This window comes from Tomitella biformata AHU 1821, from assembly GCF_000524475.1.
Classification (GTDB): domain Bacteria; phylum Actinomycetota; class Actinomycetes; order Mycobacteriales; family Mycobacteriaceae; genus Tomitella; species Tomitella biformata.
On the sequence record NZ_BAVQ01000006.1, the window covers coordinates 54,936 to 165,654 of the forward strand.

Sequence of the window (110,719 nt, forward strand, 5' to 3'; positions counted from 1 at the left end):
CGATGACCAGAGGATCTGGCATGCGGACGTCTCCGTGAGCATGTTCGACCAGTACTCCGATCATGCGAACTCGGTGCTGTGGGAGGTCGACCGGGCGGGGGACTATCTGCGCACCGTCGAACAAGCCCTAGCGCAGGCAGGCCGGATCGGACCGTTCGATCTGTGCCTGTACAACGCCGGGATGGACCCGTACGAGGGGTGCGGGGTTGGCGGCCTGGACGGGATCACCGCACAGGTGCTCGCACACCGCGAGCAGATGGTCTTCGACTGGTGCCGGCAGCGGAGTCTGCCGGTCGCGTTCACCTTGGCCGGCGGCTACATCGGAGCCGGCCTTGACCAGTCCACACTCGTGGACCTGCACCGGCTCACCATCCGAGCTGCGGAGGGGGCGGAGTCTTCGGCAGGCTATTGGACGGCCCCGGCCTCCCGCATCCCCGCGATCTCCGCGGCGCTGTAGTCGGCCTCCGCGAGCAACGCGTCGGTGTGCTGGCCGAGCGCGGGCACCGCGCCCATCGGCAGCTCGACGTCGCCGAAGGTCATTGGCGGCAGCACGGCTTGGACGGGCCCGGCCTCGGTGTCGACCTCGCGCCAGCGGTCCCGCTCGGACAGCTGGGGGTGCTCGATGAGGTCCCGCATGTCGCCGAGGCGGGCGGCGGGGACCCCGGCCTCGGCGAGCCGCTTGTCGAGCTCGGCGGTGGTGAAGCGCCGGGTCTGCTCGGTGACGACCGTATCGGTCTCCGCGCGGTGGCGCACCCGCGCGATGTTGGTGGCGAAGCGCGCATCCTCGACGAGCTCCGGGCGGCCGAAGACGTCGGCGGCCAGGGCGCGCCAGCCGCGGTCGTTCTGCACGCCGATCAGGATCTGCCCGTCCGCGGTGGGATACGCGTCGTACGGCGCGATCGACGCGTGGCTCAGTCCCATCCGCTGGATCTGCGTGTCCTGGTACATCTGCAGGTACATCGGGTGCCCGAGCCACTCGACGGTGGCGTCGAACATCGAGACCTCGATCGTCGCGCCGGACCCGGTGCGCTCGCGCGGAACAGCGCGGCCTGGATCGCGGTGAGGGCGTACATGCCCGCGGCGATGTCGGAGGACGGGATGCCGGTCTTGGTCGCGGTCTCCGGGGTGCCGGTGATCGAGCACAGCCCGGTCTCGGCCTGCACCAGCATGTCGTAGGCCTTGCGCTGGCGCAGCGGTCCGGCCGTGCCATAGCCGGACATGTTCGCGACGATCAGCCCTGGATGCTCTCGGCGCAGCTCCTCCGCGCCCAGGCCCAAGCGAGCGGCCGAACCGGGCGCGAGGTTCTGCACGAACACGTCCGCCGACGCGATCAGCCGCTGGACGGCGGCCAGCCCGGAGGCAGATTTCACATCCACGCAGAGCGACTCCTTGCCACGGCTCAGCCACACGAAATGCGAGGCGATCCCGAGCACCGCGGTGTCGTAGCCGCGCGCGAAGTCGCCCTCCCCGATGCGCTCGATCTTGATGACCCGCGCGCCGAGGTCGGCGAGGTGCCGGGTGGCGAGTGGCGCGGCCACGGCCTGCTCGAGCGCGACGATCGTGATCCCCTCCAGGGGCAGGCCGGTCACGAGGTTGCCGCGGTCAGCAGCGGCCACAGGCCCTCGGACCCCGCGGCGACGGAGGCCGCAAGCAACACCTCGTCCCAGTCCCTGGTGGAGCCGAACTCCGCGCGCCAGGACAGCAGCCGGTTGGTGTGCCGGTGCAGCTCATGCTCGGTGGTGAAGCCGATCGCGCCGAGGCACTGATGCGCGTTGCGGACGATCACGGACGCGGCGTGCCCGGCGCAGGACTTCGCGGCGGCGATGGCGAACTCCGCCTCTGCGCTGTCGAATCCGAACTCCTCGGCGAGATCGACGGCGGCCTCCGCGGCGGCGCGGGCCAGCGCGCCCTCGGAAGCGATGTCGGCGACCATGTGCTGCACGGCCTGGAACTTGCCGAGCGCCCGGCCGAACTGGACGCGGGCGGTGGTGTGCTCGATGACGAGCTCGAGGACCCGCTCCATCGCGCCGGCCATCGCCAGGGATCGGGCCAAGGCGCCGCGGAGGAGAAGCTCCGCGGGGGCCGCGTCCGGCACGACGGCCCCCAACAGGGTCCCGGTATCGATGCGGATGTGGTCGCGCGGCTCGCCAGCCAAGTTTTCGGCCTCGGTGATCTCGACCTGGTCGCGCGGCGCCTCGGCGACCCGCCAGCCGTCAGCCGACTCCCACAGCGCCACCACGGAGTCCGCGTCACGGGCCCACGGGACGTGCCGGGCGCTGCCGTCGGCGTCGAGGACGGCGGCGGTGCGGACGGCGGCGGGGTCCGCGCTCGAAACCCCAGCGCTCGAAACCCCTGCGCTCGCCACTCCCGCAGCCTCCAGTAGCCAGCCCGCGAGCAGGTCGTTCTCCGCGACGGGGACCTGCGCGGCACCGGCGCCGACCGCGACCAACAGGCGCGCGGCCTCGGTCCAGGTGGCCCCGCTGCCGCCATCGGCCTCCGCGCCGGTCAGCCGCGCGAGGCCGAGCTCGGCCAGCGTGGACCACAATTCGCGGTCGAGAGCCGCCGGGCCAACCGCACGGGGACCGCCGTCGCGGGCGGTGGTGAACACCTGCGCGAGCATCTGCTCGAACTCGCGCAGCTCAGTGGCTGTGGTCGTCGTCGTCTTAGCCATCATCGAAGCCCCAATCCCCGCGCGATCACGCCGCGCAGAATCTCACTTGTACCGCCCCGCAGGGTGAATCCCGGGCGCTGCATGACTCCCGCGCGAACCAGCTCCGCGAAGGCCTCGCCGTCGGGCCCGGCCTCGCCGGACAGCTCGTCGGCCAGGTCGGCGATATCGCCCTCGACCTGGGTGCCCAGCACCTTGACCACGGATGCGGCGACGTCCGCGTTCTCGCCGCGCTCGAGGGACTCGGACACCGCGCGCGCCATGTGGTGCAGCGCGAACAGCCGCCCTACGTGCGCGCCGATCCGGGGGTCGGCGGGCAGGCGGCCGGCGCCTACCTCGTCGGCTGCCGCGGCGAGGACGCCGAAGGTGGACATGAACCGCTCGGGCCCGCTGCGCTCGTAGCCGAGCTCGGAGGTGACCTGGTGCCAGCCGTCGCCGATGTTGCCCATCACGAGCGCGTCGGGCACGAAGACCTCGTCGAGGATGACCTCGTTGAAGTGGTGGTCGCCGGACGGGGACAGGATCGGCCGGATCTCGACGCCGGGGGAGTCCAACAGCACGATGAACTGGCTCAGCCCGTCGTGGCGGTGTGCGGGGTCCAGCGGGGCGGTGCGGGCGAGGCCGAAGAAGGCGTCGGCGTGCTGTGCGCCGGAGGTCCACAGCTTCGTGCCGGTCACCTGCCAGCCGCCCTCGACCGGTACCGCCTTGGTGCGCACGCTCGCGAGGTCGGAGCCGGACTCAGGCTCGGACATGCCGATGGCCCAGCAGATCTCGCCGCGGGCGATGCCGGGCAGGAACCGCTGCTTCTGCTCCTCCGTGCCGTAGAGCAGCAGGGACGGGGCGGCCTGGCGGTCCGCGACCCACTGCGCGGCGACGGGCGCGCCGGCGGCCAGCAGCTCCTCGGTGACGACGAAGCGCTCCATGAACGTGCGCCCGTGCCCGCCGTACTCGGTGGGGATGGTCATGCCCAGCCAGCCGCGGGCGGCAAGGGATCGGGTGAAGGCCGGGTCCCAGCGGGTGAGCCAGGTGTCGACGCCGGGCGTGAACACCCCGGCGGCGATCTGCTCGCGCAGGAAGGCCCGCACCTCGAGCCGCAGCTGCTCCAGCTCGGGCGACGCGGGGCCGGCGGAGGGCACCAATCGTGTGGGCATGTGTCCTACTCTCGGGTGTGGAGGTTCGGCTGCAACAGGAGCAGGGCCAGCTCGCTGTATCGGGCGGCGATCTCGTCGGGGGTGTCGGGTCCGGCGGGGGCGTACCAGTTTGAGATCGCCGTGACCATTGCGAGGATGGCACGCCGACAGTCCTGCGGCTGCGGCGTCGTGAAGCTGCCGTCGCGGATGCCGGCCTCGATGATCTCGCGCAGTTGGTCGTTGGCGGCCCGTCGGCGGCTCTCGTACGCGCTGGCGTTCTCGGGCTCGAGGTTGCGCACCTCGGTGGCGATCATCAGCGACTGCTCCTGGCAGGCGGTGCGGAACCGGACCATGCCGGTGACGAGGGCGCGCAGCCGGGACGCGGGGTCCGGGCTGGCGCCCGCCAGCTCTGCCGCGCACAGCGCGTCGTGGGTGTCTATGCAGTCCAGGAGGATGCCGAACAGCAGGTCCTGCTTGTTCTTGTAGTGGTAGTACAGCGCGGACAGGCTCATGCCCGCCTCCTGCGCGATGGTCCGGATCGACGACGCGCCGTAGCCGTTGCGCACAAACTCGGCGCGCGCGGCCTCGATGAACAGCCGCTGCCGCGGGGACGGCGCCGCGGTCTTTCCCCCAGCCGTCACGCCGGCACCGCCAGTGCGCCCTTGACCAGTTTCCCGGTCGGGGTGCGGGGCAGCGACGCCACGAACTCGACGCTGCGCGGGCATTTATAGCCGGCGATCCGGCCGCGGCAGTACGCGATCAGCTCCTCGGCGAGGCCACGAGTGTCGAGGACCCCGTCCGCCAGCTGCACGAAGGCCTTGACGGACTCGCCCATCTCCGGGTCCGGCACGCCGAGCACCGCGACGTCGAGCACCTTCGGGTGCAGCGTGAGGGCGTCCTCGATCTCCTGCGGGTAAATGTTGACCCCGCCGGAGATGATGGTGAACTGGGCGCGTCCGGTCAGGAACAGGAAGCCGTCCTCGTCGAGGTGGCCGAGGTCGCCGGTGGTGGACCACGTCGGGTGGTGCGGGTGCCGGGAGTCCGCCGTCTTCTCGGGGTTCTTGTGGTACTCGAAGGTGCTGCCAGGCCGGGTGAAGTAGATCAGGCCGATCTCTCCGGCCGGCAGGTCGGCGCCGTCCGCCCCGCAGACATGGACGACGGCCCCGTTGGCCGCGCGGCCCACACTGCCGGGCTTGCGCAGCCACTCCCGCGCGGTGATGGACGTGCTCCCGGGGGACTCGGTGGACGAGTAGTACTCGAATATCACCTCGCCCCACCAATTGATCATGGCCTGCTTCACCTCGACGGGGCAGGGCGCCGCGGCGTGGATGGCGGCCTTCATCGAGGACAGGTCATAGCGTGCCCGGACGTCCGCGGGAAGCTTCAGCATGCGGACGAAATGCGTTGGCACCCATTGGCTGTGGGTGACGCGGTAGCGCTCGAGCTGTGCCAGGACGGTCTCGGCGTCGAACCGATCCGCGATCACGGCGGTGCCGCCCAGCGAGTGCGCGGCGGCGCCGTAGCGCAGCGGGGCCGCGTGGTAGACCGGGGCGGGGGAGAAGTACACTGAGTCCTCGCCAAACCCCAAGGCGCGCAACGTGGCCACCACGTGCGAGGTGGACTCGTCCCCGACCTGGCCGTCGCCGAGCAGCGGTTTGATCCCCTTGGGGCGTCCCGTGGTCCCGGACGAGTAGAGCATGTCGGAGCCCTTGGGCTGATCGGCCGGTGGCTCGGTGCTCATCGGCGCGAGGGCGGCGCGGTAGTCCAGGTGGCCGGGGATCTCGCCGCCGAAGGCGAGCCGCAGGCGGATGCCCGGAGTCGCGTCGACGATGGCCGTGGCCAGCGCGGCCAGCGGGGCGGAGGCGAATAGTGCCTGCGCGTCGCAATCGTCGACGATGTACGCGACCTCCCCGGGCAGCAAGTGGGAGTTGACCAGGGTGACGTACATGCCGGATCGCACTGCGGCCCAATAGATCTCGAAGACCGTGGCGTCGTTGACCGACAGCACGGCGATGTGGTCTCCGGGCCTGAGCCCCTGCCGTCGCAGCCAGTGCGCGAGCTGCACCGACCGGTCTTCGAGCTCGCGGTAGGTGAGCACTCGGCCGGTGGCGGCCTCGATCACGGCGGCCTTCTCCGGTGTGGTGGCGGCGTGGTGTCCTGGATACATGGCTCGCTCCTGGTCTGTTCCGTTCGACCTACAGGCCGAGGTCCTTGGCGATGATGGTCTTCATGACCTCGCTGGTGCCGCCGTAGATCCGGGTGACGCGGGTGTCGGCGTAGAGCCGGGCGATGGGGTACTCGGTGATGTAGCCGTAGCCGCCGTGCAGCTGCAGGCACTTGTCGATCACCCGGCCCGCCACCTCGGTGCACAGCAGTTTGGCGCGGGCCGCGTCGGCGACGGTGAGCTCGCCGCGGTCGAGCAGCTCCAGCGCGTGGTCGACGAACACCCGGGCGCCGGTGGTCTCGGTGGAGCACTCGGCGAGCACGAATTTCGTGTTCTGGAACGCTGCCACGGGCTTGCCGAAGACCTTCCGCTCGCGCGCATACGCGGTGGCGTGCATGATCGCGGCCTCCGCGTGCGCCACCGAGTTCAAGGCGATGCTCAGGCGCTCCTGGGGCAGGTTGTGGGCGAGGTAGCCGAAGGCTTTGCCCGCCTCTCCCAGCAGGTTCGCCGCAGGCACCCGCACATCGGCGTAGGAGAGCTCGGCGGTGTCCTGCTGCTGCAGGCCGATCTTGTCGAGCTTGCGGCCCACGGAGAAGCCCTCGGCGTCGGCGGGCACGCAGATGATGGACAGGCCCGCGCGGCGGTCCTCCGGGTCGTACGGGGCGGTGCGGCACACGGTCAACACCAGGTCGGCCGTGACGCCGCCGGTGATGAAGGTCTTGGCTCCGTTGACGATGTAGTGCTGGCCGTCGTCGGTGAGCCGCGCGGTGGTGGCGATATTGGCCAGGTCCGAGCCCGTGCCGGGCTCCGTCATCGCGATCGCGGTCATGATCTCGCCGGAGACGAAGCCCGGCAGCCAGCGCTGTCGTTGCTCCGCCGTGGCGTACTCGAGCAGGTACGGCAGGATCAGGCAGGAGTGCACGGTGTAAGAGCCGAAGGAGACGCCGGCCCGGGCGATCTCCTCGAAGACCACCGTCGTGTACTTGAAGCTGGCCTCCCCGCCGCCGCCGAACTCCTCGGGCGCCTGGATGCCGAGGATGCCGAGCTTGCCGAGCTGGCGGAAGAACTCGCGCGGCGGACGCCCCAGCTCGTCCCACTCCTCCCGGTGCGGTGCGACGTCGCGGGCGATGAAGTCCCTGATCATCAACCGGAACTCGTCGTGCTCTTGAGCGAAGATGGTGCGTTTCATCGTGATACTCCCTGTGGGTGTGGGCTCCGGTGGGTGTGGGCTATTTCCCGGTGAACTGGCCGGGCCGGCGCTCCAGGAACGCGGCGAGCGCCTCAGTGTGGTCGGCGGTGTGGTGGGAGAGGGCCTGCATCGCCGCGGACAGCTCCAGAATGCTGTCGAGGTCCTGGCGCTGGCCCTCCCGCAGCAGCTTCTTGGTCATCCGCAGGGCGTGCGGCGGGTTGACGGCGACGCGGTCGGCGAGCTCGCGGGCGGTCGCGAGGAGGGCCTCGGGTTCGACGACGCGCGAGACCATGCCCCAGTCCAAGGCGGTGGCCGCGTCGACCCGGTCGCCGGTGAAGGACATCTCGGCTGCGCGGGAGGCGCCGATGATCCGGGGCAGCAGCCACGCGCCGCCGTCGCCGGGGATGATGCCGAGCTTGACGAAGCTCTCGGCGAAGAACGCGTTGGTCGAGGCCACCCGCATGTCGCACATCATCGCCAGGTCGCAGCCGGCGCCGACGGCGGGGCCGTTCACTGCGGCGATGATCGGGACCTCGCAGTGGTAGAGGGCCTTCGGTAGCCGCTGGATCCCGCGGCGGTAGCCCTCGCGCAGTTGGTACGGAGCGCCGCCGAACATGCCCTTGCGGTCGGCCATGTCCTTGACGTTGCCGCCCGCGGAGAACGCGCTGCCGGCGCCGGTGAGGATGACGACGCGGGTTTCATGGTCGGCGTTGGCCTCGTCGACAAGCTGGACCAGCCGCTCGACGACGTCGTCGCCGGAGATTGGGTTGCGGGTCTCCGGCAGGTTGATGGTCCACGTCATGACGTGCCCATCGCGGCTGGCGAGCACAACGTCGGAGGATGCGGTCATGGTGGCGGCCCCTTACTACTGGCGGCGGTGTGATACCCGCCTCGGTTTAGTTCGAACGATCGTTAGAATACGGTCTGGTGGCGTGGTTGGGAAGGGTTGTCGCCATAGGGGATGCCTAACGGACCGTGCGTCGGTCAGACTTTGTCGCGTGCGCCGGTGCCCGCTATCTGCCGACCCACACCGACGGCCGCTTCTCCGCGAAGGCGCGCGGCCCCTCCTGCGCGTCCTCGGTCGCGCGGTTCCGCAGAGTCTCGACCTTGGAGCGGGACCACGCCTCCAGATCCGCAACCGCCACACCGTCCACGACGCCCGCGACCACACGTTTGGTGGCCTGCACGGCCAACGGCGCCCGCGCCGCGATCGCGGCGGCGATCTCGAGCGCCACCGGGAGGACCTGGCCATCCGGCACCACCCGATTGACTAGGCCCCACTCCTGCGCCTGCGCGGCGTCGAAGCGATCCCCCAACAGCAGGATCTCCATCGCGATCGCCCGCGGCACCCATTTCGCCAACCAGACCGGGCCGCCGGAGGCGGCCACCAACCCATTGCGCACTTCCGGCAGCGAGAACTGCGCCGACTGGCCGGCGACCAACAGATCGCAGGCCAGCGCCATCTGCGCGCCGCCGCCGACCGCGAAGCCGTTGACCGCGGCGATGATCGGCTTGTCGATCGGATGCTCGCAGACTCCGCCGAACCCCCAGCCCGCTTTGACCGGGTCCGCGGGATCGAGCGATTCGCCCGCCGCCATCGCCTTCAGGTCCCCGCCCCCGCAGAACGCGGCCACGCCGGCGCCGGTCAGCACGACGGCCCGTATCCGCGGGTCCGTGTGCGCCAGCTCCAGGGCGTCGCCGATCCCCTCCGCCACCGCGGCGTTGACGGCATTGCGCGCCTCGGGCCGATTGATCGTGATCACGAGAACTGGGCCGCGGCGCTCCACGATTACGGTCATGCGGACTCCTGTGCGTCGGGCGAGGTCGGCCTGCGGCGGGCGGCATCGGCCTTGACGTCGATCAACAGCGGGTACGCACCCGCTGCGATGGCGGCGCCCGCGGCCGCGAAGTCGGCGGCGTGCCGGACGGTCACCGCCGCAGCGCCCAACGAGCGGGCCAGGTCCGCGAACTCGGGCCAGGCCACCTCCGAGTGCGCCGTCGCCAACCCCAGATCGGCCAGTTTCTGATACTCGGCCCCGTAGCAATTGTCATTGAGGATGACCACCACCAGCGGCAGCTTGTGACGCACCGCGGTGGACAGCTCCAGCATTCCCATCATCCCGCCACCATCACCGGCGACGCAGACTGTGGGCACCTCGCGCCGCGCCGCCGCTGCGCCCACCGCGGTCCCGATCCCCAAGCCGATCGACCCGAATGTGCCGGGCACGGTGAACCGGCCCGGTGTGACGGGCAGGTGCTTCCAAGCGGCGAAAGAGAACCGACCGATATCGGTGACCACTTGAGCGCCGTCGGGCAGCGCCTCGCCGAGCCACGTCATCGCGTCGCGCATGTCGACGGTCCCGCCGCCGGTGATGCTGCGATAGCCCTTCTGCTCCGCCTCGGCCACCTGCCCGGCGAGCGTGGGTACCCGGTCCGAGGCCGGGGCGGCGTGCCCCGCCGCCTCCAGGCGCTCGCACAGCGCACGCGCGGCCATCGCGGCATCGGCCACCACCGCCATCGACACCGGCCCGAATCGACCGATGGCCTCCGGCCGGTCATCGCACGCGATCACCGACTTGCCAGTTATCAACGCGGTGCCGTCGGTGGTGAAGGTATTCAGGCTCGCGCCGAAGGAGATGACAGCGTCTGACCGCGAGATCTCCGCTGCCCCCACCGGATGCGCGAGGTTGCCGTGGATCCCCAGGTTCTCCGGCTCCCCGGCGAAGAGGTCCTTCGCGAGGAGCGTGGTCATCACGGGGGCGCCCAGCAGCCGCGCGAGGCGGAGAATGTCGCCGCGGGCGCCGGACTCCACCGCGCCGCGCCCGGCGAGGAGCAGCGGACGGCGGGCGCTCAGCAGGATGCCCAGGGCATCGTCGATGGTCTCGGCGTCGGGCGCCCATCGCGGCCGGGCAGCCATGGGCTGGGCCGGGGACGCGCCCCCAGTGTTCTCTGCGGGCTGCTCGAGCAGGTCGAAGGGGATGTCCAGCAGCAGTGGCCGGTTCTCGGACCGGATCCGTGCATAGGCCTGCGCGATGTCGGCCGCCACCTCGGCGGATTTCCGGATCCGCAGGTACCCGGCGCCGGCGCCGCGGGCGAACCCCTCGAGGTCCAGGCTCTGGAAGTGGTGGTGGACGTTGGGTGTGTCGCCGGCGATCAGCAGCACGTGGCTGCGCGCGCGCACCGCCTCGGTCAGCGCGGTCAGGCAGTTGGTCACGGCGGGGCCGTGCGTGACCGACGCGACGCCCACCTCGCCGCTCATCCGCGCGTAGCCGTCGGCCATCGAGACCGCGTTGCCCTCGGCGACCGCGGCGACAAACTCCCCGCCGCAGGCCTCCACATAGGCACCGATATAAGCCAGGTTCGCGTCGCCCATCAGACCGAAAATCGTGCGGGTGTGCTGCCGTGACAGCGACCGCGCCACTACCTCGAAAGTCCTCATCCGGTGCCTCCTCGTTGGCGCGTCTGGCTTTCGCCGCGGTCCTCCCCAGTTCGAACGATCGTTAGATTACGAGCGATCGGCGCGGTTGGGAAGACGCTCCGCCATAGGCGATGGCTAAGGGACCATGCGGCTGTCGGTCTTTGTCGGCGCCGTGATCGGGGTGGTCCACTGAGTGCCCCAGCACCCCAGTGTCCCAGCGGCATGAGCGCCGCCTCGCAGCCACTTCGGCGCGCCCCAAAGGAGCGATATGAGCGGTTTGCATCTTCCCCAACGCATCAGGAGCCTCGCGGTCGAGAAGCCCGATGCGCCCGCCCTGACCTGCGGAGAAACCACCGTCTCGTTCGGAGAGCTGGACCGACGGACGAACCGGGTCGCCACCGCGCTGGCCGCCCGAGCCCGGGCAGGGGGACGCGTCGGGACGCTGCTGCGGATGCGGCTGGAGGCCGCGGAGACCTTTGTCGGCTGCGCGAAAGCAGGTCTGGTGTTCACGCCGCTGAACTGGCGGCTGACCCCGGGCGACATCGGGGCGATCGCGGCTGACGCGGACCTCGACGTGCTGGTGACGCAGCGGGAATTCGCCGCGCTGGCGGCCGCGGCCCACGCGGCCCTGCCCGGACTGCGCGTGGTGTTCGTGGACCCAGAATCAAGCTCGGACACGGAGCCAGACTCGGCGCTGGACTGGGACCAGCTCGTGGCAGCCGGGGCGGACACCGACCCGGGCCTGGGCGCGGATCCCGAGGCCGGGGTGCTGCACCTGTTCACCTCGGGCACCACCGGCAGGCCGAAAGGCGTGGTCTCGACCCACCGGAACCTGCACAACGATCCCGCTGGCCTGCGGATCTATCAGTGGCAGCCGGACTCCGTGGCGCTGAACGCGATGCCGCTGTTCCACATCGCCGGGGCCGGCTGGCTGAGCACCTGCCTGTCCGCCGGCGTGCACGCGGTGCTGCTGGGAGAATTCAACCCGGCGGCCGTCGCTCACCTCATCGAGCGGCACCACGTCACGCATGCCTTCCTGGTGCCCGCGACGATCCAGCTGCTGCTGGACCTGCCCGGGCTCGACGCGCACGATCTCTCGAGCCTGCGACTGATCGCATACGGCTCATCCCCCATCGCCCCGCACCTGCTGCGCCGGGCCATGGACACGTTGGGCTGCGGATTCGTGCAGCGCTACGGCATGACCGAGACCACCGGCTCGGTCACCGCACTCGCGGCGGCGGATCACGAGCCCGAGGGCGAGCGCGCGCACCTGCTGCGGTCGGTGGGCCAGGCGATGCCCGGCGTCGAGCTCGAGATCCGCGACATCGTCACCGGTGAGAGACTGCCTGCGGGGCACACCGGCGAGATCGTGTGCCGCTCCCGCAACAACGTCTCCGGCTATTGGCGGCGCCCCGCGGAGTCCGCCGCGCTGCTCACCGGCGACGGGTTCCTGCGCACCGGCGACGCCGGCCACCTCGACGAGAGCGGCTATCTGTTCGTCACTGACAGGCTCAAGGACCTGATCATCACCGGCGGGGAGAACGTGTACCCGATCGAGGTGGAATCGGTGCTGGCGCAGCACCCGGCCGTCGCGGAGGTCGCGGTCATCGGCGTGCCGGACCATCGTTGGGGGGAGGCGGTCACCGCGGTGGTCCGGCTGGCGGACAGCGCCGCCGTGCCCGACGAGAGCGAGCTCGTCGCGTTCGCCACCGCCCGGCTCGCGTCCTATAAGCGGCCGCAACGAGTCCACATTGTCGATGAGCTGCCGCGCAACGCGAGTGGCAAGATCCTCAAGCGTGACCTGCGAGACCTACTGGGCCAGGACGGTGCGGCATGACGCTACAGACGACGGGAACTGAGCGGCCGGCGGCCGTGCAGCGGGTGACCGGAGTGCGCCAATACGAGGCGTGGCAGCTCGGCGAGCTGCCGCCGGTGGAGGAGGTCCGTCCCGGGCTGTGGTCGATCCCGGTGCCGATGCCCCGCAATCCGCTGCGCTACGTGCTGGTCTACGCGCTGGCCTTGGACGACGGTCTGGCCCTGATCGACGTCGGCTGGGACGCGGAGGAGTCCTGGCGCGCTCTTGTGGACGGCGTCCGCCAGACCGGCCACGACATCACCGAGGTCCGCTACGCGGCGATCACGCACCTGCACCCGGACCATTTCGGCCTGGCCCCGCGGCTGCGTGCGGTCAGCGGCGCGGCCCTGGCCATGCACGCCGCGGACGCGACGCTCCTCGGGCACCACACCCCCGACGACACCGAGCGCAACGAGGCCGGCTGGGCGCGCCAACTGACCCGGCTCGGCGCGCCGCGAACGGTGATCGAGGCGGATCCGGTCTCGCTCGTCCGCTTCGGAGCGGGCGAGTCGGTGGACATCGTGCTCGAGGACGGCGCGAGGCTCGACCTGCCCGGTTGGGACCTGCGGGCGATCTGGACGCCGGGCCACACCGCGGGACATTTGTGTTTCGCCGACGACTCCCGCGGCGTGCTGCTAAGCGGGGACCACATGCTGCCGCGGATCAGCCCGAACATCTCGACGATCCCCGGCGAGCTCGTGGACCCGCTGCACCGCTATCTCCACTCGCTGCACGCGACGGCCGCGCTGCCCGAGCATGAGGTGCTGCCCGCCCACGAGTACCGCTTCAGCGGTGTGGCCGCGCGCGCCCGCGGTTTGCTCGAGCACCACGAGGAGCGATTCGCCGAGATCCTCGCGGACGTCGCCGCGCACCCGGAGTCGACGGCCTGGGAGGTGACCGAACGCGTCACCTGGTCGCGGCCGTTCGACACCATGACGCCCCGCCTGCACCGGCTGGCGGTCCGCGAGACCGACGCCCACCTGCTCGTCCTCGCGGACCGCGGCGCCGTGCGCCTGCTCGCCGGGGACCCCGACCGCTGGATTGTCGATACACCTACAGAAAGCGCCCGCCCATGAGCCCCGTCCTGACCGATTTCGCCGACGGCGTCGCCGTCATCACCTTGAACCGCCCGGAGGTGAAGAACGCGATCGACCTCGAGACCACCAAGGCACTGGCCGCCGCGCTCGACGAGTTCGAGGCCCGGGCCGACCTGACCATCGCGATCCTCACCGGCGCGGGGGGCACGTTCTGCGCGGGCATGGACCTCAAGGCGTTCAGCCGCGGGGAACGGCCGTCGCTCCCGGGCCGCGGATTCGGCGGCCTGACGGAGTCGCCGCCGACGAAGCCGCTGATCGCGGCGGTCGAGGGCTGGGCGCTGGCCGGCGGCTGCGAGCTGGCGCTGGCCGCAGACATGATCGTCGCGTCCCGCGACGCGAAGTTCGGCCTGCCGGAGGTCAAGCGTGGGCTGGCGGCCGCGGCGGGCGGCCTGCTGCGGCTGCCGAAGATCCTGCCGTATCCGCTGGCGATGGAGATGGCCATCACCGGCGATCCGCTCAGCGCGGAGCTCGCGTTCCACCATGGCCTGGTCAACAAGCTCACCGAGCCCGGGCAGGCGCTCGCCGTCGCCCGCGAGCTGGCCGCGCGGGTGGCGGCGAACGGCCCGCTGGCGGTGCGCGCGACGAAGCAGGTGGTGGCCATGGCCGCCCGGTACACCGACCCGGACGCGTTCGCCGCGCAGCGCGCCTTCATCGACCCGGTGTTCGCCTCCGCCGACGCGCAAGAGGGCGCCCGAGCATTCGCCGAGAAGCGTGTGCCGGCCTGGACCGGCGCATGAGCGGCCCGTCCGTGCTGATCGCACGGGACGGCGCCGTCACGACCGTCACCCTGAGCCGGCCCGGCCGACGCAACGCGCTCGATCTCGACGGCTGGCGCGCGCTCACCGCGGTGCTGGCCGAGCTCGCGGACGACGCCACGGTGCGTGCCGTCATCCTCACGGGCGCCGGCGGCGACTTCTGCAGCGGCTCGGACCTGGGCCGGCGCGGCGACGACCATCCGATAAGCCGGATGCGGCACATCAACGCGGCGGCCTTGGCCCTCGCGGAGTTCCCGAAGCCCCTCATCGCGAAAGTCGAGGGCTACGCCTTCGGCGCGGGCTGGAACATCGCGCTGCTGTGCGACTTGGTGGTGGCATCGCGCACCGCGAAGTTCAGCCAGGTTTTCGCCAAGCGCGGGCTGTCCGTGGACTTCGGCGGCTCGTGGCTGCTGCCCCGGCTCGTGGGTTTGCACCAGGCGAAGCGGCTGGTGATGCTCGCCGAGGTCCTCGACGGGGAGCAGGCCCACGCGCTGGGCCTGGTCTCCGAGCTCACCGCCCCGGAGGACTTGGACGAGGCCGCCGCGGATTTGGCGCGCCGCCTGGCTGCGGGGCCGCCGATGGCGTTGCACCTGTCGGCGCGGTTGCTGGAGCAGGGCAGCTCGCTGTCTCTGCGGGAGGCATTGGAGAACGAGGCCCGCTCGCAGGCGGTCAACTTCGCGACCGATGCGCCGGACGCGGTGCGGGCCTTCACTGAGAAGCGGGCGCCGGCCTTCGACGGCGCGTGGATCGTCGGCGCCGGACCAGTAGACTAGCCGAGTGGATCTGCACCTGTTGACCTATTTCGTGGCCGTGGTTGACCATGGTGGTGTCACTAAGGCAGCGGAGTCGCTGTATATCTCGCAGCCGTCGCTCTCCCAAGCGATCCGCACACTCGAACGACGCCTCGGCACAACGCTATTCGACCGGACGGGCCGGCGCCTCGAGCTCACCCACGACGGCCGCCGGCTCGACGCGTCCGTGCGGCGCATCCTCGCCGATGTCGAGATGGCCAAGAGCAAGGTCGCCGCGGTCCGTAATCTCGAGGCGGGCCGCGTGGACATCGTCACGTACTCTGCGTTCTCGCTGGACCCGCTCGTGAGCCTCGTCCGGCGGTTCCGCCTCCGGCATCCGCGCATCGTGGTCAACATCATCGACGCGGATGGCCCCGCCGGCGTCCACACCGCGCTGCGCCGGGGCGACGCGGAGGTGGGGGTGACGGACCTGTCCGTGGAGCACGCGGGCATGACCACCATCGCGCTCGCTGAGCAGGAGCTGGTCCTGGCGATGGACACGGCGCTGGCGGCGGACCTGCCGGACCCCGTCCCCACGGCCACCCTGCGGGACGTGCCGCTGATCCTGGACCTCGGCGACCGGTCCACGTTCGCGCGCATCGGCCAGCTGCTGGGCGAGGACGCGGGGAACATCGTTGTCGATTGCGCAGATCCGAGTGCGATCTGGGGGTTGGTGCAGCGCGGCGTTGGCGCGACCATCGTGCCCCGCCGCGTGGCTGCGGGGTCGATGGTGCGCGTGCTGACGCGCTCGCTGGAGCCGCCGCTGACCAGGCCGATCGGCCTCGCGCTGCGGGCGGGGGAGCCATCCCCGGCGGCGGTCGCGTTCGTGACCGTTGCGACCGACCGGCAAAGAGGAGACTGACCCAGTGGATTTCCGTCAGGCGCGGTACTTCCTCGCCGTCGTAGAGAACGAGGGGATCAACGGCGCGGCCGACGCGCTGTCGGTGGCGCAGCCCACCGTGTCCCAGGCGCTGCGCAGCCTCGAGCGGGAGCTCGGCGTGCAACTGTTCTTCCGCATCGGCAGGGGCATGGTGCTCAGCGCGGCCGGGCGCAGCCTAATCGGCCCGAGCCGCCAGCTCCTGCGCGATGTCACCGCGGTGGAGGACATGCTGGCGGCGGATGACGGCGAGGTGGCGGGCCGGTTGGACATCGCCGCCTTCCCCGGGCTGGGCACGGGTGAGTTCCTCGATCTCGTGGCCAGGTACCGGGGCGCGTACCCCAAAGTGTCGGTGCGCATCTCGGATCTGCGTGGGGAATCGAGCTCGGCAGGCGTGATCCGGGACGGGCACAGTGAGTTCGTGCTGGCGCACCTGCCGGTCGAGGGCGGCGACGGGCTCGACGTGATCGAGCTCGGCAGCCAGGAGTACTGGCTGGTGTACCCGCCCGGCACGGAGCTGCCGGAGGGGACGGTGCGGCTCGCCGAACTGCCAGATATCCCGATGGTGTTCGTGCCCCGTGGCGGTTCGCTGGGCGACGCGATCGAGGCCGGGATCCGGGACTCGGGCGCGCGGCCGCCGATCGCGGTCCTCACGGAGCACCGCGAGGCGCGGCTGCCACTGGTTCTGGCGGGCGTTGGCGGCTCGTTAGTGGAGCGGTCTGTGGCGGAGCTCGCGAAGGACCGCGTCGTTGTGCGCCGCTGCGAGCCGAGCTTCACGCGGGCCTTCGGGCTGGTCTTCAACGCCGGCGCGCTATCCCCGGTCGGCCAGGCTTTTGTCGACCTGGTGCGGGATCACCGCGCTGGCCGAACATCATGAGTTTCCCCTACACACTGGAGGTACCGTGGCTCTGCCATCCCCACTGAAAGACCGTCTGCGGCTGCCCGTTGTGGCATCGCCGATGTTCATCGTGTCCAACCCCGAGCTGGTGATCGCGCAGTGCACGGCCGGGATCGTCGGCTCCTTCCCGACGCTTAACGCGCGCCCGCAGTCGGCGCTGCGGGAGTGGCTCACACGGATCGAGGAGGCGCTGGCCAAGCACGACGCGAACAATCCCGAGGCGCCCGCCGCGCCGTACGCGGTGAACCTGATTGTGCACAAGTCCAACGACCGCCTCGCGGAGGACCTGGCGACGGTCGTGGAGTTCCAGGCACCGATCGTGATCACCTCGCTGGGCGCGCGCGCCGACGTCAACGAGGCGATCCACTCCTATGGCGGGATTGTGCTGCACGACGTCATCAACAACCGATTCGCCCGCAAGGCGATCGAGAAGGGCGCCGACGGCCTGATCGCCGTCGCCGCGGGAGCGGGCGGGCACGCGGGCACGCAGTCGCCGTTCGCGCTGCTGCAGGAGATCCGGGAATGGTTCGACGGCCCGGTGCTGCTGTCCGGCGCCATCGCGCATGGCCGCTCGGTGCTGGCCGCGCAGGCGGCGGGCGCGGACCTCGCCTACGTCGGCTCGGCCTTCATCGCGACGACCGAGGCGAACGCCGACCCGGCCTATAAGCAGATGATCGTGGACTCCGGCGCCGCGGACATCGTGTATTCGAATCTGTTCACCGGTGTGCACGGCAACTACCTGCGCGGCAGCATCGAGGCCGCCGGCCTGGACCCGGCGAGCCTGCCCGAGTCCGACCCGTCCGCCATGGACTTCGGCACCGGCCCCGACGCCGGCTCGGACGCGAAGGCGTGGCGGGACATCTGGGGCGCCGGCCAGGGCGTGGGCGCGGTCGACGCGGTGGCGCCCGCCGCGGATGTGGTGCGCCGGCTCACGGCCGAGTACGAGGCGGCCAAGGAGCGGCTCCGGCTCATGTGATCGGCAGGTCTGAGAAATGTCTAGGGAGGCGGCGCCAGTGGCGCCGCCTCCCTAGTTCCGCGTCTGGTTACAGCCGGGCCCGCAGGTCGGTCTTGAGGATCTTGCCCGCGGCCGAGGTCGGCAACGCGTCGACCACGAGAATCTCGCGAACCTTCTTGTACGGCAACACCTGCTCCGCGACGAACGCCATCAGCTCGGACTCATCCAGCGTGGCCCCGTCGACCGCGACGACGAACGCGATGGGCTCCTGACCCACGGGGCCGGCCTCGCGTCCGACGACCGCGGCCGAGGACACGGCCGGGTGCGTCACCAAGATCTCCTCGAGTTCGCGGGGGTAGACGTTGTAGCCCTTGTAGATCAGCATGTCCTTCGCCCGGTCGCAGATGTAGATGTAGCCGTCCTCGTCCCGGTACGCGATATCGCCGGTGTCGAGCCAGCCATCGACGTACTGCTGGGCGGTGGCCTCCGGATGGCCGAGATAGCCATCGGTGACCTGCGGCCCGCGCACCCACAGCGCGCCGCGCTCGCCGTCGGCCAGCACCTCCGCGGGCGAGTCCTGGTCGCGGATCTGCACCTGGGTATCGAAGATCGGCAGGCCGACACTACCCTGCCGAAAGTCCGCGCCCACCACCAGCGGGGCGGTCGTGACCACGCAGGTGCCCTCGGTCAGGCCGTAGCCCTCGGCGATGCTCGCGTTGGGGAACGCGGCGGCCAGGGCGTCGAGCGTGACGTGATCGATAGCGGCGGCGCCGGACGCGACCACCCGCACCGAGGAGGTGTCGCGTGTGGCGATATCCGGGTGGGCCACGAGGGCGTGCCACATCGCCGGGCTGCCGGTGATGTAGCTCGCGCCATGGGTCTCGATGAGCGCGAGCATGCGGGCGGGGTCGAACCGGCCGGCGAGCACCTGGGTGGCACCGCAGAGCAGCAGGAACGACGTGTTGATCAGCGCGTGCGCGTGGAACAGCGGTGAGACGACGATGGTGGCGCCGGCCCCGGGGACGACCCCGCGCACGTCCAGCCCGTCGATCGGGCGCAACTCGACGAGCCCCGCGTCGCTCATCGCGATCTGGTGCCCGGCCCGCCACGCGCACATCTGGGTGACGTTCGCGACCACGTTGCGGTGCAGGACCCGCACGCCCTTCGACGCGCCGGTGGTCCCGCCTGTGAACGCGATGTGCGCGATATCCTCGCCCCCAACTGCTATCGGGGTGAAGTCCGCGTCGTGCCCTCGGCTGAACTCGTCGAGCCCGACGACAGTGACGCCCGGCGTCGGCGCGGCGGACTCGGGGAGTTCGAGGGGGCCGTCGGACACGACCACAATCGTGGCGATGGCGGTCCCGGCGGCGGCGCCCAACAGCGTGTCCAGCTGTGCCGGCTGGGTCACCGCGGCCACCGCGGAGGTCTCCTCGATCTGCTTGCGCAGGCCGGGCCGTGGTTGGAGCGGGTTCACCAAAGTCACTGTGGCCCCGGCTCGTAGGGCTCCGTAGTACGAGACGAGGAACTCGACGCAGTTGCCCAGGTGCAGCAGCACCACGTCGCGGGGCCGGACCCCCGCCGCCACGAGCGCGCTGGCGAATCGGCCCGTGCGCTCATCGAGCTCCCGGTAGGTGCAGACTCGGTCGCCGTCCACGATCGCGGGACGCTCGCCATACAGCGCGCCCATGCTCGCCGGCCACAGCGCCATCGACACCCGGGGGTAGTCGAGCTGGACGCTTGCCAGGTCGCTGGGGGAGAACGTGCTGGTCATCTTGCTGATGGTAGACATGGCCGCCCGCTAGCGCGGCGCCATGCGGATGGCGCCGTCCAATCGGATGGTCTCGCCGTTGAGGTAGCCATTCTCGAGCATCGACGCGGCCAGCGCCCCAAACTCGTCCGGCCGGCCCAGCCGCGACGGGCTGGGCACGGAGGCCTCGAGCGAGGCGCGCACGTCGGCCCGCAGCCGGGCGAGCAGCGGGGTGTCCATGATGCCGGGCGCGATGGTGTTCACGCGGATGCCCTTGCTGGCGAGATCGCGGGCGGCAACCACCGTCATGCCGACGATGCCGGCTTTGGAGGCGCTGTAGTTGATCTGGCCGATCTGGCCCTCGAACGCGGCGACGGACGCCGTCATGATGATGGCGCCGCGCTCGCCGTCGACGGCGTCGAGCTGTGCCATCCGCTCGGCGCCGAGGCGCAGGGCGTTGAATGAGCCGACGAGGTTGAGGCGGATCACGAACTCGAAGTCCTCGAGGGACCCGGCCGAGCCGTCCTTCTCGAGCACCCGCATGCGGCGGCCCGCCCCCGCGCAGTGCACGAGGCCGCGCAGCCCGCCGCGCTCGTGCGCCACGTCGAGGGCGGCGGCGAACTGCTCGGCGTCGGTGATGTCGGCGGCGGCGAACGCGGCGTTGTCACCGAGCGACTGCGCGACCTCGGCGCCGTCGGAGGTGGGCAGGTCGATGAGGGTGACGGCGCCGCCCGCGTCGAGGACGCGCCGCGCGGTGGCGAGGCCGAGGCCTGAGGCGCCGCCGGTGATGGCGATAGAGGTTTCCTTGAGCTGCATGTCTGTGCTTCCTAGTCTGTGAGCGCTGGTCAGAGGAGTTCGAGGATGGTGGCGTTCGCGAGGCCGCCGGCCTCGCACATGGTCTGCAGGCCGTAGCGGATGTTGTTGTCCCGCATGTGATGTGCCAGACGGGTCAGCAAGATCGCACCGGAGCCCCCGAGCGGGTGGCCGACGGCGATGGCGCCGCCAAGCGGGTTCAGCCGGTCGGCCGCCGCCCCGGTCTCGGCCAGCCAGGCCAGCGGCACCGGAGCGAAGGCCTCGTTGACCTCGAAGGCGCCGATGTCGTCGATGGACAGCCCGGACCGGCGCAGCGCCTTCTCGGTGGCCGCGATCGGCGCGGTCAGCATGATCACCGGATCGTCGCCGGCGACGACGGCGGTGTGGATGCGGACGATCGGGCGCCAGCCCCGCGCGGCGGCGTACTCGCTGGTGGTGATGAGCAGGGCCCCGGCGCCATCGGAGATCTGGGAGGCGTTCCCGGCGTGGATCACGCCGTCCTCCTTGAACACGGTGCGGAGCTTGCCGAGCGACTCAAGCGTCCCGCCAGAGCGGATGCCCTCGTCCTGCGAGAGGCCGGCGATCGGGGCGATCTGCCCCTCGAACGCGCCGGCGGCGGTGGCCGCGGCGGCGAGCTCGTGCGAGCGCAGCGAGTACTCGTCCAGAGCGGTCCGCGAGAGCGCCCACTTCTCGGCGACCATCTCGGCGCCCACGCCCTGGTTGAAGCCTTCCACGCCGTAGCGCTCCAGGACCTCCGGGGGGTTGGGCTGGGCGCCCATGGCCGCGGTGCCCATCGGCACCCGCGTCATCGACTCGACCCCGCCGGCGACGACGACGTCGTACTGGCCGGAGATCACGGTCGCGGCGGCGAAGGAGACGGCCTGCTGGCTCGAGCCGCACGCCCTGGTCAGCGTGACGCCGGGGACCGAATCGGGCCAGCCAGCGGCCAGCACGGCGGTGCGGGCGATGTTGCCGGCCTGCTCGCCGGCCTGGCTGACACAGCCCCAGATCACGTCGTCGACCGTCGTGGTGTCCAGTCCGGTGCGCGCGGCGAGCGCGGTGAGCACGTGCGCGGCCAGCGTCGCGGAGTGGGTCTCGGACAGCGCGCCGCCGCGGCGCCCGATCGGTGAGCGTACGGCGTCGACGATCACGGCATCGCGCATGGTTTCCTCCAGTGGTTGTTGCGGCTGTGTGGCGATCGACTCGGGTGGCCGACCGCGTGGGCCTCGATATTCGAGTCGACCACGCCGTCGGCCACCGGGACAATGGCCTTCGGGATATGCGTCAGATAGCCGGTGGCTATGCGTCGGAAGTCGCGGCGTTGGCAGACTGCGCCGCGGCGCGGATGAGCTTCTTGTCCCGCTCGGGGTTCGCGAAGATCAGCACCAGCACCGCGCCGATGGCGCCGACGACGCCGATCGCCTGGAAGGCCTGGGCATAGCCCTCCGCGGCGGTCGCGGCGTTGTCGACGAGGACTCCTGTCGCGTAGGGGGCGATCAGGCCACCGATGGCCATGATGGCGAGGAACGCGCCCATCGTGCCGGCGGTCTGCTGCGGCGGGCACAGCTCGGAGATCGCGGAGTTGACGAGGGGGAACACGATAGCCGCGAAGCCATAGCCGATCGAGACGGCGGCGACGGCGAGCGCGGGGGTGCCGATCTGCGGCAGGAACAGGAGGACGGAGCCGCAGATCAGGACGCCGACGCACGGCACGATGATGCGGACGACGCGGGAGCGGGCGCCGCGGGCGATCATCTTGTCGGTCACAGCTCCGGAGACGAGCATCAGCGCCAGGCCCACGACGGAGGGCAGCGCGAACATCGAGCCGGCCTGCAGCGCGGTGTAGCCCAGGCCGACCTCGAAGTACGACGGCAGCCAGGTGAGCACGACGGTGGTCAGCGAGTAGACGGCCATGATCAGCACGCAGCAGCTGACGAAGGTGCGCGAGAGCAGGATGCTCCGCCACGGTGCGCTCGGCTCCTCGTGGACGATGGTGGCCGGGGCCGCGCTGTCATCCGACTTGGGGGACTTGACCGCCTTGCTCGTGAACGGGCCCTCGGTCCAACCGGTCACCCAGCACACCATCCACAGGACGCCGAGGCCGGACAGCGCCAAGATCGCCGCGCGCCAGCCGAACTCGACAGTGATGAAGGCGAGGACGGGGGCGAGCGCGATCTTCGCGACGGACGCGGAGCCGGCGAGCAGCGCGCTGGGCAGGCCGCGCTTGGCCGGCGGATGCCACGAGTACGCGGCGGTGTGCATCAGCGCGGAGCTGGGGCCCTCGGCGAGTCCGAGCAGCATCCGGCAGATGATGAGCGCTGCCAGGCTCGCCGAGATCACGAGCGGCAACATCACGATCGACCACATCATGCACAGCGCGAGCAGCGCCCACCGCAGCGTGAGGAGCTTGTTCAGCGCTCCTGCCATGAACCCGCCGATGGTGAAGGTCAGGAAGAACAGGCTGCCGACCATTCCGATCTGCGTGGAGGTCAGCCCCAGCTCCCGGGCGAGCGGCTGGGCGATGATGCCGAGCACCGCCTTGTCGGCGTAGTTCACGACATAGAGGAACGTGACGAGACCCGTCATGGCCCAGGCGCGCTTGCTGTTCACGATGTTGCCCATTGCGGGCAGCATGCCACCGGGGGCGGCGCCAGCCGGCGGGGGTGGCGTCGAGCCGTCTTTTTTATCTGGGGCGAGCTCAGCTGTGGTCACGGGGGTGTCCCTTCGCGGGGAGGTGGGGGGCGATCGAGGAGAGTCGATCGGAGCGGCGCAGATCGTGCGTTGCGGACTCCCTCATTAGATGTGGCGCGGGTCACTTGGGCAATGGGCAGTAGTTGAATCGACCAATCACTATTTCCTATGGATCGCAGGTCAGAGCATATTGGGTGGGCCTATTAGTGGCATAGGAGACCGGTGCTGGCGTAGCGGGGGAGTCTGTTGCATTCTGGTTCTAACCCATGCCATTCGAAGGAGATTCACGTGCAGCGAACCGTGTTCAACGAGGACCACGAGGCATTCCGCCAGAGCATCCGCGACTTCATCGCGAAGGAGGTCAGCCCGGTCCACCATGAGTGGGAGGCGGAGGGGCATCCGCCGCGTGAGTTCTACCGGCGGCTGGGGGAGCTCGGCGTGCTTGGTGTCCAGGCGCCGGAGGAGTTTGGCGGCGGCGGCGAGGCGAGCATCAAGTTCAACGTGGTGGTGGCCGAAGAGATCGCCGCCGCGGGCGCGTCCTTCGGCAGCTACTCCGTGCACAGCAACCTGATCCTGCCGTATCTCGTGGAGCATGCGACCGCAGAGCAGAAGGGCCGCTGGCTCCCCGGGTTCGCGTCGGGCGAGCTGATGTTCGCGATCGCCATGACCGAGCCGGGCACCGGATCGGACCTGGCCAATATCGCCACGTCCGCCAAGCTGTCCGCGGACGGCACGCACTATGTGCTCAACGGCGCGAAGACGTTCATCACCGGCGGCGTGCTCGCGGACCGCGTGTTGGTGGTGTGCCGGACCGCGCCCAGCACCCCCGAGGACCGCCGCGCCGGCCTGAGCATCCTCGTGGTCGACACGTCATCCGAGGGGTACGCGGTGGGTCGCAAGATCGACAAGATCGGCCTGCGGACCTCGGACACCGCCGAGCTGTCCTTCACCGACGTGAAGGTGCCGGTGACGGACCGGCTGGGCGAGGAGGGGGCCGGATTCTCCTACCTGACCCACAACCTGGCGCAGGAGCGGCTGACCATCGCGTTCGGCGCCGCCGCGACCTCGTCGGCGGCGCTGGCGCACGCGATCGGCTACGTCAAGGAACGCAAGGTGTTCGGCAAGCCCGTCGCCGCGTTCCAGAACACCAAATTCGTGTTGGCGGAGTGCGCGACAGACGTCCTGGCGATCCAGTTGATGGTCGACCGGGCCATCGAGCTGCACGACGCCGGCGAGCTCACCGTCCCCGACGCGGCGCGGGCGAAGCTGTTCTGCACGGAGACCGCGGGCCGGGTGATCGACAAGTGCCTGCAGCTGCACGGCGGCTACGGGTACGTCACCGAATACCCCATCGCCCGGCTCTACGCCGACACCCGCGTCACCCGGATCTACGGCGGCACCAGCGAGGTCATGAAGACGATCATCGCCAAGGACCTAGGGCTGTGATGGCCTCGGCCCCACTGTCCTAGACAGTGGGGCCGGGCAACCACGTCGGTCACGTCGCGGGCAGGTGGGACTACACCCGCTCGAAGACCGCTGCCAGGCCCTGGCCGCCGCCGATGCACATGGTCTCCAGCGCGTAGCGGCCGTCGCGGCGGTGCAGCTCGCGGGCGAGGGTGGCGAGCATGCGGCCGCCGGTGGCGCCCACGGGGTGGCCCAGCGAGATGCCGGAGCCGTGAATGTTGGTGCGCTCGAAATCCGCTGCGACGAATCCCCATTCGCGGGTGACTGCGAGGGCCTGGGCGGCGAACGCCTCGTTGAGCTCGATGACGTCGAGGTCGGCCAGGGTGAGGCCGGCCTTGCGCAGCGCGATCTCGGTGGCGGGCACGGGGCCGATGCCCATGACCTTCGGGGCGACGCCGGCGACGCCCCAGGAGACCATGCGCACGAGCGGCGTCAGGCCGAGCGCGGCGGCCCGCTCTGGCGTGGTGACCAGGGCCATCGATGCCGCGTCGTTCTGGCCGCTGGCGTTGCCGGCGGTGACGGTGGCGTCGGGATCTTGTCGGCCCATGATGGGGCGGAGTTTGGCGAGGGACTCGGCGGTGGTGTCGGCGCGAGGGTGCTCGTCGGTGTCGATGACGGTCTCGCCCTTGCGGGAGGTCACGGTCGTCGGGATGATCTCCTCGGCGAAGATCCCGCTGGTCTGGGCGGCGACGGCGCGGGCATGGGAGCGGGCGGCTAACTCGTCCTGCTCGGTCCGGCTGATCCCATACTCGCGGCGCAGATTCTCCGCCGTCTCGATCATCCCGCCCGGCACTGGGTAGTGCTTGCCGCCGGCGGTGCCGCGGGCGCGGGCCAGGCCGTCGTGCATCTGGATGCCGGAGCGGGCGCCGCCCCAGCGCATGTCGGTGGAGTAGAAGGCCGCGTTGCTCATCGACTCGGTGCCGCCGGCGACGACGACGTCGTTGGCCCCGCTGCCGACCTGTAGCGCGGCTTGAATGACGGACTGGAGGCCCGAGCCGCAGCGCCGGTCGATGTGCATGCCGGGCACCGTGATCGGCAGGCCCGCGTCGAGTGCCACGACGCGGCCGATGGCGGGGGCCTCGCTGTTGCCGTTGCAGTGGCCGAGGATGACGTCCTCGATGGTGTCGGGTGCGATCCCGGTGCGCTCGATCAGGCCCTGCAGCGCGGTGACGCCCAGGTCGACGGCGGTGAGGGATTGGAACATGCCGCCGTAGCGGCCGATCGGGGTGCGGACGGGCTCGCAGATGACTACTTCACGCATGATCGCTGCTCTCTTCTACTCGTAATGTGCGGTTCACATGAATCGGCCGCCGGTGACCTCGAGGACGGTGCCGGTCATATAGGAGGACATGTCGGATGCGAGGAACAGCGCCACCGACGCGACCTCGGCGACCTCGCCCGCGCGGTTCATCGGAATCTCGGCCATCTTCCCGTCCCACGCCTTCTGTGGCATGGCCTCGGTCATGGCCGAGCGGATCAGGCCCGGCTGAATCGCGTTGACCCGGACGCCGTGGTGCGCCATCTCCTTCGCCGCGGCCTTGGTCATGCCGACGATGCCGGCCTTGGCGGCGGAGTAGTTGGTCTGCCCGATCATGCCGACCTTGCCGGACAGTGACGAGAGATTGACGATCGCGCCGCTCTTGGCCTCCCGCATGATCGCGGAGGCCTTGCGCGTGCCCTGCCAGGTGCCTTTCAGGTGCACGCCGATCACCAGGTCGAAATCCTCCTCGGTCATGGTGCGCATCGTGGCGTCGCGGGTGATGCCGGCGTTGTTGACGACGACATCGAGCGAGCCGAAGCCGTCGACGGCCTCAGCGAGCAACACGTCCCAGTCCTCGGCCCGCACCACGTCGCAGCGCACGGCGCGGGCCACATCGCGGCCGCCAAGCTGCTCGGCGGCCGCGGTTGCCCGTTCGAGGTCGAGATCGCCGATGACGACGCGGGCGCCGGCATCCACGAACTGGCGGGCGATCTCGAAACCGATGCCCTGGGCGCCTCCGGTGACGACGGCGGTGCGGTTGGCCAACAGGCTCATGGCAGTCCTTTCTAAACGCGCGGGGGCGCGCCGGGTGATGATCCGAATATATCGGCGGATAGGCGATTCGACCCCGCAAAATTCATCGAAGGTGGCTATCGGTGAATGTCTCTTTTCGTATTGGACACCGGACTCCGCACCACGCAGGCTGGCAGCATGACTACATCTCAGGCCGCCCCCGCCCAGGTCGACGACGACGATTTCCGTGAGATCCTCACCCAGACCCGGGCCTTCGTCCGCACCGTCGTGCTGCCGCGCGAGCAGGAGATCGCCGAGACCAACGCGATCCCGGACGACATCCGCGCCGCGGCCAAGGACATGGGCCTGTTCGGCTACGCGATCCCGCAAGAGTGGGGCGGGTTGGGCCTGAACCTGATGCAGGACGCCGAGCTGGCGATGGAGCTCGGGTACACGACGTTGGCCCTGCGGTCGATGTTCGGCACCAACAACGGCATCGCCGGCCAGGTGCTCGTCGGCTTCGGCACCGACGAGCAGAAGGCCCAGTGGCTCGAGGGCATCGCCTCCGGCGCGGTCGTCGCGTCGTTCGCGCTCACCGAGCCCGGGGCAGGGTCGAACCCGGCGGGGCTGCGGACCACCGCGAAGCGCGACGGCGACGATTGGGTGCTGAACGGCGATAAGTGCTTCATCACGAACGCGCCGCTCGCGGACCTGTTCGTCGTGTTCGCCCGCACCCGGCCCGCGGATGCGGACGGCACCGGCATCGCGGTGTTCCTGGTGTCCGCGGACACGCCGGGCGTCGAGGTCGGCGCGAAGGACAAGAAGATGGGCCAGGAGGGGGCCTGGACCGCGGACGTGCACTTCACCGACGTGCGCGTCCCCGCCTCGGCGCTGGTCGGGGGCAGCGAGGACGTCGGCTACCGCGCAGCCATGACGTCCCTCGCCCGTGGCCGGGTGCACATCGCGGCGCTGTCCGTCGGGCAGGCGCAGCGCGCGCTCGACGAGTCCGTGGCGCACGCCGCCACCGCGACCCAGGGCGGCACCCCGATCGGCGGATTCCAGCTAGTCCAGGCGATGCTCGCCGACCAACAGACCGGGGTGATGGCCGGCCGCGCGCTAGTCCGCGACGCCGCCCGGGCATGGGTGGAGAACACCGACCGCCGGATCGCGCCGTCGGCCGCGAAACTGTTCTGCACCGAGATGGTCGGGAAGGTGGCGGACCTCGCCGTGCAGATCCACGGCGGCTCCGGCTACATGCGGGAGATGGTTGTCGAGCGGATCTACCGCGACGTGCGCCTGCTGCGGCTCTACGAGGGCACCAGCGAGATCCAGCGCCTGATCATCGGCGGTGGCCTGGTCAAACAGGCTCAGCGCGGATAACCGTTGCATTCTCATTCGCACATCGCTGGGCCGTGGCGCCCGGCGCCGATCAATCCTGGGAAGGACGTACCGCATGAACTCGTCCGATAGCCATTCGTCCGATATGTCTGCGCCGTTGGCCGGCGTGCGGGTCGTCGAGGTCTCGAGCTTCGTCGCGGCCCCGCTCTGCGGCATGACGCTCGCCCAACTGGGGGCCGAGGTCATCCGCGTCGACCCCATCGGCGGGGCCGCCGATTACCACCGCTGGCCCCTCACCGACGACGGCGAGTCCATCTACTGGGCGGGCCTGAACAAGGGCAAACGCTCCCTCGCCGCCGACTTCCGGGACCCCGCCGCGCAGCAAGTGATCCGCGACCTCATCGTGGAGGCTGGCATCGTCGTCACCAACGCCGCGGGCCGGGACTGGCTGGACTACACGGGCCTGTCGCGCGAGCGGCCGGACCTGATCCACCTGCAGGTCCTCGGCCGCGCGGATGGCGGCGCCGCCGTCGACTACACCGTCAACGCCGCCGTCGGCTTCCCCCTCGCGACGGGGCCCAGCGGCCACGATGGTCCGGTCAACCACCTGCTGCCCGCCTGGGATATCGCGTGCGGGCTGTACGCGGCGTTGTCGATCACCGCCGCCGTGCACCGACGCGAGGTCACCGGCGCCGGCTCGAAAATTGTGCTGCCGCTCGAAGACGTGGCGCTGGCCACCGCCGGCAACCTCGGCTACCTCGCCGAAGCGCAGCTCGGCGGCGCGGACCGCGAGCGGATCGGCAACGCGGTTTACGGCACCTATGGCAACGACTTCGCCGCCGCCGACGGCGCCCGGTTCATGATTGTGGCGCTCACGCCGCGGCACTTTCGCGACCTGGCGGAGCTCACCGGCACCACGGCGGCGGTCGCCGCGGTGGAAACGGCGCTCGGCGTCGACTTCCGGGACGAAGGCACCCGCTTCCAGCATCGCGACCTCCTGAATGGACTCTTCGGCCCCTGGTTCCGCGCGCACACCGGTGACGAGGTGGAGAAGTTCCTGTCGGCGTCGTCGGTGCTGTATGAGCGGTACCGCACCTTCGCGGAGGTCGCCGCGGACCCGCGGGTCACGGCCAATCCGCTGTTCCAACAGCTCGACCAGCCCCGCATCGGCGCGCATCTCGCACCTGGTGCCCCGATGTCGATCGATGGACAGCACAGCCGGCCGCGTCCAGCTCCCGGGAACGGGGACGACACCGCCGCGGTCCTGGCCGAGCACCTGGGCCTGAACTCCGATGAGATCGCTCGGCTCATTGACTCCGGCGCCGTCTACTCGGCCGCGCCCCTCGAACACAAGGACCTGCTATGACCCGTCTTGCCCAGACCCACGGCCTCACCGAGTTCCAGACCGAGATCCTCGCCACCGTCCGCGCGTTCGTGGACAAGGAGGTCATCCCGAACGCCCAGGAGCTCGAGCACTCCGACACCTACCCGCAGGCCATCGTCGACCAGATGAAGGACATGGGCCTGTTCGGCCTGATGATCCCCGAGGAGTACGGCGGCCTCGGCGAATCCCTCCTCACCTACGCGCTGTGTGTGGAGGAGCTCGCGCGCGGCTGGATGAGCGTGTCCGGGGTGATCAACACCCACTTCATCGTCGCCTACATGATCCGCCAGCACGGCACCCAAGCCCAGAAGGACCACTATCTGCCTCGGATGGCGACCGGCGAGGTGCGCGGCGCGTTCTCGATGTCCGAGCCCGAGCTGGGCTCCGACGTCGCCGCGATCCGCACTAAAGGCACGCGGGCGGGCGATGGCTATGTGATCAACGGGCAGAAGATGTGGCTGACCAACGGCGCGAGCTCAACCCTGGTCGCCGCGCTGGTGCGCACCGACGAGGGTGCCTCTCGCCCGCACCAGAACCTGACGACGTTCCTGATCGAGAAGCCCGCCGGGTTCGGCGAGGTCGTCCCCGGGATCACCATTCCTAGGAAGCTCGACAAGATGGGCTATAAGGGCATCGACACCACCGAGCTCTTCTTCGACGACTACCAGGCCAGTGCCGACCAGATTCTGGGCGGGACGCCCGGCCGCGGCTTCGCGCAGATGATGGACGGCGTCGAGGTCGGCCGGGTCAACGTCTCCGCCCGCGCCTGCGGGGTCGCGATCCGCGCGTTCGAGCTTGCTGTGAAATACGCCCAGCAGCGCCACACGTTCGGCAAGGCGATCGCCGAGCACCAGGCGATCGCGTTCTCACTCGCGGAGATGGCCACCAAGGTCGAGGCCGCGCACCTGATGATGGTCAACGCGGCCCGGCTCAAGGACTCCGGCGAGCGCAATGACGTCGCCGCCGGGATGTCGAAGTACCTGGCCAGCGAGTACTGCTCGGAGGTCACGCAGGCGAGCTTCCGCATCCACGGCGGCTACGGCTACTCCAAGGAATACGAGATCGAGCGGCTCATGCGCGAGGCCCCGTTCCTGCTGATCGGGGAGGGCACCAGCGAGATCCAGAAGACCATCATCAGCAAGGGGCTGCTGCGCACCTACAAGCTGTGACTCGGCCACTGATCGGGACCTGCAGGACGCCTACGTTCCGCGGGCACCCGATGCCCGGGAATCTAGGCGATGAGGACCGGGTTTCGCCCGCTCGTGCGGTCAGAGACGACCCCCGTTCGCAGCCACCTGGGGAAACGTCCGAATAGCTCCGTCAGGATTTTCACGAGCGGGCACCCGACCTGCAATTATTGTGGAGGAACGGCCCAAACCCCCCGTTGGTGAAGGCTGACCGGCCGCCACCACCCGCGCCACCTGGGCTTTTCCGGCGACACCTAATTCGAGGCTCGTCCACCGGGGGATTTACGGTGTCCGACGCTCCCGATTGAGGTGTTACGGGCGTTGTCTGCCCGCGCAACGTAGGCCCGCGGCAGGACTATTGGCAGAGCCACACTCGGAGCGGACGACGACGAAATGGCCTAGCCGCGTTAGGCGTCGTTCGCGCAGCGGAACCCGAGGTTGGCCGAGGCCGAGTCGGGGGTGTTCGAGGAGCGGGCGGCGACGCGGTAGCGGTTGCAGTACGAGTCGTGGCACAGGAAGGACCCGCCGCGCATGACCCGGCTCTCGCCCTCGTCCGGCCCGGCCGGGTTTTGCCGCGGCGAGCGCTGGTAGTAGGCGGGGTCGAAGCGGTCCGCGCACCACTCCCACACATTGCCGGCCATGTTGTAGAGCCCGAAACCGTTGGGGCGGTAGGTCTTCACAGGCGCGGTGGTGAGGTAGCCGTCGTCCTCGGTGTTCACGTGCGGGAACTCGCCCTGCCAGATATTGCAGCGCCACTGCCCGCGTGGGGTGAGCTCGTCGCCCCAGGCGTAGCGCTTGCCGACGAGGCCGCCGCGCGCGGCGCACTCCCACTCGGCCTCCGTGGGCAGGCGCTTGCCGGCCCACGAGGCGTAGGCCTGCGCGTCGTGCCAGGACACGTGCGTGACGGGGTGGTTCTGACAGTCGCCGATACCCGAGAGCGGGCCCTCCGGATGCTTCCAGTCCGCACCGCGCACGGTCAGCCACCAGGGCGTGGAGTCGAGCCGGTTGAGCACGTCTGCGGGTTCGGCGGCCACGGCGAGGTGGAAGACGGCGGAGCTGCCGTAGCGCTCGGACTCGGTGACGTAGCTGGTGGCCTTGGCGAACTTTGCGAACGCGCTGTTGGTGACGGCGGTGGCGTCGATGTGGAACGGGGCGAGCTCGACGGCGTGCACGGGGACCTCGCCGTCGGCGGGATAGCCCTCGTTGAAGTGGTCGCCCATCGCGAAGACTCCGCCCGGGATCAGGACCTGGCCCTTGGTGCTGCGCGGCGAGTCGAAGGCGGCCGGTTGGCTGGCATCGGAGCCGGGGGTGCGGGTGGACCCGGCGCAGCAGGGGGACTGGGTCATTGGGTGGGCCTCTCGTCGTCGACCAGCTCTGCCAGCAGGTCCGCCATCCGGGCCTCGACTGTTGGCCGGTCGGCATCGTCGATGTCGAACGCTGACAGTATCTCCCGGTTGAAGATCGACCATCCCCACAGCACAGTGAGGGCGGCCATGAGGCGCAGATCGTGGTCGGGATCTTGCGGAGACAGGGCGCGGACCCGCGCGATATTGCGATGCTGGGCCCCGGCGAGGGGGCTGGGCGCGGTCCCGTCGCCCTCCAGGGCCAGCCAGGCGATGGTCCGCACGAAGTCGGTGTTGCCGGTGGCCCCGAGGAACATCTGGCGGATGGCGTCGGGCACGGTGCCGTCGTCCTCGAGGGCCCGAGCGCTGCGATCGAGGGTGTCGGAGATGACCTCGTCGACTAGTTGGTCCTTGCGGCCGAAGTGGCGGTGGATAAGCCCCACGTTGACGCGGGCGGTCGCCGCGATATCGCGCAGCGAGCCGCGGGTGCCCTCGCGGGCGAAGTGCTGGCGGGCCGCCCGCAGGATCGACCGGCGGACCTCGTCGCGCCCCTGAGGCTTCGAGTCTTGGGGCTTCGAGTCTTGGGGTTTCACTGAATCGGATTCCACTTCACGAAGTGTAGTCGAGCGGCTACATTTGATCGGTGTAGCCAACCGGCTACGGTCTGTATGGCGGGAGCGCAGCAGTGGTCAACCGGTATTCCATCCCCATCGCCCAGGAGCCGTCGAAGGTCTCCGCGGCCTTCGACTATCGGACGCAGAACCCGCAGTTCAGCCGGCCGGCGAAGATCCGCCCGCCCGCGGGCGCCCCCAACGTGCTGCTGGTGATGATCGACGACGTGGGCTTCGGCGCCGCGTCCGCCTTCGGCGGCCCATGCCGCACCCCCACCGCGGAGCGACTCGCGGCGGACGGCCTCAAGTACTCGCGCTTCCACACCACCGCGCTGTGCTCGCCGACCCGCTCCGCGACGCTGACCGGCCGCAACCACCACAGCGTCGGCTTCGGCGTCATCGCCGAGCAGGCCGGCACCGCCCCCGGCTACAACGGCACCCGGCCCGACTCCGCCGCGACCATCGCCCGCGTGCTGCAGGGCAACGGCTATGCCACCGGCGCGTTCGGCAAGATGCACCAGACCCCGCCGTGGGAGATCACCCCCGCCGGGCCGTTCGACCGCTGGCCGCTGCGCGAGGGCTTTGAGAAGTTCTACGGCTTCCTCGGCGCGGAGTCGGACCAGTTCGAGCCGGTGCTGGTCGACGGATTCAAGGTCATCGACCCGCCGAAGACGCCCGACGAGGGCTACCACATGACCGAGGACCTCGTGGACCAGACGCTGAACTGGGTCGAGGGCGTCAAGACGATGGACCCGGAGAAGCCCTGGTTTGCGTACGTCCCGTTCGGCGCCTGCCACGCGCCGCTGCAGATCCCGGACCGCTACCTGGACAAGTACCGCGGCGAATTCGACCACGGCTGGGACCGCCAGCGCGAGATCACCCTCGAGCGCCAGATCGAGCTGGGCGTCGTCGGGCCGGACACCGTCCTCGCCCCGTGGGCGCCGGGCCTGCCGCACTGGGACGAGCTCGACGAGGACCAGAAGACGGTCTCCGCCCGGCTCATGGAGGTCTACGCGGCGTTCCTCGAGCACACCGACGACGAGGTCGGCCGCCTGGTCGACACCCTCGAATCGCGTGGCGAGCTGGAGAACACGCTGATCGTCTACATGATCGGCGACAACGGGGCCTCCGCAGAGGGCGGCATGGAGGGCGCGTTCAACTACCTGGCCGGGCTCAACGGCTATAAGAGCACAACGGCCGAGGTGCTCGAGCGCTTCGACGAGATCGGCACCCCGTCGAGCTACGTGCACTACCCGGCCTCGTGGGCGATGGCCCTGGACACCCCGTACCAGTGGGCCAAGCAGGTCGCCTCGCACTATGGCGGCACCCGCAACGGCCTGATCATGCACTGGCCCAAGGGAATCACGGAGACCGGCGCGGTGCGCGACCAGTGGCACCACTGCATCGACATCACCCCGACGATCCTCGAGGCGGCCGGCATCCCCGCGCCGCACACGGTCGACGGCGTCGCGCAGCAGCCGATCGAGGGCGTCGCGATGAACTACACGTTCAACGACGCCGAGGCCGCGGACCGCCACACCACCCAGTACTTCGAGATCTTCGGCAACCGCGGCATCTATGACCACGGCTGGACCGCCGTGACCGCGCACCGCCCGCCGTGGCTGATGGCGACCCCGGGGGTGATGCTGCCGGACATGGACAAGGACGTCTGGGAACTCTATGACACGACGGTGGACTGGTCGCAGGCGGAGAACCTCGCCGACCTGTACCCGGACAAGCTCGCCGAGCTCAAAGACAAGTTCCTCATGGAGGCGGCGAAGCACCAGGTCCTGCCGCTCGACGACCGCACCGTCGACCGCTTCCCCAACGAGGAGTCGCGGCCTCCGCACCCCATGCGCGGTCGCACGCGGATGAAGTTCTACCCGCACATGGATGGGCTGAACGAGAAGGCGGCACCGAGCTTCTTTAGCCGCTCGTTCTCGCTGACCGCGCGGATCGCCGGCGATTGCAGCGCGGCCAGCGGCGTCATCGCGAGCATTGGCGGGCGCTTCGGCGGCCTGTCGTTCTACCTGCTCGACGGAAAGCCGGTGTACTGCTACAACTTCAGCGGCGGCGGGGTCACCCACCTCCGCGCCGAGCAGCCGATCCCCGCGGACGCGCAGGTCCTCGCGGTCGACTTCGACTACGACGGCAAGGGCTTCGGCAGGGGCGGCTCCGTGCGGATCTCGGTCGACGGCGCGGTCGTGGCGGAGGGCCGGGTCGAGGAGACCGCCCGCGGCATCTTCAGCATGAACGAGCAGTTCGACATCGGCCGCAACCGGGGCAGCGCCGTCTCGCCGGACTACCAGGGCAAGGGCGCGTTCGCGTTTAGCGGCAAGCTCGAATCCGTGGAGGTGGACCTGCCTGCGGCGGAGGACATCTCGGCTGCGGAGCGGGCGCGGATCGAGATGGCCACGCACTAGCAATCCATAGGCAATCCATAGGCCAGCCATGGCCGCCTATGGCCATCTATAGCCGCCGAGAACGACGAAGTTGACGCGAAAACGCTAGATCCGCGTCAACTTCGTCGTTCTCGAGGCAGCCAGGAGAAGGCAGCCAGGTTCCACAACTCGGCGGCCTATAGGAAACCTCGTCCAATGACTTCGCCATCTGCTCATTGATTCCACCACCCCGCGCCCAGTTCAATGGAAGCCGGCTAGGACGGGCGACGACGGGATGAATCATGCTGACCACGAGGACCGACTTTCTGGCCGGGACCATCGACTACCCCGACCTCACGACTGCCACGCTGCCGGCTACGGCCGCTCGCCTGTACGGGGATCGGCACGCCTTCGTCTTCGGCGACAAGGCGCTGACGTATGCCGAGTTCGGGACGCAGAGCGGACGCTTCGCCGCTGCGCTGCGCGCGTCGGGCATTGGCCGCGGCGACATCGTGCTGATGCATATGGCCAACGGGATTGAGTTCGTCGTCGCCTATTACGGCACGCTGCGATCCGGTGCGACGGTGTCGCTGGTTAATCCGCTGCAGCCGGCCGAGGGCCTGCACAGCCAGTTGCTCGACACCGCCGCGCGGGCGGTGGTGACGCAGGCTGCCCAGGCCCCGATCGCGCTGGCTGCCGTCGCGGGCACGGCTGCGGAGCTGGTGATCGTCGATGCGCCGGGCGGCCTGGACCCTAATGCCGGCGCGTCGGCCGTCGAGTTTTGGGACTTCACCGGGTCCGCGGCCGAGGAGTACACCTGCACCGACCTGTGCGGTGACGACATCGCGCACGTCTCGTACACCGGCGGCACCACGGGCATCCCGAAAGGCGTGCGGGTGCTGCACCGCAACGTGCTGGCGAACGTGGCCCAGACGATGATGGCGCGCACCGGACACCAAATTCTGCGCCGCGCGGACGGGCAATTCGGGTTCAGTGAGGACGTGCGCCCGGGGTCCTGGGAGATGGGCCTGGGCGAGGACGTCGGCATCGTGGTCTCGCCGCTCTTCCACGTGCACGCGTTGGTCCTCTTGAACTCGTCGCTGTTGTCCGGGGTGACGAGCGTGTTCACCGGCAGGTTCGCGCCCGCGGTGATGCTGGAGCTCATCGAGCGGCATCGGGTCACCGCCATTAGCGGCAGCCCCGCGATGTGGCATGCGTTGGCGGCGCATCCGGATGCGCGGACGCGGGATCTGTCGTCGGTGCGGGTGATCACGTCCGGCGCGGCGCCGCTGGACCTGCCGACCGCCGAGTCCCTGCGAGCGATGTTCCAGTCGGCCCAGGTGGGCGAGGGGTACGGGATGACGGAGGCCACCGCGGTGGTGACTGTGCCGCCGATGACGGGACGGTATCCCGTCAAGGATGGCAGTGTCGGCGTGCCGCTGTTCGATACCGAGGTCCAGGTCCGGGCGTTGGACGGCTCAGGCGCGGTGCTCGCAGCCAATGAGCGCGGCACGCTGTGGGTGCACGGGCCGCAGGTCGCCGACGGCTACTTGAACAAGCCGGAGGCGACGGCGGCGCAGTTCGTCGACGGCTGGCTCGACACCGGCGACGTGGGCCACGTCGACGAGGACGGCTTCGTGTTCATCTCCGACCGCATCAAGGACATGCTGCTCTATAAGGGATACAACGTGTATCCGCGGGAGATCGAGGACATCCTCGTCACCCACCCCGGGGTGGACGCAGCAGCGGTGGTGGGGCGATCCTCGCCGGAGGTGGGCGAGGAGCCGGTGGGCTTCGTCGTCCCGGTGGCCGGATCCGCAGTCTCAGAGCAGGAGCTGATGGAATTCGTCGCCGCCCGCGTGCTGCCATACCAGAAGCTGCGGGACGTGGTCTTCCTTGAGCAGCTGCCGGTCACCGCGACAGGCAAGATTAGCAAGGTGGCGCTGCGCGGGCGGCTGTGACGGGTCCCTAGTTCAGATCCGGATCCAGGCGCTCCCGCACCACCGCCAGGAAGGCCCGTGCCACCGGGGATAGCAGGTCCGGATCGAAGGTGAGGCCGACGGCGCGGTTCAGGACGGGGATGGTGGGGCGGACGACGCAGCCGTTGGTGAGGGCCTCGGCGGCCGCGCGCTCCACGACCGTGCCGCCGACGCCCGCCGCGACAAATGGCAGTAGCGCCTCACGATGCTCCACCACCGCCGCCAGGTGCGGGATGTTTCCCATTCTCTGCACCTCCTGCTGGATCCGCTCGGAGAGCACGGTGGAGTCGTTGGGAACCCACAGCATGGGGATGTCGGGAAGCTGGGACAGCGTGATCGGCCCCGGTGGGAGGTCGGTGCCCGGCGGATACACCAGCCGAAGCTCATGCAGTGCCAGGGTGATCGACTGCAGCGGGTCGGCGGCGGACAACGGGAGATGGCTGAGGTAGAACTCGCAATGTCCGTCCCGGATCAGATCGACAACCTGGTCTGCATCCTGAAACTCCTTGATCCGCACCAGCACCGAGGGATGGGACTCGCGGAAGTCGGTGAGCGCCGCCGCCAGAGCGCTCAGCCCGAGAAGCGGGAAGATCATGATGTCGAGTTGGCCCACCAGCGCGCTGGTGGGCGAGGAGGTCAGGGTGTTCTTCGCCGCGATCGCGTCGCGCAGGATTTGTCGGGCCGGTCCCACCAGAGTGTGGCCGGCGGAGGACAGGACCATGCCACGGCCGACCCGGTGGAACAGCTGCAGTCCAAGGGACCGCTCCATCGTCCGGATCGACGTGGAGATCGTGGGCGGGGTGACGCCGAGTGCGGTTGCCGCCCCGGCCATTCCGGCGTGGTCGACGATCGCCAGAAAGTACTGGAGCTGCCGCAGGTCCATGTCAGCAGTCGTCCTTCGCCGTCGTGATGAAGTGGATGAACGCCGCGGCTGCGGGCGACCACGGCGCTTTGCGGGTGACCAGCGCGACCTCTCGGTAGGCGGGCGGATCCATCGCGCGAGCGACGACGCCCGCTAACTGGCCGTCGGCCACTGCCCGCGAGAGGATGGTGGCGCCGGCGCCATGACGCACTAGATCCCATGTCAGCGTCGGCTGAACGCAATCAATAATGACGTTGGATGCGTTCTCCGCTAACAGGTTTGGGCTATCGTGAATGCCCATCACGGCGTCGACGTCTATGATCAGTGGGACGTCTTGGACGTCCGCGCGCGGTACCGGATCCGGCAATGCGGCGGCTAGACCCGGGGGCAATGCGAGGACGAGCTCCTGGCATCGCAGCGAAAATGACTGCAGCGGTGGATGATCCACGATCGGTCGAGTGATGCCGACCTCGGCCACGCCGGTGCGGAGAGCCTCGAGGACCCCATCTGGGCCGTTGACGTCGATGACATGCATCAGCACGCCGGGGAAGCGCGCTTTGAACAAGCGGACCAATTCCACCGTCGGGTCGATGGAGAACGTCGAGTAGGTCGCGATCTCCAGCCGGCCGGTGCGTAGTTCGCGGACGGACTCCACCCTGGCGCGTGCGGAGTCGAGGTCGGCGAGCAGCCGCCGGGCGGTCGCGTCGAACTCCCGGCCCGCCGCGGTGAGCTCGAGGCGACGGCCCGCTCTCTCGAATAGCGGTGCGCCAAGGCTCTTCTCAAGTGTGCGGATGGCCTGGGAGAGCGAGGGCTGCGCGATGAACAACGCGTTCGCGGCAGCCGTCACACTGCCATGGTCGACTACCGCGATGAAATAGGAGATGGAATGCAGTTCCATCCATCGAGCATAGTGTGGGCGCCTGGGTGATCGCCGCGAAAGCGGGCGAGCCCGACGAGGGGCCGCCCGCTTTCGCGTCGAAATTAATCATTCAGGGTCTATTCGATCCACGCCTTATCGAAGAGCACGATGCCATCTTGGCTGGGCACGACGCCGTGCACATTGTTGGTCCAGGGCACGAAGTTGGTGCCCGCGCCCCACGCCAGGATGGGCGCCTTCTCGTTGACCTCGGTCTGCACGGCGGCGAGTGCCGTGCGCTTCTCATCGTCGGTGATCGCTGATTTCACATCTTCGAGCAACTGGTCCATCTTGGGGTCCGCGTACCCACCGGAGTTGGTGCTGGACGTGCTATTCAAGATCGAGAACAGCCGGCCGAAAGGTGCGGCGTCAGGGACCGGGGTGCCGGAGAGCGCCAGATCGAAATCGTAGGTGACGAACAAGGTCTTGAGCAGGTCGGTGAAGTTGGCGACGTACTCGATGTCGGCGGTGAACCCGGCGGACTGCAGCATGGACTGCTCGACCAAGGCCATCGCCTGTGAGGCGGGGACCTGCGCGCTGACGATCTTGATGTGGGTGTCGAGGCCCTCGGCCTGCACCTCTTCGACGAGCGCTCTCGCCTCATCGAGATTCGGCGTGATGCCGGCAACGTCGTTGTGCCACTTGGACCAATCGAGGAACATTGCGGTGCCCGGGATTCCCTTGCCATCGCGGCCACGCTCGTTCATGACGTCCGGATCGATAGCCAGCGCCATAGCCTTGCGAACGCGGACATCGGCGCCGGGATGGCCCTCTCGGCTGTTGACGGCGCCGAAGTCCATCATGCTGTCGGTCTCGATGTAGCCGGGGAAGTCCGCCTTGGCGGTGTCGACGGAATCGGCGTTGCGCAGGTACGCCATGTGGATGCCGCCGGCCTTCATCGCGTCGATCTTGGGCTGATCGCCCAGTATGTCGACGAACTTGAGCTCGGCGAGGTGTGGTGCGCCGTTCCAATAGTCAGCGCGGGCAGTGAGGAGCAGTTCCGTGCCGGGGGTAAGTTTCGTGAGGGTGAACGGGCCGGCGCCGATGGGGGTGAACGCGTTGTCCGGGCCGTCGGAGCTGGGCGCGACGATCATGCCGTACCCGAAGCTCAGCTGCGAGGGGAACTCGGGCCACGGTTGCTTCAGCGTGTAGACGACAGTGGAGGGATCGGTGGCCTCGACGGACTGGACGCCGGCCTGGAACACCTCGCTGCCGCTGCCCCTGTTCTGGTTGTATCGATTGGTGCTGGAGACCACCGCGTCCGCGTTCAGTTCCGTGCCGTCGCTGAACTTGATGCCGTCGCGCAGCTTCAGGGTCCAGCTCAGGTGGTCGTCGCTCGAAGTGAACGATTCCGCGAGCTGGGGGACGTACTTTTCCGTGCCGCTATCCCAGCGCATCAGCACATCGTAGATAGCGGCCATCTGGCTGCCGCCGGACGCGCCCGCGGCAATTGTCCTGGTCGGGTCGAGGCTCGCCACGGGGGCGAACGGGGCGAAGCTCAAGGTGCCGCCATCGACGGGGCTGCCGCCCGCGGGCTGATCGCCGATAATGCCCACTGTGCCGGGAGACGTGGTCGCGCCGCCACTGCCGTCGTCTGAACCGCTGGAACTGCTGCTGGCGCAGCCGGCGAGCAGCGCTGCGCTGGCCATCATCGCGATAGTGGCCATGGCGAGTTGTCTGCGTGGAATCGAACGTGGCATCAATTACCTCCAGATCAGGTGTGCAGCAGGACGTCTGGCGGTGCTGCGGGCTGCATCTGATCGTGCCATGGATGATGTGATGCCGGTCATAGGAAATTACTCAGGCATTGTTTTTTGTGGGGAATTGCCAAGCTAGGAGATCCACGCCTTCTCGAACAGGATCATGCAGTCCATCGTCGGCACCATGCCGTGGACATTGTCGGTCCAGGCAACGAAGTTGGGGCCCGCGCCGTACGCCAGCAGCGGAGCCTTCTCAGTGAGCTCCACCTGCAGGTCTGCGATCGCCTCGCGCTTGGCGTCGTCGTCGGTCGCGGATTGAACATTGGCCAGCAGCGCGTCGAGGCCCGCGTCCTTATATCCGCCCACGTTGTTGGACGACGTGCTATTCAGCGCGCTGTAAAAGCGGAGGAACGGCGCCGCGTCCGAGATGCTGAGGGCACCATAGCCGATGTCGAAGTCATGATCGACGTACAGCTTCTTGACCATGTCGGTCACGGTGGGCGAGTAGTCGATGGTGACCTCGAGGCCGACGGCCCCGAGCATGGACTGCACCGCCAGGGCCTGCTGCTGGGAGGCCTGGTCCTGCACGCTCACATAGTTCAGCTTGCCGTCGAACCCGTCGGACTTGGCTTCGGCGACCAGAGCCTTGGCCTGCTCGAGGTCGAGGTTGACGGCAGGCGTCGTGGCGTCATGCCACTTCGACCACTCCTGGAACAGCAGAGTCCCGGGCATGCCCTGGCCTTCCTTCGCGCGCTGGTTCAACACCTCGGGATCGATGCTGAGCTGGATGGCCTTGCGCAGGCGCACGTCCGAACCGGGGCGGCCCTCGCGGCTGTTGATCTGACCCAGGTCCGCCATGCTGAGCGTCTCGATATAGCCCGGAAACTGGGTTCGGGCGGAGTTGACGGTGGCCGCGTTGCGCAGGAACGCCATCTGGATACCGCCGGATTTGAGGGCGTCGATCTTGGGCTGCTCGTCCTTGATGGTCACGAATTTGAGACCGTCCAGGTGCGGCGCGCCGTTCCAGTAGTCCGACCGGGCTTTGAGCGAGAGCTCGCCGGGGACCAGGTTCTCCAGTGTGAACGCGCCCGCGCCGATCGGGGTGAACTGCTCGCCAGCGTCGGCTGCGGCGCCGACGATCATGCCGTGGCCGAAGGTCAGCATGGCGGGGAACTCAGTCCACGGCTGGTTGAGGGTATAGACGACGGTGGAGCGGTCGGTGGCCTCGACGGACTGGACGCCAGCCTGGAACACCTCGTTGTTGGGTCCGCGGAGCTCATTGAAGCGGCTGGTGCTGGCGACGACCGCGTCGGCGTCGAGCGGAGTGCCATCGCTGAAGGTGACGTCGTCGCGCAGCTTCAGGGTCCAGACGAGGTGGTCTCCGCTCTCCGTGAGGGACTTCGCGAGCTGCGGGTGATATGTCTCCGTCTGTGCGTCATATCGGAGCAGCACGTCGTACACCGCCGCCATCTCGGTGCCGCCGGTGGTGCCGGCCGGCTGTGTCTTGGTGGGGTCAAGGCTGGCGACCGGCGAATAGGACGCGAAGCGCAGAGTGCCCCCGCTGACTGGTTGGCCGCCGTCAGCTTGGTCGCCGACGATGCCGACCGTGCTGGGGTCCGTTGCCCCGCCGCTATGTGAACCGGCCGTGCCGCTCGCGCAGCCCGTCAGCAGTAGCCCGCTGACTGTGGCCGCGACGGCAATGGAGCCAATGCGGTGTCGACTCGATCGTGACATTCAAGATCCTCCAGCTCGTCTCGGCGGCGGCGGGACTCGCCCGCCGCACACGCCGCCATGAAGGCGCCCCGTGGCGCCATCGTGGTGAGCATGTGATGCAAGGCACAGGAGGTGTGGGTGATTTCCGCCTAGCGGCAAGGTTTCGCCCGGCGCGGGTCGAATCCGACTGTGCCTGCGGAACGGCGAAGGCGGGTGCGCCCACATGGGGTGCACCCGCCTTCGCGATCGCGGCAGACCGCCGCGGTTGGCTCAGGTCGCTACTTGATCCACGCCTGGTCGAGCAGCATGATCGCGTCCATGCTGGGCACCGCGCCGTACACGTTGTCGGTCCACGGCACGAAGTTCGCGCCCGCGGACAGTGTCAGGAACGGGGCTGTGGCGTTGACCTCGGTCTGCAGCGCGGCCAGGGCCGTGCGCTTGGCGTCGTCATCCTTCGCGGTCTGGACGTCGGTGAGGATCTGGTCCATCTTCGGGTCGTTGACGCCGAGGATGTTGTTGCTGGAGGTGCTGTCCAGGGCGCTGTAGAGGCGCATGAACGGTGCCGCGTCGCCGACACTGTACGCAGCGGTGGCGATATCGAAGTCCTTGTCGACGTACAGGCGCTTGACAACGTCGGTCACCGAGGCTGCGTACTCGACGTTGACGTTGATGCCGATGGGCGCGAGCATTGCCTGGACGGCCAGCGCGGTGGCCTGCGAGGACTGGTTCCCCGGCGTGAAGTACGTGATGTTGCCGTCGAAGCCGTCGGCCTTGGCCTCCTCGACGAGCGTCTTGGCCTCATCGACGTTGAGTGTCATGGCCGGCACGTCGTTGTGCCACTTGGACCAGGACTGGAAGATCTCCGTCCCGGGCATGCCCTTGCCCTCCTTCGCGCGGACGTTGATCACCTCGGGGTCGATCGTCATCTGCATGGCCTGGCGCACGCGCACGTCGGCGCCGGGACGGCCCTCGCGCTGGTTGATCTGGATGACGTCGGACAGGCTGCTGGTCTCGTAGAAGCCGGGCAGGGTGGCCTTGGCATCATCGATGGCGGCCGCGTTGCGCAGGAAGGCCATCTGGATGCCGCCGGTGTTGAGGGCGTCGATCTTGGGCTGCTCGTCCGCGATGGTGACGAACTTCAGGCTGTCTAAGTGCGGCTTGCCGTTCCAGTAGTCCTCGCGGGCCTTGAGCACGAGATCGCTGCCGGGGGTCAGGGACTCGAAGGTGAACGCGCCGGCCCCGATGGGGGTGAACGCGCCGTCCGCGCCGTCGGAGGAGGGGGCGACGACCATGCCATGTCCGAAGACGAGGAGGGCTGGGAACTCGCTCCAGGGCTGGTTCATGGTGTACACGACGGTGGACTCATCGGTGGCCTCGACCGATTTGACGCCGGCAAGGAATGCTTGGCTGTTGCCGCCGTGGCGCTCGTTGAAGCGGTTGGTGCTGGCGACCACTGCGTCGGCGTTGAGCGGGGTGCCGTCGCTGAAGGTGACGCCGTCGCGCAGCTTGAGGGTCCAGCTCAGGTGGTCGTCGCTCTCGGTGAGAGATTTAGCCAGCTGGGGCTCGTAGGTGTGTGTGGACGCGTCGTAGCGGACGAGCAGGTCGTAGATCGCCGCCATCTCCGTGCCGCCGGTGGAGCCGGCAGGCTGGGTCTTGGTCGGGTCCAGGCTGGCGACGGGGGAAAAGCCGGCGAAGTTGAGGGTGCCGCCATCCACGGCCGTGCCGCCATCGGCCTGGTCGCCGATGATGCCGATTGCGCCCGCCTCGGTCTGGAGGCCGGTGTCGCCGGAACCGTTCGAACTGTCCGAGCTGGAATCACCGTTGCTGGCGCAGCTCGCCAACATGAGTCCGCTGGCGATGGCGGCGATTGCCACCGTGCCTGCGCGGCGCCTGTTTGATCGTGACATCTTCAAACCCTCCGGATTGTGTCCACCCCACCGCGGTCGCTCGCCGTGGGCTGTGTCGGCATCGTTGTGCGACGCCCGCCACAAAATGTGACTGCTGCCACAATAGGGTGGATTTGTGTACTCCAGTAGTGGATTGGCCAGACGGGCGTTCATCTGATGTGCCGGGCGGCACCCGGGGCGCTCGGCGGGACAGCAAAAGCGGGCACGCCCACGTGGGGCGCACCCGCTCTCGCGTTCAGTCGGTGAAGGCTACTTCTTGATCCACGCGCCGTCGAGCAAGACGATGGCGTCGGAGTTCGGCTTGACGCCGTACACGTTGTCGGTCCACGGGACGAAGTTCGCGCCCGCGGCGAGCGGCAGGTACGGCACCGTCTCGTTGACCTCGGTCTGCAGCGCGGTAATCGCGGTGAGCTTGGCCTCGTCGTCCTTCGCGGTCTGGATGTCGCTGAGGATCTGGTCCATCTTCGGGTCGTTGACGCCGAGGATGTTGTTGGTGGAGGTGCTGTTCAGCGCGCTGAAGAGGCGGGTGAACGGGGCCTCGTCGCTGATGCTGTAGGCACCGGTGGAGATGTCGAAGTCCTTGTCGACGTAGAGGCGTTTGACGACGTCCGTCACGGAGGCGGCGTACTCGATGGTCACGTCGATGCCGATCGGCGCGAGCATCGCCTGGATCGCCAGCGCGGTCGCCTGCGAGGCCTGGGCCTGGACCGTGAAGTAGGTGATCTTGCCGTCCCAGCCATCGGCCTTGGCCGCGTCGACGAGCGTGGTGGCCTCGTCCGTGTTCAGGGACGGAGCGTCGATGTTGTGCCACTTGGACCAGGACTGGAAGATCTCATTGCCGGGCAGGCCCTTGCCCTCCTTGGCGCGGACGTCGATGACCTCGGGGTCGATCGCCAGCTGCATGGCCTGGCGCACCCGCACGTCGGCACCGGGGCGGCCCTCACGCTGGTTGATCTGCACCACGTCGGCGAGGCTGTTGGTCTCGTAGAAGCCGGGCAGGGTCGCCTTGGCGGTGTCGATGGCCGCCGCATTGCGCAGGAACGCCATCTGGATGCCGCCGGTGTTGAGCGCGTCGATCTTGGGCTGGTCATCCTTGATGTCGACGAACTTCAAGGTGTCCAGGTGCGGCTTGCCATTCCAGTAGTCGGAGCGGGCCTTGAGCACGAGCTCGGCGCCGGGCGTCATGGACTCGAAGGTGTACGCGCCGGCGCCGATCGGGGTGAACGTGCCGTCCGGGCCGTCGGAGGAGGGTGCGACGACCATGCCGTGGCCGAAGGTCAGCATGGATGGGAACTCGGTCCACGGCTGGTTCATGGTGTAGACGACGGTGTGCTCGTCGGTGGCCTCGACGGACTTGACGCCCGCCGTGAATGCCTGGCTGTTGCCGCCGTGTCCCTCGTTGAAGCGGTTCGTGCTCGAGACCACAGCGTCGGCGTTGACCGGGGTGCCGTCGCTGAAGGTGACGCCGTCACGGAGCTTGAGGGTCCAGGTGAGGCGGTCGTCGCTCTCCTTGAGCTCCTTCGCCAGCTGCGGCTCGTAGCTGTCGGTCTTCGCGTCGTAGCGGACCAGCAGGTCGTAGACCGCGGCCATCTCGGTGCCACCGGTGGAGCCGGCGGGCTGCGTCTTGGTCGGGTCGAGGCTGGCGACGGGGGAGTAGCCCGCGAAACTCAGGGTGCCGCCCTCGACGGGGGAGCCGCCGTCGCCCTGGTCGCCGATGATGCCGACGGCGCCGGTCTCGGTCTGGGGGCCGGTCGTCGTCGAGCCGCCGCTATCGCCGTTGCTCGCGCAGCCGGCCAGCAGCACGCCGCTGGCGATTGCGGCGACGGCGATGGTGCCGATCCGTCGTTGCCTCAAAATGGACATTCAATTCCTCCAGGGTTCTCAGCCGCGGGCTGACTGCTACTTGTGACGCCCTGCGGCGCCCAGACAGTCTGTGACGGTCAACACAGCATTGGTCGAGGAGTCCCGCTAACCGGGACTAGCGTCCGATGGGTGCTGAATATCGCTCGGGGAACGTCCGTGGTTGACAGCTCGAATATGCGCCGTGGCCTGGTGTTATCGGAAATGATTCCGGGGGAATGGTGGAGGGGCACGAAAATAGGAATTCCGAAACGAAAGCGGCCCGACTATCCGTGTGGGATAGTCGGGCCGCTTCAGTCAGAGCTGCGGGAGATGGTTAGCCGCGGACAGGCGCGGAGGCCGGGCGCGCGGAGCGACGGCGCTGGCCGCCCGCGGGTGCCGCCGCACGCTGGCCGCCGGACGGCTGCGACTCGCTGGAGTACTTGACGGTGGTGGCCGCGCCGCTCGAGCGCGAGGCGCCCGACTGGCCGCCGCGTCCGCCGCCGCCGGAGCGTCCGCCGCCACGGGGTCCGCCCTGGCCACCGCCACGGGGGCCGCCGCCACGAGGTCCGCCGCCGCGCTGGCCGCCGCGAGGTCCGCCCTGACGACGCTCATCGGAGTCGTTCGACGCGGACTCGGGTGCGGGGGTGACCCGTGCCGCGGTCTCGCCGACGAGGCCGGTCACGGCCGTGGACTGCGCGGTGACCTGCTGCGGCTGCGCCTTGATGCCGGCCTTGCGCAGCAGGATGGCGACATCCTTGCGCTGCTCGGGCAGGACCACGGTGACGACGTCGCCGCTGCTGCCCGCGCGGGCGGTGCGGCCGGAGCGGTGCAGGTAGGCCTTGTGCTCGGCCGGCGGGTCGACGTGGACGACCAGCTGGACGTCGTCGACGTGCACGCCGCGTGCGGCGATATCGGTGGCGACGAGGACCTTGATGTTGCCGGTGGAGAAGGCGGCGAGGTTGCGGTCACGCGCATTCTGCGACAGGTTGCCGTGCAGGTCCACGGCGGGGATGCCGGCCTGCGTGAGCTGCTTGGCCAGCTTGCGGGCCTGGTGCTTGGTGCGCATGAACAGGATTCGGCGGCCGGTGCCCGAGGCGAGCAGCTCGACGAGGTCCTTCTTCGCCGTCGTGTTCGTGACGTCGTAGATGTGGTGCGTCATGGCGACGACGGGCGAGTTGGCCTCGTCCACCGAGTGCATGACGGGGTTGCTCAGGAAGCGCTTGACCAGCTTGTCGACGCCGTTGTCCAGGGTGGCCGAGAACAGCAGCCGCTGGCCGGAGGTCGGGGTCGCGTTCAGGATGCGGGTGACGCCGGGCAGGAAGCCGAGGTCGGCCATGTGGTCGGCCTCGTCGAGGATGGTCATCTCGATGGCGTCCAGGTGCACGTGGCCCTGACGCATCAGGTCCTCGAGGCGGCCGGGGCATGCGACGACGATGTCGACGCCGCCCTTGAGCGCACTGACCTGGCGGTTCTGTGCGACGCCGCCAAAGATGGTGGTCACGCGCAGGTTGGCCGCCCGAGCCAGGGGCTCGAGTGCCACCGTGAGCTGGGTGGCCAGCTCACGGGTCGGAGCCAGGATCAGGCCACGGGGGTGGCTGGGGCGGGTCTTGTTGCCGCTGGAGCTCAGGCGGGCCGCCAGGGGGATGCAGAAGGCGAGCGACTTGCCGCTGCCGGTCTTACCGCGGCCCAGCACGTCCCGGCCCTGCAGGGTGTCGGGGAGCGTGTCGGTCTGGATGGGGAACGGAGACTTGATGCCGTTGTCGGTGAGCGCGCTGACCAGCTTGGTGGGGACGCCGAGGTCCGCGAAGGAGGCTACGGCGGTGGTCGGGGCTGCTGCGGGCAGTGTTGCTGTGGTCTGTGTGGATGACATGGGGTGGGTCGGTGCCTTTCTTAGGCATCGGGTTGTGCCCAGGCCGCACAGAGCTGCCGTGCTAGCGGGCACAAATGTGGCGAGATTGCCGGTGGGCAAAATCGATCGCCGCGAGAAGTGCTCGTGCAGAGGGCGCACTGATCTAGAACACGGTTGTCCGGGCCATAACTACTTGGGCCGGGAGCCGGTACGGGAGAAGCGTTCCACGACGTCTCGGAGTCTTCGTAGCGTTGTGCTGTGTCTTGTCGACACCGAGTTGAGCCAACCATAGCGGATATCCCGCGCCCGTCCGCCGAGCCTTGGGCTCGTGAACCAGAAAATGGCAGGTCAGGCTGTTTCGGACTGTGGGCAGAATCACCGGCTGTGATGCTTTTATCAAGTACCGAGACATCCCCGGTGGACTGTGGTTAACTACGTCACGGTCGCTGTGTTTGTGTTTGTGTTTCCACGCTCGCACATTAGCTAGGGCGTGATGGATTTCCTCTTGGGAGCCGTCAACAACCGCCGTGTAACACCGGCCCTGGGGTCCGACGGACGGATCTCAGTCGTGGACACTGTAAGAGGAGTTAGTCATGGCAGAAGGCACTGTTAAGTGGTTCAACGCTGAGAAGGGCTTTGGATTCATTGCCCCCGACGACGGCAGCGCTGACGTCTTTGTTCACTACTCGGAGATCCAGAGCGGCGGCTTCCGCAGCCTCGAGGAGAACCAGCGTGTGAGCTTCGAGGTTGGCCAGGGCCAGAAGGGCCCCCAGGCCACTGGCGTTTCGCCGCTGTAAGGACAAAGTGCCTCTTCCCTGATGGGGGAGATGAACTTGAAATTCGGCCCCCACTCCTTCGGGAGTGGGGGCCGAGTTCTGTTTCGTCGGGCCTGGTTACTGGGCGTTCAACTACTGGGCGGTCGACTACTGGGTGGCGGCGCCCATCAGCTTGAACTGCTCGATCATCATCGACATCGCATCGGGCGCGAAATCGCCTGGGCGGAACGTGATCCGGCTCAGCTGGCCCGAGTACGGGAAGCTGCCGTGGCGGGCGCGCAGCGCCGCCGAGACGGGGGAGCGGCGCATCGCGCCCACGTGCAGGCCGCTGAACGGCACCAGCCAGGACAGCTGGACCAACTCGACGCCGTCGCGCACGCTGTGCCCGTCGATCTCGATGCTGGCAACCCAGCGGGCCTTGCCCGGGGCCTCCACCCGCACCCGGATGCTGCGGGCCCCCACGGGCACGGTGACGGGCTCGGCGGCGATCATCTGTCCCCACGCGTTCTGGACCAGATGCAGCAGCCCGTCCTCGATATACACGACGTAGCCGCTCTCCTGGCCGCCGTGCGCCAGCAGCACGCCCTCGTCGCCCGCCTGGTAGCCGGCGAGCTCGGCCTTGAACTCGAACGAGCGGCCGTCGATCAGCTGGCTCGCACGGAAGCGCTCCAGCGTCGGTGTCTCGGGCAGCAGCGTGATCGGCGTCGCGAACCGGGCCTCGAGGGGGTCGCGCTGGAACCAGTGCAGCGGGCTGCCGTCGGCCAGCGGGAAGACCTGATTCTGCTCGGCGGCCTCGCGCCAGGCGGCGATGAGAGCCTCGACGCGCTCGGGGTGCTCGGCGGCGAGGTCGTCCAGCTGGGTGGGGTCCGCGGCGGTGTCGAACAGCTCCCAGCGATCCGATTCGAACGGTGTCATCGGTGTCCGGGCGGCCACGGCCTCCCAGTCGCCGGCGTAGTACGCACGTTCGCCGAGGCACTCGTAGTACTGCTCGGTGTGATCGCTCGTCGCGTCGGCGCTGCGCAGGATGCCGGCCATGCTGACGCCGTCGAGCGGGCGCGCGGCTAGGCCGTTTCGCTCGGTGGCGACCGGCAGGCCGATGAGTTCGAGAATCGTCGGCGCGAGGTCGGTCACGTGCGCGTACTGGTTGCGGATTGCGCCGGCGGTCTCGGGCAGCCCCGCGGGCCAGGACATCAGGAACGAGACCTGGTGCCCGCCGCGGTAGGTGCTGAACTTGTGACGGCGGAACGGGGTGTTGGCGGTGGTGGCCCAGCCGGAGGCGTACTGCGGCCAGCTGGCGGGGCCGCCGATCTCATCGAGGCGCGGCAGATCCTCTGCGATGCGCTCCTCGTTGTTGGGCTTGCGGGAGCGGTCGAGGTTGCGCAGATGGTTGAACGTGCCGACGTCGTGGCCGCCGCCGCCCGACGCGCCGTTGTCGCTGAGGAAGATGAAGATGGTGTTCTCGAGCTCGCCGAGGCGGCCGAGGACCTCGCGGAGCCGCCCGACGGACTCGTCGATGGTGCCGACCATCGCGGCGTAGCCCTCCATGTGGCGGGCGGCGAGGGCCTTGCCGTCGTCGGTGAGGTCGTCCCATACGGGGATGTCGTAGCCGAGCTCCTCGGTCAGCGGGGGCAGGCCGAGCTCGGGCGGCATGACGCCGAGCTCCTGCTGGCGGGCGAGGCGGCGCGCGCGGATGATGTCCCAGCCCTCGGCGTACTTGCCGCGGAAGCGGGCGAGGTCCGCGGGCTTGACGTGCATCGGCACGTGCACCGCGGCGTGCGCGTAGTACATCGCGAAAGGCTTGGTCGGGTCTGAGGCCCGCGCGTCGGCGATCATCTCGACGGCACGATTGGTGAGATCGTCCGTCAGGTAATAACCCTCGGGGTACTGGTCGATGTTGACGGGGCTGTTGCCCTCGTACAGCTGGTGCGGCTCATGAAGGCTCGTCTGCGCCTCGAGGAAGCCGTAGTACTGGTCGAAGCCGCGCTGCAGCGGCCATGAGTGGCGGTTGCCCGCCGAGTGCATGTCGGACTCGCGGCACAGGTGCCACTTGCCGATCGCCATAGTGGAGTAGCCATGCCCGCGCAGCGTCTCGGCCCACGTCGGCTGGTTCGGTGGCAGCTCGGCGGCGTAGCCGGGGAAACCGGTGTCCACGTTCGCGACCGCGCCCATGCCGACGGCGTGGGAGTTGCAGCCGGTGAGGAGGGCGGCGCGGGTGGGGGAGCAGGTGGGGGTGACGTGGAAGTCCGTCAGCCGCGCGCCCTCGGCGGCCACCGCGTCGAGGTGCGGGGTGGGGATCTCCGAGCCGAACGGGCCGATATCGGAGTAGCCCATGTCGTCCACAAGCATCACGACGACGTTCGGGGCGCCGACGGGCGGGCGGAGGTTCTCGGGCCAGGCCGGGGTGGAGGTGGCTAGCAGATCGGTGATATTGCCGGCAAAGCCCGGCGCGCGAGACTCGGTCATCGCTGTGACGGTAGTCATGTCGCGGCCGGGCTTGGGCAGTGTTTCCGGTGGTTGGTTAAACCACCATGCGGCCCTCAGCCTTGGCCTCGCGGAAGTCCTTGTAGACGCCGATCGAGAGAATGATCAGCACCACCAGGGCCATGACCGGCCACATCAGGATGTAGAGCGTCATAAAGAAAGTGGTCATCGGTTTTCCTTCCCGTCCTTCTTGGTCTCGTCATCCGACTTGGTTAGTACCGCTGAGCCGGACCTGCCGGCCTGCTTGTCGCTCTTCTTCTGGTCCTTGGCGGCCTTGAATCCGACGGCCACGACCGCCTGCTCCGCTTGGAAGGACAGCACGCGCTGGTCGATGAGATCGAAGTCGAACGGCTCCTGCTTGCTCCGCAGGCTGATCACCGTGCAGACCAGGGCGCTGACGCCGTAGGCGACCAGTGAGCCGAGCAGGACCGGGTAATCGCGTAGGAACCCGATCAGCAGGGGCAGCATCACCAGGAGCATGATCGAGCCGGCGATGAGCCCGGTGCGGAGGCCGAACATCCCGAAGGTGAGCAGCCCGACGACCACTGCGGCACCGATGGCGCAGAGGACCTCGAACAAGACGGCCTGCACGCCGGTCATGGGGATGAGCTCGAAGCGGGCCACCACGAAGAAGGCCAGAGCGACGAGCACCGAGATCGTGAACGCCTGGTTGGTGATCTTGTTCCAGTAGAAGCTGGCAATCACGGGGAAGACCAACGCGCCCCACAGAGCGCCGACGAACACCAGCAGCTCAAGGATGTCGAAGTTGGCGAACGCGAACAGCACGCCCGCCGCGGTGGCGCCCACCATCGTCATGCGGCCGATCAGCAGCATCGTGGTGGGGTTGACCTTGCCGCGGGCCAGGTTCTTGCCGTAGATGTCCGTCATCGCGAGCGCGGACAGCGCGGCGAGGTCGGAGTCCGCGGTGGAGGACAGCGAGCCGATGACCATGATGAACAGCGCGCCCACAAGGACGACCGGCAGGTAGTCGACGGCCATCTGCGGGATGATGTTGTTCATGTCGCCGTCCTGCGGGGACATGCCGACCATGGCGGCGAGGACGCCGATCATGCCCAGACCAATCACGGTGCCGGCGTAGCCGAAGGTGGCGGTGACGAACGTGGACTTGATCTTGTCCGCGCGCACGGCGAAGAGGCGCTGCGCGATGGTCTGGTTGCCGATCGCGTAGGCCAGCACGGCCACGAGGTAGGGCGCGCCCTGATTCAGGAACGCGTCCATGGAGAGGAAGTTGGCCTTCTCCGGGTCGCTCGCCGCGAGGTCGTCGAGGCCGCCGCGGAGCATGCTGGGGCCGCCGGCCGCGAAGAAGACCGTGGGGATGATGATGATCGCCGCGCCCATGAGGGCCACCAGCTGGGCGAAGTCCGTGAGCACCGAGGCGCGGAAGCCGGACCAGACGGTGTAGCCCAGCACGCCGATGGCCACGATGATCACGCCGGTCTCGAAGTTGTACGGCGTGAGGATATAGAGCAGCGCGCCGGCGGCGGTGAAGTTCGCGGTGAGGCTGATGACGCTGCCCACGATGTTGGAGCCCGCGAGCATCAGCTGGCTGGAGCTGCCGTGCCGGGCGTGCATGACCTCGGCCAAGGTGTGCGCGTGCGGCGCCACCTTGCGGAATCTGCGGCCGAAGGGGTAAATGCACAAGATCATCAGCGCGCCCCAGAGCCCATAGTGGATGGGGCCCGAGATGCCGTAGACGTAGCCGGCCTGCGCGGCGGCATAGAACGACGCCGCCCAGATCCAGGTGGCGGTCATGGACGAGGAGGACAAACCGAATCCGACGGCGCCGTCCGAGACCATGAAGCCGTCGACATTCTCCTTCTTCTGCCGGATCGTCAGCGTCATGAGGAACGTCAGTCCGAAGAATGCGACCAGCAATATGATTGTGGTGAGTCCGCTAAGGGGAAACAAAATACCTCCGTGTCGGGCATCGATAATCGCACCCGCCGGGGAATATGTGTGTTTGTGCAGGAGCGGCTATCGAGTGTCCGAGCTGATGTGCGTGGTTATTCGAGTTTCGTTGTGGGTAGTCAAGTGTTTGTGTGATTGAAATCCTGAAGTACCTTAGCAAGTGCTGAGTGTCAAAATGGTAAAGACGGTGTCTCGATTGGTGGGACGCCGATTGAGTATGCTATTCTGAACGGCTACTGTGTGAATTCTTGCTGGCGGGTCACCGCTGCAAGGGCATGCTTTCCTGTCAGTCGACACCATGGCCTCCGCCTGTGTCGGACTTCACAGTCATTCCTTGTTGATCGACTGGATCTGGCTGTGTGCAGGGGGAATCCCATCAACCTAGGAGTGAGTCGTGATGTGGACGCAGGATGGCGCAGCGGTGGTCGTGGGCGGGACCGGGGGCATCGGCGCGGCAATCACCCGGCTATTGGTCAAGAGGGGATCGGACGTTCTCATCACCTACCGGTCCAATATTAATGCCGCGAATGCGTTGATCGCAGAATCCGGCGGAAAGGTGCGGGCGCTGCAGCTCGATATCACCGACGAGAATGCCGTCGCGCACCTGGAGGCTATTGGCGCAATTCGTACCCTTGTTTATGCGGCGGGCCCACTGGTTCGCCAACGGCATTTGAGCAAGGTGGCCCCCAGTGAATTGCGCTCGACATTGATCGACGACGCCGTCGGGTTCTTCACCGTCGTGCGCGCGACGCTGCCGGCCCTGCGCGAGTCCGGCGGGTCGATCGTGGCCGTCACGTCCGCGGCCGGGCGTCGGTACGCGGTGCGCGACGGCCTGTCGGTGATCCCCAAGGCATCCGTCGAGGCGATCGTCACCGGGATAGCGGTGGAGGAGGGCCGGTTCGGAGTGCGCGCCAACTGTGTGGGCCCCGGCATGCTGGCCGACGGCATGGCGCGATCGCTGATCGCGGCCGGCGACCTCGACGAGGCGGCCCTCGAGGCGGCCAAGCGCAACACGCCGCTGCGGCGCTTCGGCACGGCGCACGACATCGCCGAGGCTGTCGTGTTCCTCGCCTCCAGCCAAGCGAACTTCATCACCGGACAGAAACTCGACGTCGACGGAGGTTATGGTGCCTGATTCTTACGCAGAAGTGAGCGCGCGGGTGAATGCGCTGCTCGCCAAGCTCGCATTGTTCGCGGACACAGGGACGGTGGAGGAATACCTCTCGCAGTCCACCGCCGACGCGGTGTGGGACTTCCCCGCGAACCCCACGTCGGGCGCGCCTGCCAGCCTGCTCACCGGCCACGCCGAGATCGCGGCGAGCGTGGGGGCCCGGCGCGCGTCGGGCATCCAGGGCCCGGGGACGAACTCCCAGCACGTGATCACCAATGTGGCCGTCGACCTGATCTCAGCGGACACCGCGCGGGCGCGCTCGTCGTGGATGTTCCTGCGGCAGACCCTGACCGCGCCGGCCGTGTCCGGGGCCGGGCACTACGACGACGAGCTGCGGCGGGTCGACGGCGTGTGGCTGCTGGCGCGGCGGACGGTGTCTTTCGGCTAGCACTGTGTTGGCTGAGTTTTTCTTGTCACACCCCACCGGTACCCTCTGCACGTGGCCCTATACCGGAAGTATCGACCGGCGACCTTCGCAGAGATCGTCGGCCAAGAACACGTCACCGAGCCGCTGAGCGCTGCGCTGGAGGCTGGGCGGATCAACCACGCCTATCTCTTCTCGGGGCCGCGCGGTTGCGGCAAGACGTCGTCGGCGCGCATCCTCGCCCGGTCGCTCAACTGTGTTCAGGGCCCGACGGCCAGCCCGTGCGGTGTCTGCAACTCGTGTGTCGCCCTCGGCCCGGGCGGCTCCGGCAACCTCGACGTGATGGAGCTCGACGCGGCCAGCCACGGCGGTGTCGAGGACACCCGCGACCTCCGGGACAAGGCCTTCTACGCCCCGGCCGAGTCGCGGTACCGCGTGTTCATCGTGGACGAGGCCCACATGGTCACCAACGCGGGCTTCAACTCGCTGCTCAAGATCGTGGAGGAGCCGCCGGAGCACCTCATCTTCATCTTCGCGACGACGGAGCCGGAGAAGGTGCTGCCGACGATCCGCTCGCGCACCCACCACTACCCGTTCCGACTGTTGCCGCCGACCGTGATGCGCGGGCTGCTGGACAACATCTGCGAGCAGGAGCACGTCGCCGTCGAGGACGCGGTGTTCCCATTGGTCATCCGCGCGGGCGGCGGATCCCCGCGTGACTCGCTGAGTGTGCTGGACCAGCTCCTCGCCGGCGCCGGACCGGAGGGCATCACCTACCCGCGGGCGCTGTCCCTGCTGGGCGTCACCGACGTCGCGCTGATCGACGACACCGTCGATGCCCTCGCCGCCAACGACGGCGCGGCCCTGTTCGAGACCGTCAACCGCCTCGTAGAGGCCGGGCATGATCCCCGCCGCTTCGCCTCCGACCTGCTGGAGCGGTTCCGGGACCTGATCCTCATGCAGGCCGTGCCCGACGCCGGAGAACGCGGCCTGGTCGACGCCCCCGTCGACGTGCTCGCCCGCATGCGCGCGGAGGTCGACCGCATTGGCCCCGCCACCCTGACCCGCTATGCCGAGATCGTCCATGACGGACTAGGCGAGATGCGCGGCGCGACTGCGCCCCGCCTGCTCCTTGAGGTGATGTGCGCGCGGATGCTGCTGCCCGGAGCCGCCGAGGGCCAGGCCGCGCTGATGCAGCGGTTGGAGCGGCTGGAGCGGGGGATCTCCGCCGGATTGGTGTCCGCCCCGGCTGCTGGCTTCCAGGCCGCTGGCTCTCAGGCTGCCGACACTGCGCCCGAGGTCGAGCCCGCGTTCGTCCGGCCCTCACAGCGTGCGGCCCAGGTTGCAGAGCCTGCTCCGATTGCCGTCCCCGAGCCTGTCGTGCCAGTAGTCTCCGCGGCCGAACCGGTGGTGCCCGTGGTCGCAGTGCCAGCACCGGTTCCTGTGGTCGAGCCTGTGGTCTCCGAGCCCGTCGTTGCCGAACCCATGGCGGGGCCGGACGGTCCCGCGGAACCGTCGCCGGTTCCTGAAGCTGTGGCACCGGTGTCGCCTGCGCCCGAGCCCGAGCCGGTTGCCGTGCCCGAGCTCGCTGCCGCTGTTGACTCCGGCCGCCCGGATGCCGTCGCGGTTCGTGCCGCCTGGCCCGAGGTGATCAAGAAGGTCCGGGATTCCAGCCGGACCCTCGAGGTGATGCTCTCGGGCGCCACCGTCCGCCGGGTCGACGGCGAGGTTATCGCGATGAGCCACCCCGCGCCGCCGCTGGCCGCGCGCTTGGCGGAGCAACACCACGCTGAGGTCATCGAGCAGGCCATGGCCGAGGTGTTCAAGTGCAGCTGGAAGCTCGTCATCGAGAAGGACTCAGGACCCGCGCCGGCAGGCGGTCCGCCGCCGCTGACCCGGGCGGCGCAGGCCGCGCCGCCCAAGGTCTCGACCGGGTTCAAACGACCCAGCCAATCGCCCAACTACCAGCCGGCCGAGCCCGCGGAGCCGTTAACCGCCGCCCCGGTCCAGCGGGCCGAGGCGAGGACGACCCCGCCGGTTGTCATCACCCGGCCCTCGCAAGAAGGTCTCGCTCCCGCCGCGCAGAGCGCGGCGAGCGACTACCCCGACGACCTGCCGCCAGAGCCCGACCTGCCGGAGGACCACTTCGACGCGTCCACCGAGGACGAGATGCTCGACGAGGCCGCGGCCGGCCCGGGGGAGCAGCTCGAGCGACGGGATCCAGAGATTGTGGCGATCGAGTTGCTCGAGGCGGAGCTGGGGGCAGTGCGGCTCGAGGAGTAGTCGGGCCCGCAGTGCGCCCCAGCGGCGTTAGTTAGGCCCGAGCCCTGGTCGCGGCGACCAGTTCGCTGATCACGCGGGGAACATCGCCCTGCGTGTAGCCAAGGGCCGCCGTCTCTTCGGCATCCGTCTCGTAGGAGATGGCGTTGCCGCGGCCCTGCACGATGAACGCGTCCGGCAGGAAGGGATGCTCCTCGTCCCGCTCTGCGAGCTGGATCTTGCTGCCCGCGGCGTCGAAGATCGCCTGGAAGTACTCACGGAACGTGAGATTCGCGTCGCCGATCAGATACGCCTTCGACTCGCCATTGCGCAGGGCCCCCGCCACGGCCTCCGCGAGTGACCGCGCGGACATGTAGTTGGTGCCGCCTGCGGGGGCGAAATTGGGGACGTCCGGCAGGTTGCCGTCGCTCCAGGCCAGGACCTTGCCCAAGCCGGACATGGTGCCCCCCGGATTGGCGCCGAGGATGGACGGCGGGTTGAGGGTCGTCACCGTGAAGTTCTCGTCTGCGAGTGCCCGTGCGCCTTCGTCGGCCAAGCACCGGGCCCGAACGTACTCGTTGGACTCGACCAGCTCCGGGCGCACCTGGTGGTAGTAGCTGCCGATCTGGACGACTCGGCTAACCCCGGCCTCCTTGGCGAGCGCGACGAACCGGGGCACGCCGCCACTTTGCGTCTTCTCCCAGAACTCGGCGGTGTCCACGCCCCGGGGGAGGTGCCGGATGTCGCTGCCGGCCGCGAAGACCACCGACTCAAAGGGGGCGAGGTCCTGCGCCGAGAAACTGCCGGCGCTGTAGTCGCCCAGCACGACGGGGAACTCGTGGGCAAGGGAACCCGGCTTCGGCGCGGTGCGCGCGGCCACCGTGACCTCGTTTCCCTGATCCCGCAGAATTGCGGCGATATGAGTGCCGATCATGCCCGTGCCGCCAACAACTAGCGTCTTCATTTGACTCCTCATTTGTTCGAACCCAGGACGAGCGGACTACTACACTGCGACGTTCTCGCCCGCGGCGAGCTGTGCGCCGAGGCGGGCCAGGTCGGAGCTTGCGCCACCGAGCGTCGCGGCAATCTGTTTGCCCCACAACAGGTAACGGTGCAGCGGGTAGTCGGTGTCCACGCCGATGCCGCCGTGTAGATGCTGAGTGCGGTGCACCACGCGCTGCCCGCCGTCGGTGGCCCACCACTTCGCCACCAGCACCGAGGTGCCCGTGGGATGCCCCTCGGCCAGGAGCCACGCCGCCTGCCAGAATGTCGCCCGCATGGCCTCGAGGTCGATGTAGCAATCGGCCATCTGGTGCGCCACGGCCTGGAACGTCGACAGGGGGCGGCCGAACTGCTGGCGCCCGTTGAGGAACTCGACAGTTTGCGCCACCGCGCCGGCGCCCACACCGAGGGTGATCGCCGCCAGCGCCAGCTCCACACGGTCGAGCAGCCAGGTGGCTGCCGTCCCGTCAGTGGGGCCGAGCAGCTCGGCCGGTGCGGACTCAAAGGCGAGGTTGGCGCAGATCTCCCAGTTGGTGGACTGTGTCTGCTGCACCTCCACGCCCGCAGCCGCGAGATCCACCAGGAACAGGGCGGCTCCGGACTCCGTCGCCGCGGACACGATCACCCGGTGCGCCACATGGGTGGCGGGAACCGCGGCCTTGGCGCCGGACAGCCGCCACTGGCCCCCGGCGTCGGCCCGCGCGGTGGTGCGGGGATCGCCGACGGCCCCCGGCCCGAACTCCTCCAGGCCGACGGTCAGGAACTGGGTGCCGGCCGCGGCCGGCGGGACCAGCTCCGCGCGTTGCCGCTCGTCGCCGAACTCGCTGATCGCCATCGCGGCGAGCGCCGTCTGCCAGAGCGGCACGGGCGCGACATGGCGACCCTGCTGTTCTAGCAACACGTAGAGATCGCCCAGACCCAGGCCGCCGCCGCCGAGCTCCTCGGGGATGGCGATGCCGAGCAGACCGGCATCGGCTAGCTCGCGCCACAGCTCGCGGTCCACCCGCTCCGGGCTGGCCTCGACCTGCTTGACCCAGTCAGTGCCGGCTTTGCTGGTGAAGATGTCGTCAGCGAGGCCGGCGATAGCCTGCTGTTCCTCGCTCAAACTGAAGTCCATTGGTCGTCCTTCCATAGGGTTGCCCGAGGCGCAGACAGCGTCATCTCTGGGCAGCGTGAAATTTGCCGAGTCGCTAGTGGCAGCGGCTCACTTGACCCGCTTCTCCCGGGTGAGGCCGAGCCCGATGCTGGCGACCATGTCGCGCAGGACCTCGTTGACGCCGCCGCCGAAGGTGTTGACCACACCCTGGCGGGAGATCTGCTCGATCTGTCCGGCCAGCAGAGCTCCAGGGGATTCCGGCCGGATGCGCCCGGCTGCCCCGAGAATGCCGAGCAAGGTGCGGTACACGTCCAAATGGGTCTCGGTGCCGTAAGTCTTGGTGGCGCCGGCATCCGCCGCGGACAGAGTGTCCTGCGCGACGGCGCTGGTCATCTTCCAGTTCAACAGCCGCATCGCCTCCAACTTTGCATGGGTGCGGGCGAGGTCCATCTGCACCCAGGGGAGGTCGATGGCACCGGTGTCCCTGGCCCAGTCGAGCACCTGCGTCCAGAGTCCGTAGGTGCGGCCGCCGATCGCGGCCAGGCCGATCCGCTCGTGGTTGAGCTGCGCGGTGATCAGCTGCCAACCGGCGTTGATGTCCCCGACCACGTTGTTCTCGGGGATGCGGATGCCGCTGTAGTGGGTGGAGGTGACCATCAGCCCGCCGACGGTGTTGATCGGGGACCACGAGAAGCCGGCGTCGGTGGTGGGCACGATCAGGATCGAGATGCCCTTGTGCTTGGGCGCCTCCACGTCGGTGCGGCATGCCAGCCAGACGAAGTCGGCGGTGTTCGCGCCGCTGGTGAAGATCTTGCTGCCGTCGACCACCCACTCGCCGCCGTCGTGCACTGCGCGGGTGTTGAGCGAGGCGAGGTCCGTGCCGGCCTCCGACTCGGTGTAACCGATGGCGAAGACGATATCCCCGGCCAGGATGCCGGGCAGGAAACGGTCCTTCTGCTCCTGGGTCCCATATTTCATTAACGTCGGGCCGACCGTGTTGACGGTGACAAACGGGAACGGCAGGCCCGCCCGCTGGACCTCGTCGAAGAAGATGAACTGCTCCTCGAAGGAGCGACCCTGCCCGCCGTACTCGACGGGCCAGCCGATGCCGAGCCAGCCGTCCTTGCCTAGGAGGCTGACGACCTCCCGAAAGTGCTCGCCGCCCACGCCCTGCTCGCCCGCCGTCCGCCGCTTCTCCGCCGGCAGCAAGGTGGCGAAATAGGCGCGCAGCTCTTTGCGTAGTGCGAGCTGTTCGGATGACTCTCGTAGGTCCATCAGGTCTCTCCTCGTGTCATCGGCAAACCACCATCGACAGCTGGATTGCGTGCGAACTGTCCTCCCTTGAAGCTAAACGGGTGAGCGAAAAACATTCAACCTCTCCCGATGGGCGGGATGGCGATCCGCAGCCGCGGGCAGCCGCACGGCACGTGAATTCGCCCCCGGTTCGTGTGTTCGCCCCCGCTGCAACGGGGGCGAACACACAAAACGGGGGCGAACTCGTGAAGAGGCCTACAGATGCGCGGCGAAGAACTCCCGCGTCCGGATCCCCGCGTCCTCCGCGGCGTCGCGCACGTGCCGCGGCGAGCCCGAGGCGGAGGCGAACGCGTGGCCCGCCGTCGGGTACCGCACGATTTGCGTCGGTGCGTTCACTGACTCGATCGCCGTGCGCAGCGCCTCCACCTGCTCGACCGGGATCGACTGGTCCTTGTCCCCATAGAGCCCCAGCCAGGGGACCCGCACGCTGGCGGCGGTCTCGAGCCCGGATTCGAGTCCCGGCCAGCGGCTTTCGGCGATGCCGCTGCCGTAGAAGGTGACTGCGGCGTCGACGTCGGCGTGCGCGGCCGACCACAGGGCGATGGTGCCGCCCATGCAGAAGCCGATGATGCCCACCTTCGAGGCGCCGCCGGCGCGCAGAAACGCCACCGCGTTGCCGATGTCCTCGGCGATGCCGTCGCCGGTCAGCGTGGCCATGACGGGCCGAGCCTTGCTGAAGTCATGGTCCTCGATCACCGGGTCGCCGGCGCGGTGGTACAGATGCGGGGCCGCCGCGAGATAGCCGCCGCCGGCGAAAGTGGTTGCCAGCCAGTCGATATAGGGCGTGACGCCCCAGGCCTCCTGGACGATCACGATGCCGGCGCGCGGGGTCCCGGTGGGGCGCGCGATGGTCAGGGGAGTGCCCTCGGACAGGGCCTTTTCGATCTTCACATCGGCCATCTGGTCAACCGTCCCGTCTCATTACCAATGCCACCACGGTTGCAGGGGGACATCCGCGCTGCCGTTCGCCAGCGGCTTGACGCCGAGGACCTGGTGCAGCTGGATGATGTTGTTCTCGAAGCCGAGCCGTGAGCCGGCCATGTACAGCCCCCACACCCGAGCGGTGCCCTCGCCGACCTCGCTCACGCAGAAATCCCAGTTGTCCACAAGATTCTGGACCCACTCTTTGAGGGTGAGCGCGTAGTGCTCGCGCAGGTTCTCCTCATGCCGGACGTCGAAGCCGGTGTCCTGCATGACGGTGATGATCTTGCCGGAGCCGGTGAGCTCACCGTCGGGAAAGACGTACCGGTCGATGAACGCGCCGGCGGTGATCGCGCCGTTGTTGCGGGGCCGGGTGATGCAGTGGTTGAGCAGGCGGCCGCCCGGGCGCAGCTTGTCGAACAGGAACTGGAAGTAGGCGGGGTAGTTGCTCACGCCGATGTGCTCGGTGATGCCGATTGAGGAGATGCGGTCGAAGCCCGTCTCGGGCACCTCGCGGTAATCGCTGAAGCGCACCTCGGCCAGCTCGCTCAGGCCCTGCTCGGCGATGGCCTTATTGGCCCACTCCGCCTGCTCCCGCGAGAGCGTCACGCCGATGGCCTTGACCCCACGGGCGGCGGCGAAGCGGACCATGCCGCCCCACCCACAGCCGACGTCGAGCAGCCGCATGCCGGGCTCGAGGCCGAGCTTGTCGAATACCAGCTGGTACTTGGCCTCTTGCGCCTGCTCGAGGGTGTCCTCGGGGGAGTGGTAGACGGCGCAGGTGTATGTCATCGATGGGCCGAGCACCTTCTCGTAGAACGCATTGGACACGTCGTAGTGGTGCTTGATCACCTCCGCGTCGCGCGACTTGGAGTGCCGCAGGCCCTCGGTGACGCGGCGCCAGCGCGGGAGCGTCTCCTGTGGCGGCGGCGGCAGGAGACGCAGGCGGTCCCGGCCGAGGGAGCGCGCGATGGCGGCGACATCCTTGGGCGACGGGCGGCGCAGCCGGATCTCCTCGATGAGCTTCTTGAAGATCGGGTACGGGTCGCCCGGATGCGCGCCGATCAGGTCCAGGTCGCCGGAGACGAAGGCGCGGGCCAGGCCGAGGTCGCCGGGCGCGGTGGCGATGAAGTTCGCGCCGCGCGGGGTCTTCAGGTTCACGCCTACCTCGGCGTCGACAGGCCCGGTGGCGGAGCCGTCATATGCCGTGAACGCGATGGGGAACGGGCCCTCGGAGACCGTGTCCAGCATCTCGGCAAGCGTGAGCTCGGGGGAGCGGCCGCCGCCAAGAAGGGAACTGAAGAAGCTGTCCATGGGGGCTCCCTTGAACATCGTCATTGTCGTCTAACCGCCTTTGCATACAGATCTAGCAGACGTGAGTGGGGGTCGTAGCGGCGTTTGAGCTCGGAATAGCGCTCACCGCCGTACATCTCATGGAACTCATCCTCGTCGTAAAACGACTCTGAGTACAGGGATTTATGGCCGTCGAGCTCGGAGACTTTGCGCTCGATCAGCCGGTTCATCGCGCCGATGGGCTCGCCGGGCACTATTGGCACCGATGACCAGAAGCCGATGTTGACGTAGGTGCGCTTGGGCTCGAGGGGGTACAGCGTCCAGGGCTGCGCGGCGTCATCCAGGGCGGCGCCGGGCCGGCCTTCACGCAGCCGCAGCGGGCACAGCCACACCGGTTCAATCTCGGTGGTCGGCAGGAACCACTGAACGAACTCCGCGGTGTTTTCTATCGGCACCTCGATGTCCTGCACGACGCGCTCCCGCGGGGGCTTGCCCTTGCGCCTCTCGAGCCGATCGCCAATGTCGTACTTCTGGTCCAGGCCGATGAGCTTCCAGTAGAAGCTGCTGCGCAAGAAGCGCTTTGGCCACCAGCGACGGATCTTCGGGTTCTGTGTGCCGAACGCGCGCGAGCACCAGAACCAGTCGGTGTCCCAGCGCCACAGGTAGTCGCGGATGGTCAGCAGGTCGGTCTTAGGGCTCTGTCCCGGCGCGTGCTGGAGGGACCGGTAGAAGATGTCCTGATCGGTGTAATCACTGGTGGGGCCGGGCTTCGAGGCCTGCTCGCCCAGCACCAGGTAGGACTCGTCGGGGGCGAACACGACGCCGTCGAGGTAGTCCACGCGGATGCCATCGTGTGTGTGCTCCAGGGCGATCGTGGCCATCGCCTCCTGCAGCTCCACCAGATCGGCGAAGCGCACGTGCCGCAGGCGCACGTACGGCTCCACCGGCTCGAGCTCGATGCGCAGCCGCGTGGAATAGCCGAGAGTGCCATAGGAATTGGGGAAACCGTGGAATAGGTCAGAGGTCTCGGGATCCTCAGGTCGAGCTGTGATGATCTCGCCAGTGGCGGTGAGGATGTCCATCTCCAACACGGACTCGTGTGGCAGGCCGTTGCGGAAGGACGTGGCCTCGATGCCGAGCCCGGTCACCGCGCCGCCGAGGGTGATCGTCTTGAGTTGCGGCACCACCAGCGGCGCGAGCCCGAACTGCAGCGTCGCGTCCACTAGGTCCTCGTACGTGCACATCCCCTGCACATCGGCGGTGCGCGCAGCGGTGTTCACGGAGATGACACCGCCGAGCCCCGACACATCGAGACCCGGCGCGTTGGTCTTGCCGCGGGCGCGGAATAGATTTGAGGTCTTTTTGGCCAGGCGCACAGGAGCGCCGACGGGAATGTCCCGATAGCTGGCCAGCAGTTTCTCGACGCCGTCGTGGTGCGCGCGCGGGCCCACCAGGCGAACGCGATTATGAGTGAAATTGCGCAATTATCCGTGCACCTCCCATCTATTTTTGTGACTCTACTGCGAAACTGCCACGCTAGCCGGTGGGTGCGGCAAGACCGGTCAGAAAGTCCACTATGCCCGCCGATAGCGACTTCGAATAGCCCTTGCGCACAGATGGATCGGCGAGAAGAGCACCTTCGATGCCGTTGCCCATGTTGGCCATCTGCACGACCACCGCGGGAACCCGGGCGAGGCCCAGCTCGGCCATGGTGCCGTTCGCCTGCAGCCCCTCCTCGCCGGCGTACGTGGATGGGATCAGCTCGACGGCCACCATCGCGTCGCGGATGGACAGGGCCAGGTCCGCGGATTGCTGCTCGACGGGATCGCCTGTGACGGCGGTCGGGTAGTCGATGTAGAAGCCGTAGCTGAACTCCGGGCCGGCGTCGGCGTGCAGCGAGATGAACGCGTCCGCACCCGCCTGGTTGGCTGCCTCGATGCGCTGGTCCACGCAGGCCCCGCCGCCGGAATCGTCGCCGCGGCTGACGATCACCTCCGCGCCCAGCCTCTTCAGGTCCGCGGCCAGCAGCTGGGATGTCTGCAGGGTGAACGACTCCTCCCGGAGCCCGGCGTTGGTGATCGCGCCCTCGGTCTGGCACTGCACGGTGCCGCCGTGGCCGTCGGGCACCATCTGCCACATCTCGTCCCCGATCGGCCCGCCATGGCCCGGGTCCAGGTAGACCGTCTTGCCGATCAGCGGCTGCTCGGCCGTGGGTGTCGGGGTCGGCGAGGCCGTGGGGGAGTCGGCGGGGTCGCCGGGGGCCGAGCTGGCGGCCGCCGAGCTGTCGGAGCTGGCGGGAATCGTGCAGCCGGTGAGCGCGAGGCCGACGGCGGCGGCAATCGCGACAACGGCGCTGCGACGGGGGACGAGAGAGGAGGGTGTGACGCGCATCCGTCCACCTTAATGTCCCTGCGACTAGGCTGGGCCGGAGCCGGGCAAAGGGCCCGGATTCCACGTTTTGAGAGGACCGCATCCGATGCAACCCGGCGGCCAGCCCGATATGCAGCAACTCCTTCAGCAGGCCCAGCAGATGCAGCAGCAGCTCATGGCCGCCCAGGCCGAGCTGGCGCAGGCGCAGGTCCAGGGCCAGGCCGGCGGCGGGCTCGTCACGGCGACGGTGAGCGGCTCGGGCGATCTGCTCGCGCTGGCCATCGACCCCAAGGTGGTCGACCCCGAGGACATCGAGACGCTGCAGGACCTCGTGATCGGCGCGGTGGCCGACGCCGCCCGCAACGCCCAGGATGTGGCGGCCAGCAAGCTCGGCCCGTTGGCGGGTGGGCTGGGTCTGCCGGGTATGGGCGGCGGGCTCGGCCTGCCGGGTCTCTAAGCCATGTATGAAGGTCCAGTACAGGATCTGATCGACGAGTTGGGCAAGCTGCCCGGCATCGGGCCCAAGAGCGCCCAGCGCATCGCGTTCCACATCCTCACGGTGGAGCCCGCGGATATCGACCGGCTCAAGGGCGCGCTGCAGAAGGTGCGCGACGGCGTCCGATACTGCGAGGACTGCGGCACCGTCTCGGATAAGGAGAAGTGCCGGATCTGCACCGACCCGCGCCGCGACCGCACCCGTATCTGCGTGGTCGAAGAGCCCAAGGACGTGCCCGCCATCGAGCGGACGCGCGAGTTCAAGGGGCTCTACCACGTGCTCGGCGGGGCGCTGAACCCCATCGGCGGGGTTGGGCCGGACCAGTTGCGCATCCGCGAGCTGCTCACGCGCATCGGCAACCAGATCGACGGCGTGGACGTCGCCGAGGTCATCATCGCCACCGACCCCAACACCGAGGGCGAGGCCACCGCCACCTACCTGGTGCGAATGCTTCGGGACTTCCCCGGGCTGAGCGTGAGCCGCCTGGCTTCCGGCCTGCCGATGGGCTCGGACATCGAGTACGCCGACGAGATGACGCTGGGCCGGGCAATGTCCGGCCGCCGCACGATGTGAGCATGCAGCTCATCGCGATCGACGGCCCGTCGGGCTCTGGCAAGTCGATGTATGCCGACAGGCTGGTCGAGCGGCTGCGGCAGGGCGGCGCCGCGGTCGCGTTGGTGCGCACAGACCACTTCGCGACGTGGGCTCGGCCTGCCTCGTGGTGGCCTTCGCTGCAGGAGTGCGTGCTCGAGCCGCTGCTCGCCGGCCGCGCCGGGGCCTATCGCCCGCTGGAATGGTCGGGGACGGCGCGGGAGTGGAGCGTGCGTCCCGGATCTGTCATAGGGGTTCCGGTGCCAGACATCCTTGTGCTGGAGGGTGTCACGTCCGCACGCCGCTCCGTCGCCGATCGGCTGGACCGCGCGCTCTGGGTCGAGTGGGGCTCCGAGGCTGAGCGGCTCGAGCGGTCCGTGGCCCGCGACGGCGAGGACTACCGCGAACTGCTGCGGCGCTGGCAGCTGTTCGAGCGCGGCTGGTTCGCCGTCGACGACACCCGGTCCCGCTGCGAGGTCGTCGCCGGGGGCTGACTGAGGCCGCTCTGACGCTCTGCCGTTGTGCCGTTGTGCCGTTTCGCGGGTTCGCCGCGGCTGCGTGGCCACGCCGTCGTTGCAAGCGAGGTTCGCCTGTGCAACTGCGGCGAATCGCGGGCCACGGGGGTTATCCACAAGTGCTCCGCTGTCCACAGGCTCCCCAATTTCGGCACTTCGCCCCCGGCCCGGTGCCGCATGATCGAAATCATGGGGAGAGATAAGCCGTCGTTGCTGCACCGATCCGACGCGGTCCGGGAGGGGCTGACCGACGCGGAACTGCTGGGCCGATTGAAACGGCGGGAACTTGTCAGGGTGGCGCGCGGCAGCTACCTGCGCGAGTCTGAGCATCGCCACCTCGACGCGCTCGACCAACATCTGACCCGGGTCCTCGCGGCCGCCCATCGCAACGGCGACGGGGTGGTGTTCAGCCACGTCTCAGCCGCGGTGCTGCACGGCTATGACCTGTGGGACTGTCCAGTGGGCGAGGTCCATCTGACTCAAGGCGGCGGCCACGGGACTCGGCGGCATGGACTACACCGGCACCACGAGAAGCTCGAGCCAGGCGAGATCGTCTCGATCGGCGGCCTTCAGGTGACGTCCGCCGCCCGGACAATAGCCGACTTGGCTCGCATGTCGAGTCTGAAGGCGTCCGTTGTGGCTGGGGATTGCGCTCTGCGCCGGGGGCTGTCGCCAGGCCTTCTCACGGATACGATCTTTGCCGCCAAGGGCCGACGCGGGGCCGCGAAGGCGAGGCAGGCCGTCGCACTGATGGATGGACGGAGCGAAAGTGTGGGCGAATCCCTCAGTCGGCTGCTCATCGCTCAGGTCCGGCTCCCCGAACCGGACTTGCAAAAGCATGTGTGGGGCGCTGGTGGCAGTCCACTGGGCCGGACTGACTTCCACTTCCCCGGCCGCGCTGTCGTCGGGGAATTCGACGGCAAGGTCAAATATGGCAAGTACCTCAAACCAGGCCAGGAGCCCGGCGACGCCGTCTATCTGGAGAAGGTCCGCGAGGATCGCATTCGTGACACCGGACTGGTGGTGGTCCGGTGGACCTGGGCCGACCTCAGCCGTCCAAACGTCTTTCGCCGTCGAATCCTGGAGGCGTTCGAGCGTGGCCGCAAGGAAATCTCGCTTAACCCTGCTCTCGCAGACCTCTGACCGGTCTCCGGCCAGCCTGTGGCCAAGCTCGCCGCGGCTTCGCCGGGAGGCCGTTGCTGCAAGCGCGGTTCGGCTGTGTAACCGCGGCGAACTGGGAGGATCGGCGGCGAATTCGGAGGATCGGCGGTTCAGCGGGCCGCGAGGCGCTCGCTGCGCAGCAGGTCCACCTCGGCGAGCTGAAGCGGGGCCAGCGCGGAGAGCTCCACGCCGAGCGCGCGGGCGATCAGCAGATCTGCCAGCTCGGGGTTGCGGGCCAGGACGGGCCCGTGCAGATAGGTCGCGATCAGCGAGCCCTGCGCGCCGCCCTCGAATCGCTCGCCGGCCGTCTCGGCGGGGCGGTTGCCCGCACCGCTGAGGACCCTGCCGAGGGGTGCGGCGTCGGGGCCGAGAGTCGTTGCCCCGCCGTGGTTCTCAAAGCCGGTCAGTTTTCCGGTGAGCCCGGCGATCCGGGGTTCGGCGACGACCTCGCCGATGCTGCGGGCCCCGGCTGGCGTGGTGGTCGCGTCGAGCAGGCCGAGGCCCTCGACGCGACGGCCGTCGGAGGTCTCGAACCACTCGCCGAGCACCTGCAGACCGGCGCACACCGCGAGGGTGGGCGCGCCGCGGCGGACGGCGGACTGCAGTCCGGGGTGGCGGGTCATGTGCCGCGCGGCGAGCATTTGCGCGGTGTCCTCGCCGCCGCCGAGCGTGTAGATGTCGAGGGAATCGGGCACGGGCTCGCCGAATCCGGTCTCGATGATCTCCGCGTCATGGCCGCGCATGCGGAGGCGTTGGCGCAGGACGAGGGCGTTGCCGCCGTCGCCGTAGGTGCCCAGGACGTCGGGCAGGATCAGGCCGATTCGCACCGTGGAGCTGGTCATCAGAGGCCTCCGTTGCCAGTGGTGTCGGTGGCGGCAGTCTCGCCGTGGCCCTCGCGGTCCAGGGCGCGGTCCAGGGCGAGCAGCGCGGTGTAGTTGGCGAGCACCTCGACGCGGCCCGGCGGGCAGGCCTCGATGGCGCGTAGCACGGACTTCTCGAGCTTGTGGTCGACATCCGCATAGGTCAGGCGCACTGCGAGGTCCGCGCCGCGCTCGCCGGAGGCGACCACCTGCAGCCCGCCGAAGTGCTCGAACTTCACGTCCCACAGCCAGGACAGGTCCTCGCCGTCGGGGACCTGGCCGTTGACCGCGATCACGAGGCCGTCGGCGTCGCGGTCGACCATCGACAGAGCCTCCTGCCAGCCGGCCGGGTTCTTCGCGAGAAGCATGCGGATCTGGTGTGGGCCGCGGTGCACGGTGCGGTAGCGGCCGGCAACCTCGAGGACGGTGCCGGCGGCGGCGATCGCATCGGCGGGGCGCACGCCCATGAACACGGTGGCGGCGATGGCCTGGGCGGCGTTGCCGCGGTTGGCGCGGCCGGGCAGCTGCAGGGTCAGCGGCTCTCGGAGGCCTTTTGGCCCGGAGATGTGGGTGTCGTCGACGGACCAGTCGGGCGTCGGGCGCGCGAGATCGCAACCGGCGCAATGCCAGCCGATGTCCTCACGGATGATCGGCTCCCCGCAGCGGGGGCAGCCGGCGGCGTCATTGGTCCAGCCGGCGCCGGCCGCGACCCACACCACGGATGGGGCGTCGAAGGCGATGGAGGTGATCAGCACATCGTCGCAGTTCGCGATCATCGTGGTCGTCGGGTGCTTGGCCAGGCCCTCGCGCAGGCGCCGCTCGATCGAGTTGATCTCGCCCACGCGGTCCAGCTGATCGCGGCTGAGGTTGAGCAGGATCGCCACCTGCGGGTTGGTGGCGTCGGCGACGTGCGGGGTGTGCAGCTCGTCAACCTCCAGGGCCGCGATCTGCGCGTCGCGCCCCACCCCGAGCGCGGCGACGAGGCCCGCGTCCATGTTGGAGCCGTCCTCGTTGGTGGCGACGGGGCCCAGGGTGCGCAGCGCGGCCGCGACCATCCGGTTGGTGGTGGACTTGCCGTTGGTGCCGGTGACCAGCACCGTGCGCTTATCGGCGGCGAGCTGGCCCATGATTGTTTTGTCGACCTTGAGCGCGATCAGCCCGCCGATCATCGAACCCTTGCCCCGGCCGGCCTTGCGGGAGGCCCACGCCGCGGAGGAGGCGAGGCTCATCGCCAGCCGTCCGCGGGCGGTGAGGCGATTGCTCGGTGCGTTGACCATTCGCTCGTTGATCATCTGCGAAGTCTGGCACAGGCCGGGGTGTGTCCCGGATCTCACGTCAGGTCAGGGTGCTCGGAGTCGTATCGTTCCTGCGCGGACAGCACCTCGCCCATGCTGCCCTCGAGCACCTCGATCAACGCGAGCAGCCGGGGCGCAATCGTGGCGCCGAGGTCGGTGAGGCGATATTCGACGTGGGGCGGAATGGCGTGCAGAACTTCCCGGTCCACGAAGCCATTCCGCTCGAGGCTCTGCAGGGTCTGGGAGAGCATCCGCTCGCTGATGCCGTCGACGCGGCGACGGAGCTCGCCGAAGCGGTGCGGCCCCTGGGCCAGTGCGGCGACGGTGAGCAAGCCCCAGCGGCCGGTGACGCCCTGCAGGGTCAGCCGCGACAGGCAGTTGCGGGAGAACACATCGGGAGTGAGCGCGGCATCCATGCAGACAGATTACCCGTCTTATGGTTACTATTGCTATGGCACTTACGAAAAGTTAGCAGAAGGAGCGGGCATGACAATCGCAATCACCGGCGCGGCCGGACAGCTGGGGCATCTGGCGATCGAGGCGCTGATCGCTCGCGGAGTACCGGCGGCGGAGCTCGTCGCCGTGGTGCGCACCCCGGCCAAGGCTGCCGACCTCGCGGCCCGGGGCGTGCAGATCCGAGAGGCCGACTACGGTGACCCGGCCGCGCTCACGGCCGCGTTCGAGGGCGTCGCCAAGCTGCTCATGATCTCCGCCAGCGAGGTGGGTCAGCGGATTGCCCAGCACGCCAACATTATCGACGCGGCGAAGGCCCAAGGCGTGGGCGCGATCGTCTACACCAGCCTGCTGCGCGCGGACACCAGCCCGATGCTGCTGGCGGCCGAGCACGCCGCGACCGAGAAGCTGCTCGACGCGTCGGGCATCCCGCACACGCTGCTGCGCAACGGCTGGTACTGGGAGAACTACGTGCTGGCGCTGCCCGCGGTGCTCGAGCATGGCGCGCTGGTCGGGGCAGCCGGCTCGGGGCTGGTGGCAGGAGCGGCGCGGCTGGACTACGCGGAGGCGGCCGCCGTGGCGGTGCAGGGCGACGAGCACATGGGCAAGGTCTATGAGCTCGGCGGCGACGAGCACCTGACCGGCGCGGACCTCGCCGCGCTCATCGCGGCCGCGGCGGATAAGCCCGTCGTGTTCCAGGACCTGGCCGAGGAGGACTATGCCGCGCTGCTGGCCCAGGCCGGCGTGCCCCTCGCCGGAGCGCAGGTGCTGGCAGACGCCGACGCGCAGGCGGGCCGGGGCGCACTCGACACCGACAGCGGCGACCTGCGCGCGCTCACTGGTCGGCCGTCCACTCCGGCGGCGAACGTAATCGAGGCGGCACTGCACGGCTGACTTCGCAGACGGGCATACTCGCCGGATGGGCGGACTCATCGACAAACTCTTCAGCCTGGACGCCTGGGTTGTTTACGTGGTGGTCACGCTGGTGGTGTTCGCGGAGGACGCGGTGTTCCTCGGCGTGGTCCTGCCGGCGGAGACCGCGGCCATCGTCGGCGGCGTGATTGCCAGCCGTGGCACCGTCCACATCGGTGTGCTGATAGTGCTCGTGATCCTGGCCGCCGTCGTGGGCGACAACGTCGGCTACTTTGTGGGACGCCATTTCGGCCCCCGGTTCCTGCAGATCGAGATCCTCGCCCGGCACCAGAAGCGGGTGGGCGAGGCCCAGGACTTCCTGCGCCGACGCGGTGGCGCCGCGGTGTTCCTCGGCCGATTCATCGCGTTCTTCCGGGCGATGCTCCCCGGGCTGGCGGGGATGTCGCGGATGCCATACGGGAAGTTTTTCGTCTGCAACGCGTTGGGCGGGATCGTGTGGGGCGCCGCCGTGGTGCTGCTCGGCTACTTCGGGGCCAGCTCGTACCAAAAGCTCGAGGCGCTGGTCGGCCGGGGCAGCGCGATCCTCGTGGCGGCCGTCGTGCTCGTGGGCCTCGTGGTCTGGCGGGTGCGGGCCAAGCGCCGACCTCGCACACAAAGCCCCCGGCAACAAGGTCGCCGCGGCTCCCTCGATCCACCGCGCTTGCAAGCGAGGCGAGTCGATGGAGCTGTGGCGACCTTGGTGGAGCTGTGGCGACCTTGGTGGAGCTGTGGCGACCTTGGTGGAGCTGCGGCGGCCTTGGTGGAGCTAGACCGCGCGGTTGATGGCCGAGACCACGGCGCGCAGCGAGGCCACGGTGATCGAGGGCGCGATGCCGACGCCCCAGTAGACCTTCGTCTCGCCACCCGGGGTCTCGACGGCGCACTCCACGTAGGCGGCGGCCATCGCGTCGTCGCCGGCGGACATGGCGTGCTCGTTGTAGTCCAGCACGCGCACGTTGTAGTCGATGGTTGCCAGCGCGTCGACGAAGGCCGCGAGCGGGCCGTTGCCGACGCCGGAGATCTCCTGCAGGACGCCGTTGACCTTGACCTCGGCGGTGATGGCGTCCTCGCCGTTGTCGTCCTCGGCGTTGGTCATCTGCTGGCGGATGCGCTCGATGGGGGTGATCCGGTCCAGGTACTCGTCGGCGAAGACGTCCCACATGGCCTTCGGGTTGATCTCGCCGCCCTCGGAGTCCGTGAGCGACTGCACGATGCGGGAGAACTCGACCTGCAGTCGGCGCGGCAGGTCCAGGCCGTGGTCAGTCTTCATCACGTAGGCGACGCCGCCCTTGCCGGACTGCGAGTTCACGCGGATGACGGCCTCGTAGCTGCGGCCGACGTCCTTCGGGTCGATCGGCAGGTACGGGACGGCCCAGACGATGTCGTCGACGTCGCGGCCGGCGGCGTCTGCGTCGACCTTCATCGAGTCGAAGCCCTTGTTGATCGCGTCCTGGTGGCTGCCGGAGAACGCGGTGTAGACCAGGTCGCCGCCGTAGGGGTGGCGCTCGGGCACGTTCAGCTGGTTGCAGTACTCGACGGTGCGGCGGATCTCGTCGATGTTGGAGAAGTCGATCTGCGGGTCGATGCCGCGCGTGAACATGTTCAGGCCCAGCGTCACCAGGCAGACGTTGCCGGTGCGCTCGCCATTGCCGAACAGGCAACCCTCGATGCGGTCCGCGCCGGCCAAGTAGCCCAGCTCGGCCGCGGCGACGCCGGTGCCGCGATCGTTGTGCGGGTGCAGGCTGATCAGGATCGAGTCGCGGCGGTCGAGGTTGTTGCTCATCCACTCGATGGAGTCCGCGTACACGTTCGGCGTGGCCATCTCGACGGTCGCCGGCAGGTTCAGGATCAGCGGCTTTGCGGGCGTCGGGTCGATGATCGCGGTGACCGCGTCGCACACCTCCTTGGCGTAGCTGAGCTCGGTGCCGGTGTAGGACTCGGGGGAGTACTCGTAGCGCCAGTTGGTGTCCGGGTACTTGGCGGCCTCAGCCAGGCAGGCCGTCGCGCCGTCGGTCGCGATCTTCTTGATGGCGTCCTTGTCGGCGCGGAACACGACGCGGCGCTGCAGGATCGACGTCGAGTTATAGAAGTGCACGATGACGCTGTTGGCGCCCTCGCAGGCGAGGTAGGTGCGCTCGATCAGCTCGGGGCGGCACTGCGTCAGCACCTGGATGGTGACGTCGTCGGGAATCGCGCCGTCCTCGATGATCTCGCGGACGAAGTCGAAGTCAGTCTGGCTCGCGGACGGGAAGCCGACCTCGATCTCCTTGTAGCCCATGCGGACCAGCAGGTCGAACATGCGGCGCTTGCGGGCCGGCGTCATCGGGTCGATGAGGGCCTGGTTGCCGTCACGCAGGTCGACGGCGCACCACAGCGGCGCGCGGTCGATGACCTTGCTCGGCCAGGTGCGCTCCGGCAGCGAGATCTGCTCGACCTCGTCGGCGAACGGCAGGTACCGGTACGTGGGCATCGAGCTGTCACGCTGCGGGTTCCAGACGGGCTGGTCGGCGGGCGCGGCGCGATTGGGCGTGGTGATGGTGCGCGAGGCGGACGTGAATGCGTCGGCGGGGGTCATTGACGTATCTCCAAGGTGCGGGGACGCGAGTTGTGCTCGCTGATGTCCTGGGATTCAACCGGCGTGCCCTCTCGCGGCGAATGCCGCGCGGCATGGCTAAGGCCCGCGACGGGGAGCCGGTCTGTGGTCAGACCCCGTCGCGGCAACCAAGAAGGCGCACGCGCTGCATGACGATGAGTGTACTCCCTCACGGTCGCGGATTCTCGCGGCCCACCTCGGGCTCGGCCAGGACAACGGCCTTGCGCAGCGGTTGGTGGTGGCGCACCGGAGCCAACTCGGGGGCGTCGCTGGGCAATTGCGCGGCCCAGCGGCCGTAGGCGCGCGAGAGCGGGCCGGCCGTGAGCCCATGCGCGACGATGGACAGCAGCGCCGTGATGGTCGCGACCTGGATGAGGTGGTCGGTGATGGGGTCGGGGCCGATGTCCTGCAGTGCGAGGATCGCGAAGATCACCGTCGCCAGTCCGCGCGGGCCGAACCAGCCCAGGTAGGCGATGGTGGGCGCGCGGAACCCGGAACGCGCCAGCACCAGTGCGACGGGACCCATCCGCAGCACTGTCAGGGCCAGCCCGGCCAGAATCCAGGTGCCCACACCGGCCTCGGTGACGGCCGGAATGACCATCGCCGCGCCGAACACCAGCCACACGATGAAGGAGGTGAGCGTCCCCGCGGTCTCGGCGAAGTCGATGTCCTCGTGCAGCAAGTCCCGGCTGGCGGTGCCGAAGACTAGGCCCCCGAGGAATACGGAGACGTAGCCGTTGGCGTCGATCCCGATGGCGACTGTGTAGGCAAGGACCGCCAGCAACGCGATCGCCACCTGCTGCGAGGTGTGCGTCGTCCAGCCGCGAGCGCGGCACAGGCGCAGGACGAGCCCGCCCAGGCCGCCGACCACTACCGCCACCAGCACGGCGCCGAAGACCTCCCAGGCCGCGGTGGCGATCCAGCCGGTGGCGCTGAGCTCGCCGGCGTCCACGGCCACCATGATGATGAGCAGCGTCAGCACCGGCGAGGAGCCGCCGTCGTAGAGGCCGCCCTCGACGCCGAGGATCCGGCGCACGCGCGAGGGCACCCGCTCGTCGGTGACGGCCGTGCCCGCGAGGGTCGTGTCGGTGGGGCACAGCAGCAGCGCGGTGAGCAGTGCGGCCTGCCAGCCGTATTGCGGGAACAGCAGCATCGTGACGCCGAGCCCGGCGAGCAGGGTCAGCGGGAACGCGAGCGTCAACATCTTGGCGACGGGCCGGTGGTCGCCCTCGACCTCGCGCAAGCTCAGCTTCGACGCGTCGGAGAACATCAGCATCGCCAGGCTGAACTCCGCGATGCCCATGAACCAGTGGTCCGTCGGCGCGATGCCCAACTCGCCGTCCCCGAACCAGCCGCTGCCGAGCACGACCCCCGCGGCGACGAACGCCATGGGTGCGGTGATGTTCCACGATTGCAGCCGCCGCGCGATCAGCGCGTAGCCGAGGGTGACCGCGGCGAGGCTGATCGGGATGGCGGTCTGGATCACCGCGTGGGTGTTGCTCACAGCTCGAACCCTAGGCAATGAGGGCCGAGCCGGTCGCAAATCGGAGCCTCCCGCACGGGCCTCGCGCGTCCCCGACTCTGCCCATACCGCCGCGGCCAGTACGGGCGGGGTATCGAGTCCACGATGTCAGCGCCCCGTCCACTCCGGCGCGCGCCGCTCATTGAACGCCCGCACCCCCTCGGCGGCGTCGTCGGAATACGAGGCGGCCGACGCGATCTCACCCTGCCGCTCGAATGCCTCGCCCGGCGTCCAGTCCGCATGCGAGTCCACGATCTCCTTGCTTAGCGCGATCGAGAGCGGGGCGTTGCCGGCGATCTGCAGCGCCAGCTCCCGGGCCGCGTCTAGGGTCTGGCCGGGCGGGGCGACGCGGTTGATCAGGCCGAGCGCGTGCAGCCGGGACGCGGACATCGGTTCGCCGGTGTACGCGAGCTCGAGCGCGACGGCGCGGGGCAGTCGTTGGGCGAGGCGCAGCACGCCGCCCGCCGCCGCGACGAGGCCGCGTTTGGCTTCGGGGAGGCCGAACGACGCGTCTTCGGCGGCGACGATCAGGTCGCAGGCCAGCGCTAACTCACAGCCGCCGGCCAGGGCGTAGCCGTCCACGGCGGCGATGATCGGCTTGGCGGGCGGACGTGCGGTGAGGCCCAGTAGGCCCCGGCCGGCGGTCAGCGGGAACTGCCCGGCTGCCGCGGCCTTGAGGTCCATGCCCGTGCAGAAGTCGCCGCCCGCGCCGCGCAGGATCGCGACCCGGCCCTGGGGGTCCGCCTCGAAACTGTCGATGGCCTTCTCGATGGCCAGGGCCAGCGCCAGGTCGACGGCATTACGGACCTCGGGCCGGTTCAGCGTGATCACGCACAGCGGGCCGTCCCACTCGACGGTCAGCGGCTCCTGCCCGGCCGGGGTGGCGTCGACGAGCGCGCGGGCGGCGGCTGAGCTTCCGGCGGGGCCGATGCGCATGCTCTCGCCCAACGTGATTGGGGCCCCGAGCAGGTCCTCGTCGACCCCTCGTCGGACCAGCTCCGGGTCGGTGGTGCGGGCCAGCGCCCGCGCGCCGTCGGCGGTGAGCGCGCTGACGATCAGCGCGTCCGGGGTCCCCGCGGCGTCATAGGCCACGGTGAACGACTCGATGGTCGCGTCCCCGGAGTAGCCGGCGAGGGCCTGGCGCGGGCGCGGCCGGTTCATCCGCAGGCCCGCATCGATCTGCTGGAAGCGGCGCCGTGGCGGCGTAGTGGAGTAGACGCCGATCGCGTGTTTGGTCGCGTACCAGCCCAAGGCGGTCGCCAGCCCGTAGCTGCCGGGATCGCGGCGCAGCGACTCGACGAGCGCGGCGACGCCGTGGGTGGAGTAGTTGTTCAGGGGCGCCCCGGCGAAGGTGAGGCCGCCGGTCTGGGTGAGCTGCCGGTCCAGACTTAGCCCGAGCTCCGCCGCCGCGGCCTGCACTGCGAAGGGGAAACAGGAGTAGAGGTCCACGTGGGACACCTGACCGATCCCAATCCCGGTGTGCGCCAGCGCCGCCCGTCCGGCCGCGCCGATGGCGGGGGCGGACGCCAGGTCGCTGCGCTCGGAGACGAACCATTCCTCGTCCGCGTGTGCCCCGGCGTGCACGAACACCCACTGCTCCGGCGGGACGCCCGCCGCCTGCGCGGCCGCGGCGCTGCACAGGACCAGCCCCGCGCCCAGATCCACGGTGAGGTTCGCCGTCATCAGCTTCGGGTACGGGCTCGAGAGCGGGCGGTTGTTGGCCGTCGGCGTCGCGATCTCCTCGGCGGAGAAGTGCCGCGGCAGCCACGCGTGCGGATTGCCCCGAGCCACCTCGGAGAAGCGCGACCACAGCGCCGAGATCGACGCGGTGTGCGCGGCGACGGTGGCGCCTAGCTTGCCGCGCAGCGCCGTCTCCATCAGCGCATACATATAGACGGGGGCCAGCAGTCCGACGGCGTCCTCGGCCGCGTTGTTGCCCTGCCTCTCGCTCCCGATCACCCGCGCCTGCTCGCCGCCGGCCCGCTCCCAGTCGAACGGCACAGAGGTGCGCTGCGCGTGGGAGGTCGACGCGAAGGACTCCGCCCCGGCAACAATCGCGACGTCGACCAGGCCATCGCTGATGGCCTGTGCCGCATCGCTGATCAGCCGCTGCGGGCCATCGCCCCCGAGCGGCGCGGACTGCACCAGCGCTGCCGCGTCGATGCCGAGTTCGTCGGCGAGGATGCCCGCCTGTCGGCCGCCGTACACCCAGGAGGTGCTCGGCACGGCGGCCACGGAGACCCTTTGATTGAGCAGGCTCGCATCAGATTCACTGTTGGACAAGGCTTCTCGAATAGAGCGGACGGCCAGAGCGATGGGATCAGCCAGCGGATCGCCGTCGGCCGGACGGTTGACGACCTGCCCGACGCCGACGATCACCGGCGCCCACGCGTCGACCACGGTCCCCGACGGCGCGTGTGGGATAGGGTCCGGGCGAGGTCCCGCAGGCTTGGGCCTGGTTGTCGCGGTGGGGATTTCGGCGGCGACGGAGGATGCGCCCTCGACCACGCCGACTAGACGCTCCACCGACTCGGCGGTCGAGGTCTGCAACGTGCCGGTGACCATCGACGCCATCGGGCCCTTGAGCGCGTCGCTGAGGAAGCCGCCGCTGACGGAGACCTCGGAGCCCCCGGAGTCTTCGGCGGACACTGCGATCCATAGACCGACGACCACGCCCATCGGCCCCGTCCCCTCGAGTGCGAACGAACTGTGGCCGCCGTGTGGGGAGACGCTGTAATGCGTGACGGTCCAGTCGATCCGGGCTGGGGTGCCCATGATTCGGACAGCCTCGGTGAAGGTGTCGCCGACGGTGAGTCCGGTGCTGGGTGGGGCTCCGTGCGGCCAGTCGGTGTGCATCGCGAACCAGTCGCTGTAGCGGGCGAAGTCCAGCGCCACGCGCAGCACGTCGGCGGGGTTGGCGCTGGTGTGGGCGGCGGTGCCGAAGCGGTGCTCGAACTCGCGGGAGAACTCCACTGCGGCGGGCGGGGCGTAGGTGGACCGGGAGAACAGGGAGCCTGCCACGGCCCGGCCGAGGTCCAGGATCATGCCGGGGTTGTCCGCGATGGCGCGCCCGGAGGCGACGGCCTGCTTGAGCGTCTTGGTCAGGTCCATGGCCCGACCTTACTGCCAGGTAAGCCGGGCGGGGAATAGTCCGCGGCCGCCGGCCGTTCTGTAATGTAATTGCGGAGTCAACTACTTTTGGGAGCAAGCATGCAGTTCGGGATCTTCACCGTCGGCGACGTCACCCGCGACCCCACCACGGGCCGCACGCCCACCGAGGCGGAGCGCATCAAGGCGATGGTCGCCATCGCGAAGAAGGCCGAGGAGGTGGGCCTGGACGTGTTCGCCAGCGGGGAGCACCACAATCCGCCATTCGTGCCCTCCTCGCCGACGACCATGCTCGGCTACATCGCCGCGCAGACCGAGCGGATCATCCTGTCCACCGCGACGACGCTGATCACCACCAACGACCCGGTGAAGATCGCCGAGGACTTCGCGATGCTCCAACACCTGGCGGACGGCCGCGTCGATCTGATGCTCGGCCGCGGCAACACCGGGCCGGTCTACCCCTGGTTCGGCAAGGACATCCGCCAGGGCATCCCCCTGGCCATTGAGAACTACGGTCTGCTGCACAAGCTCTGGACCGAGGACGTCGTCGACTGGCAGGGCAAGTTCCGCACGCCGCTGCAGCGCTTCACCGCCACCCCGCGGCCGCTCGACGGCGTCGCCCCGTTCGTCTGGCACGGCTCGATCCGCAGCCCCGAGATCGCCGAACAGGCCGCGTACTACGGAGACGGCTTCTTCGCCAACCACATCTTCTGGCCCAAGGAGCACTTCCAGCGGCTGATCCAGCTCTACCGTCAGCGCTACGAGCACTACGGCCACGGCTCCGCGGACCAGGCGATCGTCGGGCTCGGCGGGCAGGTGTTCCTGGCGAAGAACTCCCAGGACGCCGTCAAGCAGTTCCGCCCGTACTTCGACAGCGCCCCCGTCTACGGCCACGGACCCTCTCTAGAAGAGTTCACCGACCAGACCCCGTTGACCGTCGGCAGCCCCCAGGAGGTCATCGACAAGACGCTGTCCTTCCGCGAGACCTTCGGCGACTACCAGCGCCAGCTCTTCCTCATGGACCATGCCGGCCTGCCGCTGGACACCGTGCTGGAGCAGCTGGACCTGCTCGGCGAGCACGTGATCCCGGTGCTGCGCAAGGAGTTCGCCGCGCTCAAGCCCGCGCACGTGCCCGACGGCCCGACGCACGCAGCGCGCGTCGCCAAGGCGCAGGCATGACTCGCCGGATCGCCGTCGTCGCGGCGGGACTCGGCCAGCCCTCGTCCACCCGGCTGCTCGCCGATCAGCTCGCGGCGGCCACCGTCCGCGCGCTGGGGAATTCGGCGGTGCAGGTGGTGGAACTACGCGAGCACGCCCACGCTCTCGTGGACAACATGCTCACCGGATTTCCCGCTCAGGACCTGGGGCGCGCGATCGACGCCGTCGTCCGCGCGGACGGGCTCATCGTCGTCACACCGATCTTCAACGCGTCGTACAGCGGCCTGTTCAAGTCCTTCTTTGACGTGCTCGAGCCCGAATCCCTCGAGGGGAAGCCGGTGCTCATTGGCGCGACGGGCGGCACCGCGCGGCACTCCCTGGCCATCGACCACGCGGTGCGGCCCATGTTCTCCTACCTGCGCGCGGCCCCCGTGCCGACCGGGGTCTTCGCGGCGACGGCGGACTGGGGCGATGCGGACTCTGGTCTGACCGGCCGGATCGACCGTGCCGCAGGCGAACTCGCGAACGCGATCGCCGGGCGGCAGAACTCGGGGCCGGTCGATCCGTTTGAGAACCCCGTCTCGTTCGAGGAACTGCTGGCGCGGTGAGAGCGGTAAGCGGTCAGTCCTCCGTGCGGTAGACCTGCGGCCCAGGTGCCGGCCGGCCCATCAGCCTCCGGAACGCCGACTGGACGAGGTTCTTGTTGAAGGCGAATTGGACGCTGAGCTCGGACTGCGGCGGCTGGGGCTCGACGGGCGGGGCCACTGATCGAGCAGTCCAGCCCTCGGCCCAGGGCCCGGCCGAGAACGCGGTGGCCGCCACCAGGCCCTGGACGGGGGATCCGCCTTCCGACCGGAACGACGTGCGCGTCGAGTACTGGTCAGCGGTGACCTCGACCTGCAGGGAGCCGTCGACCACCGACAGCGCCCAGCTGTCCAGCTCCTCGAGCAGCGCCGCCGAGCCGTGGTCGCACCCGTCGCATCCGCAGTCTGGAACCGATGCCAACCGCACCGCGGGATCGCCGGCCCCGATTGACACGGTCACGATGTGCTGGTCGCTCGTCGGCTCATGAATCGTCAGCACCAGCGGTACCGCGCCGCTGGCGGACGGCACGAGGACAGCGTCGCGGCCGCCGCTCTCCATGGGCGGGAGGGCCCAGCGCACCCCCGACTCCTCCCGTGCCCAGCCCCGGCCGAGCAGCACCGTTGCCCAGGCCCGCGCCCGCGCCGCCACAAGCTGGAACTTCTCGGGGTTGGGGCAGCGCTCGTACTCGTCCTCGGTTGGCACCGTGCCGTGCGGATGCGGATCGGGCCAGCCGAGCGAGGGCGGGCTGCTGCGGGCGTCGACCTCCTGGAGCAGTGCACAGATCTCGCGGGACAGTAGCTGGGCGTCATGGCCGTGCTCGCGCAGGTCGTCGTTGCGCAGCTCCCACCACGATTTCTCCGGTTCAGTCACAGGGTGGACGGTACCTGCAGACGAGCCCGTCAGCCCTCAAAGGCGTGGTTAGCGCGCGGGCTTGAAAGCGGCAGTGACGCACCAACTTTCCGATGTCCCTGCGGCGCGGCCACGCGCAACTACTTGTGCCGCGTCCCAGGGCAGGCTGCTACAGCTCTTCGTCGTCGACCTGCTCATCGCGCTGAAGGTCAGAGGCCTTGGGTGCAGCGGGAACCCATTCGCGTAGCGGCTGAATCACATCGGCATAGAAGGTCTCCGCCGACTGGGTCACGCTGCCGATGAAACTTGCGGCAGTGCCGGCGCGCTTGCTTCCGAGGGTGAAGGTTTGCATGAGGACAAATGAGCCGAGTTGGCCGCTCTGTCCATCGATGAGGATGCGAGGCGTCGCACGAACCTCTGCATGAGGCTTGCAGGTTGACGAGGTGGGTGCGGTGAACAAGGCCTCGATCAATAGATCTGCCGGAGCAATCTTCAGTTGACGCAGCGCCCACGTCACCCGCTTACCGGCAGTCCCTTCGTCTGGAGCGGTGAGAACTGTGCTGCAGGTGACCTTGTTGGTTCGCATGTCTGCGACAATCTTGAGTTCCCCTGCAGCTTCCGGGATTCGAAGCTGGGCGCTGAAGGTCCCGTCAGTCTCGAGTTCCACAACGGTGAGTTCCGTGCGGTAGTCGGCGTCGCTTACTGCGCGACGAGGCAGGATGTGCCTGACGTTCACCCCTAATTCGGCGGTGAATCGCAAGGCCAGGTTGCGGGCGAGCGTTATCCACGAGTACGCGACCGAAGCGGCCTTCGGGTCACCGGACCGGAACGTTCCGGCGCTCACGGAGTCTCGAATTGTCACCCAGTGCCGTCCCATGTCGACGAACTCTGACGCCCCTGACTTCGGGTGTTCGATGTACCTGAGGAATTCGTGGAGGATCCACGCCTGAAGCTGATTGTCGATTCCGCCGTGCGAGAGAGCCATTCGAGCTTCGTGGATGACCTCAGCCCAGGATAAATGGCGCAATCCGACCTTGGTGAGTTTGCGTTTGTCAACCTCCACCGGCAATTCACCTGCGCCGGCAGGAAGATCATTGGACAAGCTGATCACTACGTCGTACTTGTTCTTCTTCGCAATGTCGAGGTAATTCTCGAGCTGCTCGCGAGAGTGTTTTCCAGCTCCGGTTTTCACTTCGAGGAGAGCTGTCCAGAGGCGGCTGCCGCGTGCGACTTTCCACACCGCGTCGGGGATGACCCGGGACTCGCCTTTTGCGTACGGAACTTCGACGTATCCCTCAAATGCGCCAGCGGGCGCGCCGACTCTGGAGGAGATCGCCCGGGCGAACAGCGGTACGGCCTGCATGGTCGACACCAATGCCGACGTCGTACGACGTTCCTGTTCCTCGCCGGATCCGACTCCGATGACAGAGAACAGGCGTGCAGGTTGCCAGGCCTCGGACTCTGCGAGCTTGAACTCAGGCAGGTGCGCCTTCTTCGGCACCGCTTTCGCAGTTCGCACCCCAGTTGGGCGGATACGTTTCGGCGCGCCAGGCGTGGCCAGCGCGGAAGTCGCGGCTGCCGCGGCGGGTTCAGGCGCAACAGGTCCATCGATGGCGGCTACCTCGACGATGTGTGAAGCAGTCGGCGCGTGGACTTCTGGCGCTGCCGTGGTGGATTCTTCGCCGCCCACGTCCACACCGAAATCCTCGGCTAAGCCAGCCAGACCAGACTCCCAGCCTTGGCCTACCGCTCGTAGTTTCCAGAGCCCGTTTCTGCGGTAGATCTCGCCGAAGGCAAAGGCCGTCTCCATCCTTGCGTCGGCGGTCACGTATTCGGCGATGGAGGAGCCTGAGGCGTCGAGTAGGTGGAGGGAGAGCTTGCCGAGGTCACCGAACGATCCGGTGTCGACGCTTCCTGCTAAGACGATGGTGTCGATCTCTGGGGGCACAGCGGAAAGCTGGATGAGGAGTCGCTCGTGTGGTCCGGATTCCGTCTCGCGTCGTCCGAGATAGCGAACTGAACCGTCGGTGGATTCTTGCTGGTTGTAGAAGACGAAATCTTGATCGGAGCCAACTTTTTTGTCGGCACCGAGCAGGAGGGCTGATGCGTCGATTCCGAATGCCGAGTCTTCCCAGGTGATCAGGACGTCGACCTGCTCGATTTCTTCGGGGAGGGTGATGTTCTGGCCCTTGATCAGGTACTGGTCGTGCATGAATCCCCTTAGTGATGACGATGTTGTGCCAATCCTAGGACGACTGAAGGTTTTCTCTGTCCGCTTGGCTCGGTGGATCTGGATCACAGCAGCTGTGAGCGGTCCTGATTCCGAGATTGATTCTGATTTTCGGAGGGGCAGGGCAGTGATTTCGCGGGGTATTCGAGAAGATGCGGCGCGGTCGATATCTTTGGCCGAACTAGGTTTCGATGCCGTCACTGTCGAGGTGCTCGATCAACGCGGGTGGACCGCAGACTTCGGAGTCCGGCAACTGGACGGTACCTAAGTATGGAGATCGGCGAGGGCCCGCTCCACCCCGGGCCACCCGACCCTGCCGCTCCACCGGCCGTGAACTGCGCTACCGTCACGAGGCATGAACCCAGTCAAGCGGAATTTTGGTGGCCATCGTGCGCGTCAGATCGGCATCGGCGTGGTCGCCGCGGCCGCCGCCGTGGTGATGAGCGGGGCCACGGCGGGTGTTGCGAATGCCAATGTCGGTGACAGTCTGCCTGCCGAGTGCCTGCAGTTTTCCCGCGATGCCGGGGTGAACTGGGATGATCAGGGACCGAAATTCAATTCGATCCGGCCAGTGCCAGGTTACGAAGAACTGTGGGCGGAATTCGAGAATCGCAATAACTGCGACATTCCGGCAAAGCTCGTCTACTTCTCCCAGGACTGGAAGGTGGGCAAGGGCGCCACGGCAACGCTTCGTGTCAATCTCGATGGCGTTGAGGGCCAGCAAGTGGTTATCGGTCCGGACAACCCCGACACGTACATCGTGCTGAATGAGAGCGGCACCCTCGCCACCGACGAGGCAGTTGCCGTTGAATGGCTCATCGGGATCCCCTGGGAGGAAACCCAGCAGGGCGGGTCCATCAACCCCGGCATGGGGATCGATTTGATCCAATCCGCACCGCTGGCGCCGTCAGATCTTGTGATTGATCCAGAGGCTCCTGCCGCAGGCGATGTCATCATGGTGCGCGGAACCGCGGAACCCGGCGTGTCCGTCTCGGTGCGCGTAGACGGCGACGAAAAGTGCGTGGCCGCAACAGACCAAGCCGGTGCGTTCTCCTGCGAAATCGGCGCACTCGCACCGGGAGCGCACCAGGTGTCCGCGGTGGCCACGGATAGCGGTGTCGAGTCGGAACCAGCCGAACCCATCGACGTGACCGTGGGGCCTGGCGTCTCGGGCAGCCCCGGTTCCCTGGGGTCCGCGGGTAGCGTGGGCTCGTCCATCGGCTTTGGATCCTTGATCGACCTCGGTTCGTCCAGCTAGAGGATGGTCGCTGCGAGGCATGAGATGTGGTGGCCTGGTCAGCGAGGCCTTGCCCTTCACGTTGGTCTGGAACCGGGTTCGCCCGCCGCGAACTATGGGCAAACCGGGGGCGGTGGTATCCGAGATAGGCCAGGATGGGGGAGCATCGAGAGGGCGGTCGGTGCGATCACCCTTGTTATCGGCCGCGTTCCGCAGTTTCTGCAGTCCACGGAAGGTGTTTCCAGATGACCCAAGGCCACGACCCCCACGCCAAGCTGACCACCGCCACCGGAACCCCGGTGCCCGACAACCAGAACGTGCAGACGGCCGGCCCGCGGGGCCCGCAGCTGCTGCAGGACGTCTGGTTTCTCGAGAAGCTCGCGCACTTCGACCGCGAGGTCATCCCCGAGCGTCGCATGCACGCCAAGGGCTCCGGCGCGTTCGGCACGTTCACCGTCACCAACGACATCAGCAAGTACACCTCCGCGAAGATCTTCTCGGAGGTTGGCAAGAAGACGGAGCTGTTCGCCCGCTTCTCCACCGTCGCCGGCGAGCGCGGGGCGGCCGACGCCGAGCGCGATATCCGCGGCTTCGCGGTCAAGTTCTACACCGAGGAGGGCAACTGGGACCTCGTCGGCAACAACACCCCCGTCTTCTTCTTCCGCGACCCGCTGAAGTTCCCCGACCTCAACCACGCCGTCAAGCGCGACCCCCGCTCCAACCTGCGCGACGCGAACAACAACTGGGACTTCTGGACCCGGCTACCGGAGTCGCTGCACCAGGTCACCATCATCATGAGTGAGCGCGGCATCCCCGCGTCGCTGCGCAACATGCACGGCTTCGGCTCGCACACGTTCAGCTTCATCAACGACGCCGGCGAGCGGCACTGGGTTAAGTTCCACCACGTCAACCAGCAGGGGATCAAGAACCTCACCGACGCCGAGGCCGAGAAGATCGTCGGCGCGGACCGCGAGAGCAGCCAGCGCGACCTGTTCGAGGCGATCGAGCGGGGCGAGTTCCCGAAGTGGAAGCTGTGCGTGCAGATCATGCCGGAGGCCGACGCGCAGAAGGTCCCGTACCACCCGTTCGACCTGACGAAGGTGTGGCCCAAGGGCGACTACCCGCTGATCGAGGTTGGCGAGTGGGAGCTCAACCGCAACCCGGACAACTACTTCGCGGACGTCGAGCAGGCCGCGTTCAACCCGGCGAACGTGGTGCCCGGCATCAGCTTCTCTCCGGACCGGATGCTGCAGGGCCGGCTGTTCTCCTACGGTGACGCGCAGCGCTACCGCCTGGGCGTGAACAACTACCAGATCCCGGTCAACGCGCCGAAGTGTCCGGTCAGCAACTACCACCGCGACGGCGCGATGCGCGTGGACGGCAACCAGGGCGGCACGCTGCACTACGAGCCGAACAGCTACGGCAAGTGGCAGGAGCAGCCACAGTACCGCAACCCGGCGCAGGCCGTGGGCGCGGTGGCGGATCACTTCGACTTCCGTGAGGACGACGACGACTACTTCTCGCAGCCGCGCGCGCTGTTCAACAACATGAACGGTGAGCAGAAGCAGGCGCTGTTCGACAACACCGCACGCGCCATCCAGGGCGCGTCGGATGAGGTCGTGGCACGGCACATCGCCAACTGCACCTCCTGCGACCCGGCCTACGGCGAGGGCGTGAAGAGCGCGATCGCCGCATTGGCATAGCGCACAGCTAGACGAAGGGCCGCCCACGTTGCCGTGGGCGGCCCTTCTGCTGACGTCCGACAAGCGCCTCTCGGCGAGTGGTCGCTCGAAGCGACAAAGGGGTGAGCCCGGGGGCATGTGCAGACGCCAGTGATCGGTTCAACCGCGCCGCCGGCGGATTCATTCCCGGAGGCTCTGACAGTCGCCTCAGTTACACCGGTTCGCTGTTGTTGCAAGCGCGGCGGATCGACGAAACTGCGGCGAGCTGGCGGTACGCTGTGACACTCATTCAAGGGAAGGCCCGAGGGGTTGGAAATGACGCAGGTCGCGCCGCTGGCGCACTATCTCGCCGGCTGCGACATCGTGCAGGTCGAGGACCCTCGAATCCAGGCGCTCGCGATCGAGTTGCGCGGGGGCTCGAATGACGAAGAGTTCGCGCGTCGGGCATTCGAGCACGTCCGCGACGAGATCGCGCACTCCTTCGACGCCGACGACCCACGGGTGACGGTGACCGCGCGCGAGGTCCTCGATGCTGGCGTGGGCCTCTGCTACGCGAAGTCCCACCTGCTCGCTGCCCTGCTGCGGGCGGGCGGGGTCCCGACGGCGCTGTGCTATCAGTGGCTGGGGGAGGGCGACGATTTCATGCTCCACGGACTCGTCGCCGTGCGACTGGAAGGCGGCTGGCACCGGCAGGATGCGCGCGGGAACAAGCCGGGCGTGGACGCCCAGTTCAGCCTGGCGCAGGAGCAGTTGGCCTGGCCGGTGCGCCGGGAGCTCGGGGAACGGGATCTGCTCACCCTGCATATCGCGCCGCCCCAGAACCTTGTGCGGCTGCTGCGCTCGGTCGAGGATGTCCGGACTCTCGGCGAGGGGCGATTGGGGATTTTTCCAGCCATGTCCGACGTCACAAAATACCAGTGTCTATGAATCGAGACTGTACCGTATCTATATTCGTGCGACCGGCGGAACTTCTGTCGGCCTAAGTGTGAGGGCGGAGGGCACCGTGACGATCCCGGCCCGGGTGGGGCGCCCGCGCACTGTGGGGCTCGACCTCGACTTCCTCCTCGCCACTCAGGATCTGCTGGCCGAGGTGGGCTACGACCGCCTCTCCATGGACGCCATCGCGGTCCGGTGTGGTGCGGGCAAGGCCACGCTCTATCGGCGCTGGCCCGGCAAGAGCGAGCTGGTGGTCGACGCTGTCGCGCAGCTGCACGGTGGCTACCCGGTCCCGGACACCGGCTCGTTGCGCGGCGACTTAGTAACGATGGCCTCCACCCTCCTTGCCGCCAACGCACGCCGCGACGCCGTCGTCGCCGGCCTGATTCCGGCCATGGTGGATAACGCGGCCCTGCGAAATGCGGTTCGGAAGGCCATCGCGGAGCCGCACCAGGAGATGTTCTGCGCGATCGTCAAACATGCGCAACAGCGCGGCGAGGTCCAGCCCGGCTGCGATCTCGAGATCATCGGCGCCGTGCTGCCCGCCGTCACCTTCTATTACCCGAGGGTGCGGGACGCTTCCGCGGGCACCGAATTCGTGGAACGCGTCATCGATACGGTTTTGGTCCCTGCGTTAGCCTGGCGGGCACCGTGAACGCCTTGGCCACCCGCATGCGCGCGGACACCCGAGCCACCTACCAGTGGTTTCGTGGACGACCCATCTCCTGCCGGCTGCGCGGGGACAACTCATCGGCGCAGTTCATCAGGTTCGTCCTGGTCGGCGGTGTCAGCAATATCGTCTACGCGGCGCTGTTCCTGCTGCTGCGCTCGGAGAGCACGATGCTCGCGAATGCCGTCGGCGTCGGGGTCAGCACGGTGCTCGCCAACGAGCTGCACCGTCAGCTCACTTTCAACGCGGCCCAGCGGGTCGGCTGGCTCGCCGGGCAGTGGGAGGCTGGCGGTCTCGCCCTGGTCGGCCTGCTGATCAGCTCGGCGGCGCTGGCTGGGGTCGGCGTCTGGATCCCGGGGCTGTCGCCCTTGTGGCAGGCGGTGATGGTGATCGCGGTCAGTGGTGTGGTCGGCGCGGGGCGGTTCCTGGCGCTGCGTGGCTTGGTTTTCTCCGTCCGCCGCGAGGCTTAGAACTCCTGGCCCCAGGCCTCACCGAAGAGAACCTCGCGCAGGGCGGGCCGACGGCGTGGCTCCAGGTCACGCTCGTTCGTGCGCTCGGCGGCTAGGTGCCCCAGCGCGATGAGCACCACCGGCTCGACGCTGTCGGGGATGTCGAATGCCTGACGCGCCCCAGCCCGGTCGAAGCCGGACATCGGATGCGCGATCAGCCCCTGCGCGACGGCCTGCAAGGAGAGCTGTGCGGTGGCGAGGCCGGCGTCGAACATCGCATAGGGCAGGTCGCCTTTCGCGTTGGACGTTGCCACCGCGCACAGCACCAGTGCGCCCGCGGCCGGCGCCCAGCGCAGGTTCCCTCGGGTCAGGAGCGCGGCCAGCGCGGCGTGGGTGGTGTCGCCGCGCAGACCCGCCAAGAATCGGACCGGGAACGTGCCGCCCCACGACGCGGCCACGCGGGCGGCCTCGATCACGGCGAGCAGCTCCGCGCGGGTGACCTCGGCGGCCGGGTCCAGGCTGCGGGCGCTCCATCGCCCCGCGATCACCGGGTGCACCTCGACTCCTTGGGAGCGGGCAGAGTGCGGGTGGGCGGGTGGCAGGTCCATGCACTGATGATGCCTGTCGGACCCGTCCGCGCAAACAGGGTCGCAGGCCGGGTACCGTGGGGCGTTGATAAAAATGACTGACAACTAAGCATTACGTGTATTGATCTGGAGGTACGCAAGCGTGGCACTCGTCGTGCAGAAGTACGGCGGATCCTCGGTGGAGTCCGCCGAGCGAATCCGCCGCGTCGCAGAGCGGATCGTCGAGACAAAGAAGAAGGGCAACGACGTCGTAGTCGTGGTCTCCGCCATGGGTGACACCACCGATGAGCTGGTCGACCTCGCCACCGCCGTGAACCCCGTCCCGCCCGCCCGCGAGATGGACATGTTGCTGACGGCGGGCGAGCGCATCTCGAACGCGCTGGTCGCCATGGCCATTAGCTCGATGGGCGCGGAGGCCCGCTCGTTCACGGGCTCGCAGGCCGGGGTCGTCACCACCGGGACCCACGGCAAGGCGAAGATCATCGAGGTGCACCCCGACCGCGTTCGCGCGGCGCTCGACGAGGGCTCGATCGCGATGGTCGCCGGCTTCCAGGGCGTCAGCCAGGACACCAAGGACGTCACGACGCTCGGCCGCGGCGGCTCGGACACGACCGCCGTCGCCATCGCCGCGGCGCTCGGGGCCGACGTCTGCGAGATTTACTCGGACGTCGACGGCATCTACACCGCGGACCCGCGCATCGTGCCGAACGCGCGCAAGCTCGACAAGATCTCCTTCGAGGAGATGCTCGAGATGGCCGCCTGCGGCGCGAAGGTTCTGATGCTGCGCTGCGTCGAGTACGCCCGCAATTACAACGTGCCCGTGCACGTCCGCTCGTCATATACCGACCAGCCGGGCACCATGGTGTCCGGATCGATGGAGGATATTCCCGTGGAAGAAGCCATCCTGACCGGCGTCGCACACGATCGCGACGAGTCGAAGATCACCGTCGTCGGCCTGCCCGACACCCCCGGCTACGCCGCCAAGGTGTTCCGGGTGGTCGCGGACGCCGATGTCAACATCGACATGGTCCTGCAGAACGTCTCGAAGGTGGAGACCGGCAAAACCGACATCACCTTCACGCTGCCGACGACCGACGGCCCGCGCGCGGTGGCGCTGCTGACGAAGGCGCAGGCCGAGATCGGCTTCGGCCAGATCCTCTTCGACGACCACATCGGCAAGGTCTCGCTGATCGGCGCGGGCATGAAGAGCCACCCCGGCGTCACGGCCACGTTCTGCGAGGCCCTCGCGGAGGCTGGCGTCAACATCGACCTCATCTCCACCTCGGAGATCCGCATCTCGGTCCTGGTTAAGGACACCGAGCTGGATGACGCGGTCCGAGCCATCCACAACGCGTTCGACCTCGGCGGCGAGACCGTCGCCGTCGTGCACGCGGGAACGGGGCGCTAACCCCATGACCACCATTGCCGTAGTAGGCGCCACCGGGCAGGTCGGCGTCGTCATGCGCAAGCTGCTCGAGGAGCGCGAGTTCCCGGCCGACACCGTCCGCTTCTTCGCATCCGCCCGCTCGGCCGGAAAGAAGCTCACCTTCCGCGGTGCGGACATCGTGGTCGAGGACGTCGCCGCTGTGTCGGATGAGGACCTCAAGGGCATCGACATCGCCCTGTTCTCGGCCGGCGGGGCGACCTCGCGGGCCCACGCCGAGCGCTTCGCCGCGGCCGGCGCGACCGTCGTCGACAACTCGTCCGCCTGGCGCAAGGACCTCGACGTGCCGCTGGTGGTCAGCGAGGTGAACCCCGAGGCCACGAAGAACCTGGCCAAGGGCATCATCGCGAACCCCAACTGCACCACGATGGCCGCGATGCCCGTGCTCAAGCCGCTGCATGACGCGGCTGGCCTGACCCGCCTCATCATCTCCTCCTACCAGGCGGTCTCCGGCAGCGGTTTGGCCGGCGTGCAGGAGCTCGAGTCGCAGACCCGCGCCGTGCTCGATCACGCCGCGAACCTGGTGCACGACGGCTCCGACGCCCCGTTCCCCGAGCCCAACGTGTACGTCGCGCCCATCGCGTTCGACGTCATCGCGCTGGCCGGGGACCTCGTGGAAGATGGCTCCGGCGAGACCGACGAGGACCAGAAGCTGCGCAACGAGAGCCAGCGCATCCTCGAGCTCCCGGACCTGCTGGTCTCCGGCACCTGCGTGCGCGTGCCCGTGTTCACCGGCCACTCGCTGTCGATCAACGCGGAGTTCTCGCGGCCGATCAGCGTCGAGGAGGCGCAGAAGATCCTCGGCGCCGCGCCGGGCGTCGAGCTCGTCGACGTGCCCACACCGCTCAAGGCGGCTGGCCAGGACAACTCCCTCGTGGGCCGTATTCGCCAGGATCCGGGCGCGCCCGAGGGCCGTGGCCTGGCGCTGTTCGTCTCCGGCGACAACCTGCGCAAGGGCGCCGCGCTGAACACCATCCAGATCGCGGAGCTGCTGGTCAAGTAGCTCCCCGCAGCACTCCAACATGAAGAAGTTCCGGCCGCCACTCGCGATTCGCCGGAACTTCTTCATGTTGGCGGGGGTCTTCCGCACGTACCCTTGAGGCATGGCCGAGCTCAGGGCGGATCTGGTGTGCGAGGGCGGCGGAGTCCGCGGTATCGGGCTCGTTGGTGCGGTCGACGTGCTTGCCAAGGCCGGCTACCACTTTCCCCGGGTCGCGGGCTCGAGCGCCGGGGCCATCGTCGCCGCGTTCGTGGCCGCGCTGCAGCGGGCCGGTGAGCCGCTGACCAGGCTCGAGGACATGGTCAAGGCCATCGACTACCGCAAGTTCACCGACCACACCCTGCTCGGCTCGGTTCCATTGCTCGGCCCGCTCCTCGCGCTGGCGACCTCCGACGGCATCTACAAGGGCGGCTATCTCGAGGACTACGTCGCGGGGGTCCTCAAAGACCTCGGCGTGCGAACCTTCGGCGACCTGCGGATCGAGGCGGCGCCCGGCGAAGCACTAGCCGAGAAGTACGCCTATGCGCTCGTCGTCACCGCCAGCGACTTGTCCCGCCGCCGTCTCGCCAGGCTGCCGTGGGACCTGCCCAGCTATGGCGTCGACCCCGATGAGTTCTCGGTGGCCAAGGCCGTGCGCGCGTCGGCCGCCATCCCGTTCCTGTTCGAGCCGGTGCGGGTCAAGGGCTCGACGTGGGTGGACGGCGGGCTGCTCTCCGACTTCCCGATCGAGCTGTTCGACCGCCCGGACGCCGTCTCCCCGCGTTGGCCGACATTCGGGATCCGGCTGTCCGCGCCGCCCGGGCTCACACCGCCGACGCGGGCGGTGCGCGGACCGCTCTCGCTGGGCATCGCCGCGCTCGGCACTCTGATCAGCGACCAGGACTCCGCGTACGTCAACGACCCGTGCACGGTCCGGCGCACCATCTTCGTGCCCGCGCAGGGCGTGAGCCCCATCGACTTCGGCCTGACCCCGGCTGATGTGCAGACGCTCTACTCGGGCGGGACCGGGGCCGCCCAGAAATTCCTCGAGAGCTGGGACTACGGCGCCTATCTCAGCGCGTGCCGCCCGGCATCGCTGTATCCGCCAGCGCCGCGCTGATCTCCGCGCGGGAAGCCCCCGCGGCCACCAGGTCCGCCCGGCCGGTCGCGATGATGGTGATCCGCACGAGGGCCAAGGTAGCGGCCGCGGGCCGGGCAGGGGACGATAGGACCCATGACTGCACAGGCGGGGCCCGGCGGCTGGGCGTTTCTGATGGACATGGACGGCGTGCTGGTGCAGGAGGATCACCTGATCCCCGGCGCGGACAAGCTCCTCGCAGAGCTCACCGCCGCACAGATCCCGTTCCTGGTGCTCACCAACAACTCGATCCGCACCCCGCGGGACCTGCGCGCGCGGCTGCTGCGGAGCGGGCTCGACGTGCCGGAGGAGTCCATCTGGACCTCGGCGTTGGCGACGGCGGCGTTCCTGAACGACCAGCGCCCGCAGGGCACCGCCTACGTCGTCGGCGAGTCCGGCCTGACGACCGCGCTGCACGACATCGGCTATGTCCTCACGGACCGCGAACCGGACTACGTGGTGCTCGGCGAGACCCGAACCTACTCCTTCGAGGCGATCACCACCGCCATCCGCCTCGTCGAGCGCGGCTCCCGCTTCATCGCCACCAACCCGGACCCGACGGGCCCCTCACGGGATGGCTCGCTGCCGGCGACGGGCGCGGTGGCGGCGTTGATCAGCAAGGCGACGGGCAGTGAGCCGTACTACGTGGGCAAGCCGAACACCCTGATGATGCGCTCGGCGCTGCGGGCGCTGGGCACGCACTCGGAGAACACCCTGATGATCGGCGACCGCATGGACACCGACGTGGTCGCGGGCCTCGAGGCGGGGCTCAAGACGATCCTGGTGCTCAGCGGCATCTCCACCCGCGAGTCCATGGACGCGTTCCCGTATCAGCCGACGCGCGTGATCGGGTCCATCGCGGAGTTGGTCGGCAAGACGGCTAACCCGTTCGCCAAGTCCGACTAGCCGGCAGTGGGCTGGGTGCTGCCGCGCCCGGCCAGGACCAGCGCGCCGATCAGCACGAGGCTGGCGAGGATCATCAGCACGCTCAGCCACAGCACCTGGCTGAGCCACACGAGCTGCCCGAAACCGGTCAGGACAGCGAGGGCATAGGCGATCGGCCGGGCCCAGCGCGCGCCGACGAGGTAGACGCCGCCGCCGATTATCATCAGGATGCCCCAGATGAGCAACGCCACGCCCCAGCGCTCGATGTCGAGCAGCAGCAGGCCAGACGCCTGGACGAACAGTCGGGCGGGGGCCAGCAGCGCGACCAGGCCCTCCACCGTGTGGAAGGCGCCGATCACGATCATCAGCAACCCGGCGAACAGCCCCCACTTGTTGGCAGTCTGCGTGTTCATCGGTGGAGTTCCTCCGCTGGGCTCGGTTGGCGACGGTCGGCCCCGCAGGGGCAGCTCCCACAGTATCGACATATTTCTGTGGGCTCGCATCGAGCTGATTGAAGGGTTGACCGGGCTGCCCAGGCGGCGGACCCTGGGATGAAGGGGCCGCCCAGGAAACGGAGAAACCGACATGACTGAGGCCAAGGAACCGCACACCACCACCAACGCGGGCAACCCTGTGGCGAGCGATTCGCACTCGCTCCAGGCGGGGCCTGGGGGGCCGGTGTTGCTGCACGACCACTACCTGATCGAGAAGATGGCCCAGTTCAACCGGGAGCGGGTGCCGGAGCGCGTGGTGCACGCGAAGGGCTCGGGCGCGTTCGGTGAGCTTGTCGTCACCGGCGACGTCAGCGAGTGCACGATGGCGGGCCTATTCCAGCCGGGCACACGCACGGAGTGCCTGTTCCGCTTCTCCACCGTCGCCGGCGAGCAGGGCAGCCCCGACACCTGGCGCGACCCCCGCGGCTTCGCGATGAAGTACTACACCGAGCAGGGCAACTACGACCTCGTCGGCAACAACACCCCCGTCTTCTTTATCCGCGACGCCATGAAGTTCTCGGACTTCATCCGCTCCCAGAAGCGGTTGCCGGACTCAGGACTGCGGGACCACAACATGCAGTGGGACTTCTGGACCGCGTCAACCCGTTCGACCTGACGAAGGTGTGGTCGCACACGGACTATCCGCTGGTCGAGGTGGGGAGGGTGACGTTGAACCGGAACCCGGAGAACTTCTTCGCGCAGATCGAGCAGGCCTCGTTCGAGCCGTCGAACGTGGTGCCCGGCATCGGCTTCTCACCCGACAAGATGCTGCTGGGCCGCGTCTTCTCCTACCCCGACGCGCACCGCTACCGCATCGGCCCCAACTACATGGACTTGCCGGTGAACCAGCCGAAGAACCAGGTCGACACCTACGCGCAGGACGGGGCGATGCGCTACAGCTGGAAGTCGCCAGAGAAGGCCGTGTACGCGCCCAATACCTATGGCGGGCCGCACGCAGATCCGGCGAAGGCGGGGCCAGTGGCAGCGTGGACCGCGGCTGGTGACTCTGTGGAGTTCGGCTGCTTCGACTACATCGAGCACCCCGAGGACAGCGACTGGGGCCAGGCCGGCGACCTCGTGCGCACCGTCATGGACGACGCGGCCCGCGAGCGGCTGGTCTCCAACATCGTCGGGCACCTGCTCGACGGCGTCAGCGAGCCGGTCTTGAAGCGGGCCTTCGAGTACTGGTCCAACGTCGACGCGGACCTCGGTAGGCGCGTCGAGGAGGGTGTCCGCGCGAGTTAGCGGACGAGCACGGTCTGCCGGTGCCAGCCCGTAGCGCCGCCGGGGATGGGCGGCGTGCGCTCCTCTACCTGGGTGTTGCCGTCGAGGTCAGTGGCGCGCACCTCGAGTACGTGGCTGCCATCGGTCGCCTCCCAGTCCCACCACCACTGCCGCCACGTGTCGATGGAATATTCGGCGGCGAGGGTGGCCAGCTGCCAGCTGCCGTTGTCCACGCGCACCTCGACCTTCTCGATGCCGCGGTGCTGTGCCCAGGCCGTGCCCGCGACCAGCAGCCGGCCGGGCACGACGGGCGCGAACGCGGTGGGCACGTCGATGCGCGACGCGGTCTTGATCGGCGCCTTCTCGCCCCAGCCTCGCGTGGTCCAGTACGCCTGGGCGCGGTCGAAGCGGGTCAGCTCCCAATCGACCACCCACTTCGTGGCGGAGACGAAGCCGTACAGCCCCGGTACCACCTGCCGCACGGGATAGCCGTGCTCTAGCGGCAGCGGCTGCCCGTTCATCGCCACGGCGAGCATTGCGTCGCGGCCATCCATGAGGACCTCGACCGGGGTGCCGCAGGTGAAGCCGTCGACGCTGGTGGAGAGCAGCATGTCCGCGTCCGGATGGACGCCGGCCTCGGCGAGGAGCTCGCGCATCGGGTAGCCGACCCACGTGGCGTTCCCGGCGAGCGGGCCGCCGACCTCGTTGGACACGCAGGTGAGAGTGACTACCCTCTCGATCGGAGTGCGCCGGGCCAGGTCGTCCCAGCTCAACGTCAGCTCCCGGTCCACCATCCCGTGGATCCGCAACTGCCACTCGCCGGTGGTCAGCCGCGGCACCTGCAGCGCGGTGTCGATGCGATAGAAGGTGTCGTTGGGCGTGACGAAGGTGGTGGCGCCGGTCACCCCGACGTCGGTCCCGGCGGGAATCGGCGCGGCGGCGTCCGCCGCCTTGACGAACGGGATGCGGAAGTTCAACCGGTCGGCCGTGACCGAGCGGAGCTGCCCGCCCAGATATCGTCCCGCGGCCCACGTCGCGCCGGCGATCGCGGTCGCCGTGACCGCGAGGGCCATGAACTGCCGACGGGGCAGGGCGCCGTCGGGCGTGGCGGGTGGGAATCCGGCTGGGGGGATCCCCGCGGGCGGCAGCGCGCCGACCAGCAGTCGCAGCGTGGCGACGCCCGCGATCACCCCGGCGACGGTGGGGACCGCGAATAGCGCGTCGGCGGTGGGCCGGCTCAGCGCCGCGTACACCCCGACCAGGCCGAACAGCACCAGCATGGCGCTGCCGATCGGGCGACGGGGCCGCTCGAGCAGCCCAGCTCCCATCGACAGCAGCACGATCAGGATCGTCATCCCGATGAACAGGGCGGGCTTGTCGTTGGTGCCGAAGGTGTGGATGGCGAACTCCCGCGCCCAGGCCGGCGTTCGGTCCACGGTGGTGGAACCGACGGCAAAGAACGGCGAGCTGGCGGGGTCGATGAGGATGGCGACCAGTTCGCCGACCCCCAGCACGACGGCCGCGGCGAGGAGCCCGGACAGCGCCCGGGCGGGGAGTCTGCGGCGGGCCCGGGGCGGCTGGAGCTCTGCGGTGTCAGTCATGTGGGGTATTCGTCGCCGGTCGCGCCGCGGATGGCTGGTGCGTCGGGCTGCCAATTTTAACCCCGACCCATCCGGGCCGTCGGCGGTTCCGAATGCCTGATGTTGGAACGACACAGGCCGGTGCGCCCCGCACCCGGACTCGATCGAAGGGACCCACCATTATGTTCAGCAATCGAAGCAGGACCATTGCCGTCGCCGGATTCGCCGCGATGGCGCTCGTAGGGCTTTCCGCATGCTCCTCCGACGGCGGCAGCACCACCTCGACCACCGCCACCTCCTCCTCTGCCAGCGCGGCGGCCTCAGCCTCCTCCAGCGCTCCGATGACCGCCGACACGCAGTTGGTGGGCGCGGGCTGCGCCGAGTACGCCGCGGCCAACCCGACCGGCGCTGGCTCGGTTAGCGGCATGGCGCAGGACCCGGTGGCCGTTGCCGCGTCGAACAACCCGATGCTCACCACGCTGACCGCGGCCGTCTCCGGCCAGCTCAACCCGGACGTGAACCTCGTAGACACCCTCAACGGCGGTCAGTTCACCGTATTCGCGCCCATCGACTCGGCCTTCGCCAAGATCGACCCGGCGACGATCGACACCCTGAAGACCGACTCGGCGCTGCTGACCAAGATCCTGACCTACCACGTGGTGCCCGGCCAGATCAGCCCCGCCGACATCGACGGCACGCAGACCACCGTCGAGGGTGGCACCGTCACCGTCACCGGCAGCGGCGATAACATCAAGGTTGACGGCGCATCCGTGGTCTGCGGCGGCGTCCAGACCGCTAATGCGACCGTCTACCTCATCGACGGCGTGCTGATGCCCAAGTAGCTCCGGCCGCGCATGGACTGTTCGTCCCCGCTATGCCTGTTCCCCTCGCTTCGAACGAGGACGGACTCGCATAGCGGGGGCGAACGCGTAGGGCCGTGCTTAGCCCGGATTGCGCCGCGGCGTCATCCGCGCGTTGGGCAGTGGCGGCGCGGGCAGCCACTCGGGAGCGCCGTCGCGCGGCGGGGAGTAGCCCTCGACGTGGCCGAACCGGCTGGTGCGCTCCTGCCACTCGGCCCGGGCGGCCACGATCTCCTCGTGGCTGCGGCCGACGAAGTTCCACCACATCACGATCTCCTCGCGGAAGGGCTCGCCGCCCAGCAGGATCATCCGGGCCGGCTCGGGGCCTGGGTTGTGGACGGTCAGCACCGTCCGCCCAGGGCACAGGAAGCCGAGCTCGCCGCGCGCCAGCTCCGTGCCGCACAGCCGGACGGGCCCGGCGTCGATCAGCAGCCCGTGCTCCATCGCGGCGTCGACCTCGAGCTCGAGCGACGCACCGGGCTCGAGGGTGATCTCCGCGCCCAGCAGGGGTGTGAATGTGGCGACGGGGGAGGTGCTGCCTGCGAGGTCGCCGAGGAAGACCCGTAGGAGCGCGCCGTCCAGCCGGACGGGCTCTGGTGCGTAGTGGACGAAGTCGCGGTCGGCGTCGCGGTGCGCGTGGGGCAGCGCCACCCACAGCTGCACGCCGTGCAGGACTGTGGTCTCCGGCGTCGACACCTCGGAGTGGCAGATCCCGTGCCCGCCGGTCATCAGGTTCAGCTCGCCGGGCCGCACGAGGGCGTGCTTGCCGAGGCTGTCGCGGTGCTCGATCTCACCGGTGAACAGCCAGCTCACGGTTTGTAGGCCGGTGTGCGGGTGCGGTGCGACGTCCATGCCGCCGGAGTCGGCGACGTCGTCGGGGCCGTAGTGGTCGGCGAAGCACCAGGCGCCGATCAGTGAGCGCTGGCGTTGGGGGAGGGTGCGGCGGACCAGCATCGCGCGCGGACCGCCCAGGGGCACCTCGCGGGACGTGATGACCTCGACGGCCGCCAGCGCGTCCGGGCCCGCTCGAAGCTCGGCGCAGCGGATCTCGAGGGGATCGGACTCGACGTTGCTCATGTTCGTACCCTTCGCCAGGAGGCCAGGACGGCCGGTTCCAGACTGCCAGATGCAGAAGTCAATAGGTGTACGTACTTCTCACACTTTGCGTGCGATGGGTGCGTGGAGTTGCATTTGCATGGACGATGGGGGAATGAATCCTCGTTCTGCGGTCGTGTCCATTATCGGGGACACCCGCTCTACGGAGACGGCGCGGGTCGGCGCTGGCGCGCTGCGTGTCGCCAAGAGGGTGGGTCTGAAGGGGCTCGTCGCCATCATCGGCGGCGGGCTTTTCGCGTGGATGGTGCCCTGGTGCGTGTACCTGGCGATGACGCTGCCCGCGACGGCCATCGCGACGAATTGGTCCATCGCGTGGGTTGGCTTCGACATCGCGTTGGCCGTGGTGGCGGCGGCGACCGCATGGTTCGCGCACAAGGGCGATGTGCGTGCGGGGCTTACCGCGTTGGCCGTCGCGGTGATGCTGATGATGGATGCCTGGTTCGACGCGATGACCGCGGGGGCCGGCGCGGGCATGGCGATGTCGCTGGGCCTGGCCTTCGGTCTGAACCTCCCGTTGGCGGCGGGCGCGGCCTGGTACTCGCGGCGCACGCTGCGCAGCCACCTAAGGCTGGCGCGGGCAGAGCGGAACGACGGTTGCTGCGCGCACGACCACCAGTGATTCCCCCGCGGGACCACGCGCGCAGTCGTAGCATGGGCTCCAACCTGTCCGCTTGGGAAGGAGTTCGCCATGGATGATCGTGATCATGTGTATCGGGTGACCGAGGTGGTGGGGTCATCGTCCGAGGGAGTCGACGCGGCCATCCGCAATGCCATCTCCCGCGCGTCCGCGACAATCCGCAACATCAACTGGTTCGAGGTCACCGAGACCCGCGGCTATGTGGATAATGACGCGGTGGCCTATGTGCAAGTGACTATGAAGATCGGATTCCGCCTCGAGTGAGCTGACCCCCAGCCGGCTGGCGCCGCACCGGCGCATCGACGCCATCGCGGCGGTGGCGGTCGGTGGATTTCTTGGCGCGCTGGCGCGGTTCGAGCTGGGCGAGGCATTCCCGCAGACGGCGGGGCAGTGGCCGGCGACGACGTTCGCCATCAACGTCGCCGGAGCCTTCGCACTGGGCGTGCTGCTGGAGGCGCTGCTGCGGCTCGGGCCGGACTCCGGCTGGCGCCAGCGCGTGCGCCTCGGCGCCGGCACCGGTGTGCTGGGCGCGTTCACGACCTACAGTGCCCTCGCGGTGGACACGGCGCTGCTGCTGCGAGCTGGACAGCAGTGGTCTGCGCTGTCCTATGCGGGGGGGACGGTGCTCGCGGGGCTGGTGGCCACGCTGCTCGGCATCGCGGTGGGCGCTCGGGTGGGCGGCCGGCGGGTGCGCGGGTGACGGCGCTGTGGCTGGCCTGCGCGGGCAGCGCGGGCGCGGTCGCCCGGTTCATGCTCGACGGCGCGGTGCGCGCGCGCTGGCGCCCAGACTTCCCGTGGGCGACGATCGCCGTCAACGTCTCCGGCTCCCTGCTGCTGGGCATCATCACCGGGCTCGCCCTCTGGCATGGCGAGCCGAGCCAGGTGCGGGCCATCATTGGGGTGGGGTTTTGCGGCGGTTACACCACGTTCAGCACCGCGAGCGTGGAGACGGTGCGGCTGCTCCAGCGCGGCCGCTATTGGGCCGGGGCAGGCAACGCGTTCGGGACCTTGGCGGTCACCGTCGCCGCCGCGGCCGTCGGGCTCACGCTGGCCAGCCTGTGACCCCGGAGGAGGAAAGGGACAATCCCATGCCGAACCTGGTGGTCGGATACGACCGGCACCCGGCCAGCCGGTCCGCGCTCGCATTCGCCGCGGACCTGGCGGGCAGGCTCGACGCAGGGCTGCATGTGGTGCACGTCGTCGACGACGAGGACGTGCCCGTCGATCCGGACTCGGACGACCTCGAGGCGGCGACCGCGGGCCGGGCTGAGTGGGCGCGGGCGGCGGCGGATGCGCAGCTGGCGGAGTTCGCAGGGGCGTGGACATATTATTCGCGGCACGGTCGCCCGGCCGTGGTCTTAGCCCAGATCGCGACGGACACCGATGCCGCGATGATCGTGCTCGGGGTTCCGCGGAAGGGGCTGATGGCGATGATGGAGCGACTGCTCGGCGAGTCGGTGTCCGCGGCTGAGGTCCGTCTCGCGGGCCGGCCCGTAGTGCTCGTGCCTGAGCAGGCCGGCGACACCGACTAGCCGCGCACCAAGTGGGAGGCCCGATTCTGGACCTCCCACTTGTCTGCTGCCACGCTGGCCTAGCGCCGACGGCTGGGTAGCAGTGCCATCCCGGCCATGCCGAGGCCGCAGACCACGACCACGGCGCCGCAGACGACGCTGGACCAGATCATCGACGTGGTCGTGGTGACTCCGACGATGACCCACGGTGCGACGATCATCCACACACCCAGCAGCGGGATGGTGAACGCCATCCCATGGAGCCGCCGATAATCGGATGTGAATGCGACCGCGGCGAAGGCCACCGCGAGCCCGACGATCAGGCATGGCACCGTCATCGCCGTGACGCCGGAGAAACCGATAATCCACGGCGACCCCGCCATGTACAGCCCCGCCAGCAGGACGAGTCCGGAATCCGCCTGCATCATCGGATTCGCGACGATCTTGTCGTAGCGGTCGTGCATCTCAAGCATGTCGGGATGCCGTTCAATGGGCAGACTCGATGTCGACATGATTGCTCACCTCTTCGAGGAACCAAGGAGACGGCTGTCCCCTCGTATTCCAGGATATGCCCAGCAAGAGGCATACGGAAGAGGCCTAGGTCAGCGCAATCGTGGCAATGATATTGGTCGGCTGCGCGGAGCCTCCGGCGGGCTCGAGGCTAAGCCCGAGCGCCGTCGAGGAGTCGATCCCCGAGAGCACCGCCTGGGTGGACGGCGCGACCGACTCGGAGTCCATGGTGCCCATGGAGACGGGCTCGTGGTCTGGGCCGGTCAGCCACATTTGATACACCGTCCCGGGCTGCGGCGGCGCGACATCGTTCATCACCAGGACGGCGGCGTTGACGGTTTCGGAGAACACGACCGTGGCGGTGCCGCCGCCCGGGATAGTCGTGGCGGCGGTGCGCACGTCCGAGGCGTCGAGCACCTGGGCGGAGATCGAGACCTCGGGAGCGCCGCGCTGCTGCGTGACGGCGACCCCAGCGATGGTGATGGCCACGACGGCCGCGGCGGCGCTGATCCCTGCCACCCAGCCGTTACGGCGGCGTCGGCGGGCGTCGGCCAGCGAGATCGGTGCTGCGATCGGCGCTGCCGGAGGCTGGACGGCGGCCAGCATTGCGTCGAGCACCCGGGCGGGCGGCGCGACGGCGGTCGCCGCGGACTGCACGGCCATCGTCTCCCGGTAGCCGCGGACCAGAGCATTGAACTCGGCGCGGATCGCGGGTTCTGCGGCCGCCACGGCGGACTCGATGGCGAGGCGTTCGGCGTCGTCGACCGCGTGCAGGGCGTAGGCGGCGGCGAGGTCAAGCAACTCCGCGGACGCGTCAGGCTCGGGCGTCGAGTGGTCAGGCATGAGCGCGCACCCCCAGACAGTCCTTGAGCCGGCCGAGGCCGTCGCGGATCCGCGACTTCACGGTCGGGAGGGCCACGGACAGTCGCTCGGCGACCTCGCGATAGGTGAGCCCGCCGTAGTAGGCGAGGGTCACGCTGCTGCGCTGCACCTCGGTGAGCGTCCCGAGACAGTCGGCGACCTCGCGGGCGTCCTCGCGGCTGGCGACCTCGTCGGAGACAGAGTCGAAATCGGCGGACCAGTTGGCCGCGCCGTACGCGCCCTCCCGGTTGGTGCTGGACTGCTCGGAGCGGACTCGGTCGATCGCGCGGCGGTGCGCGAGGGTGATCAGCCAGGACAGGGCCGAGCCCTTGTCCGGGTCGAAGTTGCCCGCGTTGTGCCAGACCTGCAGGTAGATCTCCTGTGTGGTCTCCTCGCTGTAGCCTGGGTCGCGCAGCACGCGCAGGACCATGCCGTGGACGCGGGCGCTGGTGCGCGCGTAGAGGTCCCGGAATGCGGCGGTCTCGCCAGCGGCCACGCGGGCCAACAGCGCGTCGAGGGTCGCCTCGCCGGTCCTCGCGCCGAGGTTGGTCATCGGCAGTTCGCAGTCATCACGGCAAATCATAGCCATGGGTGCCGGCGGCGCGCAGACCGTCATGGCTTACCGCCCGGCGGCCGGGGCAAAAAGTAGCTGGTGCTGCGCTGATACTCGGGGTAGCCGGGGCGCTGGGACATCGACCGCTCCAGCAGCCGCGCCCCGGTGGCGAACACCAAAAAGTAGGTCATCACGACGGGCGAGAGCGCGGTGAGCACGCCTGGCCAGGCGCTGGCCGCGATGAGCCACAGGCCCCACCAGACGCAGGCGTCGCCGAAGTAGTTGGGATGCCGGGTCCACGCCCACAGCCCGGAGGCCATGATCTTCCCCCGGTTGGCGGGGTTGGCCTTGAACGCCCGCAGCTGATGGTCGCCGACTGCCTCGAATACGACGCCCAGCAGCCAGAGCGCCCCGCCGAGCCACGCCGCCGCCGACCAGGCGCCGGTCGTGGGGCCGGCCACGGCGGAGACCTGCAGCGGCAGCGAGACGAACCACTGCGCCAGGCCCTGCGTCAGGAAGACCTTGCGGATCACCGTCGCCGGGCCCGCGTCGCCGAGCATGGCGGTGTAGCGGGGATCCTCGTCCTTGCCCGCAGACTTGGTGTGCAGGTGCCAGCTCAGCCGCAGTCCCCATACCGCGACGAGGGCGCACAGCAGCCAGGCTCGTGTCGGCTCGCCGGCGCCGGCGCCGGCGAGCGCCGCGATGAGCGCGACGACCACCAGGCCCAGGCCCCAGCTGACGTCCACCACGTTGTAGCGGCCGATGCGGCGGCCGATGCGGAAGGCGGCGGTCTGGACCAGTGCCAGCGCGCCGGCGCTGGCCCCGGAGACCACGGCAAGGCTCGACCAGTCGAATCCGGTCATGGCAGTTCCTCCGCCGCGCTGCCACCGGCGGTAGGCCGCACCGCGAGCAGTTGGTCGACGCCCATGCGGCCCTGCTCGAAGCTGAGCCGCCCGCCCACGAGATAGAGGCGCCAGACCCGCGCCATCTCGACGCCGACCAGGGCCACGACCTCGGACCAGCGTGCCTCGAGGCTCGCCAGCCACGCGTCGACGGTCCACACATAGTGCTCGCGCAGACTGTGCACGTCGCGCATCTCCAGTCCGGCCCGCTCGAGCAGCGCCACCGTCGCGCCGACCGGCCGCATCGTCATGTCGGGGGCGATGAACGACTCGATGAACGGGCCGCCGCCGGGATGCCAGCCGGCGCGGGACATCTGCTGGACCAGCACGCGGGCGCCGGGCTTGGCGTTATCGTGGAGGACCTGCGCGTAGCGGGGATAGTTGCCCTCGCCCACGTGCTCGCCCATCTCAAGCGAGGTGACCGCGTCGAACGGGCCGTCGGGGATCTCTCGGTAGTCCTGCAGCCGGATCTCGACGCGGTGGCTCAGTCCCAGCTCCGCGATCCGCTTGTCGGCGAACGCCTTCTGCTCGCGGGAGATTGTCACGCCGACCACCTGGGCGTTGTGCTCGGCGGCGGCGTGGATGCTCAGCGCGCCCCAGCCGCAGCCGACGTCGAGCAGTCGCATGCCGGGCCCGCCGAGCCCCACCTTGCGGCAGACCAGGTCCAGCTTGTCGCGTTGGGCTTGCTCGATGCCGTAGCCCGGATCCCGCGGTGTGCCGGGGACGTTCCGGGTGAAGTAGGCGCACGAGTACGCCATGGCCGGGTCCAAGACCAGCGCGTAGAAGTCATTTGACAGGTCGTAGTGGTGGCTGATGGCGGCGCGGTCGCGGCGCGGCGTGTGTATGCGCCCGCGCAGCTGGGACTGGGTGGCCGGCGGCGGCAGCGGGCGGCCCAAGACTCCCAGTCCGGCGGCCCCGCGCAGCACACGCAGCAGATCCGCCAGCCGGGGTCGGGCGCCGGTGAGGCCGCGTTCCGCCGCCGCCGCGCGCACCTGCGTCAGCGCGGCGGCGATGTCGTCCTCGACGTCCAACTCGCCGGTGACGTAGGCCTGCGCGGCGCCGAGCTCGCCAGGGTGCCAGAGCAGGCGGCGCAGCGCGTCGGGGCTGTTCAGGGTGATCCGCGGCCCGTCGGGATCGCCGGCGACGCTGCCGTCCCACGCAGTCAGGCGCACGGGCAGCATGCCGCTCAGCAGTGGCCGCAGCAGCTCCTCTAGCAGCGGCGCCACGGGGGCGCTCATGACCGGCCGCTGTCGGAGTGGTTCCCACGGCTGGGGCGCTCGAGGTTTGGGCGCTCAAGGTTCGGGCGCTCGAGGGTGATCTGCTGCACGTCCAGATAGCCGGATCGGAATCCCGCCTCGGAGTAGGACAGGTAGAAGTGCCACATCCGGCGGAAGGTCTCGTCGAAGCCGAGCGCCGCGACCCGGCTGCCGCTCGCGGCGAAGCGCGATTCCCACAGCCGCAGCGTCTCCGCGTAGTGCAGCCCGATGCTCAGACGCTCCCGCACGTGCAGGTCCGTGTGCTCTGCGGCGATCCGCTCGATGGATTCGGTGGACGGCAGGAACCCGCCCGGAAAGATGTATTTGTGCACCCAGGTATAGGTGTTCACGGTCTGCAGCATCCGGTCGTGCGGCATCGTGATCGCCTGCAGTGCGACTCGGCCGCCGGGCGCCAGGAGCTTGTCCAGCACCTGGAAGTACGTGGGCCAGTACTGGTGGCCCACAGCCTCGATCATCTCGACGGAGACGATGGCGTCGTATTCGCCGTCCACCTCGCGGTAGTCCATGAGGTCGATGCGCACCGCGTCTTGGTAGCCCGCCTCGGCGACCCGCTTGCGGGCCAGCTCCTGCTGCTCGCTCGAGAGCGTCACCGAGCGCACGACCGCGCCCCGCTGCGCCGCCCGAATACACAGCTCGCCCCACCCGGTGCCGATCTCCAGCAGCCGGACGCCGGGGCCGACCCCACCCTGGTCCAGGAGCAGGTCAATCTTGCGGCGCTGGGCGTCTGCCAACACGTCCCACGTGGGCGCGGGGTTGGGAAGCTCTGCCTGCCGCACCGCGACGCCCCGAACCGGGTTGAAATGTGGGTTCGGAGGCATGAACAGCGCAGCGGAATAGCTCATCGTCTCATCGAGGAAGCTCTCGAACAGATCGTTGGACAGATCATAGTGGCGCGCGATATTGGCGCGCGTGTTCTGTCTCGTGTTGCGTTCGTGCGTGGGGTGCTTGCGCACATACAGGGAGCGCAAGCGTTGCAGGGAGGGGGGGATCAAGGTCGCCATGCGCGAGGCGAAGACGGTGAGGACGGCCGCGAGGTCCGGCGAGGTCCAGTCGCCAGCCATATAGGACTCGCCGAACCCGATCAGCCCGTCCGCGCCCACCCGCCGCGCGAACGCGTCGGGGTCCCGGATGATCATGCGCGGCAGGATCTCGTGCTCGGGGGCGTCGAGCCCTGCGTCAGCGGTCCGCGGGTCGGCGCCGATGAGTACGCCGTCCGGATACTCGACCCGGACGTCGAGGTTGCGAGCGGCACGACGGAACAAGGCGTCGGCGGCTTTGGCGGCGACGGTGGCGCGCAGACCAGTGGGGACGTGGGACAGCCCAGACCAGGCGGAGAGCTCGGGTTGGCCGAGGTCGGTCTGCGTGCCTGCCGTGTGATCGGGCCTGCTCATTGGGCGCTGCCTTTCTGGGGGTGGTCGTGGCTGTCATGGTGAGATTCGTGCGGCGGCCTGGGCGTGATCGGCAGCCCGCGCGCCCAGAGTCCGATGCCCTTGACGCGGATCCGGGCGGATACCGCCAGCGGGGCGAGGGGGGCGCGAAGTTGGGTGCGGACCACGTTTCTCGTGCTGGCCGGCGTGCGAGCGCCCCGCACCGCGGCCACGAACGGGTCGTGGCCCTCGCGGTGCAGGGTGACATTGATGGCGAGGGTCTCGCCGGGCTCGGGAAAACTCATCGAGTACCGGCCGCTCACGTCGTTGAATGGCGAGACGTAGAACTTCTTATCCGTCACCGCGTGGTGGCGGCGGTCCAGCCGCACCAGGTAGGCGTGCCGTTGCCCGTAGGTGTTGTGCACCTCGGCGATGACACAGTCGAGATGGCCGTTGGCGTCGTGGCACCAGAAGACGCTCAGCGGGTTGAACACGTAGCCGAGGACGCGGGCGTTGAGCAGCGCGGTGACCCGTCCGCCCGGCAGGTCGACGTCGTGGTCCGCGAGGAACTGGTCGACCCGCTGTCGGAGAGTGTCGCGGGGGTAGTCGCCGAAGAGGTGGTCTCGGCCCTCAAAGCGGGCGAACGGGGCCAGCCAGCGTGGCAGCATCGGTAAATCGTCGATGTCGACGAACCAGCTGTAACTGGCGTGCTCGAAGGTTGTGGCGACGGGTTCGGTGCGCACATGCCGGATCACGGTCTGATAGAGGCTCGGGGTGGTCATGGCCCCTCCTGGCCAGCGCTCAGCGCCGGTCCAGCCCAGGAGCCGCCGAGCCGTTCCGCGGCCCGCAACCCGGAGAGCGCGCCGTCCTCGTGGAAGCCCCAACCGTGATAGGCGCCGGCGAAGGCCACCGTGTCCGAGTTCAGGTCGGCCAACCGCGCCTGCGCCGCGACGGAGGTCGGAGTGAAGATCGGGTGCTCGTAGTCCATCTCCGCGAGCACGGTCGCGGGGTCCACGAGGTGCGCGCCGCCGAGCGTCACCAGGAAGCGGCGGTCGGTGACCGAGTCCAGGCGCATCAGGCGCGTCATGTCATAGGTGACGATCACTCCGCGGGCGTCGCTCGTGCCCGCGGGAATCAGGTAGTTCCAGGACGCCCGGGCGCCTGCGGCCAGTGGCAGCAGGGACTCGTCGGTGTGCAGAATCGCGTGGTTGGACGAGTAGGGGATGTCCTGGAGCACCGCTGTCTCCAGCGCGGACGGATCGGCCAGCAACGCGAGGGCGTGGCGGGGGTGCAGCGCGATCACCGCCGCATCGAAGTGGCGGTCCACCCCGTCGGCCACCACCCGGACGCCATCGGCGGTGCGAACTATTTGCCGCACGGGTGTGCCGGCCAGCACCTCGTCCAGACCGGCGGCGACCTTCTCCACGTACCGCGCGGAACCGCCGGTGACCGTGCGCCAGGTGGGCGAGCCGAACACCGACAGCATTCCGTGATGCTCCAGGAAGGTGAACAGGTAGCGCGCCGGGTACTGCGGCGCGGTGCCCGGATCGCAGGACCACACGGCGGCGACGAGGGGGGTGAGGAAGTTGTCCTCGAAGTATCGGCTGAACCCGAGGCGCGCCCGGAAGGCGCCGAGCGTCTCCGGGTCCGTCTCGGTCTCCGGGCGCGCCAATACGGCGCTGGCCTCGCGGTGGAAGCGCTTGACCTCGAGGAGCATGCGCAGGAAGCGCGGACGCGCGAGATTGCGGACCGTGGGAAACAGCCCCCGGCCCCCCCGCGCGCCAGCGTATTCCAGGCCGCTTGCCGCAGAGCGGATGGACATGGACATGTCGGAGTCTTGAGTGGCCACCTCGAGCTCGTCGAAGAGCCGCAGCAGGGTCGGGTAGGTGCGGTCGTTGTGCACGATGAAGCCGGTGTCCACGTTCACGGCGACGCCGGAATCGAGTTCGACCCGGTGCGTGTGCGCATGCCCGCCGAGCCGGTCGGCGGCCTCGAAGAGCGTGACGTGGTCCGCTTTGGCCAGCACGTGTGCGGCGGTCAGGCCGGCCACGCCGCTGCCGATGACGGCGATCTTCCTGCGCTCATCCATGGCAGCGCTCCGACTCCCACATCGCTGGCTCGGACTCGGTGTCAGCGGCCAGCGAGGCGAGCACGAGATCGGCCGCGACCTGATGCCACCACCGGGGCTTGGTCAGCAGAAAATGCCCGGCGCCGGTGAGTGATACCCACGTCGCGTTGACGCCGCGCCCGCGGGCGCGGACGGTCTGCGCCCGAGATGCCAGAGGATCGGTCCACCGATCCTCGGCTCCGTGCGCCACGGATAAGGTGCGGCCCGCCGGGATGCGCGCGGCGTCCGACTCCGGCCACCAGGGGGCCAGCGCGGCGATCCCGCACACGCTGGGGTGGTCGGCGAGATGCGCGGCGACCCGCCCGCCCATGGAGTGCCCCACCAGCACGACGGGGACGTCGCCGAAGCGTCCGGTGGCGTCCGCCAGCACGGCGGCGGCGTCGCGCACGGGGTCGCGCTCCGGCTCGTTCCAGCCCCGAACCCGGTACTGGACGCGTTCGACGGCGATGCCGCGTCCCGCGAGGCGTGCGCGCAGGGCGCGGGCGAGCCACGCCATCCGCAGGTTCGACAGCTGCCAGGGGCGGGAGCGCCCGGCGCTGCGGGGCTTGCCGCCGGGCAGCACCAGCACACACGCGGTGGTGGGGGGATGGGACCTGTTCATATGGGTAATTCGGAACCGTCCCCCCACCGGATGGGTTTGGCGCCTAGTGCTCTCCGCGGGCCAGGGCGCTCGGCCACCACACTTTCCGCCCGATCTGCAGCGTCAGCGCCGGGACCAACAGCGAGCGGACGATGAGCGTGTCCAGGAGCACGCCGAACGCGACGATGAACGCGATCTGCGCGAGGAAGATCAACGGGATCACCGCCAGCGCGCCGAAGGTGGCGGCCAGCACCAGCCCCGCCGATGTGATCACCCCGCCGGTGACCGCCAGCCCGCGGCGCACCCCCTCCCTCGTCCCGTGCCGCTGGGACTCCTCGCGGACCCGGGTCATCAGGAAGATGTTGTAGTCCACGCCCAGCGCCACCAGGAACACGAAGCCGAACAGGGGCACCACCGGGTCCGAGCCGGGGAAGTGGAACACGTGGTTGAAAACCAGTGCCGACACGCCCAGGGTCGCGGCGAAGGAGAGCACCACGGTGCCCAACAGCAACAGCGGCGCCACCAACGCCCGCATCAGCAGCGCCAGCACCAAGAACACCACGAGCAGCACGATGGGGATGATGACCGTGCGATCGCGCGCCGAGGTGGTCTGCGTGTCGAGCTGGATCGCGGTGGTGCCGCCCACTAGGGCCTGCGCGCCGGGCACCGCGTGCGCCGCCGAGCGGATTTGCTTGACCACCGCCACCGCCTCCTCGGAGTCGGCGGCGGCCTCGAGGGTGGCCTGAATCTGGACTCGTCCGTCGACGACCCGCGCCGGGCCGCCGGGCGGTCCGGGCTCGGAGACCGCCGCGACGTCGCCGCCCACCACCCCGGGCACCCCGGCCACCGCGTCGATCACCGGTTGGGCGTTGTCGGCCTGCGCGAAGATGAGCACCGGGGAGCCGGAGCCGCCGGGGAAGTGTTGGCTGAGGACGTCTTGGCCGGTGGCCGAGTCCACTTGGACGAGGAAGAAGTCCGATTGCGCGATGCCGTCGGACTTGAGTTGCGGCGCGAACGAGGCGAACACGATCAGCAGCAGAGCCGAGCCGATCCACACCTTCGTGTGGTGCGCGTCGACCTTGCGCGCGACGGTCCACCAGAGGCCGCTCTCGGCGGGCTTCGCGTCGCCGGGGTGGGTCGGCCAGAACGCGGCCTTGCCGGTCAGCGCGAGCGTGGCGGGCAGGAACGTGAGCGACGCGATCAGGGAGGCGGCGATGCCGATCGCGGCGACCGGGCCGAGCCCGCGGTTGGAGTTCAGATCCGAGAACAGCAGGCACAGCACGCCCAGGATCACGGTGCCGCCAGACGCGGCGATCGGCTCCACGACGCCCTTCCACGCGCGGACGACCGCGGCGACACGGTCCCCGTCATGGCCGAGTTCCTCCCGGAACCGCGAGACCAGCAGCAGCGCGTAGTCGGTGGCCGCGCCGAAGACGAGGATGAACAGGATGCCCTGGCTCTGCCCGTCCAGCGTGATCACGTCGTTCGAGGCCAGCAGGTAGATGATGGCGCTGGCCAGAGCCAGCGCGAAGACCGCCGAGAGCAGGACCAGCACCGGCAGCAGCAGGCTGCGGTAGACCACCACCAGGATCAGGGCGACGACACTGCCCGCCACCAGGAGCAGGAGCCCGTCGATACCGGCGAAGGCCGCCGACAGGTCCGCGACCTGCCCGGCGGGGCCGGTGACGAGCACCTGCAGGCCGTCGGGCGCGTCACCGGCGATGAGGTCGCGCAGTTCGTCGACCGTGTCGCCCGGGTCCATGGCCCCGTCCACACCGATGAAGAGCTGTGCGGCCTTGCCGTCCTCGGAGGGTATTGGCGGGGACACCTCGTCCGAGACGCCAGCGAGTTCGGTGGCGGAGCTCGCCAACCCGGTTAGGTAGTCCAGGTCCTGCGGGGTGATCCCAGACTGGCGGTCGGCCACGACCACAGCGGGGATCAGCTGCGAATCCGAGAACTCCTGCTGCAGCTGCGCTACCTTCGTCGCCTCCGCGCTGGCGGGCAGAAACGCGACGGCGTCGTTGGACTGCACTTGTGTGAGCTTGCCCGCGAAGGGCCCGCCGACACCGCCCACAACCAGCCACGCCAGCACCAGCAGTGCGGGGATCAGCCACCGGAGCGTGCGGCGCGGCCGAAGTGGGGAGCTCGTATTCATGGGGCGTTCTCCTGGTGAAGTCGCTTGTGTGTGCGTTGATTGTGACCTTAACTGGGCCGATAGTGAACTGCCCCAGGTTTTGTGCCGCATCCTTGTGAGTTGAAAGGATGCAAACATGCCCAAGAAGATCGAGCCC

At 68.8% G+C, this 110,719-nt stretch carries 95 protein-coding genes and 3 pseudogenes (1 of these 98 running past the window's edge); 42 read left to right on the forward strand and 56 right to left on the reverse strand.

Features of this window, described 5'->3' with window-relative positions; genetic code table 11:
• Positions 1 to 457 carry the end of an arginase family protein gene (locus tag TBIF_RS04320; RefSeq protein ID WP_024793636.1) on the forward strand. It extends 491 nt beyond the left edge of the window, so 457 of the gene's 948 nt are visible here — the last part of the coding sequence; the start codon falls outside the window, past its left edge; its stop codon occupies positions 455 to 457.
• Here TBIF_RS04320 and TBIF_RS22830 read toward each other — a convergent pair.
• From TBIF_RS22830 to TBIF_RS04365, 9 genes and pseudogenes are all read right to left on the reverse strand, one after another.
• Positions 406 to 1,616: pseudogene (locus tag TBIF_RS22830) on the reverse strand (CaiB/BaiF CoA transferase family protein). The gene TBIF_RS04320 and the pseudogene TBIF_RS22830 sit on opposite strands and share 52 nt — an antisense overlap.
• Positions 1,586 to 2,671: an acyl-CoA dehydrogenase family protein gene (locus TBIF_RS04330; RefSeq protein ID WP_024793637.1), complete on the reverse strand. Its 1,086-nt coding sequence runs from the start codon at positions 2,669 to 2,671 to the stop codon at positions 1,586 to 1,588. Before TBIF_RS04330 ends, TBIF_RS22830 begins: the two are co-directional and overlap by 31 nt.
• Positions 2,671 to 3,819, reverse strand: a complete 1,149-nt coding sequence (locus TBIF_RS04335; RefSeq protein ID WP_024793638.1) for an acyl-CoA dehydrogenase family protein — start codon at positions 3,817 to 3,819, stop codon at positions 2,671 to 2,673. Before TBIF_RS04335 ends, TBIF_RS04330 begins: the two co-directional genes overlap by 1 nt.
• Before the next feature lie 5 nt (positions 3,820 to 3,824).
• Positions 3,825 to 4,439 carry a TetR/AcrR family transcriptional regulator gene (locus TBIF_RS04340; RefSeq protein ID WP_024793639.1) on the reverse strand — a complete coding sequence of 205 codons (615 nt, stop codon included), beginning with the start codon at positions 4,437 to 4,439 and terminating at the stop codon, positions 3,825 to 3,827.
• Positions 4,436 to 5,965 carry an acyl-CoA synthetase gene (locus TBIF_RS04345; protein ID WP_024793640.1) on the reverse strand — a complete coding sequence of 510 codons (1,530 nt, stop codon included), beginning with the start codon at positions 5,963 to 5,965 and terminating at the stop codon, positions 4,436 to 4,438. Before TBIF_RS04345 ends, TBIF_RS04340 begins: the two co-directional genes overlap by 4 nt.
• Before the next feature lie 28 nt (positions 5,966 to 5,993).
• A complete protein-coding gene (locus TBIF_RS04350; protein ID WP_024793641.1) occupies positions 5,994 to 7,151 on the reverse strand; it encodes an acyl-CoA dehydrogenase family protein in 1,158 nt (385 codons plus the stop codon).
• Between the two features lie 40 nt (positions 7,152 to 7,191).
• Positions 7,192 to 8,001: a crotonase/enoyl-CoA hydratase family protein gene (locus tag TBIF_RS04355; protein WP_024793642.1), complete on the reverse strand. Its 810-nt coding sequence runs from the start codon at positions 7,999 to 8,001 to the stop codon at positions 7,192 to 7,194.
• A gap of 163 nt (positions 8,002 to 8,164) precedes the next feature.
• On the reverse strand, positions 8,165 to 8,950 hold the full coding sequence (locus TBIF_RS04360; protein WP_024793643.1) for an enoyl-CoA hydratase-related protein: 786 nt from the start codon (positions 8,948 to 8,950) through the stop codon (positions 8,165 to 8,167).
• On the reverse strand, positions 8,947 to 10,590 hold the full coding sequence (locus tag TBIF_RS04365; protein WP_024793644.1) for a thiamine pyrophosphate-binding protein: 1,644 nt from the start codon (positions 10,588 to 10,590) through the stop codon (positions 8,947 to 8,949). Before TBIF_RS04365 ends, TBIF_RS04360 begins: the two co-directional genes overlap by 4 nt.
• Before the next feature lie 247 nt (positions 10,591 to 10,837).
• On the opposite strand from TBIF_RS04365, the gene TBIF_RS04370 reads away from it, so the two are divergent.
• Genes TBIF_RS04370 through TBIF_RS04400 form a run of 7 tightly spaced genes read left to right on the forward strand, consistent with a single transcriptional unit; the run spans position 10,838 to position 17,818 of the window.
• Complete coding sequence (locus tag TBIF_RS04370; RefSeq protein ID WP_024793645.1) at positions 10,838 to 12,406, forward strand: long-chain-fatty-acid--CoA ligase; 1,569 nt, start codon at positions 10,838 to 10,840, stop codon at positions 12,404 to 12,406.
• Positions 12,403 to 13,500 carry an MBL fold metallo-hydrolase gene (locus tag TBIF_RS04375; RefSeq protein WP_024793646.1) on the forward strand — a complete coding sequence of 366 codons (1,098 nt, stop codon included), beginning with the start codon at positions 12,403 to 12,405 and terminating at the stop codon, positions 13,498 to 13,500. Before TBIF_RS04370 ends, TBIF_RS04375 begins: the two co-directional genes overlap by 4 nt.
• Positions 13,497 to 14,258, forward strand: a complete 762-nt coding sequence (locus TBIF_RS04380; RefSeq protein WP_024793647.1) for a crotonase/enoyl-CoA hydratase family protein — start codon at positions 13,497 to 13,499, stop codon at positions 14,256 to 14,258. Before TBIF_RS04375 ends, TBIF_RS04380 begins: the two co-directional genes overlap by 4 nt.
• Positions 14,255 to 15,049, forward strand: a complete 795-nt coding sequence (locus tag TBIF_RS04385) for an enoyl-CoA hydratase/isomerase family protein (RefSeq protein ID WP_024793648.1) — start codon at positions 14,255 to 14,257, stop codon at positions 15,047 to 15,049. Before TBIF_RS04380 ends, TBIF_RS04385 begins: the two co-directional genes overlap by 4 nt.
• Positions 15,050 to 15,053: 4 nt before the next feature.
• The gene (locus TBIF_RS04390; protein ID WP_024793649.1) at positions 15,054 to 15,929 is read left to right on the forward strand and encodes a LysR family transcriptional regulator; all 876 of its coding nucleotides are present in this window, start codon (positions 15,054 to 15,056) and stop codon (positions 15,927 to 15,929) included.
• A 4-nt stretch (positions 15,930 to 15,933) separates the two neighbouring features.
• Positions 15,934 to 16,821, forward strand: coding sequence for a LysR family transcriptional regulator (locus TBIF_RS04395; protein ID WP_024793650.1), 888 nt, complete (start codon positions 15,934 to 15,936; stop codon positions 16,819 to 16,821).
• A gap of 25 nt (positions 16,822 to 16,846) precedes the next feature.
• Positions 16,847 to 17,818, forward strand: coding sequence for an NAD(P)H-dependent flavin oxidoreductase (locus TBIF_RS04400; RefSeq protein WP_024793651.1), 972 nt, complete (start codon positions 16,847 to 16,849; stop codon positions 17,816 to 17,818).
• A gap of 67 nt (positions 17,819 to 17,885) precedes the next feature.
• Here the strand turns inward: TBIF_RS04400 and TBIF_RS04405 are convergent, their stop codons facing one another.
• The 4 genes from TBIF_RS04405 to TBIF_RS04420 all read right to left on the reverse strand — a co-directional run bounded on the left by TBIF_RS04405 (position 17,886) and on the right by TBIF_RS04420 (position 23,069).
• Positions 17,886 to 19,568, reverse strand: a complete 1,683-nt coding sequence (locus TBIF_RS04405; protein WP_024793652.1) for a class I adenylate-forming enzyme family protein — start codon at positions 19,566 to 19,568, stop codon at positions 17,886 to 17,888.
• 27 nt (positions 19,569 to 19,595) lie between these two features.
• Entirely contained in the window at positions 19,596 to 20,360 is a 765-nt protein-coding gene (locus TBIF_RS04410; protein ID WP_024793653.1) for an SDR family NAD(P)-dependent oxidoreductase, read from the reverse strand.
• Positions 20,361 to 20,389: 29 nt separating this feature from the next.
• Positions 20,390 to 21,520, reverse strand: a complete 1,131-nt coding sequence (locus tag TBIF_RS04415) for a thiolase family protein (RefSeq protein WP_024793654.1) — start codon at positions 21,518 to 21,520, stop codon at positions 20,390 to 20,392.
• Positions 21,521 to 21,656: 136 nt separating this feature from the next.
• Entirely contained in the window at positions 21,657 to 23,069 is a 1,413-nt protein-coding gene (locus TBIF_RS04420) for an MFS transporter (RefSeq protein WP_024793655.1), read from the reverse strand.
• A 267-nt stretch (positions 23,070 to 23,336) separates the two neighbouring features.
• On the opposite strand from TBIF_RS04420, the gene TBIF_RS04425 reads away from it, so the two are divergent.
• Positions 23,337 to 24,494, forward strand: a complete 1,158-nt coding sequence (locus tag TBIF_RS04425; RefSeq protein ID WP_024793656.1) for an acyl-CoA dehydrogenase family protein — start codon at positions 23,337 to 23,339, stop codon at positions 24,492 to 24,494.
• Between the two features lie 70 nt (positions 24,495 to 24,564).
• On the opposite strand, the gene TBIF_RS04430 is transcribed toward TBIF_RS04425, so the two are convergent.
• Together TBIF_RS04430 and fabG are read right to left on the reverse strand one after the other, a co-directional pair.
• Entirely contained in the window at positions 24,565 to 25,773 is a 1,209-nt protein-coding gene (locus tag TBIF_RS04430; protein WP_024793657.1) for an acetyl-CoA C-acetyltransferase, read from the reverse strand.
• 33 nt (positions 25,774 to 25,806) lie between these two features.
• On the reverse strand, positions 25,807 to 26,547 hold the full coding sequence (fabG, locus tag TBIF_RS04435; RefSeq protein WP_024793658.1) for a 3-oxoacyl-ACP reductase FabG: 741 nt from the start codon (positions 26,545 to 26,547) through the stop codon (positions 25,807 to 25,809).
• A gap of 156 nt (positions 26,548 to 26,703) precedes the next feature.
• Here fabG and TBIF_RS04440 point away from each other — a divergent pair, with 156 nt between their 5' ends.
• The 3 genes from TBIF_RS04440 to TBIF_RS04450 all read left to right on the forward strand — a co-directional run bounded on the left by TBIF_RS04440 (position 26,704) and on the right by TBIF_RS04450 (position 30,396).
• The gene (locus TBIF_RS04440) at positions 26,704 to 27,885 is read left to right on the forward strand and encodes an acyl-CoA dehydrogenase family protein (protein ID WP_024793659.1); all 1,182 of its coding nucleotides are present in this window, start codon (positions 26,704 to 26,706) and stop codon (positions 27,883 to 27,885) included.
• Positions 27,886 to 27,958: 73 nt separating this feature from the next.
• Positions 27,959 to 29,209: a CoA transferase gene (locus tag TBIF_RS04445; RefSeq protein WP_024793660.1), complete on the forward strand. Its 1,251-nt coding sequence runs from the start codon at positions 27,959 to 27,961 to the stop codon at positions 29,207 to 29,209.
• Positions 29,206 to 30,396: an acyl-CoA dehydrogenase family protein gene (locus TBIF_RS04450; protein WP_024793661.1), complete on the forward strand. Its 1,191-nt coding sequence runs from the start codon at positions 29,206 to 29,208 to the stop codon at positions 30,394 to 30,396. Before TBIF_RS04445 ends, TBIF_RS04450 begins: the two co-directional genes overlap by 4 nt.
• A 425-nt stretch (positions 30,397 to 30,821) precedes the next feature.
• Here TBIF_RS04450 and TBIF_RS04455 read toward each other — a convergent pair whose 3' ends face one another.
• Positions 30,822 to 31,760: a formylglycine-generating enzyme family protein gene (locus TBIF_RS04455; protein ID WP_038169758.1), complete on the reverse strand. Its 939-nt coding sequence runs from the start codon at positions 31,758 to 31,760 to the stop codon at positions 30,822 to 30,824.
• Complete coding sequence (locus TBIF_RS04460) at positions 31,757 to 32,365, reverse strand: TetR/AcrR family transcriptional regulator (protein WP_158506313.1); 609 nt, start codon at positions 32,363 to 32,365, stop codon at positions 31,757 to 31,759. The genes TBIF_RS04455 and TBIF_RS04460 overlap by 4 nt, the downstream gene beginning before the upstream one ends.
• Positions 32,366 to 32,442: 77 nt before the next feature.
• On the opposite strand from TBIF_RS04460, the gene TBIF_RS04465 reads away from it, so the two are divergent.
• Both TBIF_RS04465 and TBIF_RS22835 read left to right on the forward strand, forming a co-directional pair.
• Positions 32,443 to 34,791, forward strand: a complete 2,349-nt coding sequence (locus tag TBIF_RS04465) for a sulfatase-like hydrolase/transferase (protein WP_024793664.1) — start codon at positions 32,443 to 32,445, stop codon at positions 34,789 to 34,791.
• A 260-nt stretch (positions 34,792 to 35,051) separates the two neighbouring features.
• Positions 35,052 to 36,710: a class I adenylate-forming enzyme family protein gene (locus TBIF_RS22835; protein WP_051461347.1), complete on the forward strand. Its 1,659-nt coding sequence runs from the start codon at positions 35,052 to 35,054 to the stop codon at positions 36,708 to 36,710.
• A 7-nt stretch (positions 36,711 to 36,717) separates the two neighbouring features.
• Here TBIF_RS22835 and TBIF_RS04475 read toward each other — a convergent pair whose 3' ends face one another.
• The 7 genes from TBIF_RS04475 to TBIF_RS04505 all read right to left on the reverse strand — a co-directional run bounded on the left by TBIF_RS04475 (position 36,718) and on the right by TBIF_RS04505 (position 47,538).
• Positions 36,718 to 37,611, reverse strand: a complete 894-nt coding sequence (locus TBIF_RS04475; RefSeq protein WP_024793665.1) for a LysR family transcriptional regulator — start codon at positions 37,609 to 37,611, stop codon at positions 36,718 to 36,720.
• Position 37,612: 1 nt separating this feature from the next.
• Positions 37,613 to 38,488 (reverse strand): LysR family transcriptional regulator, encoded by an 876-nt coding sequence (locus tag TBIF_RS04480; protein ID WP_024793666.1) that lies wholly within the window; start codon positions 38,486 to 38,488, stop codon positions 37,613 to 37,615.
• Between the two features lie 98 nt (positions 38,489 to 38,586).
• A complete protein-coding gene (locus TBIF_RS04485; RefSeq protein WP_051461348.1) occupies positions 38,587 to 40,173 on the reverse strand; it encodes an ABC transporter substrate-binding protein in 1,587 nt (528 codons plus the stop codon).
• A gap of 165 nt (positions 40,174 to 40,338) precedes the next feature.
• Complete coding sequence (locus tag TBIF_RS04490) at positions 40,339 to 41,940, reverse strand: ABC transporter substrate-binding protein (RefSeq protein WP_024793668.1); 1,602 nt, start codon at positions 41,938 to 41,940, stop codon at positions 40,339 to 40,341.
• A gap of 257 nt (positions 41,941 to 42,197) precedes the next feature.
• A complete protein-coding gene (locus TBIF_RS04495; protein ID WP_024793669.1) occupies positions 42,198 to 43,826 on the reverse strand; it encodes an ABC transporter substrate-binding protein in 1,629 nt (542 codons plus the stop codon).
• A 249-nt stretch (positions 43,827 to 44,075) separates the two neighbouring features.
• On the reverse strand, positions 44,076 to 45,689 hold the full coding sequence (locus TBIF_RS04500) for an ABC transporter substrate-binding protein (protein ID WP_024793670.1): 1,614 nt from the start codon (positions 45,687 to 45,689) through the stop codon (positions 44,076 to 44,078).
• A gap of 313 nt (positions 45,690 to 46,002) precedes the next feature.
• Complete coding sequence (locus TBIF_RS04505) at positions 46,003 to 47,538, reverse strand: DEAD/DEAH box helicase (RefSeq protein ID WP_024793671.1); 1,536 nt, start codon at positions 47,536 to 47,538, stop codon at positions 46,003 to 46,005.
• A 572-nt stretch (positions 47,539 to 48,110) separates the two neighbouring features.
• Here TBIF_RS04505 and TBIF_RS04510 point away from each other — a divergent pair.
• Positions 48,111 to 48,314, forward strand: a complete 204-nt coding sequence (locus TBIF_RS04510) for a cold-shock protein (RefSeq protein ID WP_024793672.1) — start codon at positions 48,111 to 48,113, stop codon at positions 48,312 to 48,314.
• Positions 48,315 to 48,440: 126 nt separating this feature from the next.
• Here TBIF_RS04510 and TBIF_RS04515 read toward each other — a convergent pair whose 3' ends face one another.
• The 3 genes from TBIF_RS04515 to TBIF_RS04525 are packed head-to-tail and all read right to left on the reverse strand — an operon-like array spanning position 48,441 to position 52,670.
• The gene (locus tag TBIF_RS04515; RefSeq protein WP_051461349.1) at positions 48,441 to 50,756 is read right to left on the reverse strand and encodes a sulfatase-like hydrolase/transferase; all 2,316 of its coding nucleotides are present in this window, start codon (positions 50,754 to 50,756) and stop codon (positions 48,441 to 48,443) included.
• A 55-nt stretch (positions 50,757 to 50,811) separates the two neighbouring features.
• A complete protein-coding gene (locus TBIF_RS26135) occupies positions 50,812 to 50,943 on the reverse strand; it encodes a putative transporter small subunit (protein ID WP_235174492.1) in 132 nt (43 codons plus the stop codon).
• On the reverse strand, positions 50,940 to 52,670 hold the full coding sequence (locus TBIF_RS04525; protein ID WP_369385329.1) for a sodium:solute symporter family protein: 1,731 nt from the start codon (positions 52,668 to 52,670) through the stop codon (positions 50,940 to 50,942). Before TBIF_RS04525 ends, TBIF_RS26135 begins: the two co-directional genes overlap by 4 nt.
• 430 nt (positions 52,671 to 53,100) lie before the next feature.
• Here TBIF_RS04525 and TBIF_RS04530 point away from each other — a divergent pair, with 430 nt between their 5' ends.
• The 3 genes from TBIF_RS04530 to TBIF_RS04540 are packed head-to-tail and all read left to right on the forward strand — an operon-like array spanning position 53,101 to position 56,521.
• Positions 53,101 to 53,838 carry an SDR family NAD(P)-dependent oxidoreductase gene (locus TBIF_RS04530; protein WP_024793675.1) on the forward strand — a complete coding sequence of 246 codons (738 nt, stop codon included), beginning with the start codon at positions 53,101 to 53,103 and terminating at the stop codon, positions 53,836 to 53,838.
• Between the two features lie 13 nt (positions 53,839 to 53,851).
• The gene (locus tag TBIF_RS04535) at positions 53,852 to 54,262 is read left to right on the forward strand and encodes a nuclear transport factor 2 family protein (RefSeq protein ID WP_038169761.1); all 411 of its coding nucleotides are present in this window, start codon (positions 53,852 to 53,854) and stop codon (positions 54,260 to 54,262) included.
• Positions 54,263 to 54,313: 51 nt separating this feature from the next.
• Positions 54,314 to 56,521, forward strand: a complete 2,208-nt coding sequence (locus TBIF_RS04540) for a DNA polymerase III subunit gamma and tau (RefSeq protein WP_024793677.1) — start codon at positions 54,314 to 54,316, stop codon at positions 56,519 to 56,521.
• A 31-nt stretch (positions 56,522 to 56,552) separates the two neighbouring features.
• Here the strand turns inward: TBIF_RS04540 and TBIF_RS04545 are convergent, their stop codons facing one another.
• The 7 genes from TBIF_RS04545 to TBIF_RS22840 all read right to left on the reverse strand — a co-directional run bounded on the left by TBIF_RS04545 (position 56,553) and on the right by TBIF_RS22840 (position 64,514).
• Entirely contained in the window at positions 56,553 to 57,461 is a 909-nt protein-coding gene (locus tag TBIF_RS04545) for an NAD-dependent epimerase/dehydratase family protein (RefSeq protein WP_024793678.1), read from the reverse strand.
• Positions 57,462 to 57,500: 39 nt separating this feature from the next.
• On the reverse strand, positions 57,501 to 58,616 hold the full coding sequence (locus TBIF_RS04550; protein ID WP_024793679.1) for an acyl-CoA dehydrogenase family protein: 1,116 nt from the start codon (positions 58,614 to 58,616) through the stop codon (positions 57,501 to 57,503).
• A gap of 87 nt (positions 58,617 to 58,703) precedes the next feature.
• Positions 58,704 to 59,870: an acyl-CoA dehydrogenase family protein gene (locus TBIF_RS04555; protein ID WP_024793680.1), complete on the reverse strand. Its 1,167-nt coding sequence runs from the start codon at positions 59,868 to 59,870 to the stop codon at positions 58,704 to 58,706.
• A 234-nt stretch (positions 59,871 to 60,104) separates the two neighbouring features.
• Complete coding sequence (locus tag TBIF_RS04560) at positions 60,105 to 60,809, reverse strand: dienelactone hydrolase family protein (RefSeq protein ID WP_051461350.1); 705 nt, start codon at positions 60,807 to 60,809, stop codon at positions 60,105 to 60,107.
• A 21-nt stretch (positions 60,810 to 60,830) separates the two neighbouring features.
• Positions 60,831 to 62,144: a class I SAM-dependent methyltransferase gene (locus TBIF_RS04565; RefSeq protein WP_024793682.1), complete on the reverse strand. Its 1,314-nt coding sequence runs from the start codon at positions 62,142 to 62,144 to the stop codon at positions 60,831 to 60,833.
• Positions 62,145 to 62,164: 20 nt separating this feature from the next.
• Positions 62,165 to 63,574 carry an FAD-binding oxidoreductase gene (locus tag TBIF_RS04570; protein WP_024793683.1) on the reverse strand — a complete coding sequence of 470 codons (1,410 nt, stop codon included), beginning with the start codon at positions 63,572 to 63,574 and terminating at the stop codon, positions 62,165 to 62,167.
• A gap of 85 nt (positions 63,575 to 63,659) precedes the next feature.
• Positions 63,660 to 64,514 carry an N-acetylmuramoyl-L-alanine amidase gene (locus tag TBIF_RS22840; RefSeq protein WP_024793684.1) on the reverse strand — a complete coding sequence of 285 codons (855 nt, stop codon included), beginning with the start codon at positions 64,512 to 64,514 and terminating at the stop codon, positions 63,660 to 63,662.
• A gap of 85 nt (positions 64,515 to 64,599) precedes the next feature.
• On the opposite strand from TBIF_RS22840, the gene TBIF_RS04580 reads away from it, so the two are divergent.
• The 4 genes from TBIF_RS04580 to TBIF_RS04595 all read left to right on the forward strand — a co-directional run bounded on the left by TBIF_RS04580 (position 64,600) and on the right by TBIF_RS04595 (position 67,238).
• A complete protein-coding gene (locus TBIF_RS04580; RefSeq protein ID WP_024793685.1) occupies positions 64,600 to 64,950 on the forward strand; it encodes a YbaB/EbfC family nucleoid-associated protein in 351 nt (116 codons plus the stop codon).
• Between the two features lie 3 nt (positions 64,951 to 64,953).
• Complete coding sequence (gene recR / locus TBIF_RS04585; protein ID WP_024793686.1) at positions 64,954 to 65,562, forward strand: recombination mediator RecR; 609 nt, start codon at positions 64,954 to 64,956, stop codon at positions 65,560 to 65,562.
• Positions 65,563 to 65,564: 2 nt separating this feature from the next.
• A complete protein-coding gene (locus TBIF_RS04590) occupies positions 65,565 to 66,074 on the forward strand; it encodes a uridine kinase family protein (protein WP_038169765.1) in 510 nt (169 codons plus the stop codon).
• Positions 66,075 to 66,284: 210 nt separating this feature from the next.
• Positions 66,285 to 67,238, forward strand: coding sequence for a hypothetical protein (locus tag TBIF_RS04595; RefSeq protein WP_024793688.1), 954 nt, complete (start codon positions 66,285 to 66,287; stop codon positions 67,236 to 67,238).
• 128 nt (positions 67,239 to 67,366) lie between these two features.
• On the opposite strand, the gene TBIF_RS04600 is transcribed toward TBIF_RS04595, so the two are convergent.
• Genes TBIF_RS04600 through TBIF_RS04610 form a run of 3 tightly spaced genes read right to left on the reverse strand, consistent with a single transcriptional unit; the run spans position 67,367 to position 69,827 of the window.
• Complete coding sequence (locus tag TBIF_RS04600; RefSeq protein ID WP_024793689.1) at positions 67,367 to 68,098, reverse strand: type 1 glutamine amidotransferase; 732 nt, start codon at positions 68,096 to 68,098, stop codon at positions 67,367 to 67,369.
• Entirely contained in the window at positions 68,098 to 69,408 is a 1,311-nt protein-coding gene (locus tag TBIF_RS04605; RefSeq protein WP_235174494.1) for a Mur ligase family protein, read from the reverse strand. Before TBIF_RS04605 ends, TBIF_RS04600 begins: the two co-directional genes overlap by 1 nt.
• 38 nt (positions 69,409 to 69,446) lie before the next feature.
• A complete protein-coding gene (locus TBIF_RS04610; RefSeq protein ID WP_024793691.1) occupies positions 69,447 to 69,827 on the reverse strand; it encodes a winged helix-turn-helix transcriptional regulator in 381 nt (126 codons plus the stop codon).
• A 70-nt stretch (positions 69,828 to 69,897) separates the two neighbouring features.
• On the opposite strand from TBIF_RS04610, the gene TBIF_RS04615 reads away from it, so the two are divergent.
• Together TBIF_RS04615 and TBIF_RS24795 are read left to right on the forward strand one after the other, a co-directional pair.
• Positions 69,898 to 70,758: an SDR family oxidoreductase gene (locus TBIF_RS04615; protein ID WP_024793692.1), complete on the forward strand. Its 861-nt coding sequence runs from the start codon at positions 69,898 to 69,900 to the stop codon at positions 70,756 to 70,758.
• A 25-nt stretch (positions 70,759 to 70,783) separates the two neighbouring features.
• A pseudogene (locus TBIF_RS24795) lies at positions 70,784 to 71,203 on the forward strand (DedA family protein); the annotation flags it as partial.
• 339 nt (positions 71,204 to 71,542) lie between these two features.
• Here TBIF_RS24795 and leuA read toward each other — a convergent pair.
• The 3 genes from leuA to TBIF_RS04635 all read right to left on the reverse strand — a co-directional run bounded on the left by leuA (position 71,543) and on the right by TBIF_RS04635 (position 78,002).
• Positions 71,543 to 73,351, reverse strand: coding sequence for a 2-isopropylmalate synthase (leuA, locus tag TBIF_RS04625; protein ID WP_024793693.1), 1,809 nt, complete (start codon positions 73,349 to 73,351; stop codon positions 71,543 to 71,545).
• Positions 73,352 to 73,538: 187 nt separating this feature from the next.
• Positions 73,539 to 74,873, reverse strand: coding sequence for a cation:proton antiporter domain-containing protein (locus tag TBIF_RS04630; protein ID WP_024793694.1), 1,335 nt, complete (start codon positions 74,871 to 74,873; stop codon positions 73,539 to 73,541).
• Positions 74,874 to 74,999: 126 nt separating this feature from the next.
• Positions 75,000 to 78,002 carry a crotonase/enoyl-CoA hydratase family protein gene (locus TBIF_RS04635; protein WP_024793695.1) on the reverse strand — a complete coding sequence of 1,001 codons (3,003 nt, stop codon included), beginning with the start codon at positions 78,000 to 78,002 and terminating at the stop codon, positions 75,000 to 75,002.
• Between the two features lie 99 nt (positions 78,003 to 78,101).
• Between TBIF_RS04635 and TBIF_RS04640 the strand changes: the two genes are divergently transcribed.
• Both TBIF_RS04640 and TBIF_RS04645 read left to right on the forward strand, forming a co-directional pair.
• Positions 78,102 to 79,178: an LLM class flavin-dependent oxidoreductase gene (locus TBIF_RS04640; RefSeq protein WP_024793696.1), complete on the forward strand. Its 1,077-nt coding sequence runs from the start codon at positions 78,102 to 78,104 to the stop codon at positions 79,176 to 79,178.
• Positions 79,175 to 79,765 (forward strand): FMN reductase, encoded by a 591-nt coding sequence (locus TBIF_RS04645; RefSeq protein ID WP_024793697.1) that lies wholly within the window; start codon positions 79,175 to 79,177, stop codon positions 79,763 to 79,765. Before TBIF_RS04640 ends, TBIF_RS04645 begins: the two co-directional genes overlap by 4 nt.
• 13 nt (positions 79,766 to 79,778) lie before the next feature.
• On the opposite strand, the gene TBIF_RS22845 is transcribed toward TBIF_RS04645, so the two are convergent.
• Positions 79,779 to 80,612 carry a DUF6226 family protein gene (locus TBIF_RS22845; RefSeq protein WP_024793698.1) on the reverse strand — a complete coding sequence of 278 codons (834 nt, stop codon included), beginning with the start codon at positions 80,610 to 80,612 and terminating at the stop codon, positions 79,779 to 79,781.
• Positions 80,613 to 80,760: 148 nt separating this feature from the next.
• The gene (locus tag TBIF_RS04655; protein ID WP_024793699.1) at positions 80,761 to 82,803 is read right to left on the reverse strand and encodes a TerD family protein; all 2,043 of its coding nucleotides are present in this window, start codon (positions 82,801 to 82,803) and stop codon (positions 80,761 to 80,763) included.
• Positions 82,804 to 83,176: 373 nt separating this feature from the next.
• On the opposite strand from TBIF_RS04655, the gene TBIF_RS22850 reads away from it, so the two are divergent.
• The 5 genes from TBIF_RS22850 (at position 83,177) to TBIF_RS04685 (ending at position 87,816) form a co-directional block, all read left to right on the forward strand.
• Positions 83,177 to 84,079 (forward strand): Ig-like domain-containing protein, encoded by a 903-nt coding sequence (locus TBIF_RS22850; RefSeq protein ID WP_051461351.1) that lies wholly within the window; start codon positions 83,177 to 83,179, stop codon positions 84,077 to 84,079.
• Positions 84,080 to 84,303: 224 nt separating this feature from the next.
• On the forward strand, positions 84,304 to 85,761 hold the full coding sequence (locus tag TBIF_RS04670; RefSeq protein ID WP_024793701.1) for a catalase: 1,458 nt from the start codon (positions 84,304 to 84,306) through the stop codon (positions 85,759 to 85,761).
• Between the two features lie 294 nt (positions 85,762 to 86,055).
• Positions 86,056 to 86,667, forward strand: coding sequence for a transglutaminase-like domain-containing protein (locus tag TBIF_RS04675; RefSeq protein ID WP_051461352.1), 612 nt, complete (start codon positions 86,056 to 86,058; stop codon positions 86,665 to 86,667).
• A gap of 76 nt (positions 86,668 to 86,743) precedes the next feature.
• Entirely contained in the window at positions 86,744 to 87,331 is a 588-nt protein-coding gene (locus TBIF_RS04680) for a TetR/AcrR family transcriptional regulator (protein ID WP_024793703.1), read from the forward strand.
• Complete coding sequence (locus TBIF_RS04685) at positions 87,328 to 87,816, forward strand: GtrA family protein (protein ID WP_024793704.1); 489 nt, start codon at positions 87,328 to 87,330, stop codon at positions 87,814 to 87,816. Before TBIF_RS04680 ends, TBIF_RS04685 begins: the two co-directional genes overlap by 4 nt.
• Here the strand turns inward: TBIF_RS04685 and TBIF_RS04690 are convergent.
• Entirely contained in the window at positions 87,813 to 88,403 is a 591-nt protein-coding gene (locus TBIF_RS04690; protein ID WP_038169768.1) for a nitroreductase family protein, read from the reverse strand. The genes TBIF_RS04685 and TBIF_RS04690 overlap by 4 nt on opposite strands.
• Before the next feature lie 121 nt (positions 88,404 to 88,524).
• Between TBIF_RS04690 and TBIF_RS04695 the strand changes: the two genes are divergently transcribed.
• The 4 genes from TBIF_RS04695 to TBIF_RS04710 all read left to right on the forward strand — a co-directional run bounded on the left by TBIF_RS04695 (position 88,525) and on the right by TBIF_RS04710 (position 92,849).
• Positions 88,525 to 89,790 (forward strand): aspartate kinase, encoded by a 1,266-nt coding sequence (locus TBIF_RS04695; RefSeq protein WP_024793706.1) that lies wholly within the window; start codon positions 88,525 to 88,527, stop codon positions 89,788 to 89,790.
• A 4-nt stretch (positions 89,791 to 89,794) separates the two neighbouring features.
• The gene (locus TBIF_RS04700; protein WP_024793707.1) at positions 89,795 to 90,829 is read left to right on the forward strand and encodes an aspartate-semialdehyde dehydrogenase; all 1,035 of its coding nucleotides are present in this window, start codon (positions 89,795 to 89,797) and stop codon (positions 90,827 to 90,829) included.
• A 100-nt stretch (positions 90,830 to 90,929) separates the two neighbouring features.
• Positions 90,930 to 91,925, forward strand: coding sequence for a patatin-like phospholipase family protein (locus TBIF_RS04705; protein WP_024793708.1), 996 nt, complete (start codon positions 90,930 to 90,932; stop codon positions 91,923 to 91,925).
• Between the two features lie 114 nt (positions 91,926 to 92,039).
• A complete protein-coding gene (locus TBIF_RS04710; RefSeq protein ID WP_024793709.1) occupies positions 92,040 to 92,849 on the forward strand; it encodes an HAD-IIA family hydrolase in 810 nt (269 codons plus the stop codon).
• Here TBIF_RS04710 and TBIF_RS04715 read toward each other — a convergent pair.
• Positions 92,846 to 93,241 carry a DUF7144 family membrane protein gene (locus TBIF_RS04715; RefSeq protein WP_024793710.1) on the reverse strand — a complete coding sequence of 132 codons (396 nt, stop codon included), beginning with the start codon at positions 93,239 to 93,241 and terminating at the stop codon, positions 92,846 to 92,848. The two genes, TBIF_RS04710 and TBIF_RS04715, sit on opposite strands and share 4 nt — an antisense overlap.
• 172 nt (positions 93,242 to 93,413) lie before the next feature.
• Between TBIF_RS04715 and TBIF_RS22855 the strand changes: the two are divergent.
• Positions 93,414 to 94,567: pseudogene (locus TBIF_RS22855) on the forward strand (catalase).
• On the opposite strand, the gene TBIF_RS04725 reads toward TBIF_RS22855, so the two are convergent.
• Positions 94,564 to 96,147, reverse strand: coding sequence for a molybdopterin-dependent oxidoreductase (locus tag TBIF_RS04725; protein ID WP_024793711.1), 1,584 nt, complete (start codon positions 96,145 to 96,147; stop codon positions 94,564 to 94,566). The pseudogene TBIF_RS22855 and the gene TBIF_RS04725 overlap by 4 nt on opposite strands.
• 161 nt (positions 96,148 to 96,308) lie before the next feature.
• Between TBIF_RS04725 and TBIF_RS04730 the strand changes: the two genes are divergently transcribed.
• Positions 96,309 to 96,968 carry a fasciclin domain-containing protein gene (locus TBIF_RS04730; protein ID WP_024793712.1) on the forward strand — a complete coding sequence of 220 codons (660 nt, stop codon included), beginning with the start codon at positions 96,309 to 96,311 and terminating at the stop codon, positions 96,966 to 96,968.
• Between the two features lie 99 nt (positions 96,969 to 97,067).
• Here the strand turns inward: TBIF_RS04730 and TBIF_RS04735 are convergent, their stop codons facing one another.
• Complete coding sequence (locus TBIF_RS04735) at positions 97,068 to 98,063, reverse strand: pirin family protein (protein ID WP_024793713.1); 996 nt, start codon at positions 98,061 to 98,063, stop codon at positions 97,068 to 97,070.
• A 133-nt stretch (positions 98,064 to 98,196) separates the two neighbouring features.
• Here TBIF_RS04735 and TBIF_RS04740 point away from each other — a divergent pair, with 133 nt between their 5' ends.
• From TBIF_RS04740 to TBIF_RS04760, 5 genes are all read left to right on the forward strand, one after another.
• Positions 98,197 to 98,721 carry a hypothetical protein gene (locus TBIF_RS04740; protein WP_148302160.1) on the forward strand — a complete coding sequence of 175 codons (525 nt, stop codon included), beginning with the start codon at positions 98,197 to 98,199 and terminating at the stop codon, positions 98,719 to 98,721.
• A 69-nt stretch (positions 98,722 to 98,790) separates the two neighbouring features.
• Entirely contained in the window at positions 98,791 to 99,003 is a 213-nt protein-coding gene (locus tag TBIF_RS04745) for a dodecin (protein WP_024793715.1), read from the forward strand.
• Between the two features lie 52 nt (positions 99,004 to 99,055).
• Entirely contained in the window at positions 99,056 to 99,439 is a 384-nt protein-coding gene (locus TBIF_RS04750; RefSeq protein ID WP_024793716.1) for a fluoride efflux transporter FluC, read from the forward strand.
• Positions 99,436 to 99,801, forward strand: a complete 366-nt coding sequence (crcB, locus tag TBIF_RS04755) for a fluoride efflux transporter CrcB (RefSeq protein WP_024793717.1) — start codon at positions 99,436 to 99,438, stop codon at positions 99,799 to 99,801. Before TBIF_RS04750 ends, crcB begins: the two co-directional genes overlap by 4 nt.
• A gap of 26 nt (positions 99,802 to 99,827) precedes the next feature.
• Entirely contained in the window at positions 99,828 to 100,271 is a 444-nt protein-coding gene (locus TBIF_RS04760; RefSeq protein WP_024793718.1) for a universal stress protein, read from the forward strand.
• Positions 100,272 to 100,330: 59 nt separating this feature from the next.
• Here TBIF_RS04760 and TBIF_RS04765 read toward each other — a convergent pair whose 3' ends face one another.
• From TBIF_RS04765 to TBIF_RS22865, 10 genes are all read right to left on the reverse strand, one after another.
• A complete protein-coding gene (locus TBIF_RS04765) occupies positions 100,331 to 100,762 on the reverse strand; it encodes an SPW repeat protein (RefSeq protein WP_038169772.1) in 432 nt (143 codons plus the stop codon).
• 85 nt (positions 100,763 to 100,847) lie between these two features.
• On the reverse strand, positions 100,848 to 101,603 hold the full coding sequence (locus tag TBIF_RS04770) for an anti-sigma factor (RefSeq protein ID WP_024793720.1): 756 nt from the start codon (positions 101,601 to 101,603) through the stop codon (positions 100,848 to 100,850).
• Positions 101,596 to 102,174: a sigma-70 family RNA polymerase sigma factor gene (locus TBIF_RS04775; RefSeq protein ID WP_024793721.1), complete on the reverse strand. Its 579-nt coding sequence runs from the start codon at positions 102,172 to 102,174 to the stop codon at positions 101,596 to 101,598. The genes TBIF_RS04770 and TBIF_RS04775 overlap by 8 nt, the downstream gene beginning before the upstream one ends.
• A 59-nt stretch (positions 102,175 to 102,233) precedes the next feature.
• Positions 102,234 to 103,037, reverse strand: a complete 804-nt coding sequence (locus TBIF_RS04780; RefSeq protein WP_024793722.1) for a DUF1295 domain-containing protein — start codon at positions 103,035 to 103,037, stop codon at positions 102,234 to 102,236.
• A complete protein-coding gene (locus TBIF_RS04785) occupies positions 103,034 to 104,314 on the reverse strand; it encodes an SAM-dependent methyltransferase (protein ID WP_024793723.1) in 1,281 nt (426 codons plus the stop codon). Before TBIF_RS04785 ends, TBIF_RS04780 begins: the two co-directional genes overlap by 4 nt.
• Entirely contained in the window at positions 104,311 to 105,744 is a 1,434-nt protein-coding gene (locus TBIF_RS04790) for a class I SAM-dependent methyltransferase (RefSeq protein ID WP_024793724.1), read from the reverse strand. The genes TBIF_RS04785 and TBIF_RS04790 overlap by 4 nt, the downstream gene beginning before the upstream one ends.
• On the reverse strand, positions 105,741 to 106,502 hold the full coding sequence (locus TBIF_RS04795; RefSeq protein WP_024793725.1) for a DUF1365 domain-containing protein: 762 nt from the start codon (positions 106,500 to 106,502) through the stop codon (positions 105,741 to 105,743). Before TBIF_RS04795 ends, TBIF_RS04790 begins: the two co-directional genes overlap by 4 nt.
• Positions 106,499 to 107,809, reverse strand: a complete 1,311-nt coding sequence (locus TBIF_RS04800) for an NAD(P)/FAD-dependent oxidoreductase (RefSeq protein ID WP_038169774.1) — start codon at positions 107,807 to 107,809, stop codon at positions 106,499 to 106,501. The genes TBIF_RS04795 and TBIF_RS04800 overlap by 4 nt, the downstream gene beginning before the upstream one ends.
• The gene (locus tag TBIF_RS22860; RefSeq protein WP_038169777.1) at positions 107,802 to 108,449 is read right to left on the reverse strand and encodes an alpha/beta hydrolase; all 648 of its coding nucleotides are present in this window, start codon (positions 108,447 to 108,449) and stop codon (positions 107,802 to 107,804) included. Before TBIF_RS22860 ends, TBIF_RS04800 begins: the two co-directional genes overlap by 8 nt.
• A 43-nt stretch (positions 108,450 to 108,492) precedes the next feature.
• Positions 108,493 to 110,583 carry an MMPL family transporter gene (locus TBIF_RS22865; protein ID WP_038169779.1) on the reverse strand — a complete coding sequence of 697 codons (2,091 nt, stop codon included), beginning with the start codon at positions 110,581 to 110,583 and terminating at the stop codon, positions 108,493 to 108,495.
• Positions 110,584 to 110,719: the final 136 nt, after the last annotated feature.

Coding starts and splice junctions, on each gene's coding strand:
- TBIF_RS04745 (WP_024793715.1), top strand. CDS start 98,791: ATGGATGATCGTGATCATGTGTATCGGGTGACCGAGGTGGTGGGGTCA.
- TBIF_RS04370 (WP_024793645.1), top strand. CDS start 10,838: ATGAGCGGTTTGCATCTTCCCCAACGCATCAGGAGCCTCGCGGTCGAG.
- TBIF_RS04800 (WP_038169774.1), bottom strand. CDS start 107,809: ATGGATGAGCGCAGGAAGATCGCCGTCATCGGCAGCGGCGTGGCCGGC.
- TBIF_RS04790 (WP_024793724.1), bottom strand. CDS start 105,744: ATGAGCAGGCCCGATCACACGGCAGGCACGCAGACCGACCTCGGCCAA.
- TBIF_RS04675 (WP_051461352.1), top strand. CDS start 86,056: ATGACGCAGGTCGCGCCGCTGGCGCACTATCTCGCCGGCTGCGACATC.
- TBIF_RS04725 (WP_024793711.1), bottom strand. CDS start 96,147: ATGACTGACACCGCAGAGCTCCAGCCGCCCCGGGCCCGCCGCAGACTC.
- TBIF_RS04455 (WP_038169758.1), bottom strand. CDS start 31,760: ATGACCCAGTCCCCCTGCTGCGCCGGGTCCACCCGCACCCCCGGCTCC.
- TBIF_RS04330 (WP_024793637.1), bottom strand. CDS start 2,671: ATGGCTAAGACGACGACGACCACAGCCACTGAGCTGCGCGAGTTCGAG.
- TBIF_RS04670 (WP_024793701.1), top strand. CDS start 84,304: ATGACCCAAGGCCACGACCCCCACGCCAAGCTGACCACCGCCACCGGA.
- TBIF_RS04555 (WP_024793680.1), bottom strand. CDS start 59,870: ATGGACCTACGAGAGTCATCCGAACAGCTCGCACTACGCAAAGAGCTG.
- TBIF_RS04405 (WP_024793652.1), bottom strand. CDS start 19,568: ATGACCAGCACGTTCTCCCCCAGCGACCTGGCAAGCGTCCAGCTCGAC.
- TBIF_RS04700 (WP_024793707.1), top strand. CDS start 89,795: ATGACCACCATTGCCGTAGTAGGCGCCACCGGGCAGGTCGGCGTCGTC.
- TBIF_RS04780 (WP_024793722.1), bottom strand. CDS start 103,037: ATGACCGGATTCGACTGGTCGAGCCTTGCCGTGGTCTCCGGGGCCAGC.
- TBIF_RS04595 (WP_024793688.1), top strand. CDS start 66,285: ATGGGGAGAGATAAGCCGTCGTTGCTGCACCGATCCGACGCGGTCCGG.
- TBIF_RS04450 (WP_024793661.1), top strand. CDS start 29,206: ATGACCCGTCTTGCCCAGACCCACGGCCTCACCGAGTTCCAGACCGAG.
- TBIF_RS04335 (WP_024793638.1), bottom strand. CDS start 3,819: ATGCCCACACGATTGGTGCCCTCCGCCGGCCCCGCGTCGCCCGAGCTG.
- TBIF_RS22850 (WP_051461351.1), top strand. CDS start 83,177: ATGAACCCAGTCAAGCGGAATTTTGGTGGCCATCGTGCGCGTCAGATC.
- TBIF_RS04515 (WP_051461349.1), bottom strand. CDS start 50,756: ATGACCGAGTCTCGCGCGCCGGGCTTTGCCGGCAATATCACCGATCTG.
- TBIF_RS04530 (WP_024793675.1), top strand. CDS start 53,101: ATGTGGACGCAGGATGGCGCAGCGGTGGTCGTGGGCGGGACCGGGGGC.
- TBIF_RS04565 (WP_024793682.1), bottom strand. CDS start 62,144: ATGGACAGCTTCTTCAGTTCCCTTCTTGGCGGCGGCCGCTCCCCCGAG.
- TBIF_RS22835 (WP_051461347.1), top strand. CDS start 35,052: ATGCTGACCACGAGGACCGACTTTCTGGCCGGGACCATCGACTACCCC.
- TBIF_RS04730 (WP_024793712.1), top strand. CDS start 96,309: ATGTTCAGCAATCGAAGCAGGACCATTGCCGTCGCCGGATTCGCCGCG.
- TBIF_RS04715 (WP_024793710.1), bottom strand. CDS start 93,241: ATGAACACGCAGACTGCCAACAAGTGGGGGCTGTTCGCCGGGTTGCTG.
- TBIF_RS22840 (WP_024793684.1), bottom strand. CDS start 64,514: ATGCGCGTCACACCCTCCTCTCTCGTCCCCCGTCGCAGCGCCGTTGTC.
- TBIF_RS04545 (WP_024793678.1), bottom strand. CDS start 57,461: ATGAAGACGCTAGTTGTTGGCGGCACGGGCATGATCGGCACTCATATC.
- TBIF_RS22865 (WP_038169779.1), bottom strand. CDS start 110,583: ATGAATACGAGCTCCCCACTTCGGCCGCGCCGCACGCTCCGGTGGCTG.
- TBIF_RS04385 (WP_024793648.1), top strand. CDS start 14,255: ATGAGCGGCCCGTCCGTGCTGATCGCACGGGACGGCGCCGTCACGACC.
- TBIF_RS04655 (WP_024793699.1), bottom strand. CDS start 82,803: ATGCACGACCAGTACCTGATCAAGGGCCAGAACATCACCCTCCCCGAA.
- fabG (WP_024793658.1), bottom strand. CDS start 26,547: ATGAGCCTGTTGGCCAACCGCACCGCCGTCGTCACCGGAGGCGCCCAG.
- TBIF_RS04765 (WP_038169772.1), bottom strand. CDS start 100,762: ATGTCGACATCGAGTCTGCCCATTGAACGGCATCCCGACATGCTTGAG.
- recR (WP_024793686.1), top strand. CDS start 64,954: ATGTATGAAGGTCCAGTACAGGATCTGATCGACGAGTTGGGCAAGCTG.
- TBIF_RS04770 (WP_024793720.1), bottom strand. CDS start 101,603: ATGCCTGACCACTCGACGCCCGAGCCTGACGCGTCCGCGGAGTTGCTT.
- TBIF_RS04560 (WP_051461350.1), bottom strand. CDS start 60,809: ATGGCCGATGTGAAGATCGAAAAGGCCCTGTCCGAGGGCACTCCCCTG.
- TBIF_RS04495 (WP_024793669.1), bottom strand. CDS start 43,826: ATGTCACGATCAAACAGGCGCCGCGCAGGCACGGTGGCAATCGCCGCC.
- TBIF_RS04615 (WP_024793692.1), top strand. CDS start 69,898: ATGACAATCGCAATCACCGGCGCGGCCGGACAGCTGGGGCATCTGGCG.
- TBIF_RS04775 (WP_024793721.1), bottom strand. CDS start 102,174: ATGACCAACCTCGGCGCGAGGACCGGCGAGGCGACCCTCGACGCGCTG.
- TBIF_RS04430 (WP_024793657.1), bottom strand. CDS start 25,773: ATGCGTGAAGTAGTCATCTGCGAGCCCGTCCGCACCCCGATCGGCCGC.
- TBIF_RS04510 (WP_024793672.1), top strand. CDS start 48,111: ATGGCAGAAGGCACTGTTAAGTGGTTCAACGCTGAGAAGGGCTTTGGA.
- TBIF_RS04635 (WP_024793695.1), bottom strand. CDS start 78,002: ATGGACCTGACCAAGACGCTCAAGCAGGCCGTCGCCTCCGGGCGCGCC.
- TBIF_RS04415 (WP_024793654.1), bottom strand. CDS start 21,520: ATGCGCGATGCCGTGATCGTCGACGCCGTACGCTCACCGATCGGGCGC.
- TBIF_RS04705 (WP_024793708.1), top strand. CDS start 90,930: ATGGCCGAGCTCAGGGCGGATCTGGTGTGCGAGGGCGGCGGAGTCCGC.
- TBIF_RS04410 (WP_024793653.1), bottom strand. CDS start 20,360: ATGCAGCTCAAGGAAACCTCTATCGCCATCACCGGCGGCGCCTCAGGC.
- TBIF_RS26135 (WP_235174492.1), bottom strand. CDS start 50,943: ATGACCACTTTCTTTATGACGCTCTACATCCTGATGTGGCCGGTCATG.
- TBIF_RS04605 (WP_235174494.1), bottom strand. CDS start 69,408: ATGATCAACGAGCGAATGGTCAACGCACCGAGCAATCGCCTCACCGCC.
- TBIF_RS04760 (WP_024793718.1), top strand. CDS start 99,828: ATGCCGAACCTGGTGGTCGGATACGACCGGCACCCGGCCAGCCGGTCC.
- TBIF_RS04610 (WP_024793691.1), bottom strand. CDS start 69,827: ATGGATGCCGCGCTCACTCCCGATGTGTTCTCCCGCAACTGCCTGTCG.
- TBIF_RS04600 (WP_024793689.1), bottom strand. CDS start 68,098: ATGACCAGCTCCACGGTGCGAATCGGCCTGATCCTGCCCGACGTCCTG.
- TBIF_RS04490 (WP_024793668.1), bottom strand. CDS start 41,940: ATGTCACGATCGAGTCGACACCGCATTGGCTCCATTGCCGTCGCGGCC.
- TBIF_RS04485 (WP_051461348.1), bottom strand. CDS start 40,173: ATGGCCACTATCGCGATGATGGCCAGCGCAGCGCTGCTCGCCGGCTGC.
- TBIF_RS04380 (WP_024793647.1), top strand. CDS start 13,497: ATGAGCCCCGTCCTGACCGATTTCGCCGACGGCGTCGCCGTCATCACC.
- TBIF_RS04475 (WP_024793665.1), bottom strand. CDS start 37,611: ATGGACCTGCGGCAGCTCCAGTACTTTCTGGCGATCGTCGACCACGCC.
- TBIF_RS04505 (WP_024793671.1), bottom strand. CDS start 47,538: ATGTCATCCACACAGACCACAGCAACACTGCCCGCAGCAGCCCCGACC.
- TBIF_RS04590 (WP_038169765.1), top strand. CDS start 65,565: ATGCAGCTCATCGCGATCGACGGCCCGTCGGGCTCTGGCAAGTCGATG.
- TBIF_RS04690 (WP_038169768.1), bottom strand. CDS start 88,403: ATGGACCTGCCACCCGCCCACCCGCACTCTGCCCGCTCCCAAGGAGTC.
- TBIF_RS04360 (WP_024793643.1), bottom strand. CDS start 8,950: ATGACCGTAATCGTGGAGCGCCGCGGCCCAGTTCTCGTGATCACGATC.
- TBIF_RS22860 (WP_038169777.1), bottom strand. CDS start 108,449: ATGAACAGGTCCCATCCCCCCACCACCGCGTGTGTGCTGGTGCTGCCC.
- TBIF_RS04795 (WP_024793725.1), bottom strand. CDS start 106,502: ATGACCACCCCGAGCCTCTATCAGACCGTGATCCGGCATGTGCGCACC.
- TBIF_RS04640 (WP_024793696.1), top strand. CDS start 78,102: ATGCAGTTCGGGATCTTCACCGTCGGCGACGTCACCCGCGACCCCACC.
- TBIF_RS04735 (WP_024793713.1), bottom strand. CDS start 98,063: ATGAGCAACGTCGAGTCCGATCCCCTCGAGATCCGCTGCGCCGAGCTT.
- TBIF_RS04740 (WP_148302160.1), top strand. CDS start 98,197: ATGAATCCTCGTTCTGCGGTCGTGTCCATTATCGGGGACACCCGCTCT.
- TBIF_RS04480 (WP_024793666.1), bottom strand. CDS start 38,488: ATGGAACTGCATTCCATCTCCTATTTCATCGCGGTAGTCGACCATGGC.
- TBIF_RS04580 (WP_024793685.1), top strand. CDS start 64,600: ATGCAACCCGGCGGCCAGCCCGATATGCAGCAACTCCTTCAGCAGGCC.
- TBIF_RS04710 (WP_024793709.1), top strand. CDS start 92,040: ATGACTGCACAGGCGGGGCCCGGCGGCTGGGCGTTTCTGATGGACATG.
- leuA (WP_024793693.1), bottom strand. CDS start 73,351: ATGACCCCCGCCGACGCATTCACGTCCGCCTCGCGCACCATCACCACG.
- TBIF_RS04345 (WP_024793640.1), bottom strand. CDS start 5,965: ATGTATCCAGGACACCACGCCGCCACCACACCGGAGAAGGCCGCCGTG.
- TBIF_RS04375 (WP_024793646.1), top strand. CDS start 12,403: ATGACGCTACAGACGACGGGAACTGAGCGGCCGGCGGCCGTGCAGCGG.
- TBIF_RS04500 (WP_024793670.1), bottom strand. CDS start 45,689: ATGTCCATTTTGAGGCAACGACGGATCGGCACCATCGCCGTCGCCGCA.
- TBIF_RS04350 (WP_024793641.1), bottom strand. CDS start 7,151: ATGAAACGCACCATCTTCGCTCAAGAGCACGACGAGTTCCGGTTGATG.
- TBIF_RS04365 (WP_024793644.1), bottom strand. CDS start 10,590: ATGAGGACTTTCGAGGTAGTGGCGCGGTCGCTGTCACGGCAGCACACC.
- TBIF_RS04785 (WP_024793723.1), bottom strand. CDS start 104,314: ATGAGCGCCCCCGTGGCGCCGCTGCTAGAGGAGCTGCTGCGGCCACTG.
- TBIF_RS04440 (WP_024793659.1), top strand. CDS start 26,704: ATGACTACATCTCAGGCCGCCCCCGCCCAGGTCGACGACGACGATTTC.
- TBIF_RS04550 (WP_024793679.1), bottom strand. CDS start 58,616: ATGGACTTCAGTTTGAGCGAGGAACAGCAGGCTATCGCCGGCCTCGCT.
- TBIF_RS04445 (WP_024793660.1), top strand. CDS start 27,959: ATGAACTCGTCCGATAGCCATTCGTCCGATATGTCTGCGCCGTTGGCC.
- TBIF_RS04645 (WP_024793697.1), top strand. CDS start 79,175: ATGACTCGCCGGATCGCCGTCGTCGCGGCGGGACTCGGCCAGCCCTCG.
- TBIF_RS04355 (WP_024793642.1), bottom strand. CDS start 8,001: ATGACCGCATCCTCCGACGTTGTGCTCGCCAGCCGCGATGGGCACGTC.